General features: G+C 70.3%; 112 protein-coding genes, 1 tRNA gene and 1 rRNA gene (1 of these 114 only partly in view). 30 read left to right on the top strand and 84 right to left on the bottom strand.

Features of this window, described 5'->3' with window-relative positions:
* A protein-coding gene (gene trpD / locus GH740_RS13180; protein ID WP_153746551.1) for an anthranilate phosphoribosyltransferase crosses the window boundary here: on the bottom strand, window positions 1–527 show its 5' end (the start). 535 nt of this gene lie to the left of the window's left edge; only the first 527 of its 1,062 coding nucleotides appear in the window; its start codon is at window positions 525–527; its stop codon lies off the left edge, out of view.
* Between the two features lie 219 nt (window positions 528–746).
* Here trpD and GH740_RS13175 point away from each other — a divergent pair, with 219 nt between their 5' ends.
* The 4 genes from GH740_RS13175 to GH740_RS13160 are packed head-to-tail and all read left to right on the top strand — an operon-like array spanning window position 747 to window position 5,133.
* A complete protein-coding gene (locus GH740_RS13175; protein WP_153746550.1) occupies window positions 747–1,385 on the top strand; it encodes a heme-copper oxidase subunit III in 639 nt (212 codons plus the stop codon).
* Between the two features lie 21 nt (window positions 1,386–1,406).
* A complete protein-coding gene (locus tag GH740_RS13170) occupies window positions 1,407–2,207 on the top strand; it encodes a cytochrome c (RefSeq protein WP_153746549.1) in 801 nt (266 codons plus the stop codon).
* Between the two features lie 41 nt (window positions 2,208–2,248).
* Window positions 2,249–3,328 (top strand): ubiquinol-cytochrome c reductase iron-sulfur subunit, encoded by a 1,080-nt coding sequence (locus GH740_RS13165; RefSeq protein ID WP_153746548.1) that lies wholly within the window; start codon window positions 2,249–2,251, stop codon window positions 3,326–3,328.
* Window positions 3,325–5,133 carry a ubiquinol-cytochrome c reductase cytochrome b subunit gene (locus GH740_RS13160; protein WP_153746547.1) on the top strand — a complete coding sequence of 603 codons (1,809 nt, stop codon included), beginning with the start codon at window positions 3,325–3,327 and terminating at the stop codon, window positions 5,131–5,133. Before GH740_RS13165 ends, GH740_RS13160 begins: the two co-directional genes overlap by 4 nt.
* A gap of 392 nt (window positions 5,134–5,525) precedes the next feature.
* Here the strand turns inward: GH740_RS13160 and GH740_RS14360 are convergent, their stop codons facing one another.
* From GH740_RS14360 to GH740_RS13135, 6 genes are all read right to left on the bottom strand, one after another.
* Window positions 5,526–5,621 carry a helix-turn-helix domain-containing protein gene (locus GH740_RS14360; protein ID WP_367641585.1) on the bottom strand — a complete coding sequence of 32 codons (96 nt, stop codon included), beginning with the start codon at window positions 5,619–5,621 and terminating at the stop codon, window positions 5,526–5,528.
* A 323-nt stretch (window positions 5,622–5,944) separates the two neighbouring features.
* Complete coding sequence (locus tag GH740_RS13155) at window positions 5,945–6,379, bottom strand: cytochrome c oxidase subunit 4 (RefSeq protein WP_153746546.1); 435 nt, start codon at window positions 6,377–6,379, stop codon at window positions 5,945–5,947.
* Window positions 6,380–8,113, bottom strand: a complete 1,734-nt coding sequence (ctaD, locus tag GH740_RS13150; RefSeq protein WP_153746545.1) for a cytochrome c oxidase subunit I — start codon at window positions 8,111–8,113, stop codon at window positions 6,380–6,382.
* Between the two features lies 1 nt (window position 8,114).
* Window positions 8,115–9,011 (bottom strand): cytochrome c oxidase subunit II, encoded by an 897-nt coding sequence (gene coxB, locus GH740_RS13145; RefSeq protein ID WP_367641584.1) that lies wholly within the window; start codon window positions 9,009–9,011, stop codon window positions 8,115–8,117.
* 163 nt (window positions 9,012–9,174) lie between these two features.
* Window positions 9,175–9,540, bottom strand: a complete 366-nt coding sequence (erpA, locus tag GH740_RS13140; RefSeq protein ID WP_153746544.1) for an iron-sulfur cluster insertion protein ErpA — start codon at window positions 9,538–9,540, stop codon at window positions 9,175–9,177.
* An 86-nt stretch (window positions 9,541–9,626) separates the two neighbouring features.
* On the bottom strand, window positions 9,627–11,021 hold the full coding sequence (locus GH740_RS13135; RefSeq protein ID WP_153746543.1) for a dipeptidase: 1,395 nt from the start codon (window positions 11,019–11,021) through the stop codon (window positions 9,627–9,629).
* A gap of 78 nt (window positions 11,022–11,099) precedes the next feature.
* Between GH740_RS13135 and GH740_RS13130 the strand changes: the two genes are divergently transcribed.
* Complete coding sequence (locus GH740_RS13130) at window positions 11,100–11,663, top strand: DUF3043 domain-containing protein (protein ID WP_367641583.1); 564 nt, start codon at window positions 11,100–11,102, stop codon at window positions 11,661–11,663.
* A 9-nt stretch (window positions 11,664–11,672) separates the two neighbouring features.
* Here GH740_RS13130 and GH740_RS13125 read toward each other — a convergent pair whose 3' ends face one another.
* The 14 genes from GH740_RS13125 to murC form a co-directional block, all read right to left on the bottom strand.
* Entirely contained in the window at window positions 11,673–12,695 is a 1,023-nt protein-coding gene (locus GH740_RS13125; RefSeq protein WP_153746542.1) for a quinone-dependent dihydroorotate dehydrogenase, read from the bottom strand.
* Window positions 12,696–12,712: 17 nt separating this feature from the next.
* On the bottom strand, window positions 12,713–13,183 hold the full coding sequence (gene nrdR, locus GH740_RS13120; protein WP_367641582.1) for a transcriptional regulator NrdR: 471 nt from the start codon (window positions 13,181–13,183) through the stop codon (window positions 12,713–12,715).
* 11 nt (window positions 13,184–13,194) lie between these two features.
* On the bottom strand, window positions 13,195–14,496 hold the full coding sequence (gene hisD / locus GH740_RS13115; protein ID WP_153746541.1) for a histidinol dehydrogenase: 1,302 nt from the start codon (window positions 14,494–14,496) through the stop codon (window positions 13,195–13,197).
* Window positions 14,497–14,591: 95 nt separating this feature from the next.
* Window positions 14,592–15,515 (bottom strand): hypothetical protein, encoded by a 924-nt coding sequence (locus tag GH740_RS13110; RefSeq protein ID WP_216644954.1) that lies wholly within the window; start codon window positions 15,513–15,515, stop codon window positions 14,592–14,594.
* A 56-nt stretch (window positions 15,516–15,571) separates the two neighbouring features.
* Window positions 15,572–19,090: a DNA polymerase III subunit alpha gene (gene dnaE / locus GH740_RS13105; protein WP_367641581.1), complete on the bottom strand. Its 3,519-nt coding sequence runs from the start codon at window positions 19,088–19,090 to the stop codon at window positions 15,572–15,574.
* Window positions 19,091–19,309: 219 nt separating this feature from the next.
* Window positions 19,310–20,230 (bottom strand): RluA family pseudouridine synthase, encoded by a 921-nt coding sequence (locus tag GH740_RS13100; RefSeq protein ID WP_367641580.1) that lies wholly within the window; start codon window positions 20,228–20,230, stop codon window positions 19,310–19,312.
* A 1-nt stretch (window position 20,231) separates the two neighbouring features.
* Window positions 20,232–20,777, bottom strand: a complete 546-nt coding sequence (lspA, locus tag GH740_RS13095) for a signal peptidase II (RefSeq protein ID WP_367641579.1) — start codon at window positions 20,775–20,777, stop codon at window positions 20,232–20,234.
* A gap of 10 nt (window positions 20,778–20,787) precedes the next feature.
* Window positions 20,788–21,381, bottom strand: coding sequence for a DivIVA domain-containing protein (locus GH740_RS13090; protein ID WP_153746540.1), 594 nt, complete (start codon window positions 21,379–21,381; stop codon window positions 20,788–20,790).
* 128 nt (window positions 21,382–21,509) lie between these two features.
* Window positions 21,510–21,812, bottom strand: coding sequence for a YggT family protein (locus GH740_RS13085; protein WP_367641578.1), 303 nt, complete (start codon window positions 21,810–21,812; stop codon window positions 21,510–21,512).
* A gap of 5 nt (window positions 21,813–21,817) precedes the next feature.
* Window positions 21,818–22,285 (bottom strand): cell division protein SepF, encoded by a 468-nt coding sequence (locus tag GH740_RS13080; protein WP_153746539.1) that lies wholly within the window; start codon window positions 22,283–22,285, stop codon window positions 21,818–21,820.
* A 31-nt stretch (window positions 22,286–22,316) separates the two neighbouring features.
* On the bottom strand, window positions 22,317–23,000 hold the full coding sequence (locus GH740_RS13075) for a YggS family pyridoxal phosphate-dependent enzyme (RefSeq protein WP_367641577.1): 684 nt from the start codon (window positions 22,998–23,000) through the stop codon (window positions 22,317–22,319).
* Window positions 23,001–24,149, bottom strand: coding sequence for a cell division protein FtsZ (ftsZ, locus tag GH740_RS13070; protein WP_153746538.1), 1,149 nt, complete (start codon window positions 24,147–24,149; stop codon window positions 23,001–23,003).
* Between the two features lie 173 nt (window positions 24,150–24,322).
* A complete protein-coding gene (locus GH740_RS13065; protein ID WP_367641576.1) occupies window positions 24,323–25,228 on the bottom strand; it encodes an FtsQ-type POTRA domain-containing protein in 906 nt (301 codons plus the stop codon).
* Window positions 25,229–25,231: 3 nt separating this feature from the next.
* Window positions 25,232–26,644: a UDP-N-acetylmuramate--L-alanine ligase gene (gene murC, locus GH740_RS13060; RefSeq protein WP_153746537.1), complete on the bottom strand. Its 1,413-nt coding sequence runs from the start codon at window positions 26,642–26,644 to the stop codon at window positions 25,232–25,234.
* A 177-nt stretch (window positions 26,645–26,821) separates the two neighbouring features.
* On the opposite strand from murC, the gene GH740_RS13055 reads away from it, so the two are divergent.
* Window positions 26,822–27,181, top strand: a complete 360-nt coding sequence (locus GH740_RS13055; RefSeq protein ID WP_153746536.1) for a GntR family transcriptional regulator — start codon at window positions 26,822–26,824, stop codon at window positions 27,179–27,181.
* Between the two features lie 140 nt (window positions 27,182–27,321).
* Here GH740_RS13055 and GH740_RS13050 read toward each other — a convergent pair whose 3' ends face one another.
* The 10 genes from GH740_RS13050 to GH740_RS13005 form a co-directional block, all read right to left on the bottom strand.
* On the bottom strand, window positions 27,322–28,395 hold the full coding sequence (locus GH740_RS13050) for a glycosyltransferase (protein ID WP_367641575.1): 1,074 nt from the start codon (window positions 28,393–28,395) through the stop codon (window positions 27,322–27,324).
* Window positions 28,396–28,404: 9 nt separating this feature from the next.
* Entirely contained in the window at window positions 28,405–29,652 is a 1,248-nt protein-coding gene (ftsW, locus tag GH740_RS13045; protein WP_153746535.1) for a putative lipid II flippase FtsW, read from the bottom strand.
* A complete protein-coding gene (gene murD, locus GH740_RS13040) occupies window positions 29,612–31,153 on the bottom strand; it encodes a UDP-N-acetylmuramoyl-L-alanine--D-glutamate ligase (protein WP_153746534.1) in 1,542 nt (513 codons plus the stop codon). The genes ftsW and murD overlap by 41 nt, the downstream gene beginning before the upstream one ends.
* On the bottom strand, window positions 31,150–32,259 hold the full coding sequence (gene mraY, locus GH740_RS13035) for a phospho-N-acetylmuramoyl-pentapeptide-transferase (protein WP_367641574.1): 1,110 nt from the start codon (window positions 32,257–32,259) through the stop codon (window positions 31,150–31,152). The genes murD and mraY overlap by 4 nt, the downstream gene beginning before the upstream one ends.
* Entirely contained in the window at window positions 32,256–33,668 is a 1,413-nt protein-coding gene (gene murF, locus GH740_RS13030; RefSeq protein ID WP_153746533.1) for a UDP-N-acetylmuramoyl-tripeptide--D-alanyl-D-alanine ligase, read from the bottom strand. Before murF ends, mraY begins: the two co-directional genes overlap by 4 nt.
* A gap of 16 nt (window positions 33,669–33,684) precedes the next feature.
* A complete protein-coding gene (locus GH740_RS13025) occupies window positions 33,685–35,466 on the bottom strand; it encodes a penicillin-binding protein 2 (protein ID WP_153746532.1) in 1,782 nt (593 codons plus the stop codon).
* A gap of 4 nt (window positions 35,467–35,470) precedes the next feature.
* Window positions 35,471–36,055 (bottom strand): hypothetical protein, encoded by a 585-nt coding sequence (locus GH740_RS13020; RefSeq protein WP_216644953.1) that lies wholly within the window; start codon window positions 36,053–36,055, stop codon window positions 35,471–35,473.
* Window positions 36,052–37,020: a 16S rRNA (cytosine(1402)-N(4))-methyltransferase RsmH gene (gene rsmH / locus GH740_RS13015; protein WP_153746531.1), complete on the bottom strand. Its 969-nt coding sequence runs from the start codon at window positions 37,018–37,020 to the stop codon at window positions 36,052–36,054. The genes GH740_RS13020 and rsmH overlap by 4 nt, the downstream gene beginning before the upstream one ends.
* A 106-nt stretch (window positions 37,021–37,126) precedes the next feature.
* Window positions 37,127–37,558 (bottom strand): division/cell wall cluster transcriptional repressor MraZ, encoded by a 432-nt coding sequence (gene mraZ / locus GH740_RS13010; RefSeq protein WP_153746530.1) that lies wholly within the window; start codon window positions 37,556–37,558, stop codon window positions 37,127–37,129.
* Between the two features lie 172 nt (window positions 37,559–37,730).
* Window positions 37,731–38,093, bottom strand: a complete 363-nt coding sequence (locus GH740_RS13005) for a DUF3040 domain-containing protein (RefSeq protein WP_153746529.1) — start codon at window positions 38,091–38,093, stop codon at window positions 37,731–37,733.
* 65 nt (window positions 38,094–38,158) lie between these two features.
* Here GH740_RS13005 and GH740_RS13000 point away from each other — a divergent pair, with 65 nt between their 5' ends.
* Window positions 38,159–39,253, top strand: coding sequence for a polyprenyl synthetase family protein (locus tag GH740_RS13000; RefSeq protein ID WP_367641573.1), 1,095 nt, complete (start codon window positions 38,159–38,161; stop codon window positions 39,251–39,253).
* 3 nt (window positions 39,254–39,256) lie between these two features.
* Here the strand turns inward: GH740_RS13000 and GH740_RS12995 are convergent, their stop codons facing one another.
* Window positions 39,257–39,610: an Rv2175c family DNA-binding protein gene (locus GH740_RS12995; RefSeq protein ID WP_367641572.1), complete on the bottom strand. Its 354-nt coding sequence runs from the start codon at window positions 39,608–39,610 to the stop codon at window positions 39,257–39,259.
* Between the two features lie 149 nt (window positions 39,611–39,759).
* Between GH740_RS12995 and GH740_RS12990 the strand changes: the two genes are divergently transcribed.
* Together GH740_RS12990 and pknB are read left to right on the top strand one after the other, a co-directional pair.
* Entirely contained in the window at window positions 39,760–41,049 is a 1,290-nt protein-coding gene (locus GH740_RS12990) for a LysM peptidoglycan-binding domain-containing protein (RefSeq protein WP_367641571.1), read from the top strand.
* 43 nt (window positions 41,050–41,092) lie between these two features.
* A complete protein-coding gene (gene pknB, locus GH740_RS12985; protein WP_367641570.1) occupies window positions 41,093–43,039 on the top strand; it encodes a Stk1 family PASTA domain-containing Ser/Thr kinase in 1,947 nt (648 codons plus the stop codon).
* 169 nt (window positions 43,040–43,208) lie between these two features.
* On the opposite strand, the gene GH740_RS12980 is transcribed toward pknB, so the two are convergent.
* The 3 genes from GH740_RS12980 to GH740_RS12970 form a co-directional block, all read right to left on the bottom strand.
* Window positions 43,209–44,144, bottom strand: coding sequence for a hypothetical protein (locus tag GH740_RS12980; RefSeq protein WP_153746528.1), 936 nt, complete (start codon window positions 44,142–44,144; stop codon window positions 43,209–43,211).
* Between the two features lie 143 nt (window positions 44,145–44,287).
* Entirely contained in the window at window positions 44,288–45,625 is a 1,338-nt protein-coding gene (locus tag GH740_RS12975) for a class II 3-deoxy-7-phosphoheptulonate synthase (protein WP_153746527.1), read from the bottom strand.
* 61 nt (window positions 45,626–45,686) lie between these two features.
* A complete protein-coding gene (locus tag GH740_RS12970) occupies window positions 45,687–46,376 on the bottom strand; it encodes a lysophospholipid acyltransferase family protein (protein WP_367641594.1) in 690 nt (229 codons plus the stop codon).
* A gap of 114 nt (window positions 46,377–46,490) precedes the next feature.
* Here GH740_RS12970 and GH740_RS12965 point away from each other — a divergent pair, with 114 nt between their 5' ends.
* Window positions 46,491–48,323 carry a long-chain fatty acid--CoA ligase gene (locus tag GH740_RS12965; protein ID WP_153746525.1) on the top strand — a complete coding sequence of 611 codons (1,833 nt, stop codon included), beginning with the start codon at window positions 46,491–46,493 and terminating at the stop codon, window positions 48,321–48,323.
* A 7-nt stretch (window positions 48,324–48,330) separates the two neighbouring features.
* Here GH740_RS12965 and def read toward each other — a convergent pair whose 3' ends face one another.
* Genes def through GH740_RS12950 form a run of 3 tightly spaced genes read right to left on the bottom strand, consistent with a single transcriptional unit; the run spans window position 48,331 to window position 53,804 of the window.
* Window positions 48,331–48,822, bottom strand: coding sequence for a peptide deformylase (gene def, locus GH740_RS12960; protein WP_153746524.1), 492 nt, complete (start codon window positions 48,820–48,822; stop codon window positions 48,331–48,333).
* A complete protein-coding gene (locus GH740_RS12955; RefSeq protein ID WP_172978381.1) occupies window positions 48,822–50,348 on the bottom strand; it encodes a MinD/ParA family protein in 1,527 nt (508 codons plus the stop codon). The genes def and GH740_RS12955 overlap by 1 nt, the downstream gene beginning before the upstream one ends.
* 48 nt (window positions 50,349–50,396) lie before the next feature.
* Entirely contained in the window at window positions 50,397–53,804 is a 3,408-nt protein-coding gene (locus GH740_RS12950) for a pyruvate carboxylase (protein WP_153746523.1), read from the bottom strand.
* Between the two features lie 97 nt (window positions 53,805–53,901).
* Between GH740_RS12950 and GH740_RS12945 the strand changes: the two genes are divergently transcribed.
* Complete coding sequence (locus GH740_RS12945; protein ID WP_367641569.1) at window positions 53,902–54,714, top strand: ParA family protein; 813 nt, start codon at window positions 53,902–53,904, stop codon at window positions 54,712–54,714.
* Between the two features lie 261 nt (window positions 54,715–54,975).
* Here the strand turns inward: GH740_RS12945 and GH740_RS12940 are convergent, their stop codons facing one another.
* The 3 genes from GH740_RS12940 to GH740_RS12930 all read right to left on the bottom strand — a co-directional run bounded on the left by GH740_RS12940 (window position 54,976) and on the right by GH740_RS12930 (window position 56,811).
* Entirely contained in the window at window positions 54,976–55,518 is a 543-nt protein-coding gene (locus tag GH740_RS12940; RefSeq protein ID WP_153746522.1) for a MerR family transcriptional regulator, read from the bottom strand.
* A 100-nt stretch (window positions 55,519–55,618) separates the two neighbouring features.
* Window positions 55,619–56,311, bottom strand: a complete 693-nt coding sequence (locus tag GH740_RS12935; RefSeq protein ID WP_153746521.1) for a MerR family transcriptional regulator — start codon at window positions 56,309–56,311, stop codon at window positions 55,619–55,621.
* Complete coding sequence (locus tag GH740_RS12930) at window positions 56,311–56,811, bottom strand: FHA domain-containing protein (protein WP_367641568.1); 501 nt, start codon at window positions 56,809–56,811, stop codon at window positions 56,311–56,313. Before GH740_RS12930 ends, GH740_RS12935 begins: the two co-directional genes overlap by 1 nt.
* 154 nt (window positions 56,812–56,965) lie before the next feature.
* On the opposite strand from GH740_RS12930, the gene GH740_RS12925 reads away from it, so the two are divergent.
* Entirely contained in the window at window positions 56,966–57,505 is a 540-nt protein-coding gene (locus tag GH740_RS12925; RefSeq protein WP_153746519.1) for a copper resistance CopC family protein, read from the top strand.
* A gap of 9 nt (window positions 57,506–57,514) precedes the next feature.
* Complete coding sequence (gene lpdA, locus GH740_RS12920) at window positions 57,515–58,912, top strand: dihydrolipoyl dehydrogenase (protein ID WP_153746518.1); 1,398 nt, start codon at window positions 57,515–57,517, stop codon at window positions 58,910–58,912.
* A gap of 96 nt (window positions 58,913–59,008) precedes the next feature.
* Here the strand turns inward: lpdA and GH740_RS12915 are convergent, their stop codons facing one another.
* From GH740_RS12915 to GH740_RS12900, 4 genes are all read right to left on the bottom strand, one after another.
* Entirely contained in the window at window positions 59,009–59,623 is a 615-nt protein-coding gene (locus tag GH740_RS12915; RefSeq protein ID WP_367641567.1) for a CYTH domain-containing protein, read from the bottom strand.
* The gene (locus tag GH740_RS12910) at window positions 59,620–59,847 is read right to left on the bottom strand and encodes a response regulator (RefSeq protein WP_153746517.1); all 228 of its coding nucleotides are present in this window, start codon (window positions 59,845–59,847) and stop codon (window positions 59,620–59,622) included. The genes GH740_RS12915 and GH740_RS12910 overlap by 4 nt, the downstream gene beginning before the upstream one ends.
* A gap of 70 nt (window positions 59,848–59,917) precedes the next feature.
* On the bottom strand, window positions 59,918–61,423 hold the full coding sequence (locus GH740_RS12905; RefSeq protein ID WP_153746516.1) for a CoA-acylating methylmalonate-semialdehyde dehydrogenase: 1,506 nt from the start codon (window positions 61,421–61,423) through the stop codon (window positions 59,918–59,920).
* Window positions 61,424–61,496: 73 nt separating this feature from the next.
* On the bottom strand, window positions 61,497–62,408 hold the full coding sequence (locus GH740_RS12900) for an NAD(P)-dependent oxidoreductase (RefSeq protein WP_153746515.1): 912 nt from the start codon (window positions 62,406–62,408) through the stop codon (window positions 61,497–61,499).
* A gap of 142 nt (window positions 62,409–62,550) precedes the next feature.
* Here GH740_RS12900 and GH740_RS12895 point away from each other — a divergent pair, with 142 nt between their 5' ends.
* Entirely contained in the window at window positions 62,551–63,435 is an 885-nt protein-coding gene (locus GH740_RS12895; protein ID WP_253941418.1) for a LysR family transcriptional regulator, read from the top strand.
* Between the two features lies 1 nt (window position 63,436).
* On the opposite strand, the gene GH740_RS12890 is transcribed toward GH740_RS12895, so the two are convergent.
* Entirely contained in the window at window positions 63,437–64,423 is a 987-nt protein-coding gene (locus tag GH740_RS12890) for a YihY/virulence factor BrkB family protein (RefSeq protein WP_367641566.1), read from the bottom strand.
* 95 nt (window positions 64,424–64,518) lie between these two features.
* Here GH740_RS12890 and GH740_RS12885 point away from each other — a divergent pair, with 95 nt between their 5' ends.
* On the top strand, window positions 64,519–66,186 hold the full coding sequence (locus GH740_RS12885) for a GspE/PulE family protein (RefSeq protein WP_153746514.1): 1,668 nt from the start codon (window positions 64,519–64,521) through the stop codon (window positions 66,184–66,186).
* A gap of 69 nt (window positions 66,187–66,255) precedes the next feature.
* On the opposite strand, the gene GH740_RS12880 is transcribed toward GH740_RS12885, so the two are convergent.
* The 9 genes from GH740_RS12880 to GH740_RS13920 are packed head-to-tail and all read right to left on the bottom strand — an operon-like array spanning window position 66,256 to window position 74,345.
* Window positions 66,256–67,494, bottom strand: a complete 1,239-nt coding sequence (locus GH740_RS12880; RefSeq protein WP_153746513.1) for a type II secretion system F family protein — start codon at window positions 67,492–67,494, stop codon at window positions 66,256–66,258.
* Between the two features lies 1 nt (window position 67,495).
* Window positions 67,496–68,638 (bottom strand): type IV pilus twitching motility protein PilT, encoded by a 1,143-nt coding sequence (locus tag GH740_RS12875; RefSeq protein WP_153746512.1) that lies wholly within the window; start codon window positions 68,636–68,638, stop codon window positions 67,496–67,498.
* Window positions 68,639–68,646: 8 nt separating this feature from the next.
* Window positions 68,647–69,354: a hypothetical protein gene (locus tag GH740_RS12870; protein ID WP_153746511.1), complete on the bottom strand. Its 708-nt coding sequence runs from the start codon at window positions 69,352–69,354 to the stop codon at window positions 68,647–68,649.
* Entirely contained in the window at window positions 69,354–70,010 is a 657-nt protein-coding gene (locus tag GH740_RS12865) for a hypothetical protein (protein ID WP_153746510.1), read from the bottom strand. The genes GH740_RS12870 and GH740_RS12865 overlap by 1 nt, the downstream gene beginning before the upstream one ends.
* Window positions 70,010–71,029 carry a type IV pilus biogenesis protein PilM gene (gene pilM / locus GH740_RS12860; protein ID WP_172978380.1) on the bottom strand — a complete coding sequence of 340 codons (1,020 nt, stop codon included), beginning with the start codon at window positions 71,027–71,029 and terminating at the stop codon, window positions 70,010–70,012. Before pilM ends, GH740_RS12865 begins: the two co-directional genes overlap by 1 nt.
* Before the next feature lie 35 nt (window positions 71,030–71,064).
* Window positions 71,065–71,907, bottom strand: a complete 843-nt coding sequence (locus tag GH740_RS12855; RefSeq protein ID WP_253941417.1) for an A24 family peptidase — start codon at window positions 71,905–71,907, stop codon at window positions 71,065–71,067.
* 1 nt (window position 71,908) lies between these two features.
* On the bottom strand, window positions 71,909–73,447 hold the full coding sequence (locus GH740_RS12850) for a polymer-forming cytoskeletal protein (RefSeq protein WP_153746508.1): 1,539 nt from the start codon (window positions 73,445–73,447) through the stop codon (window positions 71,909–71,911).
* On the bottom strand, window positions 73,438–73,968 hold the full coding sequence (locus GH740_RS12845) for a PilW family protein (protein WP_153746507.1): 531 nt from the start codon (window positions 73,966–73,968) through the stop codon (window positions 73,438–73,440). The genes GH740_RS12850 and GH740_RS12845 overlap by 10 nt, the downstream gene beginning before the upstream one ends.
* Window positions 73,965–74,345: a prepilin-type N-terminal cleavage/methylation domain-containing protein gene (locus GH740_RS13920; RefSeq protein WP_172978379.1), complete on the bottom strand. Its 381-nt coding sequence runs from the start codon at window positions 74,343–74,345 to the stop codon at window positions 73,965–73,967. The genes GH740_RS12845 and GH740_RS13920 overlap by 4 nt, the downstream gene beginning before the upstream one ends.
* A 123-nt stretch (window positions 74,346–74,468) precedes the next feature.
* Here GH740_RS13920 and GH740_RS13915 point away from each other — a divergent pair, with 123 nt between their 5' ends.
* Window positions 74,469–74,723 carry a hypothetical protein gene (locus GH740_RS13915; RefSeq protein ID WP_172978378.1) on the top strand — a complete coding sequence of 85 codons (255 nt, stop codon included), beginning with the start codon at window positions 74,469–74,471 and terminating at the stop codon, window positions 74,721–74,723.
* An 84-nt stretch (window positions 74,724–74,807) separates the two neighbouring features.
* Here GH740_RS13915 and GH740_RS14235 read toward each other — a convergent pair whose 3' ends face one another.
* Both GH740_RS14235 and GH740_RS12830 read right to left on the bottom strand, forming a co-directional pair.
* Window positions 74,808–75,221 (bottom strand): type IV pilin protein, encoded by a 414-nt coding sequence (locus tag GH740_RS14235; protein WP_153746505.1) that lies wholly within the window; start codon window positions 75,219–75,221, stop codon window positions 74,808–74,810.
* Between the two features lie 266 nt (window positions 75,222–75,487).
* The gene (locus GH740_RS12830; RefSeq protein WP_367641565.1) at window positions 75,488–76,288 is read right to left on the bottom strand and encodes a glycosyltransferase family 2 protein; all 801 of its coding nucleotides are present in this window, start codon (window positions 76,286–76,288) and stop codon (window positions 75,488–75,490) included.
* A gap of 31 nt (window positions 76,289–76,319) precedes the next feature.
* On the opposite strand from GH740_RS12830, the gene GH740_RS12825 reads away from it, so the two are divergent.
* A complete protein-coding gene (locus GH740_RS12825; protein WP_216644952.1) occupies window positions 76,320–77,453 on the top strand; it encodes a serine hydrolase domain-containing protein in 1,134 nt (377 codons plus the stop codon).
* A gap of 145 nt (window positions 77,454–77,598) precedes the next feature.
* A complete protein-coding gene (locus GH740_RS12820) occupies window positions 77,599–78,960 on the top strand; it encodes an HNH endonuclease signature motif containing protein (protein ID WP_153746503.1) in 1,362 nt (453 codons plus the stop codon).
* A 42-nt stretch (window positions 78,961–79,002) separates the two neighbouring features.
* Here the strand turns inward: GH740_RS12820 and GH740_RS12815 are convergent, their stop codons facing one another.
* Window positions 79,003–79,998: an aldo/keto reductase gene (locus GH740_RS12815; protein ID WP_153746502.1), complete on the bottom strand. Its 996-nt coding sequence runs from the start codon at window positions 79,996–79,998 to the stop codon at window positions 79,003–79,005.
* Between the two features lie 120 nt (window positions 79,999–80,118).
* Between GH740_RS12815 and GH740_RS12810 the strand changes: the two genes are divergently transcribed.
* Entirely contained in the window at window positions 80,119–80,562 is a 444-nt protein-coding gene (locus GH740_RS12810; RefSeq protein WP_153746501.1) for an OsmC family peroxiredoxin, read from the top strand.
* Window positions 80,562–81,011, top strand: coding sequence for a hemerythrin domain-containing protein (locus tag GH740_RS12805; RefSeq protein ID WP_153746500.1), 450 nt, complete (start codon window positions 80,562–80,564; stop codon window positions 81,009–81,011). The genes GH740_RS12810 and GH740_RS12805 overlap by 1 nt, the downstream gene beginning before the upstream one ends.
* 213 nt (window positions 81,012–81,224) lie before the next feature.
* Here GH740_RS12805 and GH740_RS12800 read toward each other — a convergent pair whose 3' ends face one another.
* Together GH740_RS12800 and GH740_RS12795 are read right to left on the bottom strand one after the other, a co-directional pair.
* Window positions 81,225–82,448, bottom strand: coding sequence for an MFS transporter (locus GH740_RS12800; protein ID WP_153746499.1), 1,224 nt, complete (start codon window positions 82,446–82,448; stop codon window positions 81,225–81,227).
* On the bottom strand, window positions 82,445–83,098 hold the full coding sequence (locus GH740_RS12795) for a metalloregulator ArsR/SmtB family transcription factor (protein WP_216644951.1): 654 nt from the start codon (window positions 83,096–83,098) through the stop codon (window positions 82,445–82,447). Before GH740_RS12795 ends, GH740_RS12800 begins: the two co-directional genes overlap by 4 nt.
* A gap of 57 nt (window positions 83,099–83,155) precedes the next feature.
* On the opposite strand from GH740_RS12795, the gene GH740_RS12790 reads away from it, so the two are divergent.
* Window positions 83,156–83,692, top strand: a complete 537-nt coding sequence (locus tag GH740_RS12790; protein ID WP_153746497.1) for a DUF488 family protein — start codon at window positions 83,156–83,158, stop codon at window positions 83,690–83,692.
* Window positions 83,685–84,191 (top strand): O-acetyl-ADP-ribose deacetylase, encoded by a 507-nt coding sequence (locus GH740_RS12785; RefSeq protein ID WP_153746496.1) that lies wholly within the window; start codon window positions 83,685–83,687, stop codon window positions 84,189–84,191. Before GH740_RS12790 ends, GH740_RS12785 begins: the two co-directional genes overlap by 8 nt.
* Window positions 84,192–84,196: 5 nt before the next feature.
* On the opposite strand, the gene GH740_RS12780 is transcribed toward GH740_RS12785, so the two are convergent.
* From GH740_RS12780 to GH740_RS12770, 3 genes are all read right to left on the bottom strand, one after another.
* Entirely contained in the window at window positions 84,197–85,183 is a 987-nt protein-coding gene (locus tag GH740_RS12780) for an NAD-dependent epimerase/dehydratase family protein (protein ID WP_153746495.1), read from the bottom strand.
* A gap of 23 nt (window positions 85,184–85,206) precedes the next feature.
* Complete coding sequence (locus GH740_RS12775; RefSeq protein ID WP_153746494.1) at window positions 85,207–85,818, bottom strand: flavodoxin family protein; 612 nt, start codon at window positions 85,816–85,818, stop codon at window positions 85,207–85,209.
* Between the two features lie 86 nt (window positions 85,819–85,904).
* Complete coding sequence (locus GH740_RS12770) at window positions 85,905–87,005, bottom strand: glutamate--cysteine ligase (RefSeq protein ID WP_153746493.1); 1,101 nt, start codon at window positions 87,003–87,005, stop codon at window positions 85,905–85,907.
* An 82-nt stretch (window positions 87,006–87,087) separates the two neighbouring features.
* On the opposite strand from GH740_RS12770, the gene GH740_RS12765 reads away from it, so the two are divergent.
* Window positions 87,088–87,885, top strand: a complete 798-nt coding sequence (locus GH740_RS12765; RefSeq protein WP_172978377.1) for a class II glutamine amidotransferase — start codon at window positions 87,088–87,090, stop codon at window positions 87,883–87,885.
* A 6-nt stretch (window positions 87,886–87,891) separates the two neighbouring features.
* Here the strand turns inward: GH740_RS12765 and GH740_RS12760 are convergent, their stop codons facing one another.
* A complete protein-coding gene (locus tag GH740_RS12760; RefSeq protein ID WP_153746491.1) occupies window positions 87,892–88,290 on the bottom strand; it encodes a ChaB family protein in 399 nt (132 codons plus the stop codon).
* A gap of 130 nt (window positions 88,291–88,420) precedes the next feature.
* Between GH740_RS12760 and GH740_RS12755 the strand changes: the two genes are divergently transcribed.
* Genes GH740_RS12755 through GH740_RS12745 form a run of 3 tightly spaced genes read left to right on the top strand, consistent with a single transcriptional unit; the run spans window position 88,421 to window position 90,338 of the window.
* Entirely contained in the window at window positions 88,421–89,020 is a 600-nt protein-coding gene (locus GH740_RS12755) for a TetR/AcrR family transcriptional regulator (protein WP_153746490.1), read from the top strand.
* The gene (locus GH740_RS12750) at window positions 89,017–89,955 is read left to right on the top strand and encodes an NAD(P)-dependent oxidoreductase (protein ID WP_153746489.1); all 939 of its coding nucleotides are present in this window, start codon (window positions 89,017–89,019) and stop codon (window positions 89,953–89,955) included. Before GH740_RS12755 ends, GH740_RS12750 begins: the two co-directional genes overlap by 4 nt.
* Window positions 89,956–89,981: 26 nt before the next feature.
* Window positions 89,982–90,338: a YciI family protein gene (locus GH740_RS12745; protein ID WP_172978376.1), complete on the top strand. Its 357-nt coding sequence runs from the start codon at window positions 89,982–89,984 to the stop codon at window positions 90,336–90,338.
* A gap of 19 nt (window positions 90,339–90,357) precedes the next feature.
* Here GH740_RS12745 and GH740_RS12740 read toward each other — a convergent pair whose 3' ends face one another.
* Window positions 90,358–90,813 (bottom strand): DUF805 domain-containing protein, encoded by a 456-nt coding sequence (locus GH740_RS12740; RefSeq protein WP_172978375.1) that lies wholly within the window; start codon window positions 90,811–90,813, stop codon window positions 90,358–90,360.
* 202 nt (window positions 90,814–91,015) lie between these two features.
* Window positions 91,016–91,089: transfer RNA gene (locus GH740_RS12735), tRNA-Pro, on the bottom strand.
* 259 nt (window positions 91,090–91,348) lie between these two features.
* On the opposite strand from GH740_RS12735, the gene GH740_RS12730 reads away from it, so the two are divergent.
* Entirely contained in the window at window positions 91,349–91,936 is a 588-nt protein-coding gene (locus tag GH740_RS12730; RefSeq protein WP_153746593.1) for a GNAT family N-acetyltransferase, read from the top strand.
* Between the two features lie 11 nt (window positions 91,937–91,947).
* On the top strand, window positions 91,948–92,304 hold the full coding sequence (locus GH740_RS12725) for an RNA-binding S4 domain-containing protein (protein ID WP_367641564.1): 357 nt from the start codon (window positions 91,948–91,950) through the stop codon (window positions 92,302–92,304).
* Window positions 92,305–92,399: 95 nt separating this feature from the next.
* Here GH740_RS12725 and GH740_RS12720 read toward each other — a convergent pair whose 3' ends face one another.
* The 8 genes from GH740_RS12720 to GH740_RS12685 all read right to left on the bottom strand — a co-directional run bounded on the left by GH740_RS12720 (window position 92,400) and on the right by GH740_RS12685 (window position 99,842).
* On the bottom strand, window positions 92,400–93,302 hold the full coding sequence (locus GH740_RS12720; RefSeq protein WP_367641563.1) for an NUDIX domain-containing protein: 903 nt from the start codon (window positions 93,300–93,302) through the stop codon (window positions 92,400–92,402).
* 58 nt (window positions 93,303–93,360) lie between these two features.
* A complete protein-coding gene (der, locus tag GH740_RS12715) occupies window positions 93,361–94,884 on the bottom strand; it encodes a ribosome biogenesis GTPase Der (protein WP_153746486.1) in 1,524 nt (507 codons plus the stop codon).
* Entirely contained in the window at window positions 94,874–95,557 is a 684-nt protein-coding gene (gene cmk / locus GH740_RS12710; RefSeq protein WP_153746485.1) for a (d)CMP kinase, read from the bottom strand. Before cmk ends, der begins: the two co-directional genes overlap by 11 nt.
* Window positions 95,550–96,671 carry a prephenate dehydrogenase gene (locus tag GH740_RS12705; RefSeq protein ID WP_367641562.1) on the bottom strand — a complete coding sequence of 374 codons (1,122 nt, stop codon included), beginning with the start codon at window positions 96,669–96,671 and terminating at the stop codon, window positions 95,550–95,552. The genes cmk and GH740_RS12705 overlap by 8 nt, the downstream gene beginning before the upstream one ends.
* Window positions 96,668–97,414, bottom strand: coding sequence for a pseudouridine synthase (locus GH740_RS12700; protein ID WP_153746484.1), 747 nt, complete (start codon window positions 97,412–97,414; stop codon window positions 96,668–96,670). The genes GH740_RS12705 and GH740_RS12700 overlap by 4 nt, the downstream gene beginning before the upstream one ends.
* On the bottom strand, window positions 97,411–98,028 hold the full coding sequence (gene scpB, locus GH740_RS12695; RefSeq protein ID WP_153746483.1) for an SMC-Scp complex subunit ScpB: 618 nt from the start codon (window positions 98,026–98,028) through the stop codon (window positions 97,411–97,413). Before scpB ends, GH740_RS12700 begins: the two co-directional genes overlap by 4 nt.
* A complete protein-coding gene (locus tag GH740_RS12690) occupies window positions 98,018–98,785 on the bottom strand; it encodes a ScpA family protein (RefSeq protein ID WP_367641561.1) in 768 nt (255 codons plus the stop codon). The genes scpB and GH740_RS12690 overlap by 11 nt, the downstream gene beginning before the upstream one ends.
* Before the next feature lie 166 nt (window positions 98,786–98,951).
* A complete protein-coding gene (locus GH740_RS12685; protein ID WP_367641560.1) occupies window positions 98,952–99,842 on the bottom strand; it encodes a ParA family protein in 891 nt (296 codons plus the stop codon).
* Between the two features lie 200 nt (window positions 99,843–100,042).
* On the opposite strand from GH740_RS12685, the gene GH740_RS12680 reads away from it, so the two are divergent.
* Window positions 100,043–101,452: an HNH endonuclease signature motif containing protein gene (locus GH740_RS12680; RefSeq protein ID WP_153746482.1), complete on the top strand. Its 1,410-nt coding sequence runs from the start codon at window positions 100,043–100,045 to the stop codon at window positions 101,450–101,452.
* A 139-nt stretch (window positions 101,453–101,591) separates the two neighbouring features.
* The gene (locus tag GH740_RS12675) at window positions 101,592–102,476 is read left to right on the top strand and encodes a patatin-like phospholipase family protein (RefSeq protein WP_367641559.1); all 885 of its coding nucleotides are present in this window, start codon (window positions 101,592–101,594) and stop codon (window positions 102,474–102,476) included.
* A gap of 3 nt (window positions 102,477–102,479) precedes the next feature.
* Here the strand turns inward: GH740_RS12675 and xerD are convergent, their stop codons facing one another.
* From xerD to rrf, 10 genes are all read right to left on the bottom strand, one after another.
* Window positions 102,480–103,382: a site-specific tyrosine recombinase XerD gene (xerD, locus tag GH740_RS12670; RefSeq protein WP_153746481.1), complete on the bottom strand. Its 903-nt coding sequence runs from the start codon at window positions 103,380–103,382 to the stop codon at window positions 102,480–102,482.
* Window positions 103,379–104,023, bottom strand: a complete 645-nt coding sequence (locus GH740_RS12665) for an NUDIX hydrolase (RefSeq protein WP_153746480.1) — start codon at window positions 104,021–104,023, stop codon at window positions 103,379–103,381. Before GH740_RS12665 ends, xerD begins: the two co-directional genes overlap by 4 nt.
* A complete protein-coding gene (locus GH740_RS12660; protein ID WP_153746588.1) occupies window positions 104,016–105,737 on the bottom strand; it encodes a CTP synthase in 1,722 nt (573 codons plus the stop codon). The genes GH740_RS12665 and GH740_RS12660 overlap by 8 nt, the downstream gene beginning before the upstream one ends.
* 103 nt (window positions 105,738–105,840) lie before the next feature.
* Complete coding sequence (gene recN / locus GH740_RS12655; protein WP_367641558.1) at window positions 105,841–107,538, bottom strand: DNA repair protein RecN; 1,698 nt, start codon at window positions 107,536–107,538, stop codon at window positions 105,841–105,843.
* Window positions 107,535–108,467: an NAD kinase gene (locus GH740_RS12650; protein WP_153746478.1), complete on the bottom strand. Its 933-nt coding sequence runs from the start codon at window positions 108,465–108,467 to the stop codon at window positions 107,535–107,537. Before GH740_RS12650 ends, recN begins: the two co-directional genes overlap by 4 nt.
* A complete protein-coding gene (locus GH740_RS12645) occupies window positions 108,464–109,261 on the bottom strand; it encodes a TlyA family RNA methyltransferase (RefSeq protein ID WP_153746477.1) in 798 nt (265 codons plus the stop codon). Before GH740_RS12645 ends, GH740_RS12650 begins: the two co-directional genes overlap by 4 nt.
* Complete coding sequence (locus GH740_RS13910) at window positions 109,258–109,407, bottom strand: hypothetical protein (RefSeq protein ID WP_172978374.1); 150 nt, start codon at window positions 109,405–109,407, stop codon at window positions 109,258–109,260. The genes GH740_RS12645 and GH740_RS13910 overlap by 4 nt, the downstream gene beginning before the upstream one ends.
* 33 nt (window positions 109,408–109,440) lie before the next feature.
* A complete protein-coding gene (locus tag GH740_RS12640; protein ID WP_153746476.1) occupies window positions 109,441–110,496 on the bottom strand; it encodes an HAD-IIA family hydrolase in 1,056 nt (351 codons plus the stop codon).
* Window positions 110,496–112,790: a primosomal protein gene (locus GH740_RS14160; RefSeq protein ID WP_253941416.1), complete on the bottom strand. Its 2,295-nt coding sequence runs from the start codon at window positions 112,788–112,790 to the stop codon at window positions 110,496–110,498. The genes GH740_RS12640 and GH740_RS14160 overlap by 1 nt, the downstream gene beginning before the upstream one ends.
* A gap of 79 nt (window positions 112,791–112,869) precedes the next feature.
* Window positions 112,870–112,986, bottom strand: a 5S ribosomal RNA gene (gene rrf / locus GH740_RS12630).
* Between the last annotated feature and the right edge of the window lie 3 nt (window positions 112,987–112,989).

The following is a 112,989-nucleotide window of genomic DNA, read 5'->3' as shown; positions in this document are numbered from 1 at the left end:
GGCACGCCCAGCTCCGACCGGGTGGGGCCGGCGTGTCGGAACCCGGGATGGAACGCCGACGCGAAGGCGAACGTGATCCCCGTCCGCCGCAGCGTCTCCGCCACCTTGTCGGGCGCCAGGGTGAGGTCCAGTCCGAGCGCGGCCAGCACGTCGGACGACCCGGATGACGAACTGGCGGCCTTGTTGCCGTGTTTGACGACGGGAACACCGGATGCCGCCGCCACCACGGCCGCCATCGTGGAGATGTTGACGGTGCCCGCGCGGTCCCCGCCGGTGCCGACGATGTCCAGCACGTCGGCTTCCACGGGCAGCGGCAGCGCCGCCTCGAGGATGGCGTCGCGGAAGCCGACGATCTCGTCGACGGTCTCGCCCTTCACGCGCAGCGCGACCAGGAACGCACCCAGCTGCGACGGCGTTGCGCGCCCCGACATCACCTGGCGCATGGCCCACGTCGCCTCCGACACGCTCAGATCGCGTCCCTTCAGAAGGGTCGTCAGGATCGAGGGCCAGGACGTGAGATCTGCCATGTCTGAAGATCCTACCGAGGCGCGGCATCCACCCCTTCCCGGAGAGGCCGGACGGCGGCATCCGGCAACCGCGGGCTCACCGGGGATTCTCAGCAAGCGCCCAGCACACCCGCGGCGAACTCTGGCCGCAAGCCCGGCGGACGCTGGGCTTCCTTCAAGTCGCAGATCCGTCCGATGAAGGCACGCCGATGCGAATATCCGGGCCCGGAATCGGCCATAATGGGGAGCGTGACGACCCCAGCGACTTTCAACCAGGCTTTGCGCACAGTGAAGCGACCAGACCCGGTCGCCGTCGGTACGATCGTCTGGCTCGGCAGCGAAGTGATGTTCTTCGCGGGCCTTTTCGCGATCTACTTCACTCTGCGCAGCACGTCCCCCGATCTGTGGGCGGACATGACTCAGCACCTGAACGTGCCATACGCCGCCGTGAACACGATCATCCTCGTGCTCTCCTCGGTGACGTGCCAGATGGGCGTGTTCGCGGCGGAGCGCTTCCAGCCGTACTCCACGAAGAAACGCGGGCCCCTCGGCTGGGGCATGGTCGAGTGGTTCTTCCTCACCTTCGCGATGGGCGCTATCTTCGTGTCCGGGCAGGTCTGGGAGTACGCCACGCTGACGATCGAGGGGATGTCGATCCACGCCAACGCGTACGCCTCGGCGTTCTACCTCACCACCGGCTTCCACGCCCTGCACGTCACGGGCGGCCTCATCGCGTTCCTCCTGGTGATCGGACGCGCCTACGCCGTGAAGAACTTCGGGCGCAAGGAGATGACAACCTCGATCGTGGTGTCGTACTACTGGCACTTCGTCGACGTCGTCTGGATCGCCCTGTTCCTTGTCATCTACTTCCTGAAGTAAGAACTGAAAGCCGCACCTGATATGGCACGTGAGAACAAGCGTCGCGCCTCCGGGCGCCGCAGTCCCCTGGCAGCCGTCGTCCTGATCGGCGTCGGCCTGCTGATGACCGGCGGGATCTACGCCGGCGCATCGGCAGCTGTGGCCTCCACCGACACCTCCACGACGAAGACCGCGCTGACGGTCGACGACGGGAAGAAGCTGTTCCAGGCGAACTGCGCGACCTGTCACGGCATGGATCTCCAGGGCACCGCGAACGGTCCGTCCCTGTTCGGCGTCGGCGAGCTCTCCGTCGAGTTCCAGGTGGCGACCGGTCGGATGCCGCTGGCCATGCAGGGGCCGCAGGCGCCGCAGAAGCCGGTGCAGTTCACCGAGGACCAGATCCGCGCGATGGCGGCGTACGTCCAGTCCGTCTCCCCCGGCCCCACGTACCCGGACCAGCAGACGCTGGACGGCAAGGGCGACGTGGCCACCGGGGCGGAGATCTTCCGCACCAACTGCGCCATGTGCCACAACGTCGCGGGCGCCGGCGGTGCCCTCACCGAGGGCAAGTACGCCCCGGCACTGGACAAGACCAGCGCGCTGCACATGTACGCGGCGATGGTCACCGGCCCGCAGAACATGCCGGTGTTCAGCGACCTGAACCTCAACCTCGAGCAGAAGCGCGACATCATCTCGTACCTGCTCTACCTGCAGCAGCACGAGTCCGCCGGCGGCTTCGCGCTCGGCTCGCTCGGCCCGGTCGCAGAGGGCCTGTTCATCTGGATCTTCGGCATCGGATCCCTGATCGGGGTCACGGTGTGGATCACCGCGAAATCCAACTGATCACACTCTTTCCCTACTGAATTCCACGCACGAGGAGCACCATGGCACACGAGGAAGACCCGCTCGAGCACGAGAGGGCTTCGTGGAAGCCCTCCCCCGGGCTCGCCGTCGCGGTCCCCGACCCGGTGCAGAACGCCGCGCTGCCCCCGCACCGTGAGCGCGAGACCGACACCGACCCGGCCGCCATGACGCGGGCGGTGAGGACCGTCTACACGCTGTTCTACCTGTCCGTCGCGGCGAGCATCTGGGCTGTGGCCGCGTACATGATCTTCCCGATCGAAAACGGCGAGATCACCAGCATCCGGCACAACAACCTCTTCATCGGCCTGGGCATCGCACTCGCGCTGCTGGCGATCGGGATCGGCGCCATCCACTGGTCCAAGGCGATCATGTCGGACAAGGAGTTCATCGAGCCCCGGCACGCGACGCGCGGCCGCGACTCGACGCGCGAGGCGTCGTACAAGGCGTTCGCGGAGGCCAACGAGGAATCCGGCTTCGGCCGCCGCGTGATGATCCGCAACTCGCTGTTCGCCGCGCTCGTGGCGTCGATCATCCCCGGCATCACGCTGTTCCGCGGGCTCGCGCCGCACGACTCGGCCGCCGATCCGCATGCCGGCGACCCGGTGTACCTGCTCAACCACACGATGTGGAAGAAGGGCAGCCGTCTCGCGCACGACCCGAGCGGTGTGCCGATCAAGGCGTCCGATGTGACGCTGGGGTCCGCGTTCCACGTCATCCCCGAGGACCTCGCCAAGCTCGACCACGGGCAGGGCTACCTCGAGGAGAAGGCGAAGGCCATCGTCCTGCTGATGCGCCTTCCCGTCGACGAGCTGCACCCCGCGCCCGGCCGTGAGGACTGGGGCTTCGACGGCATCGTCGCCTACTCCAAGGTGTGCACGCACGTCGGGTGCCCGGTGGCCCTGTACGAGCAGCAGACGCACCACCTGCTGTGCCCGTGCCACCAGTCGCAGTTCGACGTCTCGCACAACGCCCGCGTCATCTTCGGCCCGGCCGCGCGGCCGCTGCCGCAGCTGCCGATCGAGGTCGACAGCGAAGGCTACATCGTCGCCAAGAGCGACTTCCACGAACCAGTCGGCCCGAGCTTCTGGGAGCGCCATTGAGTACCGCAACCACCACCTCCCGCTTCCAGGAGGAGTCGAAGGAGAAGCCCCTCGGCGGTCGCTTCGTCGGCTGGGCATCGAACTACATCGATGAGCGCACCAGCCTGTCGGGCTTCGTCAAGGAGCTGGGACGGAAGATCTTCCCCGACCACTGGTCGTTCATGCTCGGCGAGATAGCGCTGTGGAGCTTCGTCGTCGTGCTGCTGTCCGGCACGTTCCTGACGTTCTTCTTCCAGGCGTCGATGACGCCCACGCACTACGCCGGCGCGTTCCTGCCGATGCGGGGCGTGGAGATGTCCGCGGCGCTGGACTCGACCCTGCGCCTGTCGTTCGACATCCGCGGCGGCCTGCTCGTGCGTCAGATCCACCACTGGGCGGCGCTCGTGTTCGTGGCCGGCATCGGCGTGCACATGCTGCGCATCTTCTTCACCGGCGCGTTCCGCAAGCCGCGTGAGCTGAACTGGGTGATCGGCTTCATCCTGTTCATCCTCGCGATGGCCGAGGGCTTCACCGGCTACTCGCTGCCGGACGACCTGCTCTCCGGCAACGGCCTGCGCATCATCGACGGCATGATCAAGGGCCTCCCCCTGATCGGCACATGGACGTCGTTCCTGATGTTCGGCGGAGAGTTCCCCGGGGACCAGATCGTCGGCCGCCTGTACACGCTGCACATCCTGCTGCTGCCGGCGATCCTCGTCGGACTGCTCGTGCTGCACCTCATGCTGATGGTGATCAACAAGCACACGCAGTTCGCGGGCCCCGCACGCACCAACAGCAACGTCGTGGGCTACCCGATGATGCCGGTGTACATGTCGAAGATGGGCGGGTTCTTCTTCATCGTCTTCGGCATCATCGTGCTGATAGCGTCGCTGTTCACGATCAACCCGATCTGGAACTACGGTCCGTACGACCCGTCCCCGGTGTCCGCGGGCACCCAGCCGGACTGGTACATCGGATTCGCCGACGGCGCGCTGCGCCTCGTGCCCCCGCACCTGGAGTTCGTGCTGCTCGACCGCACCTGGTCGTTCAACATCATCCTTCCGGTGCTGGTGCTGGGTCTGTTCATCGTGCTGGTCATGATCTACCCCTTCATCGAGGCGTGGATCACCGGTGACAAGCGCGAGCACCACATCGCGCAGCGTCCGCGGCACGCGGCGACCCGCACCGCGATCGGCGTGGCCGGCGTGGTGTTCTACGCGGTGCTGTGGGCCGCGGCATCCTCGGACCTCATCGCCACGCACTTCCAGCTGACGATGGAGGGCGTGATCCACACGCTGCAGGCGATGCTGATCCTCGGCCCGATCATCGGCTACTTCGTCGCGAAGCGGATCGCCATAGCGCTGCAGAAGAAGGATCGCGAGATAGTGCTGCACGGCTACGAGTCCGGACGGATCGTGCGCCTGCCCGGTGGCGAGTTCATGGAGGTGCACCGCCCCGTCGACCACTTCGATCGGTTCAGGCTCGTCGACTACGAGACGTACGAGCCGCTCGTGGTGCGTCCCAACACCCGGGGCCGGATCGGCTTCTGGCAGAACGTGCGGGCCGGGATGTCGCGCTGGTTCTTCGAGGACCGGCTCACGCCCGTCACGCAGGCCGAGCTCGATGCCGCCGTGGCGCACCAGCACCACGCGCTCGAGGAGATGCGCACGGTGGAGGACGCCGAGATCCAGGGTGCGCACACACGGGCCGGGCACCCGGAGGCGCCGCTGCGCCCCGAGGGCGAGGACACCCGGACCGGCGAGATCCCGGTGCGCCCGACCTCGGTGCTCGCCGAGGAGGACCACGAGAAGGGCAAGCGGGACTAGCCACTCTCCCCCGTGTACCCGTGAGGGCCCCGTCGCGCGCGACGGGGCCCTCACGCTTTCGCCGAGGCATCCCCCAAGTACGCGAGGCATCCCCCAACTACGCGAGGCATCCCCGGGTTCGGGGCTGCTTCGCGGAGTTCGGAGCTGCCCCGAGGACGGTGCTATGGGACAGCGAACCCCGGATGCGGGGAAACGACCGTTGTCGGTCGTCCGGAGCCTAGTCAGCGGGCTCAGTGATGTCCGGTGTTGGGGAGGCTGTCGATGCGGCAGCCTCGGAGCCCCGTGGCAAGGCGCCTTTGAGGGTGATGACCTCGGCGTGGTGGACGATGCGGTCGGATCATCGCGGCGACGACGACCTGGTCTCCGAACACGGTGCCCCAGTCGGAGACCGGCTAGTGTCGGCGACGTCCGATACCGAGCTGCCTTGCGACCTGACGCCGCGGAACCCCGTCCGCGACCCGCCGCCTGATCAATGCACAATCTTCCATCGAGTTCCCCCCCCCAATCTGCTCTGGGTGCCCTCGTTTCCGCCCGTCGCTTGTGCGTCAGATGTGGAGTGTCGCCGACTTGGGGGCTGCCTCGTGGAGTTGGGGGCTGCCTCGTGGAGTTCGGGGCTGCCTCGTGGAGTTCGGGGCTGCCTCGCGGAGTTCGGGGATGCCTCGCGGACCAGCCCCAAAGGGGCGTCCCGTGGGGTCGCATCGGGAGGCGCGAGGCGTCACGAAGGGACGGGGATTCGCCCCCGCACGCCGCACACACAGTGAAAGGGCCGTCGGCCGGGGGAACCCCGGGCCGACGGCCCTCAGCGGATGTCTCAGCGGGCGAAGTGGCCGCGGTAGTACTCGTATACCCAGCCGACGATGGCGACGGCGAAGATCGCCACGCCGATCGGCAGCATCCAGGTCCCGACGGCGAAGCCGATCGCGGCGAACGCGGCCGACAGCGCCAGGACGATGGGCCACCACGACCACGGCGAGAACTCGCCCATCTCGGGGTCGCCATCGTCGACGTCCGCCGTCAGCACGTCCTCAGGCAGCTCGCCGCCCTGTGCGCGATGCACGCGACCAACGTAGAACGCTATCAGCGCGGCCATGAACGCGATGAACAGGAGGCCGATCGTGCCGACCCACTCGATCGCGTGGTACCAGATGACGTCGGTGTGGTCCAGGACATTCCACACGGTGTACATCAGGGAGACCACGAGGAAGAACCCGCAGATCACCCACCACATGTTGGCATTGGTGCGCATCTACTTCGCTCCTCCGCTCGCGCCGACCAGGACGTGGACGCCGTCGGGCGCCGCCTCCGGGTGGTTCAGGTCGAACGCGGGCCGCTCGCTGCGGATCCGCGGGATCGACGTGAAGTTGTGCCGCGGCGGCGGGCAGCTGGTCGCCCACTCGAGCGAGGCGCCGTAGCCCCACGGGTCGTTCACGGTGACCTTCGGCGCACGGCGTGCCGTGATCCACACGTTCAGCAGGAACGGGATCATCGACGAGCCCAGCAGCATCGCGCCGATCGTGGAGACCTGGTTCATCCAGGTCCAGCCGTCCGACGGGGCGTAGTCCGCGTAGCGACGCGGCATTCCGTCGACGCCGGCCCAGTGCTGGACGAGGAACGTCATGTGGAAGCCGATGAACAGCATCCAGAAGTGCACCATGCCCAGACGCTCGTTGAGCATCTTGCCGGTCCACTTCGGCCACCAGAAGTAGAAGCCCGAGAACATCGCGAACACGACGGTGCCGAACACCACGTAGTGGAAGTGCGCGACCACGAAGTACGAGTCGGACAGGAAGAAGTCCAGCGGCGGGGATGCCAGGATGACGCCGGTCAGCCCGCCGAACACGAACGACGCGAGGAACCCGATCGCGAACACCATCGGCGTCTCGAATGTGATCGAGCCGCGCCACATGGTGCCCAGCCAGTTGAAGATCTTCACACCCGTGGGCACCGCGATCAGCATCGTCATGAGCGAGAAGAACGGCAGCAGCACGGCGCCGGTGACGTACATGTGGTGCGCCCATACCGACACCGACAGGGCGGCGATCGAGATCGTCGCGTACACGAGCGTCTTGTATCCGAAGATAGGCTTCCGGCTGAACACCGGGAACACCTCGGACACGATGCCGAAGAACGGCAGCGCGATGATGTACACCTCGGGGTGCCCGAAGAACCAGAACAAGTGCTGCCACAGCAGCACGCCGCCGTTGGCGGAGTCGTAGATGTGGGCGCCCAGGATCCGGTCGGCCGCCGCCGCGAGGATCGCGGCCGCGAGCACCGGGAACACCATGATGACCAGGATGCTGGTGATCAGCGTGTTCCAGGAGAAGATCGGCATCCGCCACATCGTCATACCGGGCGCGCGCATCGTGATCACCGTGGTGATGAAGTTCACCGCGCCCAGGATCGTGCCGAAGCCGCTGATGCCCAGACCCATGAACCAGAGGTTGCCGCCGGCCCCCGGTGAGAACGTCGCATTCGCGAGCGGCTGATACGCGAACCAGCCGAACGCCGCCGCCCCCTGCGGGGTGAGGAAGCCGGCCACGGCGATCGTGGAGCCGAACAGGAACAGCCAGAAGGCGAATGCGTTAAGGCGGGGGAACGCGACATCCGGAGCACCCAGCTGCAGCGGCAGGATGGCGTTCGCGAAGCCTGCGAACAGCGGCGTCGCGAACATCAGCAGCATGATCGTGCCGTGCATCGTGAACAGCTGGTTGAACTGTTCCTTCGTCGGGATCAGCTGCATGCCGGGTTCGAAAAGCTCGGCCCGGATGATGAGCGCCATCACGCCGCCGAGCATGAAGAACATGACCGACGCGATCAGGTACATGTACCCGATCGTCTTGTGATCGGTGGAGGTGATCCACCGCACCACGATGTTGCCCTTCTGGTCCACCCGGGTGCCGCTCATCAGCGCCGCCTGGCGGGGTGGAAGGGCGGATGTCCGGCCCTTCGCGGATTCCTGAAGCGGGAGCGTTGTCGCCATCTCAGTTCTTTCCCTCGGTCTGGGCGCCGGTGCCGGGCTCATTCCCGAGCCGGTCGTAGGCGTCCGTGATGTCTCCGGTGTTGCCCTCGTTGCGCAGTTCCTGCAGGTGCTGCTGGTACTCGTCCGGGCTGACGACCTTCACTCGGAACAGCATCGCCGAGTGGTATTCACCGCACAGCTCGGCGCACTTGCCCTGGTATGTTCCCTCGCGGGTGGGCGTGAACGACCAGGAGTTGTCGCGTCCGATATAGAGATCCTTCTTGTACAGGAAGTCGATGATCCAGAAGGAGTGCGCGACGTCGCGCGACTCGAGTTCCACGCGCACGCTCTCCCCCACCGGGAGGTACAGCGTCGGCAGGGCCTCCTGGTCGACGTTGCCGGCCTTGTCCGGCTCGGCCTGCGTGCCCATGCTCCAGACGGCGTCGGAGTTGTCGGCGGCCGTGCCGTTGTACTGGAAGTCCCACGACCACTGCTTGCCGATCGCGACGACCGAGACATCCGGGTTCTGATCCTGGGTCTCCAGGACCACCTGGTCGCGGGCGGTGAACGCGAACATGCCCGCCACCAGGATGACGGGGATCAGCGTGTAGAAGATCTCGATCGGCATGTTGTAGCGCAGCTGGACCGGCAGGCCGGTCTGCCCGCGGTGCCGGCGGTACGCGACCATCGCCCACAGCATCAGGCCCCACGTGATGAGACCGACGATGAGGAGCACTATCCACGAGTTCGTCCACAGGCCTGCGACCATGTCGGTGTGGTTCGTGGCCGGCGGCGCGCTGGCGTCCTCGAACCCGGGCAGGAACCCATGCAGCTGCGTGGGCGTGCACCCGGCAAGCAGGACAGCCGCGGCCGTCCCGAGCGGGAGGGCGACCCAACGGAAGCGACGTTTCGAGGGCACAGTGCACCTTTCCGGAATCAGGGATCTGACAGGGGCCAGTCTAGAGCAACCTCCCACCGGATTCTGGCCAATCGCCCAGGCGGGAAGGCCTGCGCGGCGGCGTCCACGGCCCGGATACGGGCGCACCGAACACCGCCCACCGCGGGTGGGAGTCGGGGTCGGCTCAGTGAAAGCTGTCGCCGCACGCGCAGCTGCCGGCTGCGTTCGGGTTGTCGATCGTGAAGCCCTGCTCCGCGATGGTGTCCTTGAAGTCGATGGACGCGCCGTCGAGGTAGGGCGTGCTCATCTCGTCGACCACGACCTCCACGCCGCCGAAGTCGACCGTCCGGTCGCCGTCGAGGATGCGCTCGTCGAAGAAGAGTTGGTAGATGAGCCCGGAGCAGCCGCCCGGTTGGACGGCGACCCGCAGACGCAGGTCATCGCGGCCTTCCTGCTGGAGGAGGCTTTTCACCTTTTCGGCGGCCGCGTCGGTGAGGAGCACACCGTGCTGGGCAACGGTGGCGTCTGCAGTCAGGGCGGTGTCGGTCATGTGTCTCCTCCGATGGTGCGGGCGGCAGGACGGATGCCTCGAGTCTACGCCCGAGCGGTCCTCCCGGGCCCGTCGCGCGCCGGGGATCAGAGGGTGCGTGCGTTCAGGCGATCCAGCAGCAGCGCCTCCGAGATCAGCGCGTGCCGGAATGTGTCCAGGTGCAGGGACTCGTTGGGGCTGTGCGCGCGCGCGTGCGGGTCCTCGACGCCGGTGACGAGGATCTGCGCGGCCGGGAACTCCCGCACCAGGTCTGCGATGAACGGGATGGACCCGCCCACGCCGAGGTCGACGGCGGCGGTGCCGTAGCCCTCTTCCAGCGCGGCCTTGGCCTCGCCCACCGCCCACCCGCCGGTGTCGACGAGGAAGCCGTCTCCGCAGTCCACGTCCGTGAACGACACGTCGGCGCCGAACGGGGCGTGCGCGCGCAGATGTGCGGCGACGGCCTCGTACGCCTCCCGTGCGCGCTGGCCCGGCGCAACGCGGGTGCTGATCACGACGGTGACCTCGGGGCTCAGCGTGTTCGAGGCGTTCCGCACGCTCGGCGCGTCGATGCCGGTGACCGTGATCGAGGGCTTGTTCCAGATGCGGCTGAGGATGGCATCCCGGCCCACGGGGCTGACCCCGGCCGGCAGCCCTGCCTCGTCACGGAGCGTCTCCTCCGTGTACGGCGGGGTCGGGGCATCGCGCACCGCGAGGCCGGCGACCGCGACGGCGCCGTCGTCGTCCCACAGCGTGGACAGCAGCTTCACTGTCGCCATCATCGCGTCGGGGACGGCCCCGCCGAACATGCCCGAGTGCGAGGCATGGTCGAGTGTGCGCACCGTCATCGTGAATCGCGCGTTGCCGCGCAGCGACACCGTGAGCGCCGGGGTCGCGGCATCCCAGTTGCCGGAATCGGCCACGACGATGACATCCGCGCGCAGCGCGTCGGCGTTGTCGGCGAGGAACTGGGCGAACGAGCGGGACCCCGCCTCCTCCTCGCCCTCGATGAACAGCGCGACGCCGAGGTCGAGGTCGTCGCCGTGCACCTCGCGCAGCGCCCGCAGCGCGCCGATGTGCACCATGATGCCGGCCTTGTCGTCGGCGGCTCCCCGTCCGTACAGCCGCCCGTCGCGGACCGTCGGCTCGAACGGCGGCGTCTCCCAGAGGGCCTCGTCGCCCACCGGCTGCACGTCGTGGTGGGCGTACAGCAGGATCGTGGGCCGGCCGTTGCGGGCAGCCCGAGTCGCGAGCACGGCGGGCATGCCACGCTCGTCACCGCCGTCGATCGCGGCGTCGCGGATCTGGATGTCGTCAAACAGGCCGGTCCCCTCGGCAAGCGCCTGCACCGCCTGCGCGCTGCGCTGCACCTGCGCGCGATCGAAGCCGGGGAAGGCTATCGACGGGATGCGCACGAGCGTGCCCAGGTCGGCCAGGGCGGCGGAGATGCCGCCGTTCGCGGCGTCACGGACGGCTCCGGGGCGAGGCTGTTCAGATGTCATGCGGGTAATCTTAAGGCCAGGGCTTTCCCCGAATCGCTCCTCCGATACCGCGCACTGCTCCACCGATAGAGGATCACCGTGTCCAAGAAGACCGCCGAGACCGCCGACACCACCGCCGAGGCCCCCGCCAGTGGGAAGGGCCGGCCGACGCCGTCGCGGGCGGATCAGGAGGCGGCTCGCAAGCGCCCTCTCATCGCCGACACGAAGGAAGCCCGTCAGCGGCAGAAGGCCGAGTTGTCCGCCCAGCGCGAGAAGGCGCGGATCGGGATGGCCGCCGGCGACGACAAGTACCTGCCGGTGCGCGACAAGGGGCCGCAGCGCCGCTTCGTCCGCGACTACGTCGACGCGAGCTGGCACCTCGGCGAGTTGATCATGCCGCTGATGATCGTCGTGATCATGGTGACGTTCCTGCAGAGCTTCCCGCTCGTCCAGGTGTACGCGTTCATCGTGCTGTGGGTGTTCGTGGTCCTCGTGATCGTCGACATGATCGTCACGTCGATCCGGGTCAAGCGGGCCGCGGCGAAGAAGTTCGGCAGCCGGCGCGAACGCGGCCTCGGCTGGTACGGTGCCATGCGCACGATCCAGATGCGGTGGATGCGGTTGCCCAAGCCCCAGGTCAAGCGCGGCCAGCACCCGGCCTGAGCCGGCGCGTCAGCGGCGCAGCCCCCGGTTTATCTGCCGCGCCCACAAGGCTCCGCGGTACAGGAACGCGGTGTAGCCCTGCACCAGGTCGGCACCGGCATCCAGCCGCTCGCGCACGTCGTCGGCCGTCTCCACGCCGCCGACCGAGATCACCGTGAACGCGGCGGGGACCACCGCGCGCACCCTGCGCAGCACCTCGAGCGACCGCGCCTTCAGCGGGGCGCCGGACAGGCCGCCCTCCCCCGCCGCGGCGACAACCGCGGGATCGGTGGCAAGGCCCGCACGCGAAATCGTGGTGTTCGTCACGATGATTCCGGCCAGCCCCAGCTCGACGGCGAGGCGCGCGACCGCGTCGATCTCGTCGTCGGGGAGGTCCGGGGCTATCTTCACGAGCAGCGGCGTGCCGGCCGCGGCATCCTGCACCGCCTGCAGCAGGGGGCGCAGCGTCTGCACCGCCTGCAGCCCGCGCAAGCCCGGCGTGTTCGGCGAGGACACGTTCACCGCGAGATAGTCGGCCAGGGGCGCGAGCAGAGTGGTGCTGCGGACGTAGTCGGCGGTCGCATCGGCCACGTCGACGACGCGGCTCTTGCCGATGTTGACGCCGATCACGGCACGGTGCCGTGCGCGCCGGCGCACGCGCCGCAGCCGCCGGGCCGCCGCCTCGGCGCCGCGGTTGTTGAAGCCCATTCGGTTCACGACGGCGCGGTCGGGGATGAGCCGGAACAGCCGCGGTCTCGGGTTTCCCTCCTGCGGGACGGCGGTCACGGTTCCCACCTCGACGTGGCCGAACCCGAGCGCGGTGAGCCCGCGCACCCCGACGACGTTCTTGTCGAACCCGGCAGCCACCCCGAACGGCGAGTCGAACACGAGTCCCATCGCCTCGGTGCGCAGTTGCGGGGCGGGACGGGTCAGCGCACGCGTCGCCCACGCGAACGGCGGCACCCCGAGGACCCGGATGACGAGCATCCCGGCGTGGTGCGCGGTCTCCGCGTCCATGCGCGACAGGACCGTGCGGAACAGGAAGGGATACATTCCCTCCAGCGTATCGGTCAGGCCTCGGCCGCCCGGCTTCGTGCGTGGTCGGCGCGCAGCTGCGCGATCGACGTCTCGAAGTCCTCGAGCGAATCGAACGCCTGGTACACGCTCGCGAAGCGCAGGTAGGCGACCTCGTCGAGATCGCGCAGCGGTCCCAGGATCGCCAGGCCGATGTCGCCGGTCTCGATCTGCGACGCGCCGGTGCCCCGCAGCGACTCCTCGACCTGCTGCGCGAGCATAGCGAGGTCGTCCTCGGTGACCGGGCGTCCCTGGCACGCCTTGCGCACGCCGGCGACGACCTTCTCCCGGCTGAACGGCTCGGCGACGCCGGAGCGCTTCAGGACGGTCAGGCTCGCGGTCTCGACGGTGGAGAACCGACCGCCGCACTCGGGGCACTGGCGGCGACGGCGGATGCTGAGGCCATCGTCGCTCGTGCGCGAGTCGATCACGCGGGAGTCAGGATGTCGGCAGAAGGGGCAGTGCACAAGGCGAAAGACTACCCCGTGAACCTTGCGGTGACGGCCTCCCCGTGCGCGGGCAGCGCTTCCGTGTCCGCGAGGGTGACGATGTGGCCGGCGACCTCGTGCAGCGCGTCGCGGTCGTATTCGATCACCTGCTGGGGGCGCAGGAACGTCGCCGCCGACAGGCCGGCGGCGTACCGCGCCTGGCCGCCGGTGGGCAGCACGTGGTTGCTGCCGGCCAGGTAGTCGCCGAGGCTCACCGGGGAGAACGGCCCGACGAAGACGGCGCCCGCATTGACGAAGTCGTCGGTCCGCGGGTCGGCCTGCTGCAGCTCGAGGTGCTCCGGGGCGTAGGCGTTGCTGAACGCCGCGGCGGCGGCCATGTCGTCCACGAGCACCACCGCGGACTGCACGCCCGCGAGGGCCTGTGCGGCCCGTGCCCCGTTGCGCGTCGCGCCGACGCGGGCAGCGACTTCGGCGCCGACGCGGTCGGCCAGCTGTTCGCTGTCGGTGACCAGCACCGCGGAGGCCTGTTCGTCGTGCTCGGCCTGACTGATGAGGTCGACGGCCACCAGGACCGGGTCGGACGCGGCATCCGCGACGATGAGGATCTCCGTCGCGCCCGCCTCGGCGTCCACGCCGACGAGCCCGGCGACCGCGCGCTTGGCGGCGGCGACGAAGTTGTTGCCGGGACCGCTGACGACGTCGACGGGGTCGAGGCCGAGCGACGCCACCCCGTGGGCGAACGCGCCGATCGCCCCGGCGCCGCCCATGGCGTACACCTCGGTGACACCGAGCAGTTTCGCGGCGGCGAGGATGTCGGGGTGCACCTGCCCGTCGAACGCGGCCTGCGGCGGCGAGGCGAGCGCCACCTGCTGGACGCCCGCGATCTGAGCAGGCACGACGTTCATCACGACGCTGGACGGGTAGACGGCCTTGCCGCCGGGCACGTACACGCCGGCGCGCCGCACCGGCTGCCAGCGCTGAGTGACGGCGCCGCCGGCGGTGAGCTCGGTGCGGGCGGGCGGCGGCACTTGGGCGGCGCTGGCCGTGCGCACGCGCCGGATGGCCTCTTCCAGCGCCGCGCGGACGTCTGGGTGGAGCCGGTCCAGCGCGCCGTCCAGCTGCTCCTCGGGAACGCGGATGGCGTGACCGTGCACGCGGTCGAACTGTGCGGCCTGCTCGCGGAGAGCCTCTTCGCCACGCGCGGCGACGTCGTCGACGATCGCAGCCGCGGCCGTCAGCGCGCCGGCGCGGGCCGATCGGGCGCGGGGGACGGCGGCGAGCAGCTCGGCGGCGGACAGCGCCCGACCGCGCAGATCGATGGTGCGCAGCATCCCTCCAGATTATCCGGTGGGATGCGCACCCCTCATCGGATGACGCTGTCGCCCGCGGGGTGTCGTCCGCGCGGCGACGTCAATCGCGCGTGTGGTCAGCCGCGGGTGACGCCGGACACGTCGTGGAGATAGCCGACGCGTCCGTCCTCGTGGCGCACCACGAACGACGACCCGCGATCCTCGATCACGAGCGCCCATGCGGCCGGGCCGATGCGGAACAGCGGCGTCCCGGCCTCGTCGACGACGTCCCGCTCCTCGGGGACGAGCGCCCAGAACGCCTGCTGGGCGGGTGCCGACGCGGCGGTCGTGGTGAAGATCTCGGTGGCGGGCTCCGCGGCCGTCGGCTCGGTCGCCGGCGGGGCAGCGTCGTCGGACGGCGTGATCTGCGCGGCGGCCGGCGCCCGGACGGGACGGGGGCGGGTGGTGACCGGACGGGCGCCACGGGCAACGCGGTGGGCGACGGTCTCGTCGCGGTCACGGAAGTCCTCCGCAGCACCGGGGATGAGCGCGGCGAACACCGTGAGCACGACACCCGCGAGCATGAGGATGAACTCGACCCAGACGACCCAGGTGACGACCCACGGGCCGCCCGCGATCGCGACGGCGATCTGCGACCACAGCTGTCCGAGCCACACGACCGCGGCGACGGAGAACGCCACCGAGGCGAACTGGTCGATGCCGAGGGACCCGACCCGGCGGATTCCGGACGGCGACAGGCGCCGCAGGATGAGCAGGAACACGGCGACCGTGGGCACGCCGATCGTGAGGACCCAGTCGATGCCGCGCGTCCACACCGAGCTGAACACGTAGTCGCTCGTGGAGAAGAACGACACGAGGAAGGCGACCAGCCACACGCCGGCGAGGATTACCTCCCGCAGCGAGAACGGGCCGATCCCGTACTGCACGGTGTCGTCGGCGGGGGCGTCGGCGGCCGGTTCGTCCGGTGTCGCCTCGGCCGGTGTCCACGCCTCCACGGCGGGGCCGGTCTCGTCCGGGCTGTTGAGCTGTTCGTCGGTCACGGGTGCTCCTTCCGGGTGCGCGCGCCGCGCGCGTCGTCCGATCCTACCCGGTCGGTCTAGCCGAGACACTGGGGGCCGAGCAGCCCCTTCAGCTCGCCGTACAGGTCGGCGCTGACCCGGACCGGCATCGGCACCTCGAACACCTTCGCCACCCCGCCGCGGTGCAGGCGCAGGGTCACCTCGGTGTCGCCGCGGTGCCGTTCCAGCATCTCGGCGAGCTCGGTGACGGTGCGCTGCGTGGCGCGATGCTCGGGCACCGTGAGCGCGAGCGGACCGGAGACATCCACCACCCCCAGGTCCGGCGCGAACGCGGACTGGGCGTGGAGGTTCATCCCGTCGTCGCGCCGCGACACGCGGCCGCGGACGACGAGGATCGAGTCAGCCACCAGCAGCGACTGGAACTCGGTGTAGGTCTTGCCCATGAACATGACGGTCACCTCGCCGTCGAAGTCCTCGATCGTGATCATGCCGTACGGGTTGCCGCTGGTCTTCGCGACGCGATGCTGGACGCCGGTGACGAGGCCGGCGACGGTGACCTGGTCGCCGTCGCGCAGGTCTTCGTTCGCGAGCAGGTCGTGGATGTTCGTGGAGGCGTGCTTGGCGAGCGGGATCTCGAGCCCGGCCAGCGGATGGTCGGACACGTACAGCCCGAGCATCTCGCGCTCGAACGCGAGCTTGTCCTTCTTCGTGAACTCGGGGCGATCGGGCACCTTCGCGTCGCGGTGCGGCTCGTCGTCACCCCACAGCGCGTCGAAGTCGAAACCCACCTCGCCGTTGGCCTCGCGGCGCTTGTCGAGCACGGCCGCCTCGGTGGCATCCTCGTGGATCTCCATGAGCGCGCGCCGGGTCGCCCCGAACGAGTCGAAAGCGCCCGCCTTCACGAGCGATTCGACGGTGCGCTTGTTGGCCACGTGCACCGGGACCCGGCTCAGGAAGTCGTGGAACGACGTGTACGGGCCGTCCGCGCGGGCCGCGACGATGCCGTCGACGACGTTCGAGCCGACGTTGCGCACGGCGCCGAGCCCGAACCGGATGTCCTCGCCGACGGCGGCGAAGTACTTGATCGACTCGGACACGTCAGGGGGCAGGACCTGGATCCCCATCCGCCGGCACTCGTTCAGATACAGCGCGAGCTTGTCCTTCGCGTCGCCGACGCTCGTCAGCAGCGCCGCCATGTACTCGGCGGGATAGTGCGCCTTCAGGTACGCGGTCCAGTACGACACCAGCCCGTACGCGGCGGAGTGCGCTTTGTTGAACGCGTAGTCGGAGAACGGCAGCAGGATGTCCCACAGGGCCTTGATCGCGCCCTCGCCGTAGCCGCGGTCGATCATGCCCTGGTGGAAGCCCGCGTACTGCTTGTCCAGCTCGGACTTCTTCTTCTTGCCCATCGCGCGGCGCAGGATGTCGGCCTGGCCCAGGGAGAACCCGGCGACCCGCTGCGCTATCGCCATCACCTGCTCCTGGTAGATGATCAGGCCGTAGCTGGTCTCCAGGATGTCCTTCAGCGGTTCGGCCAGCTCGGGGTGGATCGGGGTGATCTCCTGCTGGCGGTTCTTGCGCAGCGCGTAGTTGATGTGCGAGTTCGCGCCCATCGGGCCCGGGCGGTACAGCGCGATGACGGCGGAGATGTCCTCGAAGTTGTCGGGCTTCATCAGGCGCAGCAGGGACCGCATCGCCCCGCCGTCGAGCTGGAACACGCCCAGCGTGTCCCCGCGGGCCAGCAGGTCGTACGAGGCGCGGTCATCCAGCGGCAGCTCTTCCAGCACGAGCGGGACACCGCGGTTGGCGGCGATGTTGTCGAGGGCGTCGTTGATGATCGTGAGGTTGCGCAACCCCAGGAAGTCCATCTTGATCAGGCCCAGGGTCTCGCACGCGGGGTAGTCGAACTGCGTGACGATCTGGCCGTCCTGCTCCCGCTTCATGATCGGGATGATGTCCATCAGCGGGTGGCTGGACATGATGACGCCGGCGGCGTGCACACCCCACTGCCGCTTCAGGTTCTCCAGGCCCAGGGCGGTGTCGAAGACCGTCTTGGCCTCGGCATCCGTCTCGATCACGGTGCGGAACTCGGACGCCTCCTTGTACCGCGGGTGGTTCGGGTCGAACATGCCGTTCAGCGGCATGTCCTTGCCCATCACCGCGGGCGGCATCGCCTTCGTCAGCTTCTCGCCCATGCTGAACGGGAAGCCGAGGACCCGTCCGGCATCCTTCAGCGCCTGCTTGGCCTTGATGGTGCCGTACGTGACGATCTGCGCGACCCGGTCGTCGCCGTACTTCTCGGTGACGTACTGGATGACCTCGGCGCGACGGCGGTCGTCGAAGTCGACGTCGAAGTCGGGCATCGAGACACGGTCGGGGTTCAGGAACCGCTCGAAGATGAGGCCGTGGTCCAGCGGGTCGAGGTCGGTGATCCGCATCGCGTAGGCGGCCATCGAGCCGGCGCCGGATCCGCGGCCCGGGCCCACCCGGATGCCGTTGTCCTTGGCCCAGTTGATGAAGTCGGCGACCACGAGGAAGTAGCCCGGGAAGCCCATCTGCGCGACGACGCCGCACTCGTAGTCGGCCTGCCTGCGCACCGCGTCCGGGATTCCGTCGGGATAGCGGAAGCGGAGTCCCTTCTCGACCTCCTTGATGAACCAGCTCTCCTCGGTCTCGCCGTCGGGGACCGGATAGCGCGGCATGTAGTTGGCGCCGGTGTTGAACTCGACGTTGCAGCGCTCGGCGATCAGCAGCGTGGTGTCGCACGCCTCGGGATGGTCGCGGAACACCTGCCGCATCTCGCCGGCGGATTTCACGTAGTAGCCGTCGCCGTCGAACTTGAACCGCTTCGGGTCGTCCAGGGTCGAGCCGGACTGCACGCACAGAAGCGCCGCGTGACTCGTGGCGTCATGCTGGTGGGTGTAGTGGAGGTCGTTCGTGGCGACCAGCGGGATCTGTAGGTCCTTCGCAATCTTCAGCAGGTCGCCGGTGACACGGCGCTCGATCGCCAGACCGTGGTCCATGATCTCGCAGAAGTAGTTGTCGCGGCCGAAGACATCCTGGAACTCGGCGGCGGCCGCCCGCGCGGCCTCGTACTGGCCCAGGCGCAGGCGCGTCTGGATCTCGCCGGACGGGCAGCCGGTGGTGGCGATCAGCCCCTTGCTGTACTGCTGCAGCAGCTCGCGGTCCATGCGGGGCTTGAAGTAGTAGCCCTCCAGGCTCGACCGGCTCGACAGCCGGAAGAGGTTGTGCATGCCCTCGGACGTCTCCGACAGCAGCGTCATGTGCGTGTAGGCGCCGGACCCGGAGACGTCGTCGTCATTCTGCTCGGGCGTGCCCCACCGCACGCGCGACTTGTCGGAGCGATGGGTGCCGGGCGTGACATATGCCTCGATGCCGATGATCGGCTTGATCCCCGCGGCCTTCGCGGACTTGTAGAACTCGAACGCCGCGAAGGTGTTCCCGTGGTCGGTGACGGCTATCGCCGGCATCTCCAGCCGGGCGGCCTCGCCCACCATGTCCGCGATGCGGGCGGCGCCGTCCAGCATCGAGTACTCGCTGTGAACGTGCAGGTGAACGAAGGAGTCGGTGGCCACGGATCGAGTCTACGGAGCCCCTCCGACGCGCGCGCCGCGCGGCCGGGCGATCCGCGCCGTTGCTCCCCCGCCGCCGTCTTGATGTGTCACAGAACCTGCGGCATCCCGGCCCCGCGACCCGCATCTTCTGCGACCGGCCGACGTTCGTGTCGCACAACACGCGGCATCCCCAGCCCGCGACCCGCATCTTCTGCGACACGACGATATCTGCGGCGTCGCCTACTCCTCGCGGAGCACCTCGAGGGCGTGCTGGAAGTCCGCGGGATACGGGGACGTGAACGCGACCCACTCCCTCGTGCCCGGGTGCGCGAACGCGAGCCGGTGCGCGTGCAGCCACTGCCGCGTGAGCCCGAGCCGGGCGGACAGCGTCGGGTCGGCGCCGTACAGGGGATCGCCGACGCAGGGATGCCGGTGGGCGGCCATGTGCACGCGGATCTGATGCGTCCGGCCGGTCTCCAGGTGGATCTCCAACAGCGATGCCCCGCGGAACGCCTCGATCGTCTCGTAGTGCGTCACCGAGTCCTTGCCGTCGGCCGTCACCGCGAACTTCCACGGGTGCGTGCGGTGCCGGCCGATCGGCGCGTCGATCGTGCCGGCGAGGGGATCGGGATGCCCCTGTACGACCGCGTGGTAAATCTTCTCGACGGTGCGGTCCTTGAACGCCCGTTTCAGCGCGACGTACGCCCGCTCGCTCTTGGCCACCACCATCAGCCCGCTGGTCCCGGCATCCAGCCTGTGCACGATCCCCTGCCGCTCCGCGGGGCCCGAGGTGGCGATCCGGAATCCCGCGGCCGCCAGCGCACCGAGGACCGTGGGGCCCTCCCAGCCGAGGGACGGATGCGCGGCCACGCCCGCGGGCTTGTCGATCACGACGATGTCGTCGTCGTCGTGCACGATGCCGAGCTCGGGAACGGCCACCGGGATGACGACCGGCTCCGCCTTCGGCGTCCAGGCGACCTCCAGCCAGGATCCCGCGTGCAGCCGATCGGACCTGCCGAGGGTCCGCCCGTCGGCGACGACCCCGCCGGCGTCGGCGACCTCCGCCGCGAAAGTGCGCGAGAAGCCGAGCATCTTCGCGAGCGCGGCGTCGACGCGAGCGCCGTCCAGCCCGTCCGGCACCGGGAGCGTGCGCGACTCCACGTCAGCTCTCGGGCGTCGCGTCGGCCTTCGCGCACTTCTCGCGGACGCCGTCCAGCCGCACGCCCATCAGGACCAGGATCGCGACGCCCACCATCATCGTCGTGATGAACATGTCGGCGATGTTGTAGGTGGCCGGCATCATCCACGGCGTGTTGATGAAGTCCACGACGTGGCCGACGCCGAATGCCGGCTCGCGGATGAGCCGGTCGGTGAGGTTGCCGAGGACCCCGCCCAGGAGCAGGCCCAGGATGACGGTCCACGCGCGCGAGTGCACGCGGGTGCCGACGAGCCAGATGATCACCAGGGCGACCACCGCGAGGGCGATGGTGAACACCCACGTCACGCTGCTGCCCAGCGAGAACGCCGCGCCGGGGTTCTTGATCAGGAAGAAGATGAGGAAATTGCCGATGACGTGCACCGGCTGCTCCATCGGCAGATGCTGGAGCACGAGGTACTTCGTGAACTGGTCGGCGGCCAGCACAAGCGTTGCGAGGATCACAACGCTGGCGCCGGCCGCCGCCGTACGCAAAGGTGCGCGGCCGCCCACCCGCCCGTGCCTAGTGGTTCACGGCCGAGACGGACGCCGAGCCCGACGAGGTGGCCGTGGTCTCCAGGTCGCGGAGCTTGCCTTCGATGTAGCTGCGCAGCTGGCTGCGATAGTCGCGCTCGAAGCTCTGCAGCTCGCTGATGCGGCCCTCCAGGCTCGCACGCTCCTTCTCGAGGCGGGCGATCTCCTCGCGTCCGCGCTCTTCGGCTTCGGAGACGATCGAGGCGGCCTGCGCCTGCGCGTCTGCGATGAGCTTGTCGCGCTGCGCCTTGCCCTCGGCCACGTGCTCGTCGTGCAGGCGCTGAGCCAGCTCGATGATGCCTGCGCTCTGGTTCGCGCCGTCCTCGGGAGCCGCCTGCTCGACGGGAGCCGCAGCTGCCGGAGCCGGAGCCGGCGCGGCGGCCTCGACCGGAGCGGGGGCGGGGGTGCTGCCGGACTCGTACGCGGCGAGCCTCGACTTCAGCTCCTCGTTCTCGGCGAGGGCCTTGCGCCATTCGACGACGATCTCGTCGAGGAAGTCGTCGACCTCGTCCGGGTCGAAGCCCTCCTTGAACCGGACGTGCTGGAACTGCTTGGTGACGACGTCATCCGGAGTCAAAGGCATCTCTTCCTCTTTCGGGGCTCGTGTGTGCTGGCCGATGTCAGGATAACCGGCATGTGCATACCGGTCATATCACGAAAGCATAGCCGCGGGATATGACACGTGCGAGGCGACACGACCCTGCGCGGTGTTCACAGTACCGCCAGGGAGCGTGTTATCGACAGCAACACGAAGCACGCCAGCAACACGATGGTGAACGCGAAATCGATCGCGACTGGGCCGATCCGCACCGGTCGGAGGAACCGGCGCAGCAGTCTGATCGGCGGGTCGGTGACGAGATAGACGACTTCCGCGATGACCAGTCCCGCGCCCTGGGGGCGCCATCCGCGATTGAAGATCGGGATGTAGTCGAGCACCATCCGTACGAGCAGCACGAGGATGTACAGCAGAAGCAGCCCGCTCAGGACGGAGGCGACGAGGTGAACCGCTTCCACGGGCGTTACGGCTGCGTGAAGGGCGCCACCTCGGGATCCGCCTGCGCCACGGTGCCGTCGCCGGAGACGGCGACGTTCTCGGGCGACAGCAGGAACACCTTGCTGGTGACGCGTTCGATGCGGCCGTACAGGCCGAGGGACAGCCCGCTCGCGAAGTCGACGAGGCGGCGCGCGTCGGCGTCGCTCATTTGCGAGAGGTTGATGATGACCGGGATGCCTTCACGGAAGTTCTCGGCGATCAGCTGCGCATCGCGGTACTGCTTCGGGTGCACCGTGAGGATCTCGTTGACGACGCTCGGGGCCGGCTGACGCACGACGGCCGGACGGTGGATGGGCGTCACCGGCGCGGCGGCCTTCTCGACCGAGCGCGACGAGGAACGGGACGGCTGCTGCTGCACCTCGTCCTCCTCGTAGACGTCCTCTTCGTCGGCCAGACCCAGGTACACCATGGTCTTCTTGAGCGGGTTCGACATCGCATCCTCCGTTTGCTCGTCTGTTCCGAGGCTAAATGCGCACGGGCCGCGGGCCCGTGATTGCCGAGCCGATCCGCAGGTGTGTCGCGCCCGCGGCGATCGCCTCGACGAAATCGGCGGTCATCCCCGCCGAGATCCAGTCCGCGTCCGGCACGACCGCGCGCAGGCGCCGCGCATACCCGGCGAGCCGGGCGAACGCCGGTGCGGCCGGCTCGTCCAGCGGTGCGACCGCCATGATCCCGCGGACCCGCAGGGTGCGGCATCCCGCCACGTGCTCGGCAAGCCGCTCCAGCTCCTCCGGTGCGACCCCGCCACGATCCGGGTCCGCGGTGAGATTCACCTGCAGCAGCACATCCAGCACGCCCCCGTCCGTGCCCGCCGCCTCCAGCGCGTCGGCGAGCCGCGCACGGTCCACGGAGTGCACGACGCCGGCCGCGGTCCGGATCGCGCGCGCCTTCTTCGTCTGCGCCTGCCCGATGAAGTGCCAGCGCAGGTCCGTGAGCGCGGACAGCTGCGCGGACTTGGCCGTCAGCTCCTGCTGCCGGTTCTCGCCGACGTCGCGGACTCCGAGACGGTGGAGATCCGCGACGAGCGTCGCCGGATGGAACTTCGTGACGACGATCCGGGTGATCGACGACGGATCACGGCCCGCCGCGCGTGCCGCATCCGCGATGCGCGCGTCGACGGCGGCGAGCCGGGATCGGAGGTCGTCCACTTACTTCAGGAAGTCCGGGATGTCCAGGTCGTCCTCGCCGAACGCGGAGTCGTATCCGGACTCGGCCACGACCGGGACCGGCACGCCCGCCTCGACCACGTCCAGGCCCGAGCCGCGAGCCGCCTCGTCGGCGGGCGTCGCCGGGAGCGCGGGCGCGCCGGTGGTGCGCGTGGCGACCATCGGCTCGATGCGCGGCAGCGGCTCCCCGCCGTCGAATCCGGCGGCGATGACGGTGACGCGCACCTCGTCGCCGAGCGTGTCGTCGATCACGGTGCCGAAGATGATGTTCGCTTCGGGGTGCGCGGCCTCCTTCACCAGCTGCGCGGCATCGTTGATCTCGAAGATGCCGAGGTTCGACCCGCCCTGGATCGACAGCAGCACGCCGTGGGCGCCCTCGATCGACGCCTCGAGCAGCGGCGACTCGACCGCGAGCTCGGCGGCCTTGATCGCCCGGTCGGCGCCGCGGGCGGAGCCGATGCCCATCAGCGCGGAGCCGGCCCCCTGCATGACCGACTTGACGTCGGCGAAGTCGAGGTTGATCAGACCCGGCGTGGTGATCAGGTCGGTGATGCCCTGCACACCGGCCAGGAGCACCTGGTCGGCGGTGGCGAACGCCTCGATCATCGAGATGCCGCGGTCGCTTATCTCCAGCAGCCGGTCGTTCGGCACGACGATGAGGGTGTCCACCTCCTCCTTCAGCTTGGCCACGCCCGACTCGGCCTGACTCTGCCGACGGCGACCCTCGAACGAGAACGGCTTCGTGACGACGCCGATCGTGAGGGCGCCGATCGACTTGGCGATCTTGGCGACCACGGGCGCACCGCCGGTGCCGGTGCCGCCGCCCTCGCCCGCGGTGACGAAGACCATGTCGGCGCCGGCGAGCGCCTCCTCGATCTCCTCCGCGTGGTCCTCGGCGGCGCGCCGCCCCACCTCGGGGTCGGCGCCCGCGCCCAGCCCTCGGGTCAGCTCGCGCCCGACGTCCAGCTTGACGTCCGCGTCGCTCATCAGCAGTGCCTGGGCGTCGGTGTTGATGGCGATGAACTCGACGCCACGCAGCCCCAGTTCGATCATGCGGTTGACGGCGTTGACACCGCCCCCGCCGACGCCGACCACCTTGATCACTGCGAGGTAGTTCTGGTTCTGGCTCATGCCGGCCTCCGTCTCGTCCCGAACCAAGCTCTTAAACCTTCAACCTCATCTAGAGGTTTAAAGAATTGCCCAGTATGCAATTCCTTCTTCTGATTGAAGGTAAGCGGCGGGGACCGCGCCGGCCGTGACGTGCTGGGCGTGTCGCGCAAGTCGCTGCGATGACGGATGTCGCGTCAGCGCACAACAGCCGCGCCGGGGCTCGACACGTCGTACGAGGACACCTTCGACGGCGGCAGCTTCTTCATGAGCTTCTGCAGGACGAGGGCCTTCATCGCCGAGTCGTCAGCGCTGCCCCAGACCACCTTCGTGCCGGTCTTGCCGAGCGTCAGCGTGACGTCGTCGGGCGTGGTCGCCTTCACCGCGGTGAGCTGGGAGCGGATGCCGCCGGGCAGTGCCCGGACCACCTGGCCGGCCGACCGGAACGCCGCGGAATCCACGCCGCCGGAGATCGTCAGCACCGGCTGGCCCTTCGGCGCGGACGCCGTGGTGGACAGCGCCACGCCCGCGGCATCCACGAGCGTGTAGCCCGCGCGTCCCTTCACGACGCCGACCGGCGTGCGCTCGACGATGCGCACCACGAGCTCGTGCGGAGGGCGCGCCTCCAGCGAATACGTCTCGACCAGCGGGAACGCGACGAGCGCGACCTTCACCGTGCTGGCATCGACCAGGGGCAGGGGCGTGCCCAGCTGGGCGTCCAGCGCCTTCTGCACGGCTCCCGCGTCCAGCGACCGGGTGCCGACCACCGAGATCCGCTCGACGGCGAACAGCGGGCTGTACGCGGCGGCGAACGTTCCGCCCACCAGCAGCACCAGCGACGTGCCGACGGCGGCCCACGTCGCGCGGCGGCGGCGCTGCCGAGCGGTGAAGCGCCGCATCTCGGCGCGCAGCGCCCGGCGCCGGGCCCGGGCGGCGCGCCAGACGTCGCGGACGCCGACCGATGCAAGGGCTGCGGGAGCGGCATCCCGTACCTCGTCGTCCTCGCCGGGCTGGACGGCCGCCGGGGCCGGCTTCGCGACGTGCGCCGCGGTGTGCGCGGGCGTCGTGCGCGGCGGGGCGGGCAGGGGCGTGGGCCGGCGCACCGTCTACGCCCCCGGGGTCCCGGCGGGGATGCGGGAGAGCGACGCGAGCACCTGCGGGATGATCAGGTTCACGTTGCCGCAGCCGAGTGTGATCACATAATCGCCGTCGCGCGCGACCGACGCCGTGTAGTCGGCGGCCTGCTGCCAGTCCGGCACGTAGTGCACGTGCGACGGGTCGGTGAAGTCGTCGCTGACGAGCGCCCCGGTGACGCCCGGGACCGGGTCCTCGCGGGCGCCGTACACGTCGAGCACGACGGTGTGGTCGGCCAGCTTCTCGAGGACGCGCGCGAACTCGCGGTGCATCTGCTGCGTGCGCGAGTACGTGTGCGGCTGGTGCAGCGCGATGATCCGGCCGGCGCCCACGACGGTGCGCGCGGCGGTCAGGGCCGCGGCCACTTCGGTGGGATGGTGCGCGTAGTCGTCGTAGACGCTCACGCCCCGCTCGACGCCGTGCAGCTCGAAGCGGCGCACGGTGCCGGCGAAACCGGCGACGGCGCGCACGGCATCCTTGAGCGGATACCCGAGCGTGAGCAGCACGGTCACCGCGCCGGTCGCGTTGACGGCGTTGTGGGAGCCGGGCACCGCCAGCTGCACGTCGACGGCGGTGCCGTCGTGGAGGATCGTGAACGACACCGGGCCCGTGGTGCGGATGCCGGTGACGCGCACGTCGGCGCCGGCATCCTGTCCGAACGTCACGACGTGCCGGTGCGTGATGCGCTCACGGACCCGGCGGGCGCCGGGGTCGTCGGCGGAGAGCACGACGGCCTCGCGGGCGTGGTTCGCGAACTGCGCGAATGCGGCGTCGAACGCCTCGGCGCTGCCGTAGTGGTCGAGGTGGTCGGGGTCGATGTTCGTGATGAGCGCGACGGCGGTGTCGTACAGCAGGAACGTGCCGTCGGACTCGTCTGCCTCGATCACGACCAGGTCGTCGGCGCCGGTGCCGCTGGAGGTGCCGAGCTGGGCTATCACACCGCCGTTCACGAACGTGGGGTCCGCCCCCAGCGTCTGCAGTGCGGTGACGATCATCCCCGTCGAGGTGGTCTTGCCGTGCGCCCCGGCGATCGAAACCAGTCGGCGGCCGCCGATGAGCCAGTGCAGCGCCTGCGAGCGGTGGATCACGGCGAGGCCGCGCTGCTTCGCGGTGACGTATTCGGGGTTCTCCGGCCAGATGGCCCCGGTGTGGATGACGGTGTCGGCGTCGCCGAGGTGCGCGGCGTCGTGTCCGACGTGCACGTCGGCGCCGAGCGCGGCCAGGGCGCGCAGGTTGGGGCTGTCGGCGCGGTCCGACCCGGAGACGCGGATGCCCCGCTCGAGGAACATCCTCGCCAGTCCCGACATCCCGGACCCTCCGACGCCGATGAAGTGCGCGGCGTGGATCTCGGTGGGGATAGGAAGGCTCAGGTCGGGTCGGATCATGTCGGCTCCATCCTAAGTTCGCCGGCTGGACGCTCGGCTGAGGGCGCGCTGGGACGGGGTGCCGCGGCGTGAGAACAGGCGATGGGGCCGGAACAGGCGGGTCGGGCCTCAGATCGGCCTGTTCCGGCCGCATCGCCTGTGTCCGCGACGGCGGAGGTGAGAGGATGCGGGGAGCCCATGTTCACGATCGACCCCGCCGACCCCACGCCGCCGTTCGAGCAGCTGCGCGCGCAGCTGGTGGATGCCGTCGCCTCCGGCGGGCTCGCGCCGGGCGAGCGGTTGCCCACGGTGCGCCGGTTCGCCGAGGATCTCGGCCTGGCCCCGGGCACGGTGGCCCGGGCGTACCGGCAGCTCGAGGCATCCGGCGTCATCGAGACCCGCGGCCGTGCCGGGACTTTCGTCTGTCTCGACCGCGACCCGGTGCGGCAGCAAGCGCAGCGCGCGGCGGCCGCGTTCGCCGAGCAGATCCGCGCCCTGGGGCTGCCGGCGGACGAGGCCCTGTCGATCGCGGCCGCCGCGCTGCGCGCCGGCGCCTGAGGCGGAATCGCCGTCCCACGGTGCCGCATCGCCGCCGTGATGCGGCCACACGGGACCGCGATTCCCGCGCGGAGGCACGTTGCCGTCCCGTCGTGCCGCATCAGCGCGGGGATGCGGCACCTGCGGACGGCAATCGCGGCTCAGCCGCGCAGTGCGCGATCGATCAGTGCGATCACGTTCTCCGTGCCGGTGCGGGTGCCGACGGATGCCGTGGCCCGCCGCATCTCCTCCAGTGCCGCGGCGTCGCCCAGCAGCGGGACCACGTCGCTGCGCACCCGCTCCGCGGTGAACCCGCCGTCGGGGATGAGACGCGCCGCGCCGGCGTCCACGGCGGAGACGGCGTTCAGCCGCTGCTCGCCGTTGCCCACGGCGTACGGCACGTAGACGGCGGGCAGGCCGAGGGCGCTGATCTCGCTCACTGTCGCCGCCCCGGAGCGCGACACCACGAGGTCCGCGGCGGCGAACGCGAGGTCCATCCGGTCGACGTACCGGCGCAATGCATACCCCGGCACGTCGGGGTCGGCCAGATCGCTGCGCTCGCCCGTGACGTGCAGCAACTGCCAGCCGGCGTCCAGCACGTCGCGCCATGCCCCCGCGAACGCCGTGTTCACGCGCAGCGCCCCGAGGGACCCGCCGAACACGAGCAGGGTGGGCCGCTCCGGGTCCAGTCCGAAGAATTCGGATGCCTCGGCCCGCGCCGTCGCTCGGTCCAGCGCGACGATCTCCCGGCGCAGCGGCATCCCGACCACCTCGCCGCCGCGCAGCCGCGTGCCCGCGAAGGCGACGCCGACGGCGGCGGCCCGCCGCGCCCCGAGGATGTTCGCCAGCCCCGGCTTCGCATTGGCCTCGTGCACGACGAACGGCACGCGCTCCCGACGGGCGGCGACATACGCCGGCGCCGACGCGTATCCGCCGAAGCCGACCACGACGTCGACCGCGCGGGCGTGGAGGTGCTCACGCACTTGCGCTATAGCGCGACGGAACCGCGACGGGAACGCGACGGCATCCCGGTTCGGGCGCCGCGGGAACGGGACCCGGTCCACGAACAGCAGCTCGTAGCCGCGCTCGGGGACCAGGCGGGCCTCGAGCCCCTCGCGCGTGCCGAGCACGAGGATGCGGGCGTCCGGTTCGCGTTCGCGCAGGCCGTCGGCGACCGCCAGCAGGGGGTTCACATGCCCGGCGGTTCCGCCGCCGGCCAGCAGGTACGTCGTCACCCGTCGAGGCTAACGCGTCGCCGGGCGCGTCCCCGCCGGGCGCGTCCCCGCCGGCGCGAGAGTCCGCGTCGGCAGCGTCCGCGCGAAAGACAGCAGCACGCCGCACGCCAGCAGCACCGACATCAGCGACGTCCCGCCCTGCGACATGAACGGCAGCGGGACGCCGAGCGCCGGCGCAAGACGCAGCACTACGGCCACGTTCAGGAGCGCCTGGCCCACGATCCACACCGTGATGGCGCCGGCGACGATGCGCACGAACGGATCGTTCGTCTTGCGGACGACGTGGAAAGCTCCGACCGCGAACAGCGCGAACAGCACGAGCACGACGCAGCAGCCGATGAGGCCCATCTCCTCGCCGACGATCGCGTAGATGTAGTCACTGGATGCCGCGGGCAGCCAGTCGTACTTCTGCTTCGAGTTCCCCAGGCCCAGGCCGAAGATGCCGCCGCTGGCCAGGCCCCAGATGCCGTGCAGCGGCTGATAGCACGCGTTGTAGTAGTCCGTGCAGACGGGATCGAGGAAGCTCATGATCCGGTTCATGCGGTTCGGGCTGGTCACCGCGAACACCGCCAGCGCCCCGGCGGCGAGGATCAGCGGGATGAGGAAGATCCGCAGCTTCACACCGGAGAAGAACAGCGCCGCCAGCACGACGAGGACGAGGATGCTGACGGTGCCCAGGTCGTGGCCGGCCAGCACCGTCGCCATCACGAGCGCCGAGACCGGCACCACCGGGATGAACACGTGCCGCCACAGCCCCAGCAGCGTCTGCTTGCGGAACAGCACATACCCCATCCACAGCGCGAGCGCGAGCTTGAGGAACTCGGAGGGCTGCGCCTGCAGGCCCGCGATCTGGATCCAGTTCGTGTTGCCGTCGTTATCGACGCCCAGCGGGGTGAACACGAGCAGCTGGAACACCGTCGCGGCGATCAGCACGGGCCAGGCCATCCGCTTCCAGAATGTGAGCGAGAACCGGCTGGCCACGAGCATGAGCGGGATGCCGATGCCGGCGAACACGCCCTGCTTGACCAGCGCCTCGTACGGCTTGTCGCCGTTGGCAGCGCCGACGGCGGACGTGGCCGACAGCACCATCACCAGTCCGAAGCCGGTCAGCAGCAGCGCGGTGGACAGGATCAGCAGGAACTCGCTGGGCACCGGGGCGAACACCCGGCCCAGCACGACGCGGGCGGACAGCGCGCGTCGGCCGCGCGGCTCGGCGTCAGGTGTCTCCGCCGGAGGCCGGATCGTCGTGCTCGTCATCGGCCCCCCTCGCCAGAAGTTCGTGCACCGCGGCGGCAAAGCGCTCCCCGCGGTCGGCGTAGGACGAGAACTGGTCGAACGATGCTGTGGCGGGGGCGAGCAGCACCACGTCCCCATCCCGCGCCCGTTCGGCCGCCAGTTGTACGACCCGCGCCATGACATCCTCAGTCTCACCGGCGTCGACCTCGATCACCGGCACCGCCGGCGCGTGTCGTGCGAACGCCGCGAGGATCGGCGACCGCTCCACGCCGATCACTATCACGGCCTTGGTCCGCGCCCCGCGCGTGGCCACGAGGTCCGAGATGTCCACGCCCTTCAGGAGTCCCCCGACGATCCAGATGGCGCCCGGGTAGGCCGCGAGGGAGGATGCCGCGGCGTGCGGATTCGTCGCCTTCGAGTCGTCGACCCAAGTCACGCCGCCCGCCGTGGCGACCACGGCGATGCGGTGCGCGTCGAGCCGGAAGCGCAGGAGCGCGTCGCGGACGGCGGTGGGTCCGACCCCGAGGGACCGCGCAAGCGCGGCGGCAGCCAGCGCGTTCGCCACGATGTGCGGGGCCGCCAGGCCCCGGTCGGCCATGTCGGCGACCGTGCACAGCTCGAGCGCGCTCGTGCGGCGCTCTTCCAGGAACGCCCGGTCCACGAGGATGCCCTCGACGACCCCGAGGTCGCTGGGGCCCGGCACGTCGAGCCCGAACCCGATGGCGCGGGCGCCCTCGACGACGTCGGCATCCTCGACCATGCGCATCGTGGCGGCGTCGGCGCGGTTGTACACGCACGCGACGCGGGTGTGCGCGTAGACGACGGCCTTCGCGTCGCGGTACGCCTCGAACGAGCCGTGCCACTTCAGGTGGTCGGCGGCCAGGTTCAGGCACACGCTCGCGTGCGGCGACACCGGGTCGGGCCCGTCGACCTGATGCGACAGGTACCAGAGCTGGTGGCTGGACACCTCGACCACGAGCACGTCGAATCCGGCGGGGTCGCGCACGGCGTCCAGGATAGGGATGCCGATGTTGCCGCAGGGCGCTGCCCGCAGCCCGCCGGCCGCGAGCATCGCGGCCGTCATCTGGGTCGTGGTGGTCTTGCCGTTCGTGCCCGTGATCAGCACCCAGTCGGCGGGGCTGCCGTCGGCGCGGGCGACCTTGTCGCGCACCCGCCACGCGAGCTCCAGGTCGCCCCACAGCGCTATGCCCTGCTGCCGCGTCCACTGCACGACGGGGTGCGTCGGCGGGAACCCGGGCGAGGCGACGACCACCTCCGGCGCGAACGCGACCAGTGCATTCGGCACGGCATCCAGCGCCCCCACGTGCAGCCGCGCCCCGATCACCGGCAGCAGCCGCGCGTACTCCGGGTCGGCGTGCTCGGTGGCCACGAGGACGTCGGCGCCGAGCTCGGCCAGCGTGTCGGCGACGGAGAACCCGGTCACCGACAGGCCAAGCACGGCCACCCGCAGTCCCGACCAGTCGGCCCGCCAGCTGGTCAGTTCGTCGAGCCTGCCGCTCATGTCTGCGAGAGCCACTCGACGTAGAACAGCCCGATGCCGGTGACCGCCAGCATCCCGGCGATGATCCACATCCGCACCACGATGGTGATCTCCGGCCACCCGCGCATCTCGAGGTGGTGATGGAACGGGCTCATCAGGAAAAGGCGCCGGCCGCGACTGAGCTTGAAGTACAGCCGCTGCAGGATCACCGAGCCGGGGCCGATGATGAAGGCGCCCGCCATCAGCACCGCCAGCAGTTCGGTGTGCGACAGGATCGACAGCGCCGCTATCACGCCGCCGATCGCCATCGATCCGACATCCCCCATGAACACCTTCGCCTTGGGCGCGTTCCACCACAGGAACCCGACGAGGGCGCTGACGAACGACGCGGCGATGATCGTGAGGTCGAGCGGGTCGCGGGTCGTGTAGCACGCGGGCTGGTAGGCGGGCACGAGCCCTTCGCCCACGCAGGTCTGCTGGAACTGCCAGAACGTGACCAGGCTCATCGCCGCGATCGTGAACACGCCGATGCCGGTGGCCAGGCCGTCCAGGCCGTCGGTGACGTTCGTGCTGTTCGACCAGGCGACGCCGATGAACGTGATCCAGATGAGGTACAGGACCCACCCGACCACGAGGCCCAGCGCGAAAAGGTTCAGGATCGAGATGTCCCGGAAGACGGAGACGTACCCGGACGCCGGCGTCTGGTGGTACGCGTCGGGGAAGCTCAGGGCGAGGATGCCGAACGGCACCGTGACGATCACCTGGCCGAGGATCTTGCGCCATCCGGTGAGCCCGAGGCTGCGCTGGCGGCGCACCTTCATGATGTCGTCGATGAGCCCGACCACGCCGAAGCCCACCATCATCCAGATCACGAGCAGCCCCGACACGGTGGGCGGGTTGTTGCCGGCGAAGCTTCCCACGAGGTAGCCGACGATGGCGCCGACGATGAAGATGGTGCCGCCCATCGTCGCGGTGCCGCGCTTGGCCGAGTGGCTGGGGTTGTGGATGTCTTCGGGGGTGCGGATCACCTGCCCCCAGCCCCACCGCCGGAACAGCCGCAAGAACACCGGCGTCAGAAACAGCGTGAACGCCAGGGAGACCGCCGCGGCCGTCAGGAGGGATCTCACGAGAACGATTCTCCCAGACGATCGCCCAGGAACCGCAGACCGGCGGAGTTGGAGGACTTCACGAGCACGCGGTCCCCGTCGCGCAGCTCGGTGAGCAGGTACTCGTACGCCTCGTCCATGGTCGCGAACCAGACGGCCTCGTCGTCCCAGGATCCTTCGCCCACGGCGGCGAGGAACAGGCGGCGCGCGTCGGCGCCGATCACGACGATCCGCTGGATGCGCAGGCGCACGGCGAGCTCGCCGATCCGGTCGTGCTCCTCACCCGCGTACTCCCCCAGCTCGCTCATGGCGCCGAGCACGGCGACGGTGCGCTCACCGGGGCCGGTGATCTGGGCGAGCGTGCGCAGCGCCGCGGCCATCGAGTCGGGGCTGGCGTTGTACGCGTCGTTGATGATGCGGACGCGGTCGCTGCCCAGTGGCTGCATGCGCCAGCGCTCCGCCAGCTCGACGGTCTGGATCCGCGCGACCGCATCGGCGGGGGCCACGCCCAGCGCGGTCGCCGCGGTGACGGCGGCCAGCGCGTTCATGACGTGGTGGGCGCCGAGCACGTGCAGGTGCAGCGGCATCTCCTGGCCGTCGACGGTCAACGTGCAGCGGGTGCCGGAGGCGTCCGTCTCGATCCCGCTGGCCCGGACGTCGGCGCCGTCGCGGGTGCCGAACCAGCGGACCGGGATGTCGCGCTCGGCGGCGATCGCGGCCATCGACGCCACCCGAGCGTCGTCGTGGTTGAGGATCGCGAGCCCGCCGGTGCGCACGGCGCGGACGAGCTCGGACTTCGCCTTCACGGTGCCCTCGATGCCGCCGAAGCCGCCGGCGTGCGCCATGCCGACCATGAGCACGATGCCGATGTCGGGGTCGACGAGTCCCGCGAGGTGGGCGATGGCGCCCGGGCCGCTGGCGCCGAACTCGCAGACCAGGAACCGGGTGGATTCGGTGACGCGCAGCATTGTCAGCGGTGCGCCGACCTCGTTGTTGAACGAGGCGCGCGGGGCGACGGTCTCGCCCTCGTCCTGCAGGATGCGCTGCAGCAGGTTCTTCGTCGTGGTCTTGCCGTTGGACCCGGTGATGCCGACCACCCGCAGCCGTCCGAGCGCGCGCACGCGTGCCACGACGTCGCGGGCCAGGTCGGCCAGCCCCTGCACGGCGTCGGGCACGACGATCTGCGACACGGCAGCCTCGACGGGGCGCTCGACGATGGCGAGGGCCGCACCGGCGGCGACCGCGGCATCCACGAAAAGGTGCCCGTCGGTGGTCTCACCGGGCTTGGCGACGAAGATGCCGCCGGGGCGGATCTGGCGCGAGTCGGTGTCGACGTCGCCGCCGACGAGGGTCTGCGCGGTGTCGGCGCCGGCGGTGTGCAGCCGTCCGCCGACGGCATGGGCGATCTGGGTGAGTGTGAGAGCGATCATGGTGCAGGGTGCCGGATCAGCCGAATTTCGGCAGCATCTTCGGCTTCGAGGTGGAGGGCATCACCCGGTAGGTTTTCAGGACCTGGGTCATGGCCTTCTTGAAGGTGGGCGCGTTGGCCGAAGACGAGGTTACCTTAGTGGGCTCGTCGAGCGTGACGGCGACGAGGTACTGGGGGTCGTCGGCGGGCGCGAACCCGATCATCGTCGTGTAGTAGACGCCCTGCTTGTAGCGTCCGTTCTCGGCGATCTGGCCGGTGCCGGACTTGACGCCGAGGCGGTAGCCGGGGATCTTGATCATCTTGCTGTACGACGTGGACTGCAGGGCGACGTTCTCGAGGATCGCGCGCATGTCGGCGGAGGTCTTCTCGCTGATCACGCGGGTGGGCTTCGGGAGGGTCGGCGTGACGACGGTGCCGTCCGCCTTCGTGCAGGACTCGATGAGCCGCAGCGGCATCTTCACGCCGTCGTTGACGATGGCGCCGTACGCGCCGAGCAGCTCCGGGACCGTGGTGGTCAGGCCCTGACCGTACGCGGTGTCGTACCGCATCTGGTTGTCCCAGTCCTTCGCCGGGTGCACGAGGCCATGCGCCTCGCCGGTGAAGTCGACGGCGCTGCCGGTGCCGATGCCGAACTTCTTCAGGTAGTCGTACCGGGTCTGCGTGCTCACCCGCTGGCTGAACACCGACGCGCCGGCGTTGGACGAGTCGATGAGGACGCCGGCGAGCGTGTAGTCGTAGGTGGGGTGCTTCACGGCGTCGCGGACCACGGCGCCGTTCGCGAAGTGCACGGTGCTGGGCACCCGCGCGGTGGACAGCGGCGTCTGGCCGGCGGCGTTGATGAGCGTGGACGCCGTGATGCCCTTGAACGTCGAGCCGGGCTCGAACGTCGCGTTGAAGATCCGGCTGTACAGGTACGAGCCGCGCGCGTCGACGTTGTTGGGGTCCACGGTCGGGTACTCGGCGGCGGCCTTGATCTTGCCGGTCTTGACCTCGACGACGCTCACGGTGGCGTACTTCGCGTGCATCTCCTGCGTCGCCTGCTTCGCGAGCTGAGTCATGTACCACTGGAGGTCGAGGTCGATCGTCAGCGTGAGGGTGCCGCCGTCCACGGCGGGCTTCTCGCTCTCCGTGCCGGGGATGATCACCCCGTCCTTGCCCTTCTGGAACGTGAGGGTGCCGTCGGTCGGCTGCAGGCACTTGTCGGACGCCTGCTCCAGGCCGGCGAGAGGCTGCCCGTCGCTGCCGACGAACCCGATCAGGTTGCCGCCGACGGCGCCGTTCGGGTACGTGCGGGACGGACTCGGGGTGCACGTGATGAAGTCGGCGCCGAGCTCCATGAGCGCGCGGTACTGCTCGGTGCTCAGTCCGTTCTTCAGCGGAGCGTACTGCGAGTGCGGGTCGGCGGTGAGGGCGTCGGAGACGATCTGCCGCACGCCGTCGCCGGTCTGGCCGGTGATCGCCGCTATCTCGTCGGCCAGGTCCGGCCACCGCACCTTCGCGGTGGCGCCGGTCGCGGTGCGCCGGGTGATGGTGCGCACGTTCTCGGGGCTGAACTGGCAGTCGTAGTCGAGGATGCTGCTGGCCAGCGGCTGCCCGGAGGCATCCACTATCGATCCCCGCGTGCCCGCGAGCACCTGCGACCCGGCCAGCCCGTACGACATGGCGTTGGCGATGTTCTCCTTCGCGTTGACGACCTGGATGTCGATGAGGCGTACGACGAAAGCGCCCAGCACGATGAGGACGACGGCGAGGGCCACGACAGTGCGGCGGCGGGGGCTTCGAGTGCTGCGCGTCGTCATGGTCTCAGCGCGTGCGGACCGTGGGCAGGCCGTCGGTGACGGGGACCGGGGTCACGGATTCGGTGGCGGAGGTGCTCTTCGTGGCCGTCGAGCCATTGATCGTCGCCCCGGGCTCGGTGACCAGGGGCGTGCCGGCGATGAGCTTGTTCGCGACGCCGCCGCGCCGCAGCGGGTCGACCGAGGAAGTGCCCTTCGCGGGCTTGCCGGCGCCGAGGATGGCGCCGTCGGACAGCCGCAGGTAGCTGGGCGACTCGTCCACGACCATACCGAGAGCCGCGGCGTTCGCCGCGAGGTACTGCGGCGAACTGAGGCCGGTGACCTGGTCGCCGAGGATCTGCTTCTGCCACGTCAGCTGGCGCTGCTGCGATGTGAGCTGCGCGAGCTCATACGAGCTCTGCGTGGTCATCACCGAGAGCACCATCTGCGTGCCGACGATGGCCAGCGCCCCAGCGACGGCCACGAGCCCGTACAGCAGGCGGGGGCGGCGGCGGCGAGCGGGCACCTCGACGGCGCGCAGGCCCGGCCGCTCGCGCCGCGACGGAGCGGGCACTGCGCGGGGGGCGAGGGGTGTCGCCAGGGGCGCGCTCATGCGTTCTCCTTCGCGACGTCGTCCCGCACCCGCTCGACGGCGCGCAGGCGCACCGGGGTGGCCCGGGGGTTGCGGGCCCGCTCATCGTCGGGGGCGAGCTCGGCGCCCTTCACGAGGAACCGGAAGCGCGGGGCGTGCTCGGGCAGCTCCACGGGCAGTCCCGCGGGGGCGGTGGATGCCGCGGCCTGCGCGAACGCGCGCTTGACGAGGCGGTCTTCGAGGGACTGGTAGGAGAGCACGACGATCCGCCCGCCCACGCGGAGGGCACCCAGTGCGGCGGGCACCGCGCGCTCGAGGGCGGCGAGCTCGGCGTTGACCTCGATGCGCAGCGCCTGGAAGACGCGCTTGGCCGGGTGCCCGGAGCGCTGGGCGGCGGCCGGCGTGGCGTCGGACAGGATCTGCACGAGGCGGCCGGACCGACGGATCGGCTCGTGCGCGCGGGCGGCGATGATGGCGCGCGCGTAGCGGCCGGCGAGCTTCTCCTCGCCGTACCGCTCGAAGATGCGGCGCAGGTCTCCCTCGCCGTACGTCGCGAGCACGTCGGCCGCGGTGATCCCGGCCGACTGGTCCATGCGCATGTCCAGCGGCGCGTCGTGCGCGTACGCGAAGCCGCGCGCGGCCTCGTCCAGCTGCAGCGACGAGACGCCCAGGTCGAAGAGGATCGCGTCGACGGTTCCGCGTCCGCTGGTGGCTATGGCGTCGCCGATGCCGTCGTACACGGTGTGCACGAGCGTGAGCCGGGACGCGAAGCGGTCCAGGCGCCGTCCCGCTATCCGCAGCGCGTCCTGGTCGCGGTCCAGGCCTATCACGTGCAGCGCCGGGAAGCGCTCCAGGAACGCCTCGGTGTGCCCACCCATCCCGAGCGTGGCGTCGACGAGCACCGCATCCGGAGCCTCGAGGGCAGGGGCGAGCAGCTCGACGCAGCGGTCCAGCATGACGGGGGTGTGGATGTCGCGGATGTCCATGGCGGAGATCGGTGGTCCTGATCCCGGATCCTGATCCCCATCCGCTCTGACCTGTCACCGGGGAAGGTGAGACAGGGCGTGAGCGGCTGGGCATCACGAACAGGGATCAGAACAGTCCCGGAATCACCTCCTGCTCCATGTCGGCGTAGGTCTCCTCATTGCTGGCTGCATACGCGTTCCACGCGTCGGCATCCCAGATCTCGGCGTGTGCGCCCACCCCCGTGACCACGAGCTCCTTCTGCAGCCCGGCGTACGTGCGCAGCGGCACGGGAATGGTGATGCGGTTCTGGCCGTCCGGCTTCTCCGCGCTGGCGCCGGACAGGAACATGCGCAGGAAGTCGCGCGCCTGCTTGTTCGTCAGCGGCGCCTCACGGATGCGCTCGTGGATGCGCTCGAACTCGTCGGTCGCGAACACGTAGAGGCAGCGCTCCTGGCCGCGCGTGACGACGACGCCGGCTCCGAGATCGTCACGGAACTTCGCGGGCAGGATGACCCGGCCCTTGTCGTCGAGCTTCGGACTGTGCGTACCCAGCAACATCGCCGGATCACCCCCCTTCGTCCGGCCCCCCGAGGTTTGTCGCCACTTTACTCCACTATCCCCCACTTCACCACCACCGCGCGTGGATTTCCTCCCCGGACCCTCCCCGAGGGCACAAAAAAACACCGACCCGGAGGTCGGTGTCGTTGTGCGGCCGGTGTCGGCCGGTGGATCAGCGGTCCTGCTGGCGGCGATCCCATCGGTCGTTCATGCGGTCCATGAAGGAGGCTGCGGGCTTGCCCGCGGGAGTGGATCGGGGCGCGCCGCCCTTGAGCGGGCCGCGCATCGGGGTGACGGCGAGGACGACCCCGCCGAGCATGAGAACGAAGCCGATCACACCGACGACGACGAGGGGAACGGCGACGCCGGCGATGAGGCCGCCCAGCCCGATCAGCACCAGCACGGTGCCGTACACGATGTTGCGGTAGCTGAGGGAGCGACCCTCACGCGACGTGTGGACGACGTCGGCGTCGTTGTGCATGAGATGGCGTTCCATCTCATCGAGCAGGCGCTGCTCTTGTTCGGAGAGTGGCATGCATCCCCCTCGGGTGAAAATCTTCCCAACAGTCTACTCGTGGCTCCGATCACTAGGCTAGGCCCGTGGCACCCTCCCCCGACGTGATCGCGGCGCTTTCCCAGCAACTGGATGACTTCTTCTCGGGGCAGCGCGCACAGGCGTCGGATTTCGGTCCGCAGGCCCGGATGCTGATGGATGCCGCGGTCGGCGCGGTCGCCGGCGGCAAGCGCCTGCGGGCGCGTTTCTGCGTCACCGGATTCCAGGCCGTCGCCGAGTACGCCGGCCAGGCCACGGACCCGACTCCGGCCGTGATCACCACGGCGGCGGCGCTGGAGGTCTTCCACGCCGCGGCGCTCGTGCACGACGACATCATCGACAACTCCGATACCCGCCGGGGCCGCCGCTCCGCCCATCGGCTGATCGAGGCGGCCCATCGGCGCGAGGGATGGACCGGCGATGCGGAGGCGTTCGGCCGCGCCGGCGGCATCCTCCTCGGCGACCTGCTCGTCGCCCTCAGCGACGACCTGCTCGAGCAGGGGCTGGGCGCGCTTCCGCCGCAGTCGGCCGCCGCGGTGCGCGGGCAGTACGCGACGATGCGGCGCGATGTCACGATCGGCCAGTTCCTGGACGTGGCCGAGGAGTCCGCGCACGCGCTAGCACCGGACGCCGAGCACGCCGAGCGCGCGCTGCGGGTGGCGTCGCTGAAATCAGCCCGCTACAGCGTGGAGCAGCCGCTGCTGATCGGGGCCCGGCTGGCCGGAGCGGACGAGCGCCAGGTCGCGGCGCTGTCGGAATTCGGGCACCCGGTGGGGATGGCGTTCCAGCTGCGCGACGACGTCCTCGGCGTGTTCGGCGACGCCGGCGTGACGGGCAAGCCGGCCGGCGGTGATCTGCGGGAGGGCAAGCGCACCGTCCTGGTCGCGTACGCGCGCGAGGCGCTCCCGGCCGGTGCGCGCCACACCGTCGACGAGCTCATCGGCGACCCGGACCTGGACGACGCGCAGATAGCCGCTCTGCAGCGCACCATCACCGACAGCGGCGCGCTGGCCCGCGTCGAGGGCCTCATCGACGACTATGTCCGCGCGGCCGACCGGGTGCTGGCGGGCGCGCCGCTGGGCAACGCGGCCGTCGGCCGGCTGCGGGACCTGGCCCGCGCGGCCGCCGTGCGCGCCGCGTAAGACTCAGGCGAGGGTCTGCGCGACGCGCCTGACCTCGCTCTTGCGCCCGGCGAGCAGCGCCGACAGCGGCGACATCCCTATCGTCTCCTCGTCGGCGAACAGCCAGTCGATGGCCTCGTCGTCGGAGAAGCCGGCATCGTGCAGCACGAACAGCGTGCCGCGCAGCGACGAGAGCGGGCGGCCGTCGGCGATGAACGCGGCGGGGATCCGCAGCACGCCGCCGTCACGTCGTGAGGCGACGAACTGCCGGTCGTCCAGCATCCGGCGCACGCGTCCCACGGTCTCGCCGATGGCGGCGGCCACCTCGGGAAGGCTGAGCCATTGGATGGGAGCGGATGCTGGGTTCTCACCGGTCACGAGGCCACTATCTCACGTCCGACCCGGAGGGCGGCGCGCGCGGCGGATGGTCACTTTCGTCACAGCAATCCCACCGGTCTCTCCTATATCACCAGTTGACACTAGTAGACATCCGTGACACGGTGTCATGGTCACCGAGGGGGGAACTCGTGCCCAAACCACACATCTCGATCCGCCGCGCATCGGCCGCACTGCCTGCGGCCATCGTCGGATCACTGGCGCTGTCGCTGGTCGCCGTTCCGGCCCATGCCGAGGCTCGCGCGGCGATGACGCCGAAGGCCCCCACGACGCTGCCGCAGGCCCGCGCCGCCGGTCACGCGTTCGGCGCCGCGGCCGCGAGCGTGCACGCGCCGGCCGCTGTCGCCCCGGCGGCCCGCACGGTGCCGACCCACCGCGTCGTGCGCGGCGACAACGTCAGCGCGATCGCGGCCCGCCACCGGCTGCGCACGGCCGACGTGCTGAGCTGGAACGGCCTGCGGTGGTCGTCGATCATCTACCCCGGGCAGGTCCTCCGCCTGGCCCCCGCCGGCACAGCGGCCGGCACGGCGCACAAGGCGCCGCCCGCGCCGAAGCACAGTGCCACGCCGAAGCCGGCGAAGGCACCGGCGCCGAGCACGGAGGGCGCCACCTACACGGTGCGCTCCGGCGACACCGTCAGCGCAATAGCGCGCCGGCACGGCGCCTCCACCCAGGCGGTGCTCACGGCCAACCACCTGCGCTGGTCGTCGATCATCCACCCTGGTCAGAAGATCGTGATCCCCGGCACCGCACCGGCGACGCCGGCGGCACCCGTGCCCACCATCGCTCCGAAGCGCGCGGCCGACTCGACGCCGGTGACGGGCTCCCCCGCGTCGGTGGGCACCGTCGCGCCGGGTGCCGCCTACGCGGTCCGCGGCGGCGACACGATGTCGGACATCGCCGCGCGGCACGGCGTCAGCGTCACGGCGCTGCTACACGCGAACGACCTGGACTGGAACTCGATCATCTACCCCGGTCAGCACCTCACGATCCCGACGAGCGGCATCCCAGGCCTGACCACCGAGCAGGCGGCCAACGCGCGCCTGATCGTACGGGTCGGCCGGCAACTGGGCGTGCCGGAGCGGGGTCTGGCGATTGCACTGGGCACCGCAATGCAGGAGTCGAGCCTGCGCAACCTCGACTACGGCGACCGCGACTCGCTGGGGCTGTTCCAGCAGCGGCCCAGCACCGGGTGGGGCACCGCGGCGCAGGTGCGCGACGCCGACCGTTCGATCCGCGTGTTCTTCGGCGGGCCGACCGACCCCAACGGCACCCGCACGCGCGGGCTGCTCGACATCCCCGGGTGGGAGTCGATGAGCTTCGCGGCGGCGGCGCAGGCGGTGCAGATCTCCGCGTATCCGAGCCTGTACGCGCAGTGGGAGAAGCCCGCGTACGCGTGGCTGGCCGCCATCGGCGGGTGAGCCGCTCCCCCGGCTTTCAGCCGCTCATCCGTAGACTTCGAGAGTGAGCACGAGTCAGCAGGCCGACCCGCTGATCGGCCGTCTCGTCGACGGCCGGTACCGGGTCCGCGCGCGCATCGCGCGCGGCGGCATGGCGACCGTGTACGTGGCGACCGACCTGCGGCTCGAGCGGCGGATAGCGCTGAAGGTGATGCACAGCCACCTCAGCGACGATGCCGTGTTCCAGAGCCGGTTCATCCAGGAGGCGCGGGCGGCGGCCCGGCTGGCCGACCCGCACGTGGTGAACGTGTTCGACCAGGGGCAGGAAGGCGAGATGGCCTACCTGGTCATGGAGTATCTGCCCGGGATCACGCTGCGCGAGCTGCTGCGCGAGCAGAAGCGCCTCACGGTGCCGCAGACGGTGACGATCATGGACGCGGTGCTGTCGGGCCTGGCCGCCGCGCACCGCGCGGGCATCGTGCACCGGGATGTGAAGCCCGAGAACGTGCTGCTGGCGGAGGACGGCCGGATCAAGATCGGCGACTTCGGCCTGGCGCGCGCCACGACCGCGAACACGGCGAGCGGGCAGCTGCTGATGGGGACCATCGCGTACCTGGCGCCCGAGCTCGTCACGCGCGGGACGGCTGATGCGCGCAGCGACATCTACGCGCTCGGGATCATGCTGTACGAGATGCTCACCGGCGAGCAGCCGTACAAGGGCGAGCAGCCGATGCAGATAGCGTTCCAGCACGCCACCGACTCGGTGCCGCGCCCGAGCGTGCGCAACCCGGGAGTGCCGGAGCCGCTGGACGAGCTCGTGCTGTGGGCGACCGAGAGGGTACCCGACGAGCGGCCGGTGGATGCCGCGGAAATGCTGCGCCGACTCCGCGAGATCGAGGACCAGCTGGGGATAGCCCCGCAGGTGCAGCGGACCCTGGCGGTGCCCGGCCGGGTGACCACCGATCGCCTGGACACCGGCGAGGTGACGAAGGTGCTGCCGGCCGTGGTCGCGGCATCCCCCGGCATCCCGGCGGAGGACGACGACAACGCGACGCGCCTGCGACGCCGCACCACCCGGCGCCGGGCGAAGGGCGCGTGGCTGGTCGTGCTCGTGGTGCTGCTGGCCGTGCTCGCGGGCGCCGGCGGATGGTGGTTCGGATCGGGGCCGGGCTCGCTCGTGGCCGTGCCGGCACTGGCCGGAAAGACATACGCGCAGGCGCAGCACGCGCTGACCGACCAGAGCCTGAAGGCCGTGCGCAAGGACGAGAACAGCCTGGATGTCGCCGTGGGCACCGTGATCCGGACGGCGCCGGGTCCGGGCACCCGGGTCGACAAGAACGCGTCGGTCGACGTCGTCGTGTCGCTCGGACCGGCCGCGGTGACGATCGGCAAGCTCATCGGCAAGACCGAGCAGGAGGCGCGCGGCGTCCTCACGGACGACAAGATCGACGTCGCCGAGAAGAGCGCCACGTTCTACACGGATGCCGCGGCCGGCACCGTCGTCGGCACGGTGCTCCAGCCGGCCGCCGGCGGAGACGCCGTCGCCTGCGGGGATGGCTGCGCTGCGCACCAAGGCGACGCGGCGACGCTGTGGGTGTCGCTGGGCAAGCTCCCCTCCGTGGTGGGCACGCCGGCCGAGGAGGCCACCGCCACGCTGAAGGACGCCGGGATCACCGTGAAGGGCACGTCCGAGCAGTACAGCGACGACGTGAAGTCCGGCTCCGTCATCAGCATGGCGGCGCGCTCGGGCGGCGGATGGTGGCGCCCCGGCGACACCACGACGCTCGTCGTGTCGAAGGGCCCGCAGCCCATTGCCGTACCGAACGTGATCGATGACAAGCTCAACGACGCAGTCGAGCGGCTCCAACGCGCTGGCTTCGCCGTCGAAACCGACGCCCTCCCACCCCGATTCTTCTGGGGAGCGTACAAGGTCACCTCCATCGATCCGCCGGCCGGATCACTCCAGCCGCCCCACACACGCATCACGATCACTGGCTTCGTCATCGGCTGAGTTGGAGATCCTGGGTTAGCTGCGCCACACCGTCCGCGGTCGCGACGCGCGACATCCCAACCTCCCCCGCCGAGATTGCGCAAACGACAGCCCCGCAGCCGGCGGCGCGCAGTTTGCGCAATCTCGACGGACGCGCAGGGGTCCGGATGCCGGGGGTGGCAGGTGCCGCTCAGCGGGCCTGCGCCAAGGCTCGGCGCACGCGGCCGGCGAGGGCGGGCAGTCCGTCCGGCGTGATGTCGTCGGCGCCGATCAGGATCACGCGGTAGCCCGCGTCCTGGAACAGCTGCACGCGCGTCAGATCCCTGCGCCACGTATCCCGGTCGGTACAGTGCACGTCTCCGAGATACTCCAGCAGGAGGCGTTCGGCGAGGTACGCCAGGTCGGGATGTCGCACGCCCTCGGCCGTCATGATCGCAGGCTGCACGGCAGGTTCCGGTAGGCCGAAGGCGACCAGTCCCAGCCGCGTGAACGTCTCCTGCGGGGAATCCACGGGGCAGCGGATGCGCCCGAGCGCCCACGCCAGACGGGTCGCACCGCGACGCGACCCGTGCCGAGCCACGGCGGCGGTCAGCTCATCGAGCGTCGCGAGCGCCGGCTCGCGTCCGCCCTTTCTCCGCCGCCCCGACACCAGGAAGTCGCCGATCGCCACCAGCCACTCGCCGCTCAGCCTGCCGCCGCGCCCGGGCGACATCGCCGCCAGCATCGCCCAGGTGTCGGCGGCCGACGTCAACGGAATACCGTGCACGACGTCCCGGTAGACGAGCGCGTCGTCCCGCGTCCAGCCGACGACTCCCGGCCTGCGCACGGGCGCGGCGCCTGGCGTGAGCACGTGCAGACTCTCGTCGAGATGGCCGGTCAGCGGCATCCCGTAAAGCCGCGCCGCCGTGGCATGGCTGAACACGGCGTCGCGGCGGAGCACCGGAAGCAGATCGCTGCAGCGATCGATGAGCCCTCCGTCGATGCGCCCGCTGCTGCCGATGACGCGAATGCCGTGGAACGGCCGCAGCGCGTCGGGCCGCCGCATCCGCGCGTCTGTCAGCCCATGTGCCCGCCCTTCCGCGAGCGTGAAGCTGACCCCGTCCATCCACGGCGGCAGCGCATCCATCCCTCGAGCATGGCGGACGCGGCGAACCCGAGAAGCGCGTTATCCACAGGTCAGGTTCGCTACCGCCGAGATTGCGCAAACTGCGCCGCAGACGGCAAATCCTCGCGGTTTGCGCAATCTCGACTGAGAGCCGGCCGTAGCCGCTACCGCTTCTCGAGCTCCTCGGCGACCAGGAACGCCAGCTCCAGGCTCTGCATGTGGTTCAGGCGCGGGTCGCACAGCGACTCGTAGCGCGTCGCGAGCGTCTGCTCGTCGATGTGCTCCGACCCGCCCAGGCACTCCGTCACGTCGTCGCCGGTCAGCTCGACGTGGATGCCGCCGGGGAACGTGCCCACCTGCCGGTGCGCGTCGAAGAATCCGCGCACCTCGTCCACGACGTCGTCGAACCGACGCGTCTTGTACCCGGTCGGCGTCGTGATGCCGTTGCCGTGCATCGGGTCGGTGACCCACAGGGGCGTGGCGCCGGCATCCTTGACCGCCTCCAGCAGCGGGGGCAGCGCGTCGCGGATCCGATCCGAGCCCATCCGCGTGATGAACGTGAGCCGGCCCGGCTCGCGGTGCGGGTCGAGCTTGTCGATCAGCGCGAGCGCCGTCTCGGGCGTCGTCGTCGGCCCCAGCTTCACCCCGATCGGGTTGCGGATCCGCGAGAAGTAGTCCACGTGCGCGCCATCCAGCTCCCGCGTTCGCTCCCCGATCCACAGGAAGTGCGCGGACGTGTTGTACGGCGTGTTCGTCCGCGAGTCGATCCGCGTCATCGGCCGCTCGTAGTCCATGAGCAGGCCCTCGTGCCCGGTGTAGAACTCGACGCGGCGCAGCTCGTCGAAGTCCGCGCCGGCGGCCTCCATGAACTTGATCGCCCGATCGATCTCGGTCGCCAGCCGCTCGTACCGCTGGTTGGCCGGGTTCTTCGCGAAGCCCTGGTTCCAGCTGTGCACCTCGCGCAGATCCGCGAAACCGCCCTGCGTGAAGGCGCGGATGAGGTTCAGGGTTGCGGATGCCGTGTGGTAGCCGCGCAGCAGGCGCTGCGGGTCCGGGCGCCGCGAGCCCTCCGTGAAGTCGTACCCGTTGACGATGTCGCCGCGGTATGCCGGCAGCGTCACGTCGCCGCGCGTCTCGCTCTCGCTGGACCGCGGCTTCGCGAACTGCCCGGCCATCCGGCCCATCTTGATCACCGGCATCGACGCGCCGTACGTGAGGACCACGGCCATCTGCAGCACGGTCTTGATGCGGTTGCGGATCTTGTCGGCCGTGGCGCCCGCGAACGTCTCCGCGCAGTCGCCGCCCTGCAGCAGGAACGCCTTGCCCGCGGCGGCCCGCGCGAGCTTGTCGCGCAGCTGATCGACCTCGCCGGCGAACACCAGCGGCGGCATCGTGGCGATCTCCGCGGATGCTGCAGCGACGGCCTCGGCGTCATACCACACCGGCTGCTGCTTGATGGGAAGCGTGCGCCAGTGGTCGAGAGAGTCGAGGGGAAGGAGCATCTCGACAGTCTATCGGCGGTGCATCCTCACGCCCTCCGCAGATGACGCCCGGTGGCACCCGTCACCTGGAAGACGACGCCAGCCGGTCCTTCACTGTCGACGCGTACACGTCCTCGTACTCCTGCTGCCCGAGCCGCTGCAGCGCCACCATGATCTCGTCCACGACCGACCGCAGGATGTAGCGGTCGTTCTCCATCCCCGCGTACCGCGAGAAGTCCAGCGGCTCCCCGATCACCACACCCACGCGGGCGATCCGCGGCAGGCGGCGGCCGATCGGCATCATCGAGTCGGTGTCCACCATCACGACCGGCACGACCGGCACCTTCGCCTCCAGCGCCATCCGCGCTATCCCGGTCCGGCCCCGGTACAGCTTGCCGTCGGGGCTGCGCGTTCCCTCCGGATAGATGCCCAGCAGCTCCTCGCGCCCGAGCACCTGCAGGCCGGTGTTCAGCGACGCCTCCGACGCCTTGCCGCCGGACCGGTCGATCGGCAGCTGTCCGGTCGCCTTCATGAACATCCGGGTGGCCCATCCCTTGATCCCGCGGCCGGTGAAGTAGTCGCTCTTGGCCAGGAACGCGACCGGACGGTCCACCAGCAGCGGCAGGAAGATCGAGTCGGCGAACGACAGGTGGTTGCTGGCGAGGATGGCCGCCCCGGATGACGGGACGTTGCGGCGTCCCACGATCCACGGGCGGAAGATCGCCTTCAGGACGGGGCCGATCACCACGTATTTCATCAGCCAGTAGAACACCATGCCCGCCTTCCTGCGTCCGGCACGCAGTCTATCCGCGCGCCGCCGGACGCGGCATCCGCCCCGGATAGACTCGGAGCAGCGCCCCAATCGGTACCGAAGGAGATGCCGGCCATGTCACATGTCGAGTTTGACGTCCCCGCGATAGTTCCGGCGGACCCGCAGGCGAACATCGCGGACCTGCTCGAGCAGCGGGTGAGCGCGACCCCCGATCTCGCCCTTTTCGCGGTGCCCGAGGGGGACGGATGGCGGGATGTCACCGCCGCCGCCTTCCGCGCGGACGTCATCGCGGTCGCGAAGGGCCTGGTCGCCGCGGGCATCCAGCCCGGCGACAAGGTCGGCTTCATCGCCCGCACCACGTACGAGTGGTCGCTCGTCGACTTCGCCCTGTTCTACGCGGGCGCGGTGATGGTACCGCTGTACGAGACGAGCTCGGCGTCCCAGGTCCAGTGGAACCTGTCCGACTCCGGCGCGGTGGCCTGCATCGCCGAGCTGGCCGAGCACGCCGAGCGCCTCGCCGAGGCGCGCAAGGACCTGCCGCTCGTGCGCATCACATGGCACATGCACGAGGGCGCGCTCGATGCGCTGCGCGCGCAAGGGGCCGATGTCGCGGACGACGAGATCACCCGGCGCCGGTCGCTCGCGAACGGCGCCGACATAGCGACGCTCATCTACACGGCCGGCACCACCGGGCGCCCGAAGGGCTGCGTGCTCACGCACAGCAACTTCGTGGAGCTCACCCGCAACTCGGCGCTCGCGCTGCGCGAGGTCGTGGACACGCCCGGAGCATCCACTCTGCTGTTCATCACGACCGCGCACGTGTTCGCGCGGTTCATCTCGATCCTCAACGTGCACGCAGGCGTGAAGACGGGGCACCAGCCGGACACCAAGCACCTGCTGCCGGCGCTCGGCTCGTTCCAGCCGACGTTCCTGCTGGCGGTGCCGCGCGTGTTCGAGAAGGTGTACAACTCCGCCGAGCAGAAGGCCGAGTCCGGCGGCAAGGGCAAGATCTTCCGGCTGGCCGCGCGCACCGCTATCGAGCGTTCGCGCACCCGGCAGGCGGGGCGCCCGGTGCCGTTCCTGCTGGGCCTGAAGTTCCGCCTGTTCGACCGTCTGGTGTACGCCAAGCTGCGCTCCGCGATGGGCGGGAAGGTCGTGTACGCGATCTCCGGCTCGGCCCCGCTGGGCGAGCGCCTGGGCCACTTCTTCGCGAGTCTGGGCATCACGGTGCTGGAAGGCTACGGCCTGACCGAGACCACGGCGCCGGCGACCGTGAACCTCCCGGACACGACGAGGATCGGCACGGTGGGGCCCGCGCTGCCGGGCGTCTCGGTACGGCTCGCCGAGGACGGGGAGATCCAGGTGAAGGGAATCAACGTCTTCAAGGAGTACTGGCACAACCCGGAGGCCACGGCGGCCGCGTTCGAGGACGGCTGGTTCCGCACCGGCGACATCGGCGCGTTCGACGAGAGCGGGTTCCTGACGATCACGGGGCGCAAGAAGGAGATGATCATCACCGCGGGCGGCAAGAATGTGGCCCCGGCGATCCTCGAGGACCCGATCCGCGCGAACCCCGTCGTCGGGCAGGTCGTCGTGGTCGGCGACCAGCGGCCGTTCATCGCGGCGCTGGTGACCCTGGACACCGAGATGCTGCCGACGTGGCTGGCCAACAACGGCCTGCCGGCGGACATGTCGCTGGAGGATGCCGCGCGCAACCCGCAGGTGCACGCCGAGGTACAGCGTGCCGTCGACGAGGCGAACGCGCTCGTGTCGCGGGCGGAGTCGATCCGCACGTTCACTATCCTGCCGACGGAGTGGACCGAGGCCAGCGGCCATCTCACCCCGAAGATGAGCATCAAGCGCAACGTGATCATGCAGGACTTCGCGGCCGACGTCGACGGGATCTACGAGACCCCGGTGTCCACCACGAACGTGTCGCTGGGCTGATCGGCGGTCAGAACCAGCCGGACTCGCGGATGGCGCGCATCGCCTCCCGGCGAGTGTCGGCGTCGAGCCGGTCGATGTAGAGCCTGCCGTCGAGGTGGTCGGTCTCGTGCTGCAGCGCCTGGGCCAGCACGCCGTCGCCCTCCACGACGACCTCGTTGCCGTCGAGGTCGACGCCGACGACCCTGGCGTGCGGGTGGCGTGCCACGTCGTGCCACAGCCCCGGCACCGACAGGCATCCCTCGCCGATGGGCACGGGCTCGCCGGACACCTCGACGAGGACAGGATTCAGCACGTAGCCGATCTCGCCGTCCACGTTGTAGCTGAAGGCGCGCACGCCGACCCCTATCTGCGGGGCGGCAACGCCCGCGCGGCCGGGCAGCTCGACCGTCTCGACGAGGTCGCGCACGAGCGCGCGGGTGCCGTCGTCGAAGGCGGTGACGGGGGCGCAGGGGCTGCGCAGCACCGGGTCGCCGAACAGGCGTATCTCGCGGACCGTCATCAGGCGGCCGCCGCCAGCCCCCGCAGCCCCTCCACGACCGTCGCGGCGAGCTCACGGGCCGCCTGCCGGGTCGCGGGGTGCAGTTCACGGAACGTGATGGCGCTGCCGGTGGCGATCAGCGCGTCGTACGGCATCCGCACGACGGCGCGCACCCGCGTGGCGAAGTGCGCCTCCAGCTCGTCCTCGCGCACCAGCGGCGCGCCGGGCCGGGAGTTGTTGAGCACCACGATGGCGCCGCGCACGAGGGCGGCGTAGCCGTTGCTCTCCAGCCAGGTGAGCGTCTCCGACGCCAGCCGGGCCTCGTCGATGCTGAGGCCGGAGACGATGACGAGCTGGTCGGCGAGCCCGAGCGTGGCGCCCATCACGGAGTGCACGATGCCGGTGCCGGTGTCGGTGAGCACAATCGAGTAGTAGTGGGCGGCGAGGGTCGCGACGTCCTCGTAGTCGCGGTCGCTGAATGCCTCGGACACGTTCGGGTCGGCGTCCGACGCCAGCACGTCCAGCCGCGTCTCGTCGCGCGCGACGACGGTGGACACGTCGTTGTACCCGTCGACCTGGTCCTTCATCCGCACGAGATCGCGCACTGTCTTGCCGCTGCTGCGGGTGATCCGCTCGGCGAGAGTGCCGCGGTCGGGGTTCGCGTCGATGGCTATCACCCGGTCGTCGCGGGCGTCGGCCAGGGCCATCCCGAGCACCGTGGTGATCGTGGTCTTGCCGACGCCGCCCTTGCGCGAGAGCACCGGAACGAACCGGGCCCCGCCGGTCAGCGGCTCGGCGATGCGGTGCGTGAGCTCCTTGCGGGCACGCGCGCGCTTGCCGTCGCCCAGGTTGATCCGGCCGCCGGAGACCGAATACAGGAAGTGTTGCCAGGCGCCCTCGGGCTCGCCGTGCCCCATCGTGCGCGGCTCGAGCAGGCGGTCGGCGGTGAGCAGGTCGGAGGTCTCCTTGCCGGCCTCGAACTCGTCGAGGCGCTTGGAGGCCAGCGTGACCTCGGGCTTGTGGCGGCGCACGCGCTCCAGTTCGTGCGCACGGTCGGCACGGCTCTCGTCCATGGACGTCTCCTCCCCCGCGGATCCGTCATCCTCGGCCGGCAGGGCCTCGGCGGCAGCGGCCGGTGCGGCGACCGGTTCGACATCGACGATATCGGGGACGGATGCTGCGCCGCCAGAGGTCGCGGGTGCCGCGGCTGCCGGCTCGTTGCCGTGGTCATCGTCGTCCTCGACGACCTCGGCCTCGATGACGTCGACGACGGTTTCGTCCGCGGCGGCCGCGGGCTCCGCCTCGTCGCCGGCGGCATCCTCGTCCTCGGCGTCGACGGGCTCCTCGTCCTCCGGGGCGAAGTCGACCTCGTCGTCCACGACATCGTCGTCGGACAGGTCGTCCTCGTCGTTCGGCGGCAGCGACACGCTCACCTGGGCGGTCGTGCCCCCGAGGATGCCGAGGACGGCGGTGTCGGAGTTCGCGGCGTCGGAGAGCACGCCGAGCTCGGCGTCCTCCGGGGTCGGATCGGGTCGGTCAGGCGTCAAGACAGCTCTCTCCAGGAAGGGGCGGGCCGGGTGAACCCGCCCTCCAGGTTACTGCGCGGGACGAATGACGACCAAAAGATCTCCCGCCTCCACCGGCGTGGTCCCGGCGAGGACGACCCGCTCCACGACGCCGGACACCGGCGATGTGATCGCCGCCTCCATCTTCATCGCCTCGATCGACGCTATCGCCTGGCCCGCCTCGATCCGCTCGCCTTCGTCGACCTTCACCGTCACCGCGCCCGAGAACGGGGCGGCCACCTGGCCGGGCTTGGACGTGTCGGCCTTCTCGGCCTGCCGCGCCTCGACCGCGATGCTGAGGTCGCGGACGAACACCGGCCGCAGCTGACCGTTGAGCGTGGTCATCACCGAGCGCATGCCCTTGTCGTCGGCCTCGCCGATGGCCTCCAGGCCCACGTACAGCTGCACGCCGCGCTCAAGGTCGACGACGTGCTCGGCGCCGGGGGTCAGCCCGTACAGGTAGTCGGAGGTGTCGAGCATGCTGAGGTCGCCGTACTGCTCGCGGCGCTCCCGGAACGTGCGCGTGGGCACCGGGAACAGCAGCTCGTTCAGGGTGCGCCGCCGGGTTGCGGAGTCGGCGCCCAGCGCTGTCTCCTGCTCGGGGGTGATCGGGGTGAATCCGATCTTCGCCTCGCGGCCGGCGAGGACCTTGCTGCGGAACGGCTCCGGCCACCCGCCGGGCAGATCGCCGAGTTCGCCGGCCATGAACGAGACCACGGAGTCCGGCACGTCGTAGCGCTCGGGGTGCTCGGCGAAGTCGGCGGGGTCCGCCTTCACGGCCGCGAGGTGCAGGGCGAGGTCGCCGACCACCTTCGAGGACGGCGTCACCTTCGGCACCCGGCCGAGGATGTCGTTCGCCGCGGCGTACATGTCCTCGATCAGCTCGAAGTCCTCGGACAGGCCCAGCGCTATCGCCTGCTGACGCAGGTTCGACAGCTGACCGCCGGGGATCTCGTGGTGGTAGACGCGGCCGGTGGGGCCCGGCAGGCCGGACTCGTACGGGCGGTACAGATGCCGCACCGCCTCCCAGTACGGCTCCAGGTCGGTCACCGCGGACAGCGACAGCCCGGTGTCGCGCTCGGTGTGCGCGAGGGCGGCGACCAGGGCCGACAGCGACGGCTGGCTCGTCGTGCCCGACATCGGCGCGGCGGCCGCGTCCACGGCATCCGCGCCCGCGGCGCTCGCGGCCAGCAGCGTCGCCAGCTGACCGCCGGCGGTGTCGTGCGTGTGCACGTGCACGGGAAGGTCGAACCGGTCGCGCAGCGCCGCGACGAGCCTGGCCGCCGCCGCGGGGCGCAGCAGGCCCGCCATGTCCTTGATCGCGAGGATGTGCGCACCGGCCTGGACGATCTGCTCCCCGAGCCGCAGGTAGTAGTCCAGCGTGTACAGGTCTTCGGCCGGGTTCAGCAGGTCGCCGGTGTAGCACATGGCCACCTCCGCGACCGCGGTGCCGGTGGCAAGGACCGCGTCGATTGCGGGGCGCATCTGCGAGACGTCGTTGAGCGCGTCGAAGATGCGGAAGATGTCGATGCCGGATGCCGCGGCCTCCCGGACGAAGGCGTCGGTGACCTCGGTCGGGTACGGCGTGTAGCCGACGGTGTTCCGGCCGCGCAGCAGCATCTGGATGGCGATGTTGGGCATCGCCTCGCGCAGCGTGTCCAGGCGCTCCCACGGGTCTTCGCCGAGGAACCGCAGGGCGACGTCGTACGTGGCGCCGCCCCAGGCCTCGACCGACAGCAGCTGCGGCGTCAGGCGTGCCACGTACGGCGCGACCCGGGCGAGGTCGCGCGTGCGCACCCGGGTCGCCAGCAGCGACTGGTGCGCGTCGCGGAACGTGGTCTCGGTGACCGCGAGCGCGGTGCGCGCCCGCAGCTCCGCCGCGAACCCGGCCGGGCCGAGGGCCTGCAGCCGCTGCCGCGACCCGTCCGGGGCGGGCATCGTGAGGTCAGTGGCGGGCAGCTTCACAGCGGGCGCGATCGACACCGGGTTCGTGCCGTTGGGCTTGTTCACGGTGGTGTCCACGAGCCACGTGAGGATCTTCGTGCCGCGGTCCTTCGACGCGCGCCCGAGCAGCAGCTCCGGCCGTTCCTCGATGAACAGGGTCGTGACGTCCCCGGCGAGGAACTCGGGGTCGTCGAACACCGCCTGCAGGAACGGGATGTTGGTCGCGACGCCGCGGATGCGGAACTCCGCGAGCGCCCGCCGGGCCCGCCGCACCGCGGAGGGAAAGTCGCGGCCCCGGCAGATGAGCTTGGCCAGCATCGAGTCGAAGTGCGGGCTTATCTGCGATCCGGCGGCGGTGGTGCCGCCGTCCAGGCGGATGCCGGCGCCACCCGGCGACCGGTACGTCGTGATCTTGCCGGTGTCGGGGCGGAACCCCTGGGCCGGGTCCTCGGTCGTGATCCGGCACTGCAGCGCCGATCCGCGCAGCTGGATGTCGTCCTGGTGCAGGCCGAGGTCGGACAGCGTCGCGCCGGAGGCTATCCGCATCTGCGACTGCACGAGGTCGACGTCGGTGACCTCTTCGGTCACGGTGTGCTCGACCTGGATGCGGGGGTTCATCTCGATGAACACGACCTCGCCCGCGCGTTCTCCGGCCGTCTCCAGCAGGAACTCGACGGTGCCCGCGTTGACGTAGCCGATGGCCCGGGCGAACGCCACCGCGTGGCGGTGCAGCGCACGGCGGATGTCCTCGTCCAGGTTCGGTGCCGGAGCTATCTCGACGACCTTCTGGTGCCGGCGCTGCACGGAGCAGTCCCGCTCGAAAAGGTGGACGACCTCGCCCGCGGCATCCGCCAGCACCTGCACCTCGATGTGGCGGGGACGCAGGACCGCCTGCTCGAGGAACATCCGCGCGTCGCCGAACGCACTGCCGGCCTCCCGCATCGCCTCGGCCAGGGCGGGGGCGAGTTCGGCCTTCGCGTCGACCCGGCGCATTCCGCGGCCGCCGCCGCCGGCGACGGCCTTCGCGAACAGCGGGAACCCTATCCCGTCGGCCTGCGCGACGAGCGCGTCGATGTCGTCGGAGGCCTCGGTGGAGCGCAGCACGGGGACCCCGGCGCTGACCGCGTGGTGCTTGGCGGCGACCTTGTCGCCGGCCATCTCCAGCACGGCGGCGGGCGGGCCGATGAACGCTATGCCGTTCGCGGCGGCCTTCTCCGCCAGCTCCGGGTTCTCGGAGAGGAACCCGTACCCGGGGTAGATGGCGTCCGCGCCGCTCTCCTTCGCGACCCGCACTATCTCGTCCACATCGAGGTACGCCCGCACGGGATGTCCGGCTTCGCCGATCTGGTACGCCTCGTCCGCCTTCAGACGGTGCAGCGAGTGCCGATCCTCGTACGGGTAGACCGCGACAGTGCGCGCCCCCAGCTCGTATGCCGCGCGAAACGCGCGAATGGCGATCTCACCGCGGTTGGCAACCAGGATCTTCGTGAACATGCAGACCCCCAAATGGGCGGCGCCCGCCCACGCGAATGGGCGACCGTCTGTGTGGCTGAGTGTGTTCTCAGCCTAGGGGACGGTAACGTAGGGCCTTGTGCACGTCCTCTCCGTCAGCTCACTGAAGGGCGGCGTCGGCAAGACGACCGTGACCCTGGGTCTCGCCTCCGCGGCGTTCGCCCGCGGCGTGAAGACCCTCATCGTCGATCTCGACCCGCAGTCCGACGTCTCCACCGGGATGGACATCCAGGTCGCCGGCCGGCTGAACATCGCCGACGTGCTCGCGAACCCGAAGGAGAAGGTGGTCCGTCAGGCCATCACCTCCAGCGGCTGGGCGAAGGTGCACCCCGGCACCATCGACGTCATGATCGGCAGCCCCTCGGCGATCAACTTCGACGGCCCGCACCCCAGCGTGCGTGACGTGTGGAAGCTCGAGGAGGCGCTGGCGGCGGTCGAAGCCGATTACGACCTCGTCCTCGTGGACTGCGCGCCGTCCCTGAACGCGCTGACCCGGACCGCGTGGGCCGCCAGCGACCGAGTCATCGTGGTGACCGAGCCGGGTCTTTTCTCGGTGGCGGCCGCCGACCGGGCGCTGCGCGCGATCGAGGAGATCCGCCGCGGGCTGTCCCCGCGGCTGCAGCCGCTGGGCATCGTCGTCAACCGGGTGCGGCCGCAGTCGATCGAGCACCAGTTCCGCATCAAGGAGCTGCGCGACATGTTCGGCCCGCTGGTGCTCTCGCCTCAGCTGCCCGAGCGCACGTCGCTGCAGCAGGCGCAGGGTGCGGCAAAGCCCCTGCACATCTGGCCGGGAGACTCCGCGCAGGAGCTGGCGGCCGACTTCGACGCCCTGCTGGACCGCGTGATCCGCACCGGCCGGATAGCGACCCCGGACGGCGCGACCGTCGGCTGAGCCCGGCGTCCAGACGCGCGTTCGCTCAGCGGCGCCGCTCATCGACGCGGTGCGCCGTCCCGCCGCCGCCGCACTCCGCGAGGCATCCCCCAACTCCGCGAGGCATCCCTCAACTCCGCGAGGCATCCCTCAACTTTGCGAGGCATCCCCCAACTTCGCGAGGCATCCCTCATTCGTTCGGGGATGCCTCGGCAAGTTAGGGGCTGCCTCGGCGAGTTGGGGGATGCCTCGCGGAGAGGGGAGAACAGACGGCCGCGGGTGCTACGCGGTGCGCTTGGCGCGCCGGGCCGCGAGCTCGTCGACCGGGTCGGGCTTCTGCGGGTCGAAGTCCAGCAGGGTCGACTCGACCTCGGTCAGGACCTTGCCCACCGCTATCCCGAACACGCCCTGGCCACGGCTGACGAGGTCGATGACCTCGTCGCTGGACGTGCACAGGTACACGGAGGCGCCGTCGCTCATGAGCGTGGTGCCGGCGAGGTCCCGGATGCCGGCGGCGCGCAGCTGCTCGACGGCGGTGCGGATCTGCTGCAGTGAGATGCCGGTGTCCAGCAGTCGCTTCACGAGCTTGAGGACGAGGATGTCGCGGAAGCCGTACAGCCGCTGCGATCCGGACCCGGTCGCGCCGCGCACGGTCGGCTCGACGAGCTCGGTGCGGGCCCAGTAGTCCAGCTGCCGGTACGTGATGCCGGCAGCGCGCGCCGCCACGGCGCCGCGATAGCCGACCTCGTCGTCCATGACGGGCAGGCCGTCCGTGAAAAGAAGGTCAACGGCGAACCGGTCGCCGGCCGTGTCCTCGGCCGTCATCGACATCCCCCTTCGCCGAACCCATCGGATACCCCCACGCTAGATGAGCAATGCGCCTGCGGCAACGACATCCGCACCACGCGCGCGGCGTGTCGCACGGTCACCGCACGAGGCGGTCCAGCGCCGCCCGCACGAAATGCGAGCGCACCTCGCCGATCCGCGCCGCTATCTCCGGCGCGAGCTCGCCGGCGCGTCCGCGGGAGGACGCGTCGGTGCGCCGCAGCAGCGGTGCCAGCGCCGACTCGATCAGCGCGACCTCGCGCTCTGCCGACTGGCGGAGCGTGCGCATGTGCCGCGGCTCGATCCCGTGCCGCTCGAGCGCCACGAGCGCGCGCAGCACGCCGAGGACCTGCTCGGTGTAGCTCTCCGCCGCGACGATCAGACCGGTGCTGATGGCGTCGTTCAGCAGCTGGGGTCCGGCGCCGGCCGCCGACAGCAGCTCGGCACGACGGTACCGGCGCGGGGTGGGCGTGATCGAGGGCGGCACGGCCGCCGGCGACGCCGGATCGCGGCCGGCGTCCACGTCGGCGAGGTACTCACGGATCCGCGAGTGCGGCATGTAGTGGTCGCGCTGCAGGGTCAGCACCAGGCGCAGCCGCTCGATATCGTCGGGCGTGAACTTGCGGTAGCCGGACTCGGTGCGCCGCGGGGTGACGAGTCCCTGCACCTCGAGGAAGCGCAGCTTGCTGGCGGTGAGCGCGGGGAACTCCGGGCTGAGCCGGGCGAGCACCTGACCGATGCTCAGCACTCCCCCGCTCGCTCCGGTGCGGCGGGGGGCGGAAGCGGTGGCCATCAGCTTCCCGCTGACCCGGTGAGGTCGGCAGGAGAGACGAAGAAGTTGAGCCGGAACTTTCCGATGCGCACCTCGGCGCCGTTCGTGAGCGCCGCGCGGTCCACGCGTTCGCCGTTCACGTAGGTCCCATTCAGGGAGCGCTGGTCGACGATCTCGAACTGGCTGCCCTCGCGGGTGACCTCCGCGTGCCGGCGGGAGACCGTGACGTCGTCAAAGAAGATGTCGGCCTCGGGGTGCCGGCCCACGGTGCTGACATCGCTGTCCAGCAGGTACCGGGCCCCGGCCGTCGGGCCGGACCGGACGATCAGCAGCGCCGACCCCGAGGGCAGCGCGTCGATCGCGTTGAGCTCGGTGCTGGACAGGTCGCTGCCGAACGGCACGAACGACAGGTCGGAGTCGTGACCGAACGTCTGCGTCGCGTCGTGCGACGCGTGCTCGCGCGCGGACCCCCCTGCGCCGCGACGGATGTCGCCGGACACGGGTCGGCGGTGCTCGTCCACGGTTGTCCTCCCCTTTCCCCCCAGACTAACCGATTCGATGCCCTCAGCGATGAGGAGCATCGAGGTTCGACCCTATTGAACGGGGACGCCCGGTGTCCACTCGGATCCCCCGCTCGACCTCTCGCGCACAGGCGCGGAGGGTAGGCTCCGGGCCGTGAGATCGTCCGTTGCCGTCGCTGCCCTCGCGCTGGCCGCCCTCGCCGTCCTCGGCGTCGCCGGTCCCGCGTCCGCCCACGACCAGCTCCTGTCCACGAGCCCGAAGGACGGTGCTGTCGTGGCCACCGTGCCCGACGAGGTGACGCTCACGTTCAGCGATCTGGTGATGGATGCCGGCGGCGAGGCGAATCAGGTCCGCATCCTCGATTCCTCCTGCCGCCCGATCGATGCAGGCGACGCCACCATCGCGGACAACGTCGTCACCCAGCGGATCACGCAGCCCGCGACCGGCCCGGTCACCGTGCAGTGGCGGGTCGTCTCCCGCGACGGCCACCCGGTGTCCGGCGAGTTCTCGTTCACCGTGGGCGACGGCCCGGCGGCATCCCCCTCCTGCGCGGCCGCAGCGGCGCCCGCGACCCCCGATTCCGGCGGCGGATCCGTCCTGCCGTGGGTGATCGGCGGGGTCGTCCTCGTCGTGGTCGCGGCCGGCGGCGGGTACCTGCTGGCCACTCGTTCGCGACGCACGGACGACCAGTAGGCTTGAGGCATGCCACATTTTGACGTCGTCATCCTCGGTGCCGGCCCCGGCGGGTATGTCGCGGCCGTGCGCAGTGCACAGCTGGGACTTTCCGTCGCGGTCATCGAAGAGAAGTACTGGGGCGGCGTCTGTCTCAACGTCGGCTGCATCCCCTCGAAGGCGCTCCTGAAGAACGCCGACCTCGCCCACCAGGTGCTGCACAAGGCCGAGCTTTTCGGCATCTCCGGCGACGTGCACTTCGACTACGGCGTCGCGTGGGACCGCAGCCGCAAGGTCGCGGAGACGCACGTCAAGGGCATCCACTACCTGATGAAGAAGAACAAGGTCACCGAGTTCGAGGGGCGCGGGTCGTTCACGGGCCCGAACGCCATCACCGTGACCAAGGCCGACGGCTCGACCGAGCAGGTCACGTTCGACAACGCGATCATCGCCACCGGGTCGACCGTGCGCACGCTTCCGGGCGTGAGCATCGGCGGCAACATCGTCACGTACGAGGAGCAGATCCTCACCCGCGACCTGCCCGGCTCGATCGTCATCGTCGGTGCCGGTGCGATCGGTATGGAGTTCGGGTTCGTGATGCGCAACTACGGCGTGGACGTCACGATCATCGAGTACCTCGACCGCGCGCTGCCCAACGAGGACGCCGAGGTCTCCAAGGAGATCGCGAAGCAGTACAAGGGCTACGGCATCGACATCCTCACGTCCACGAAGGTGGAGACCGTCACCGACTCCGGCTCCTCAGTCACCGTCACGTACACCCCCAAGGACGGCACGCAGACCTCGATCGAGGCGGACAAGGTGCTGATGTCGGTCGGGTTCGCCGCGAACGTCGAGGGCTTCGGCCTGGAGACCACCGGCGTGAAGCTCACCGAGCGCGGCGCCATCGACATCGACGACCACATGCGCACGAACGTGCCGCACATCTACGCGATCGGCGATGTGACCGCCAAGCTGCAGCTCGCGCACGTGGCCGAAGCGCAGGCGGTCGTGGCGGCGGAGACGATCGGCGGCGCCGAGACGATGACGCTCGGCGACTACCGGATGATGCCGCGCGCGACGTTCTGCAGCCCGCAGGTGGCTTCGTTCGGCCTCACCGAGCAGCAGGCGCGCGACGCCGGCTACGACGTCAAGGTCGCGAAGTTCCCGTTCTCCGCGAACGGCAAGGCCAACGGCCTGGGCGAGCCGGTCGGCTTCGTCAAGCTGATCGCCGACGGCGAGCACCTCGAGCTGCTCGGCGGCCACCTTATCGGCCCGGATGTGTCCGAGCTTCTGCCCGAGCTGACGCTGGCGCAGAAGTGGGATCTCACGGCGCTGGAGGCCGCCCGCAACGTGCACACGCACCCGACGCTGTCCGAGGCGCTGCAGGAGGGCTTCCACGGGCTGGCCGGACACATGATCAACCTCTAGACTGACCGTCAGTCTCCCGGATTCCGGGAACACAACGACGCCGCCCTGCACGAAGCCGAGGGCGGCGTCGCTGCGTCTCCGGCGCTGCTGCGGACCTCAGGCCGAGAGCGCGCGGGCGAGCTTCGAATCGGATGCCGCGACCCGGCCGCCCGCGGCGGCCACGAGAGCGTCGGCGGCGGAGAAGAATGCCGCGTGGTCGGCCGGGGCGGCCGGCCCCAGCTCGATCTCCCATTCCCGCCAGGCCGACTCGGCGCCGGTGCGCTCGTTCCGCGCCCGGACGTGGTCGTCGACGAACTCCGCGATCACGCCACCGCCGGCATCCCGCAGCGTGTATGCGACGCGGGAGTTGCGGATGCGGGCCAGCGGCAGGAACGGGCCGACCGCCCACTGGGCGAGGATCCCGGCGACCGGGGCGGGGACGTCCTCGTCCGGGTCGTCGCCGAGCGGCCAGTGCCATTCGTGCTTGCCGTCGGCGGCGGACGCCTTCACATGCCAGCCTTCGTCCGGTCCCCCGCTGCGCCGGCGCACGGCGACGCGGGCGCGGGCGAGGGCCAGGTCGGCGGTGTCCCGGTACCGGGCGTCGAGCGCGCGCGGCTCGGCGGCGCCGACATCGACCACGCCCGGCAGTGCGGACAGGTCCGGAAGCGCCGTCGCCTCGTCGACGTCGTACTTGCGCTCGATCTCGACGGAGTGCGATCCGGCGTCGGTCACTCGTCCCGGCCGTCGGGGTCGGGGTCGATGTCCTCGGTGGCCTCGATGTACAGGAAACGCGCCGCGGTGGGCCCGTCGTGGGCGCCGGTGTTCTGGTCCTCGCCCTGCCGGCGGTAGATGAGCTGCCCCTCCCCGTACGGCATGATGAGGGTGTCGGTGACGCCCGCGTCGAGCGGGATGATCTGCCCGTCGAGCGGGCCGCCGGAAAGGCGTGCGATGGCCATGACCACAGCGTAGTGGGCAGCACCCCCGTTCCGGGATCCATTCCGGCCCCGGAACGAGGGGCGATCCGGCTCAGTGCGTGGGGAACCCGAGGCTTATCTGGCTCTCGCTGGGCTCCGGCCAGCGCGACGTGACGACCTTGCGGCGGGTGTAGAAGTTGAACGCCTCGGACCCGTACATGTGCGTGTCGCCGAACAGCGAGTTCTTCCAGCCGCCGAACGAGAACGAACCGACCGGGACGGGGATCGGCACGTTGACGCCGACCATCCCCACCTGGATGTCGTACTCGAACTGACGGGCGGTCTTGCCGTCGCGGGTGAAGATGGCGGTGCCGTTGCCGAACGGGTTCTCGTTGATCATCTGCACGGCCTCGTCGTACGTGTCCACGCGCAGCACCGACAGCACCGGCCCGAAGACCTCTTCGTCGTACACGCGCATACCGGGCGTGACCTCGTCGACGAGGGACGCGCCGAGGAAGAACCCGTCGGAGTCGAAGCGCTGCTCGCGCCCGTCCACGACCAGGCGTGCGCCCTCGCCTTCCGCGCCGTCCACGAAGCCGCGCACGCGCTGCCGCGCGGCGTCCGTGATCAGCGGGCCGATCTCGTTCTCCGGGTCGAACCCGTCCCCGATCCGCAGGTCCTTCATGCGCTCGGCCACCTTCGCGACCAGCGCATCGCCGACGCCGCCCACCGCGACCACGGCCGAGATGGCCATGCAGCGCTCGCCGGCGGAGCCGAAGCCCGCCGACACGGCCGCGTCGGCCGCGGCATCCAGGTCCGCGTCGGGCATGACCACCATGTGGTTCTTCGCGCCGCCCAGGGCCTGCACGCGCTTGCCGTGCGCGGCGGCCTCGGTGTAGATGTACTTCGCTATCGGGGTGGATCCGACGAACGACACGGCCTTGATGATCGGGTCGGCGAGGATGGCGTCGACGGCCTCCTTGTCGCCGTGCACGACGTTCAGCACGCCGTCGGGGAAGCCCGCCTCGCGGAACGCGTCGGCCAGCCACACGGCGGCGGAGGGGTCGCGCTCGCTGGGCTTGAGGATCACGGCGTTGCCGGCGGCGATGGCGGTCGGCACCATCCACAGCGGCAGCATTGCGGGGAAGTTGAACGGGGTGATGCAGGCGACCACGCCGAGGGGCTGGCGCACCTGGTGCACGTCCAGGCCCGTCGCAATCTGCTCGGAGTACTCGCCCTTGAGGTGGTGCATGAGGCCCGTGCAGAACTCGACGTTCTCCAGGCCCCGCGCCACCTCGCCGCGCGCGTCCGGGACGGTCTTGCCGTGCTCGGCGGTGATGATGCGGGCCAGGTCGTCCGCGCGCGCGGTGATGATCTCGCGCAGCCGGAACATCATCTGGGTCCGCTTGACGAGCCCGACGTCGCGCCACGCCTTCTGCGCTGTCGCGGCCGTGCGGGCGGCCTCGGCGACGAGGGCGGCCGAGGCGAGGCCGACCTCGCCGGTCTGCACGCCCTTCGACGGGTTGTAGACGGCGCCGCGGCGCTCGCCCGGGTCGATGCGGCGGTCGCCGATGATGTGCGGGATCTGGGTGAGAGTGGTCTCGATGGTGGTGGTCATGATCGTCCTTGTGGGGTGGGTGTGGATGCCGGGGCTTCGCCGGGCCCGCCGTCGCGCGGGCCCGCGGCCGGCGTCAGGGAGTCCAGCCGCGGAGCGTGCCGTCGGGAGAGGCGAACTTCGTGACCAGGGTGCAGTCCTTGCCGCCCAGCCCCTCCTCGATGAGCTGGTCCAGCTGCGACAGCGCGAGGGTCGCGGCGGGCAGGTGCACGCCCGTCGCCGTCCCGGCCTGCACGGCGAGTGCGCAGTCCTTGTGTGCGAGGTCGACCGAGAATGTCGCGTCGAATCCGTGGTTGGCGGGCGACGTGTCCACGACGCCCGGCACCGGGTACCACGTGCGCTGCGGCCACGAGCCGCCGGAGGAGACGTTCGCGACGTTCCAGAACACGGTGGCGTCAAGGCCCAGCTGCTCGGCGAGCTGCGAGCCCTCCGCGACGCCCATCATCGACACGAACAGCATCATGTTGTTCACGAGCTTCGCGGCGATCCCGGCGCCATCGCCGCCGCAGGCTATCACCGATCCGGCCATCGACTGGACGAAGCCGCGGGCACGCTCGACGTCGTCGGCCTGCCCGCCGAGCATGAACGTGAGAGTGTGCGCCTCGGCGCCGGCGGTGCCGCCGGAGACGGGGGTGTCCACGAAGCGGAATCCGCGGGCGGCGGACTCCGTGTGGCACCACCGGGAGGTCTCCACGTCGACGGTCGACGTGTCCATCAGCAGTGTGTCCGCGGACGCGTGCGCCCAGATGCCGTCGGGGCCGTCGTAGACGCCGCGCACGTGCTGCGGCATCGGCAGCGACGTGAAACAGGCGTCCGCGCCCTCCAGCGCCTCGGCGATCGAGCCCACCGGGGTCACGCCCCGCTCGGCGGCGGCGGCGACGCTGGCCTGCGCGATGTCGAACCCGCGCACGGTGTGGCCTGCGGCCACCAGGTTCCCGCTCATGGGCGCGCCCATGTGCCCGAGTCCGATCCACGCGATCGTCGACATCCTGCCTCCTCGTAGGTGTCCGGTGCGCACCCGCTGAGGGATGCCGCATCCCGGCCAGGATAAGCACGAAACACACTGCAGATCAATGCACGAAGCGGTGGCAAAGTTGCACGCTTCGTGTGCACCGATGCACACTGGCTCGATGGCACGTGATCCGCAGCCGGACGATCTGCTGACTCTCCTCGCCGTCGCCCGGCTCGGCCGCTACACGGCAGCGGCCGAGGTGCTCGGCGTCAACCACTCGACGGTGTCGCGGCGGCTGTCCGCCCTCGAGGACGCGATGGGCGGACGCACACTCGTGCGCACGAGCGGCGGGTGGGAGATCACGGAGCTCGGACGGCGGGCGATGGCCGCCGCCGAGCGGATCGAGGCGTCCCTGCGCGACCTCGGCGAGGACACCGGCGGCGACCCGGTGCAGGGGATGGTGCGGATAGCGGCGCCCGAGGCTTTCACGTCGGGGTTCCTGGTGCCGGCGATGACGCGGCTGCAGCACGCGCATCCGGGACTCGCCGTGGAACTGCTCGCCGCCACGCAGCGGGTGCGTCAGAACCGCTCCGGCGTCGACCTGGAGATCGTCGTGGGACGTCCGCAGGTGAACCGCGCGGCGGCGGTGCCCGTGTGCGACTACGCGCTGCGGCTGTACGCGACGCCGGCGTACCTCGCGCACCGCGGAGCGCCGCAGACCGTCGACGACCTGGCGCGGCATCCGCTCATCTATTACGTCGAGTCGTCGCTGCAGGTGGACGACCTGGACCGCGCCGTGCAGGGCCTGCCACCCTCTCCTCCGTCGATCAGGTCCACGAGCGTGTTCGCCCACGTGGAGGCGACCGCGGCGGGCGCGGGGATCGGCGTGCTGCCCGACTTCCTCGCCGATCCCGACGGGCGGCTCACGGTCGTGCTGCCCGACGCCTACGCCCACCCGCTGTCGTACTGGGCGGTGGTGCGCGACGAGGGGCCGCGCAACCCGGCCGTGGCGGCGACCCTGGCGGCCATCCACGACCAGGTGCAGGCGACGCAGGCCGCCTGAGTCAGTCGCCGCGCTCGGCCTTGCGGGCGCGCTCGAGCTCGTCGACGGCGACCCGCACGGCATCCTCGGCCCGCTGCACGCGGCGCTGCTGGATCGTCGACGCGCCGTGCCGGGCGCGCACCCGGTCGCCCTGCTCGCGGACGCCGACGACGATGTACGCCGACGCGATCAGGAGCACCTGCGCCGACAGGTTCACCCACAGCAGCAGCGCGATCAGGGACGCGAACGACGCGAGCAGCGGGTTGGATGTCGCGCCACGCACGAACAGCGACGACAGCTGCTGCAGCACGGTGAGCCCCGCCGCACCGATCAACGCGCCGGGGATCACCGCCCGCGCCGACGCCTTCACCCCCGACAGGACGATGAACACGAGCACCACGACGAGGGCATCCAGGACGAAGACGATGACGATGGCGGCCGCCTGCGTCGCGACCGCGGCCACGCCGGCGGACCCGGCCCCGATCCATGACCGGACGAGGTCGCTGAGGGCGGTCACGAGGAACGTCGCGGCGGCGGATGCCACGATGCCGACGGCCAGGGCGAGGGCGAGGCCGAGGTTGCGCAGCAGCACCCACACGAAGAAGACGTCGTCGTGGGTCTCGTCGGCGAGAGTGCGCAGGGCCGTGCGCGTCGACGTGATGGCGCCGAGGGCGGCGAGCACGAGGCCGACCACCGCGATGATCCCGGCGATCGTCAGGCCGGTGGGCGCGGTGATCTGCGCGGGGTCGATGAGCCCGCCGTTGCCCACCAGGCCCGGGACCACGGCGTTCACCGCCTGGGCGAGCCGGTCCATCGAGACCGGGTCGCCGGCGAGCCAGGCCGCGACGCTCGTGAAGCCGAGCAGCACCGACGCGAAGATGCTGAACAGCGCACGGTAGGTGATGGCGTCCGCGAGCATCGGCCCGCGGTGCTCGCTGTACAGGAGGAACGCCCGGACGGGCTTTCGGGCCAGGGCCCAGGCTGTGATCCTGCGGATGACGTCGCGCACGTGCCCACCCTAGGCGGGGGCGGCGCCGAGATGCGGCCCCCTACCCGTCGTCGGCGCCGATCGATAGGATGGGCGACGGGGAATGGGGAACGGCAATGAGAGATCTTGCGCAGACGCTTGTGCAGACCGGTGCGGTGGACGCCGCCGAGATGTCTGCGCTGTTACGCGATGTAGGAGACGACGACGACCTGCGCGAAAAGCTGCTGGAGTCGCGTCTTGTCAACGACCGGCAGATCGCCGAGGCCATAGCGCTGCACACGAATCATCGATTCGTGGACCTGACGGGAGCAACGCTCGATCCGGACACTGTCGCTATAGTGCCGGGCGCGCTGTGCCGGCGGTACCAGCTGATCCCGCTGCAGCGGCTGCGCAACCGGCTTATCGTCGGGATGCTGGACCCCACGGATCTGATAGCCATCGACGACGTCACCAGCGTCGCCGACACGCTCATCGAGCCGGTGGTGGTGGCCATGGACGCGCTGCAGCAGGCGTTCGAGCGGTACCTGCGCTCGGACGAGGAGCTCAGCGACCTGTCGGTGCAGATCGGCGAGGGCATCACGCCGGCGTCGGCGGCGGCGTTCACCGAGTCGCTCGACGACGGCGACGACACTCCGATCATCCGGTTCGTGAACCTGCTGATCGCCCAGGCGATCAACGACCGTGCCAGCGACATCCACGTCGAACCCGGTGAGCATCACCTGACCGTGCGGTTCCGCATCGACGGCGTTCTGCACGAGATGCAGCGCGCCGACCGCGCCATCCAGGACGGCGTGATCTCACGACTGAAGATCATGTCGTCGATCGACATCGCCGAGCGCCGGAAGCCGCAGGACGGCCGCCTGTCCGTCCGGCACGAGGGCCGCCAGATCGACCTGCGCGTCGCGACCCTGCCCACGGTGTGGGGCGAGAAGATCGTGCTCCGGATCCTGGACACCACCGGTCAGGCGCTCGCGATGAGCGACCTCGAGTTCTCGGTCAGCAACGAGACCCGGTTCACCGCGGCGATCACGCGCCCACACGGCATGGTGCTGGTGACCGGCCCGACCGGCTCGGGCAAGTCGACGACGCTGTACACGGCGCTGCGCACCGTGGCGAACCCGCGGGTGAACGTGATCACGGTCGAGGACCCGGTCGAGTTCCGGATGGCGGGCATCAACCAGGTGCAGGTGAACCAGCGGGCCGGGATGACGTTCCAGGCCGCGCTCCGGTCCATCCTGCGCGCCGACCCCGACGTCGTGCTGGTCGGCGAGATCCGCGACAACGAGACCGCGACGATAGCCATCGAGGCCGCCCTCACCGGGCACCTGCTGCTGTCGACGCTGCACACGAACGACGCGCCCAGCGCCATCACGCGCATGACCGAGATCGGCTGCGAGCCGTTCCTGGTGGCGACCGCGCTGCAGGCCGTCGTCGCACAGCGCCTCGCGCGCAAGCTCTGCACGCACTGCAAGATCCCGTACACGGAGAACGCGGAGACGCTGCGCCAGCTGCACTTCCCGCACGAGCCGAACGACCCGCCGCAGCTGTTCCGCACCGGCGGCTGCCCGTCGTGCTCGGGGACCGGGTACCGCGGGCGGATCGCGCTGCACGAGGTGATGACGATGTCGGACGAGCTGCAGGCGCTGGTCACGACGCACGCCACCGGCAGTGTGATGCGTCAGGTAGCGATCGAGCAGGGCATGGTGCCGTTGCGCGACGACGGCTGGAGCAAGGTCACGCAGGGCCTGACCACGATCGAGGAAGTCCTCCGCGTCAGCGTCTGAGAGGGCGGATGCTGCGCCGATGTGCGGCGGACGCGAAGCTGCGCGCCGCGAGGCGAAGTGCGGCGCGGCTCAGGGGGCCTTGCTGAGGTCGGAGTACAGCGTGAAGATCGGCAGGTACAGTGAAACCACCATGCCCCCGATGATGATGCCGATGCCGACGATGAGCACGGGCTCGATCGTCGAGGTGAGCTGGGCGGCGGCGGTGTCGACCTCGTTCTCGTAGAAGTCGGCGATGCTCGCGAGCATCTCGGCGAGCGTGCCGGATTCCTCCCCCACCGCCACCATCTGCGCGACCATCGGGGGGAACACCTCTGCTTTCGCGAGCGGGCCGGCGAACGACTTTCCCGCGCGGACGGATTCCTGGATGTCGGCGACGGCCTGCTCGATCTTCCAGTTGTTCGCCGCCTGCCCGACGATCGACAGGGCGCTCAGCAGCGGGACGCCTGCGTTGAGCATCATCGCGAGGCTGCGTGAGAACCGCGCGACGGCGATCTTCGTCGCCAGCGGTCCGAACACCGGCAGCTTGAGCTTTATCGGGTCGACGCGGCGGCGCACGGCCTCGCTGTCCTTCTTCGCTCTCCACCAGATGGATCCACCGACCACGACGACGATGAGCACCGGCAGGATCCACACCATGTTGTGGGACGTGACCACGAGGATCTGGGTGGGCAACGGCAGGGACTTGCCGATGCCGGAGAACATTCCCTCGAATACTGGGACGACGAAAGTGACCATCGCGATCACGCCGAGGATCGCGATCACGAGGACGACCATCGGGTAGGTCGTGGCCGCCTTGATCTTGTTGTGCAGATCCGCTTCCTTGGCATACGTCTCGGCGACCGAGTTCAGCGCGTCACCGAGGAAGCCGCCGGTCTCGCCGACGCGCACGAGGCTGATCATGAGCGGCGGAAAGACTTCGGGCTGGCGGGCGAGCGCCGCGGAGAACGACACGCCGGATTCGACATCGGCCTGCACGGCGACCATGGCCGACTGCAGCCGCTTGTCCTCCGCCTGCTCGACGAGGATGCCGAGAGTCCGCATCAGCGGCAGACCGGCGTTGATCAAGCCCGCCATCTGTTTTGTGAACACGGCAAGCGTGTCGGCCTTGATCTTGCGATGGAAGCCCGGAATCGATATCTCACGGTTCAGGCCGGTCTTCGACACCGGCGAGACGTCGAGGGGCGTCAGGCCCTGGGCCCGCAGCTTGCCGACGACGACCGACTCGCTGGGCGCCTCGAGGGTGCCCTTGACGATGCCGCCACCGGCGGGATCCACCGCCCGGTACACGAACTCCTGAATCAGCGCCATGTCACTGTCCTCGCGCGAGCTGCCAGCTGTCGGAGTGGCTCGTCCAGGCCTCGGCGTCGAAGTCGCGCGGGCGGACGCGCACGCCGTCGAGCGTCGACGGGTCGACCGCATACGCTTTTGCGACCTGATGAGAAATGGTGCCGTCCTCGACGAGGCGTTTGAGGTCCTGGTCGAGGGTGTGCATGCCGATTCCCGAACCGGCCTGGAGCGCAGAGTACAACTGCGCGATCTGCCCCTCCCGGATCATGTTGGCGACCGCGGGCGTGTTCACGAGCACCTCGGTGGCGATAGTGCGCCCTGTGGTCTGCGCACGCGGCAGCAGCGTCTGGCTGATGATGCCCTGCAGGGTGTCGCCCAGCTGGGAGCGCACCTGGTCCTGCTGGTGCGACGGGAAGGCGTCGACGATGCGGTTGATGCTCTTGGCCGCGCCCTGCGTGTGCAGCGTGGACAGGACCAGGTGTCCGGTCTCGGCCGCCGACAGGGCCGTGGAGATCGACTCGGGGTCGCGGAGCTCCCCGACGAGGATCACGTCCGGGTCCTGACGAAGCACGCGGCGCAGAGCCTCAGAGAACGACGCGGTGTCCGCGCCGATCTCGCGCTGATGGATAAGCGCAGTGCGGCTGGTGTGCTGGAACTCGATAGGGTCCTCGACCGTGATCACGTGCGCCGGCAGCGACGAGTTGATGATATCGACCATCGCCGTCAGTGTCGTCGACTTTCCCGATCCTGTCGGTCCGGTGACCAGCACCAGTCCGCGGGGCTTGAGGGCGAACTCACGGATGATCGGCGGCGCGCCGAGCGCGTCCAGCGAGAACACCGTGGTCGGGATGAGACGCAGCGCCACGGCGACCGCGCCGAGCTGGCGATACACGTTGACCCGGAACCGGCCGACGTCGGCGACGGAGTACGAAAGGTCGACTTCGCCGGACTGCGTGAACTCGGCGAACCGGTCGCGCGGCATGATGCGGGAGAGCGCCGGCTCCAGCCAGTCCATCGTCAGCGGGTCGGGGAAGTCGGGTATCCGCACGAGGTCGCCGTCGACGCGCATCAGCGCCGGCTGATCAGCGGTGAGGTGCACGTCCGATGCACGGGCGTCGGCGGCGACCTTCAGCAGGCGGTCGAGTGGTGGGACGATCTCGAACATCGAATTCCTCAATCAGCGGTGTGGATGAAGGCCAGGGCGTCGACGGTGAGCGTGTATGACCCGTCGGTATCACCGGATGCGGGGGTCCCCGTCAGCGTGGAGTGTGTGATCGCGATCAGCCGTGGCCCTTTGCGGAGGTCGTCCAAGAACTGAGCCGCGGCAGCGGGCGAAGGGACGTCGACCTTGATCGAGAAAGGCGCCTCGGAGCGGCCATCGGCCGTGGATGTAGCGGGGGGCGCCGCCGCGGCCGCACCATCGGTTGCGGCGGCATCGGACGACGACTTGTCGGTAGCCGCCGGTGCAGGCGTTGCCACCGGGGTCGGCTTGGGTGCCGCCGCCTTACCGTCATCTCCAACCGTCGTCCGAGCGACGAAAGGTTCGACCTCGGCCGCGGTCATCGCCGTGATCGTGGACTTCGTGGCGGTCGCGGCCTTGATCGCAATCTCGAACACGTCATCGAGGTGGTTGGGCACGCTGATCTGGGTACGCAGCTGGGCGACCTCTTGCTGGGTCTGCGGGAGCTTCTTCTTGGCAGCCTGCAGTCCTTGCACCTGAATGTCGTACACGCTGTTGGTCTGCGCGACATGCACGGTCTCTCCATCGGTGGCGAGCGACTGCGTATACAGCGGCAAAGCGACGACGACGACCCCGATGACCACGACCGCGAGGACGACCACGACACCGATCAGGTTGATGAGTTGCTTGGGAAGCGACATCAGTTCCCCTTCTTGGCGTACAGACCGGTGTAGACGGTCTGGTCAAGTTCGACCGTGATCTTGTACGTGTACAACGCGTCATTGCCGTCGGCGGCACTGGCACCTGTCATTTCCGCACCGTCGGCGTCGATCACTCCCTCCGCGGCGCGGATCCCGCGTACCGTCTCAACGATGTCGACCGGCCGGGTGCTGGTGAACATGAGCGTTCCGGTCACACCGGCCGCGGCGGCATCGGCGGCAGGCAGGGCGCCGGTGACGAAGTCCCATCCTGTGATGTCGGCGTCCTTCGGCACAAGCCCTCCAAGTGCGTCGAAGACAGGCACCCAGGCGATGTCCGCCCCCATCGCCTCCGTCCGATACGCCTCAAGATCGCGCTGCACGCCTTGGAGCTTGCTGACGTCGGAGAGGCCGGACAGCTGGGTGGTGAGGTCCGTTGTGCGGGCATTTTCAGCCGCGAGGCGCTGACTCGCGAAGACGTTGATCACGTACGCACCGGCGGAGACGAGCACAACCAGGACGACGGCCATGACGACGCCGATGAGCCACCACCGCACGAGAACCAGGCGATCTCGGCGCTCGGTCTCGCTGCGCGGAAGGAGGTTGACGCGAGGCACGAGGCCGTATCCGGCCAGCGCTGTGCCGCGGGAGAAGGCCATCAGCGTCCCCCCTCGAGCGCGAGTCCGGCGGTGCCGACGAGATTGAGGGCGAGGTCGGCCGTGCCGAGTTCGATCGACCGCGAGCGGACCACCTCTTCGGCAGTGACCGGCGAGACCTGTACGGGGATTGCGGACTCGAGCGCCTCGACGACGCCGGGAACGGCGACACCGGCGCCGCAGATGCGCACCGTCTGGATGGGTCCACCGCCGGGGCGGTTCGTGTGGAACGCCAGCGTGTTCTCGATGCGACCGGCGAGGTCGGCGATCGCCACGCTGGATGCGGACGCCGCTCGCAGCGCGGCTCGGCCGTGCAGCTGCGGGGGCTCCGGGGGCACTGTCTCCAGGACCGCCTCCGCCTCGGCGACGGCCTGCGCTCGGTTGCGGACGGCCGCCGTCTCGATCTCGGCGGGGATGATGCGCACGAACTGAGGGATGCCGTCGACGGTGACCACCACGTAGCTGGTGTGGTCGCCGATGTGCACCATCGCCATCGACTCGCCGGGCGCGGAGAGCACCTTCGCGGCGCGGGCGAGGCCGAACGGCAGCAGGTCGACGGCGTCCACGCGCAACTTGGCCTTCGTGAACGTCGCGATCAGGTCTTCGATCGTCTCCGAGACGGCGGCCACCAGCAGCCCGTGGAGCATTCCCTCCACCTGCGAGATCGGGTAGAAGTCCAGCACGGCCTGGTTCACCGGCACCGGGAGAAGGTCCTGAACCTGGAACGGCAGCGCCTGCTTGAGCAGCTGTTGACTCATCACCTGCGTGGAGTGCTCGCGGACGAGGATGCGGCGGCTGCCCACCCCGAGCGTCACATTGTGCGCGCTGATCCCGGCACGACTCCACAGCTGACGCAGTGCAAGGGCAACCGCATCCTGGTCGAGCACCTCCGAGTCGCGGGCGGCATCCGGGGGCAGCGCGATCTCATCCGCCGCGACGATGCGAGGGTTGGCGCCGCGGGTCAGTTCGACCGCCCGTACGCTCTCCTCGGTGATCTCGACGCCGACGATAGTCTTCGCCATCTCACACGTCCTTTCCGGCGCTGGAGCGCCTCGCATCAACCATGCAGCATCCCCAGGTACCAAGCGCCGAGCGCGGGGCCGGCAAGGATGCCCACCCACGCGCCGGCGAGCATCCATGGTCCGAACGGGATCGCGGTGCGGCGGCTCGCGCGGCGGCTGAGCAGCAGCGCGACGCCGAACAGGCCGCCCAGGAGGAACGCGGCGAACGCGCCAACCACCAGGCTCGCCCAGCCGAGCCATCCCAGGTAGATCCCGAGAACACCAGCGAGCTTGACATCGCCGCCACCCATTCCGCCGGGGCGGATGAGCCGCAGGGCCCCATAGAAGAGGTACAAGACGGCCATTCCGACACCCGCGCGGATGAGCGCGGCGAGGTCCGAGGCGATGAGGGATGCCGCGCCCAGCAGGACGAGAGCCACGATGTAGCTCGGCAGCACAATGCCGTTGGGCAAGCGGTGGGTGTCGAGGTCGATCAGGGTCAGCGCGATGCTGATGGCGGCGAGGTACAGGAACGCAAGAAGCTCCAGCGTCGTCGGCAGCCAGGCGCTCGCGGGGGCCACGCCCGACGAGGCGCCGGTGGCTCCCAAGATCCAGCCCCCGATCCCGACGAACGCAACACCCGTGGCCAGCTCGACGAGCGGATACCGTGACGAGATCGGCTCGCCGCACCGTGCGCAGCGCCCGCGCAGCGCGACCCAGGAGAAAACAGGCACGTTGTGCCAGGGCCGGATGGGCGCGTCGCAGCCGGGGCAGCGGCTCTCGCGGGTCAGCGGAATGCCGGCGGGCACCCGGTACACGACGACGTTCAGGAATGAGCCAATGACAAGGCCCAGCAGCCCGGCGAAGACGAGAACGAAGGCCATTGCGGGAACCGTCATGTCACCGCTCCCGCTGGGTGACGAGGGGGCCTAGCTGCTGCACGGGCGGCGGCGGTGCCGGCTGGTTGGCTGCGGCATCCTTTACTTTGCAGCTGAGGCCGAGGATCGGCGCCCACGTCATGTTCTGGCACGTGAACGAGGGGTGGACCCAGTGGGCGCTCCCGTCGTAGTTCGCGTAGAACTGGCCGTTGAACGACATGCCGTTCGTCGAGCCCAGGCCGCACGCGGTGTAGAGCATCATGCGCGCCTGAACCGTCGACGGCAGCTGGAGTGCGTCGGTCGACGAGCCTGTCACGCAGTCGGGCTGCTGGTTGCCGAGCACGGCGTCGCCGTGGATGAAGAACAACTGCGGCTGAGGCATCGTGAGGGATGTGAGCGAGCCTGTCACGGCGATCGACATCTTCGACGTCGGCGGCACGAGGAAGAGGACGTCGTGCTGCACCGGGCCGCCGGTGAGCTTCACGGTGACCGGGCCGGTGCACGCCGTGTAATCGACACCGACGCGCGTCGCACCGCCGGTGAGTGCCATCGTCGCGGCGCTCATGATGTTGCTGCCGTTGCACGGCCCGAGAACCCACTGCACATTGCTGCCGTAGGTCGCGCGGTCCACCGGAAGATCGAGCCACTTCGTCATCTTGAAGACGCGGTCGAGGTCGGGGTCGAACACGGCGGGCGTGCCGAGGCCTTGTGTGACGGTTCCGGCCACCGTTGCGGTGACGGCGGCCGTGGTTCCCGCCTTGACGTTGCCGCCGACGGACGTCTTGTTGTTGATGGTGATCGAGGAGTTAGAGATGACATCGCCGCCGATGGTCGTGTTGTTGCCGGTGATCGATACCACCCCCCCGGCGAGGATGCTGCCGGTGACCTTGGCCTTCGCCGACGTGATGTACACACCGTCGCGGGCGTACACACTCCCGTCGATCGTGCAGTCGGCGCTCAGATACAGAGTGCCGGTCGGCAGCCAGAGGTCGCCGGAGATGGTGCTCGTGCTGTTGCAGTTGTAGTCCCCGCTCCGGACGACGAGGTCGCCGGCGTACGACGACTGGGTGGCCGTGAACTGGCCGTCGAAGTAGGCCATCGTCCCACCGGGTTGACCGGGATAGAAGACCTGCCACGGGTAGGTGGCCGTGACCGTGGCCGTCGCACCGTCGGGCGCGGTGCCGGTCGACTCCACCACGATGAAACGCGAGTCTGCGGTCGGGCAGGTGCTCGTGAGACCCGCGTCGGTGAACGAGGTGGGCTGGTCGCCCTGTGTGGACTTCAGCGCGAAGGTGTACGCGGGGTCGGTGCCGCTGCCGGTCACGGTGCAGGCTCCCGCGGCGATCGCCGCCATCGCGGCATCACGACCGGATTCTGCGGCGATGAACGCCTGACCGCGTCCCTCGTTGGTGGCATTCGCGCGGATAGTGAAGACGACAGTCCCTGCGATCGAGATCGAGATGATGAAGCCGACGAGGAAGACGACGAGCGCCGTAATCAGCACGGCGCCGGACTCGTCACTCCCGCGCGCACGGTCGATGCGATCGCGGATCACCAGCATGACCGCACCTGCCCGGTGGATACCGACCGCAGCGCCGCCCGGCCGGTGAAGTGCACCGGGGCCGATTGCGTGGTCATGTCGAAAGCGTAAGACACGGTGTTCCCCGTTCGGGTGAGGAAGGGCGTGGCGCCCTGCGGCTGTACGCCGTCCTTCCAGGACGGCCAGAGCGTCGGATCACCCAGCGGCGTACTGCGGATCGCCATGAGGAGATTGCTCGTCGTCAGGTGGAACCCCTGGCACGTGAGCGACCCGCCCAGCGAGGTCTGCACGAGCAGCGTCGACTGGTCGGCCGAGACGTCGATGTAATCGGCGTTGCGGACTGCCCGCTCGATGACCGAGGCCACGAGTTGGCCGGTGTTCGTGGATTGTGACACGCTCGTGACCTCCTCCTGCGTCTGCCAGCTGTTGATGAGGATCATCGCCGTCATCCCGGCGATGATCGTGGAGATGAACATTCCGATGATGAGTTCGACGAGAGTTATTCCGGCATCGTCCGGGCCAGGTCGGGATGAGCGGGTCATGGGACGAACACCAGTGCTTCGGCACCGGCGAGTTGCGCCCCGGACGGGCTGGTCGCGGTCACCGTTATTCGCACGGCAGTGGTGATAGTGCAGCTGGGCACGGCCACGGTGGTGGTAAAGAGGGTGCGCCCCGCGGTGTCGGTGTAGGGGTGCGCGCCCGACAGACCCGTGAGCCCTGAGCACGTCGCGTTCTGGCGCGCCTTTTCCACGTACCCGTAGACGTCTCGAGTCGCCGTCGCGGTCACCGACTCGTGAGAGCTCGATCGCACCCCTTGGATGAGCATCGGCAGGATGGCCAGCGCTATCACCGCGAGCAGGAACATCGCGATGATGACCTCGACGATGGAGAAGCCCGTGTCGGCCCCGTTGTGCTGCACCCCTCTCCCCGATGGGTGCAGCGGTACCGGCCGATGAGCGCGGCGGGTTCTCCCCCTCCCGCCACGCCCATCGACGCAGTGTCCCCATGAGCATCGGCTGGACCGATCAGCGATGTCCGTGTCATGCCGATCGCGGCTGGCCCGGTGTATCCGCGCCTGGCTGCGATCGTCGTCAGGCCGGTGGGGCTCCTTCTGGAAGGTCCTCACCCTCGTCGTTTCGGTCTCGACGAGCGCCGTGTTCTGTTGGCCCCGATGGGCTTCCGTACAGAGAGGCGAAGCGAGCGCGACGATCGTCCGCACGGGCGCGGCGATGACCGCTCCGACGACACCGTCGCCTTCGGCTGCGGATTCGTCACGATTCTCGTGGACGTGCATTGACGCTCACCCCCTCCCCACAAGCGAGTGTTCGGTCATCCCGGGGCCGGCGCGATCGGGTTGGCCAGCCCCGGGAAGTATGGCCTGTTAGCAGCCGGGACCCGATGTCGCGGCAGTAGCGCCGTCGAAGCTGCCGCCACTAACCGCGCTTGCCGTGACGCAGAAGTCATCGAGCGTGGGCGTTCCCGAAGCGGGGCTGGAGATGGTCACCGTCACGTTGGTGTCGGCCTTGTAGATGCTCGCGGGGACCGCGGCGCCGCCGACACTGGCCGGTGACGAGCCGGAGAGATCACCGGCCACGGCAGACGCCGCCGCACCGGCGATGGACTTGAGGGACTCGTTCCGCGCGTTCTGCTGAACGCCCAGGAAGATCGGGATAGCGATGGCGGCGAGGATGCCGAGGATCACGACGACGATGATGAGTTCGATGAGTGAGAAGCCGGCCTCGCCGTCTTCCTTGCGGGCCCTGTCGGCCTCGATGATGTTGTGGATAGTACGCATGAAGTGCTCCCAGTTGGTGTCGGTCTTGCGCCCGCCGTCTCCGCGAAGAACGCACGCGAGCACGGTCGAACATAGCGTCGGGTACTGCTCCCCAAGTCCAGCGCCCTGACGTTGAACATTAGGCCCTTCTCATCTTAACCGTCAAATGTTTTTCGGATAACGATGTCGTAACGACGCCTTGCGACCCGGGAAATTCGGCGAAGCACACCGCCCGGCTTACGATATAAGCCGCCTCGGGCGCGCCCGAGTCTGAGCGAGTTCTCATCTTAGGCATCCCGGAAGAGCGCGCCGCTCTCCCCGCCGTCCCAGCCCTCGTCGGAAGCAGCCGCGCCGTCCCGATTCCCCGGTCGCCGGTGCCACGGCGCGCCTTCCGGCCAGCTGACCGCGAACGTCGGTATCACCTTCCACAGCCGCTGTCCGAGCGAGAACGGCGTCGCGAACGGACGCGCCGATATCGGCATCCGCAGCTGGGGGTCGTAGCGGACGCCGTCCGAGGGTCGCAGCCGGATCGTGAGGTCGAGATCGTCATGGATGCCGGGGTTGGTCCGGTCGACGCGCTCGCGCACGCGCTCCCACACCGAGGCGCGCATGGCGAAGTTCGATCCGAACACGAGCGGGACGCCGGTGATCTTCCCGATCCAGTACGTGCCGCCGCCGATGTACCAGCGCGTGCCGAAGTAATTGGCGAGGCGTCCGCCGTCGTAGAACTCCGCTCCCCCGGTGAGCACGCCAAGCTGCGCGTCCTCGACGAAGGCGCGGACGATCCGGGCGATCCAGTCGGGATGCGGGCGCGAGTCGGCATCCACCCGCGCGATGACGTCGGCGGTGCCCAGGGCCTCGTCGTAGCCGCGGGCAGCGGCCGGCCAGACGCCGACCATCGGCTCGACCACGACGTCGGCGCCGTGGCGTCGCGCGACGTCGGCGGTGGCATCCGCGCTCGCGTTGTCGACGACGACGATGCGATCCGGAGCGTGCGTCTGCGCGCGCAGCGCCCGGAGACACGGCTCGAGGAAATCCGCGTCGTCACGGCACGGGACCACGACCGTGACACGCAGCTGCAGGGGCACGCGCTCACCCTACCCATGGCATGGTGAAGGTGTGCGTGAACAACACCTCGACACGGTGATCGACGCCGCCGTCACCAGCGGCGCTCCGTTCGTGATCGCCGGCATCACCGACCCGGACGACACGACCTACCTGCATGCGAGCGGCGGGGATGCCACGGCCGGCACCGTGATCGCCCTGTACTCGGGAACGAAGGCGTTCACCGCGACCGCGGCGCTGCAGTGCGTCGAGGACGGGCTCATCGACCTCGACGCGCCGGCCCGCGCGTACCTGCCGGAGATCGGCGAGCTGCAGGTGCTCACCGACCTCGGCGAAGACGGGCTCGTGCGCACGCGGCCCCCGGTGCGGGAGATCACGCCGCGGATGCTGCTGCTGCACACGTCCGGGTTGGCGTACGACATGTTCGACAAGCGGTATGCGATTCTCGCGCGCGAGCGGATGCGACGTCCGTCGGCGACACCGCTGCACGATTCTCTGATGACACCGCTGCTGCACGACCCGGGCGAGCGGTGGACGTACGGCACGTCGATGGACTGGATGGGGCTCCTGATCGCCGCTGTCCGTGGGAAGCGGCTCGAGGATGTCTTCGCAGAGCGGATCTATGCCCCGTGCGGCATGACCTCGACGTCGTTCGACGTGACGCCGTCGATGCGGGCGCGGCTCGCGACGGTGCACCGGCGGATGCGTGACGGATCCATCGCCCCGACGAGCATCACACCGCCCGACTCACCGGAGCTCGACATGGGCGGGCAGGGACTGTTCACCACGGTCCCGGATCTGCTCGCGCTGCTTCGGGTATGGCTGGGCGACGGGTCGGCGCCCGGCGGTCGTGTGCTGAAGCCGGAGACCGTGCACTGGGCGGTGCAGGGAGCACCGGAGGTCACGGTGACGCCGCTTCCCTCCGCCATCCCGGCGCTCACCCGGGAGGCCGACTTCTTCCCGGGAGAGCGCACGTCGTGGGCATACTCGTTCCTGCGCAACGAGGACGATGTGCCCGGGCGTCGGCGCGCCGGATCCCTCACGTGGGCGGGGCTCGCCAACGTCTTCTACTGGATCGACCGCGCGTCGGGTCTCGCAGCGGTCTGGGCGACGCAGCTCCTGCCGTTCTTCGACCCGGTGGCCTCGGAGGGTGTCGAATCCTTCGAGCGGGCTGTCTACGGGTCCTGACGCTCGACACACATCACACAGTGTCGTACATATCTTCGTGCTTTAACGTGTCCTCCCCAGTTACGCGCAAGGACCGTCTATCCGCAGATTCGGCACCCGCGGCCAAATCGCTTGACATAGTATCGAACGTGCGTACTATTGGAATATGGAAGATCCACTCGCGGGACTCGAGGATGCCGTCGGCTCACTGCGCCACGCCTGGACCGGACCGCGCGCCACCGCCGGGCCGGCGACGAATCTGGGGCGCGCGGAGCTGATGCGGGTCCTTGATCGGCTCGGAGAGCTGGGTCGTCGTGTGGACGACCTTCGGGCCCAGGTAGCGGCGGAGATCGACCGTGAGTCACGCCCGGAGCTGGGTGTCGACTCGCTCGCCAGACAGCAGGGGTACCGCAGCCCTGCGGCGCTGATTGCGGCGACCACGGGAATCGGCACCGGAGATGCGATCCGGGTCGTTGCCGTCGGCAAGGCCATTGCACCGCGTCAGGCACTGACCGGAGAGGCCCTCCCTGCGAAGCATCCCCACGTTGCAGAGAGCCTCCACGCCGGCCGGATCGGACAGGCGTCTGCGGCGATCATCGTGGCCATGCTGGAGCGTGTCGCCGTCCGCTCCAGCGTCGAAGACCGCGCCAATGCCGAGCAGACGCTTGTCGCCAGTGCTCCCGGCCTGAGTCTGGATGAGCTCCGGAAGCTGGTGACCCGGGCCGAGGCGTGGCTGGATCAGGATGGTATGGAACCGGCCGAGCGTGACCGCCGTGGAGAGGAGCATCTCCACCTGTTCGAGCGGGACGGCTTCCTGCACCTGGAGGGGCAGATCGAGGCCACGCGCGGCGCCCCGGTGAAGGTGGCGATCGACGCTCTCGTAAGTGCCGGGTTCCGGCAGGCCAAAGACGACGTCACCAGGGGCGACGACGACGCCGTCCAGCGCACCGTGCCCCAGCGACAGGTCGATGCGCTGATCCAGCTCGCAGAACACGCGCTGGGCTGCGAGAGGAAGGATCTTCCGCTCGCGGGCGCGACCGTGGTGGTCCGGATGAATCTGGAGACACTGACCGACGGCATCGGGCTGGCCGAGATAGACGGCATCACGCAGCCGCTCTCCCCCGCCGCCGCCCGCCACATCGCCGCATCCGCCGGGATCATCCCGGCGGTGCTGGACGGCGAGTCGGAGGTCATGGACTGGGGCCGGAAGAAGCGGCTGTTCACGTGGGCGCAGCAGATGGCACTCGCCGAACGGGACGGCGGATGCGCGATGTGCAACCTTCCACCCGGCATGACGAAAGCGCATCATCTGGAATGGTGGGCTCGAGATCACGGCGATACCGACATCGACAACGGAGTCCTGCTGTGCGAGCTCTGCCACCATCGCATACATGACAACGGCTGGCAGATCCGGATCGAGGGTCACGGCGTGAAGGCGAGAGTCTGGTTCATCCCGCCGGTCACCGTCGATCTCGCCCGGACGCCTCGCCTCGGCGGCAGAGCGCGTTTCAGCTACCTCGCGGCGTGACCCGCAGGGCTCCGCTGGACTACGGGAATCACCGCGACGCGGTCACCAGTTCGGATGGATCTGCGCGCGCAGGTCCCGGTCGTAGACGTCGTGGACGGCAGCGTCGAAGGCGGCGAGGTCGAGCGGCGACCCCGCCTCGAGGAGCGCCGCCGCGTCGGCATTGGCCGTCGCCTGGGCGACATTGCGTGCGCCGGGGATCACGGTGGTGATGCCGGGCCGCGACGCTATCCACGCGAGGGTCGCGGCGGGCAGGCTGACGCCCTCCGGCAGCTCGGCCGTGAGGTCGCGCACGGCCGCCAGACCGGTGTCGTAGTCCACGCCGGAGAACGTCTCGCCGCGATCGAACGCCTCGCCATGCCGGTTGAATGTGCGATGGTCGTTGGCCGCGAACGTCGTCTGCGCCGTGTACCGGCCGCTGAGCAGGCCGGACGCCAGCGGAACGCGCGCGAAGATCGCGACATCCGCCGCCGCAGCCGCGGGCAGCACCTCGTCCAGCGGCTTGAGCCGGAACGGGTTGACGATGATCTGCACGTTGCTCACTCCGTGTGCGATAGCCGCCAGCGCCTGTGCGCAGGTCTCGACGGAGACGCCGTATGCGGCGATGGCACCGTCGGCGACGAGCGCGTCCAGGGCATCGTAGGTGGCGTCGTTCTCGATGACATCCGTCGGCGGGCAGTGCAGCTGCACGAGGTCGAGGGTGTCCACTCCGAGATTGCGGCGACTGCGCTCGGTCCACGCACGGAAGTGCGCGGGCGAGTAGTTCTCCGCCGTCTGCGCGAGTCGACGGCCCATCTTCGTAGCGACGGTGATGCCGTGCTGTGGCCGCCCCGCGAGGAACCGGCCGATCAGCGACTCCGACAGTCCGTCCCCGTACACGTCAGCCGTGTCGAACAGCGTGACACCGCGATCGGCGGATACCGCGAGCACGCCGAGCGCGTCATCCTCGCTCACCGTGCCCCAGTCCGCACCCAGCTGCCAGGTGCCCAGGCCTATCGCGGAGACGTCACGCCCGGTGCGGGCCAGGGAACGATGGTGCATGCGACCAGTCTGGCACCGTCGACCCCGCAGCGATCCGGGCGCCCGTCCCGGGAAGGACACCGGGCGGTAGAGTTATTTCCACAGAAGCGCTTGTGGAAAATACGCGACGATGGGAACGATATGAGCATTGCGGTTCGTCACGCGACGACGACGTGGAACGGCAGCCTGACCGCCGGGACGGGCACGTTCGGGAGCACCAGCAGCGGCGCCCTGGACGGCCAGCAGGTGACGTGGGCCTCGCGGACGGAGGCGCCGGGCGCCAAGTCCAGCCCCGAGGAACTGCTCGCGGCGGCGCACTCGTCCTGCTTCTCGATGGCCCTGGCCCTGACCCTGGGCGAGCACAACGCGCCGCCCGAGCGCCTCGTCGTCACGAGCGAGGTCACCCTCGACCCGATCGACGGCGTGCCCACCATCACGACATCCCGGATCTCCGTCCGCGCCCACGTGCCCGGGGTGGATGCCGCGACCTTCGCGTCGATCGTCGACGAGGCCGCGCGGCTGTGCCCCGTCTCCCGCCTTTTCGCCGGCGCGAAGATCACCGTCGACGCGAAGCTCGAGGACTGATGGCCGCCGGCACGCAGCTCGCGGACGCCCTCACCCGCGAGCACCACGCGATCGACGCGGGCATCGAGGCGTACCTGGCGGATGATTCCGACCCGGCGCCGCTGCTCACCGCGATGGACGCCCTGCGCAGGCACATCTACCTGGAGGAGCGGTTCCTGTTCCCGCCGCTGAAGCCCGCGATGATGATGCCGATCTTCGTGATGCTTCGCGAGCACGGCGAGCTGTGGCGCGCGATGGACGACGTGGATGCCGCTGTCGCGGCGGATACCGCCGGTGTGCCGGATCAGTGCCGGAGCCTGCTCGCGCAGCTCAGTTCGCACAACACGAAGGAGGAGCCGATCGTCTACCCGCGCGCCGACGCCGACCTCTCCCCCGAGATCCATGAGCAGCTGACAGCGTTCCTCGCCGAGGGCGCGTTCCCGAAGGGATGGCGGTGCGAGCAGGCCTGACCCGCCTGCCCTGACGCGCGGCGAGCCCCGCGCGAATCGCCGCCCCGGAATGTCGCGAGGCATCCCCCAAATCCGCGAGGCATCCCCCAAATCCGCGACTTGTACAGGCTGCCTCGCGAGTTTCGGGGCTGCCTCGCGAGTTTCGGGGCTGCCTCGCGAGTTTCGGGGCGGCAACTCCGCGGCCGCGGGCGCGCGCGGTCTCGCCGCCTCGGATCAGAAGCGGCGCCGACCGAGGACGGCGTTCACGCCGCCGGCGGCCACGACCATCGCGGCCGCCACAACCGGCAGCACGAGCGCCGCAGACGTGCCGGCACGCTGCGCGACTTCGCCGGTGACGGCCGCACCCACAGACTGCCCGACGATGACGGCGGAACCGAGGATCGTCATGACGGTCGCGGACCGGCCGAGCGGGCTCCGCTCGGCGCCGAAGCTGTACTGCGTCACGAGCGTCGGGCCGATGCCGATCCCGATCGCCGCGAGCGCCGCCGTCATCGCGCCCACGGTGTGCACGAACGGCAGCGCGACCGTGCCCGCGAGGATCACCGCACCGAACACTATCCACCGGGCCGCGCGCGTGAACCGCTCCGAGAACAGCGCGACACCCAGCGCGAACGCCGCCGAGCCGATCCCCATCACGCCGTACAGCAGCCCCGCCTGCTCGGCCGCGCCGCGATCGTCCATGAACGCGGTGAGCGAGGTGAGCATAGCGCCGAAGAACAGCCCCACCCCGAGGATTCCCGCCACCACGACGACGAGGGCCGGCCGGAACAGCTCCGACACCGGTCCGACCGCGGTCCCGTGCGACCGCGTCTGCCGGCGTGGTGCCGTCGGATGCAGCGCGAACGTCCCGACGAACACGACCGTCAGCACCGCCGCGCCCACGAGCGCCGCCCACGGCGCGATCAGAGAGGCCAGGATGCCGACGACGAACGGCCCGATCACGAACACCGTCTCGTCCGCCGCCGACTCGTACGCCATCGTCGAGTTGAAGACGCGCTGGCGGCGGGCCCCGTCGATGCGCTCGCCGATGATCGTCACGAGTCTGGACCGGGACAGCGGCGCGACCTGGGGTGCGGTGGCACCGATCAGGAACGCGCTCACGAGCATCACGGCATCCGGTGCGGGACTGTACGCGATCCACGCGAACAGGGCCAGGACTATGCCGTTCGCCGTTCCGACCACCAGCAGCACCGGCCGCTGCCCGAACCGATCGGCGGCGGCACCCAGCAGCGGCCCGAAGCACGCCGTACCGAGACCGACCGCGGCCGATGTCAGGCCGCCCAGCGACAGCGACCCTCGGGTGGAGACCACGAGCGTGAGCACGCCCACCACCATCATCGCGAACGGGAGCCGCGCGACGAACGCGACCACGAAGTACGACAGGCCGGTCTGCCCAAGCAGGGTGGTTCCCTGCCGGACCGCGGGGGTATCCGTCATGCGGTGAGCCGGGACTCCTCGACCTCGACGCGGCTGGAAAGGTGCGCGACGCACACGTCGGGGTGCTCGCGACGTTCCAACCGGGCCACCGAGGTGTCGGCATCCCATGCCTGCAGGGCGCCCCGCATCAGCCCCAGGTGAATGGAGCAGACGATGTCGGGTTGCTCTCGGGCGAGCTCGAGGAACGGGCAGTGGCAGATGTCCACGGTGTCCGGGTGCTCGCTCGCGCGCGGGCCGAAGCCCACGCGGTCGAGCAGCTCGAACAGGCCCGTAACGGGATTCTCGGCGCTCACGCGCTCGGCCTCTGCCCGCCCCCACCGGCGCCCCGCGGCCTCCGCCGCGCGCGTCGGCTCGGGCTGGTCGGCGAGCGCGTCGACGAGGATCTCCGCCAGCATCCGATACCGGCGCGAGTCCGTGCCGTCCATCTGCCGCACCCGCCCGAACAGCTGCGCCGGCCGGCCCGGCAAGCCGCGGTCGTCGACGGTGCGCTCCACGAGGCCGTCCGCGAGCAGGCGCTCCAGGTGCAGACGCACCGTGTTGGGGTGCGTGCCGAGGCGCTCCGCCAGCGCGACGACTGTCTGCGGCTGTGCAGACTCGTCGAGGAGGCGCAGCACGTCTTCTCGTCGGCTGGCCCGGATGCCCGTTGCCATGCGGGCCATTTTACCCAGCGCACACCGCGCCGGGGCCACGGACGTAGAGTCGGGGTCATGGACGAGCCGGTGGTGTGGACGATCGGCCACTCGACGCGGTCCATCGACGAGTTCGTGGCGCTGCTCGCCGAGAACGGTGTGCGGGGGGTCGTTGACGTGCGCACGATGCCGCGCTCGCGGCACACGCCGCAGTTCAACGAGGACGAGTTCGGCCGGTCCCTCGGTGAGCACGGTGTCGCCTACCGGCACCTGGCGGCCCTCGGCGGGCTGCGCCACACGACGAAGGCGTCCGTAAACACCGGCTGGCGCAACACGAGCTTCCGCGGATATGCGGACTACATGCAGACATCCGCATTCGCCGCCGGGCTCGATGAGCTGATCGGCATCGCCCGCGAGACGCCCACCGCGATCATGTGCGCCGAGGCTGTCCCGTGGCGCTGCCACCGATCGCTGGTGGGCGATGCACTGCTGGTGCGCGACATCCGGGCCGTCGACATCCTGGGGCCGGGATCGACGCGGGAGGAGACGCTCACTTCGTTCGCGCAGGTGGACGGGCAGGCGATCACGTATCCGCCGGAGGACGAGGATGCCTGAGCTCATCGCCGTGCAGGGTGATATGACGGTGCAGGATGTCGACGCTGTCGTGAACGCCGCGAACAGCGCCATGCGCGGCGGCGGCGGTGTGGATGGCGCGATCCACCGGGCCGGCGGCCCGCAGATCCTCCGCGACTGCATCGCCCGGTTCCCCGACGGGCTGGCCACCGGCGACGCCGGCTGGACGACGGGCGGCGACCTGCCCGCACGGTGGGTTATCCACACGGTAGGTCCGAACTTCGCGGCCGGGCAGCGCGACCGCTCGCTGTTGGTCGCCTGCTACCGGCGCAGCCTCGAGGTCGCCGACGAGCTGGGTGCGCGCACACTGGCGTTTCCGCTGATCAGCGCCGGGATCTACGGGTGGCCGAAGGACGACGCCATCCGGGTCGCGGTGGAGACGATCGCCGGGACGGCCGCGCGGGTCGACCATGTGCGAATCGTCGGCTTCGACGAGCGCACGCACCGGGCGGTCCAGGCCGTCATCGACGGCCTCGGCTGACCGGCTCAGCGGCCGTCGAGCGCGGCCAGCAGCTCGCGCTCCTCGTCGTCCGTCAACCCGGCGCCCAGGACCGTCGCTGTCGCGGCAACGGCCCCGTCGGCCAGCGTGTCCGCCAGCGGGCGCAGGACGAGCCCGGCCGCGCGGGCGCGGGCGTTGGAACGGCTGTTCATGCCGGACCACTCGGGATCGGGCAACCACAGCGGCAGGGAGCGCGGGCCCGCCCACGGCGCGACGCCCTGATCGAGGAGCCATTGCGACGGGGCCAGGACGCTCTCTCCGCCCCCGGCCACGGCCCGGGCGGCTGCCAGATGGTCGGCGAACGGCACCGGCTCCCCGACGGCATTGAAGACGCCGGGCACACCGGACGCCAGGTGCACCAGCCATGCCGCAAGATCACGGACATCGATGACGGATGTCGGCAGGTCCGGCGCATCCGGCACCAGCACCGCGCCGCTCGCACCGGACGGGTGCGCGAACCGGCGCGGCCAGTACGTGGTGCGGCCGGTGCGGTCGCCGGGGCCGCCGATCAGGCCGGGACGCACTATCGTGCTGCGGTCCTCGCCGAACGCCGACAGCACCGCCTGCTCGCACGCCGCCTTCGCCGCGCCGTAGTCCTCCAGCGACGCCATCACGTCGGCGGCGAGCGGCTCCACGACCGGCTCCGTCTCGTCCGCGCCGATCCTCCCGTGCGATGCGTAGGCGCTCACGGACGACACGTACACGTAGTGGTCCGCGGTGGACGCCAGGTCGCGCACGGCGCGGCGGACGTGCCCGGGGTGGGTCGCGACATCCACGACCGCGTCCCAGTGTTGAGCACCCAACGGCGCCAGCGCGTCATCGTCATCGTCATCGCGGTCGGCGACGACGAGCGTCGTGCCCGCGGGGGCCGGCGCATGCCGGGCGACGCAGGTGATCTCGTGACCGGCGGCGACGGCGGATGCCGCGACATGGCCGCCCAGCCATCCGGTCCCGCCGAGGATCAGCAGCTTCATGCGGTCGAGTGTGGCAGACGGGCTCAACCGACGGGATAGGGTTCCGCTCTGAGCAGACGCGCCGCGTGGGCGGCGTTCGCGGCGGCGGTCCTGGTGAGCGCGGCCACCGCCTCGGGGGCGCCGTCGATGTCCTTGTAGTCGACCTTCTGCATCGCCGCGCCGTTCCAGTACACCGATGACTGGGCGGGGATCGTGAAGCCGACATCCCCGAGGGACTGGGTGAGGATGCCGGTGATGTGGTGCGCGCCGTCCTCGTTGCCCACGACGACGGGGACCGCGACCTTGTCGAACAGAATCGGCCGGCCGGCGGCATCCGTCTCGCCCAGCTCGGCGTCCAGGCGCTCCAGCACCCGCTGGGCGACGCTGGAGTGCTGGCCCATCCACGTGGGCGTGCCGAACACGATGATGTCGGCGTCCAGGATCGCGGCCCGGATCTGCGGCCACTCGTCGTCGCCGCCCATGTCGGTCTCCACGCCCGGCAGGACGGTGTGGTCGACGATGCGGATGACGTCGCCGGCGACGTCGTGCTCGGCGAGCGCGTCGAGCACCTGCCGGCCGAGCACCTCGGTGCTGGATTCGGAGGGCGAGGGCTTCAGGGTGCAGTTGAGAAGGAGGGCGGTCAGGGGGATGTCCATGCGGCGAGGCTACGCGGGCGGCGCGGAGTCTCCAGGGGCCTTCCGTTTCCCGCGGGAAGACGGTAAGCGTCACCGCCGGGCCACGGTCATTCGTCCTGCCCCGCCGTGACGCGTGCGAGCTGCGCGACGACGTCGCTGAGCCGGCCGGTCTTCTCGTACACCGCCCGTTGGCGGTCGGCGCCGGTGCCGCGCCGGAACAGCCAGTCCACGTCGGCGCGCACGCGTTCCTCGTCGCCGCTGTCGCGCAGTGCCGGGCCGACCGTGCGCAGCAGGTCGTCCACGACCTGCCGGGCCGGGCGCGGCTGCAGCGTTGTCGGGTCGATCAGATTCTCTGAGAGTCCGTGGCGCCCGGCCTGCCAGGTGGCGAGGCGCAGCAGCGTGGCGGGGACGGGAGGCGCGGGGTCGCCGGCGCGCCACGCCCGCGCCGCCGTCTCCACCATGGCCCGGCACACGGTCGCGATCAGCACCGTCTCGCGGACATCCGCACAGACGTCGGCGACCCGGATCTCGATGGTCGGATAGCGGTGCGAGAGCCGGGTGTCGAAGTACACCATGCCCCGGTCGAGCATCACGCCGGAGGCCAGCATCCCGTCCACGAGCCGGTCGTACGCCGCGACCGACCCGAACACCTCCTGGGGGCCGGATGTCGGCCATCGCTGCAGTGCCTGGGACCGGAAGCTCGCGTACCCGCTGTCCTTGCCCTGCCAGAACGGAGAGTTGGCGCTCAGTGCGGTGAGGATCGGCGTGACGGTGCGGATCCGGTCAAGGATGCCGATGCCCTCCGCGCGGGAGTCGATGGCGACGTGCACATGGCAGGCGCAGGTGAGCTGTTCGTTCGTGGTGAGCCCGAACTGGTCCACCATGCGCTGATACCGCTCGTGCGACACGATCCGCGGTTCGACGGGGAGCGGCGAGGTGCCGGAGGCGATGATCCGGGCGCCGGCCTGCCGCGCCGCGTCGATGGCGGTCCGTCGCCATGCGCGGATGTCGTGGGCGAGGACGTCGATGTCGGTGGTCGGCGCCGTGTCGGTCTCCAGCTGTTGCTGCTGCAGCTCGTGGTCGAGGGATCCGCCTGACTCGCGCGCCACGACGTCGGCATGTGCGATGGCGCGGGCGGCGACCGCGCGCGGGACGCCGCTCTCGGCGTTCACGAGCAGAAGCTCCTCCTCCACTCCGATGCTGCGCATACGTTCAGGGTCCCAGTCAACGCCTTGCGGGCGCGCGGGCTTGGCGAGAGCCTCGAGACGCGCTATAGGAAGGCTTCAGACGATGTGCCGACTGTTCGGATACGTCTCCGACCGCCCGACCGCGGTCGTCGACGAGCTCGGTCCCGAGGGATTCCGCGACTTCACCGCGTTGGCCCGCGTGCACAACGACGGGTGGGGCATGGCGTGGCTCGACGAGGCGGGGTGGACACGGACGGCGCGCTCGCCGGCGTCCGCCGATGACGATCCGGAGTACGCGCGATTGGCCGCGCGGCCGCTGGGGGCGGCGGGGTTCGTGCACCTGCGCTGGGCGACCGGGGGCCTTGCCGTCGGCCTGCAGAACACGCATCCGTTCGCCGACGGCCCGTTCGCGTTCGCACACAACGGGCACATAGCCCCCATCGATCGGCTCGAAGGGATGCTGACGACCGCCTCGCGCGCGAGGCTGGCGGGCACCACCGACAGCGAGCGGTATTTCCGGCTCGTGGTGCAGTGCATCGAGCAGGAGGGCGACGAGGCCCGTGGGGTGACGCTCGCGCTCCGCATGCTCATGCGGGAGTTCCCGAACAGCAGCCTGAACGCACTGCTACTGACATCCCGGCACCTTTTCGCCGTCCATGTCAACAGCCGTGCGGACTCGCCGCGTGCGGGCCTTCGGGCGCTGTTCGAGTCGCCGGATGCCATCCCATTCCGGCACGAGAACGAGTACTACGCGATGGACTATCGCGTCACCGACACGTGCGTGCAGGTCATCTCGAGCGGGCTGAACGCGCCGGGATGGTCGCCGGTGCCCGCCGACAGCGCCGCGATGATCGACGTCGCCACGCGCGAGATCACGCGCCTCGAACTCCTCCCCGTCTGATCTGGGTCACTTCTCCCGTGCCTTGCGGGTCTCGCGCCGGTTCGCCTTCTCGATAGCGTCGACCAGCTGCCCCTTGTCCATCGTGCTGCGTCCGCTGATGTCGAGCTTCTTGGCGACGTCGTACAGATGCTGCTTCGAAGCGTTGGCGTTCACGCCGCCGCGGGTCTTGCCTGGGGAATTGCGGCCGCCGGCCGCCTTGCGGTCGCTGGGGCCGGCCTTGTCCTTCTTCTCCCAGTGGTCGCCGACCTTCTCGTATTCGTGCTTGAGCGCCGAGAACGCGGTGCGGTGCGCGCGCTCGCCCTCGCCGTATTCGTCGACGGCGGAGTCGTGCGCCTTCGACCAGATGGACTGCGCGTGCTTCGGCGAGCGCTTGATGGTGTCGGGCATTTCCTTCGATGCGGGCATGGTGGTCCTCCTGTCTTCGTCACGGTACGACGACGCGGAAATCGGCGGCAGGGGCTTGTGCTCGGGATCGTTGCGTGGCACACGGCGGTTGTGTCTTGACAAACGGTAAGTAAGTGGTTACTTTCCTCGTGTGACCACCCGTGACCGCCTCCTGGATGGCGCGCTCCGGCTGTTCGCCCGGCACGGGTACGCGGGCACGTCGATCGCCCAGATCGAGGAGGAGGCGGGGCTGTCGGGCGGCTCCGGCGGGCTCTACAAGCATTTCCGCTCGAAGCGGGACCTGCTGGCCGCCGGCATCCAGGCCCGGATCGGGGCGGCCGACGATATCCCGCAGCTGCTCGCGCAACTGGAGGCGAGCGGAGACCGGCGCGCCGCGATCCGCGGCGTGGCGGCGGCGGGCCTGCAGCGGCTGCAGTCCGAGCGCTATCTGAACCGCATCCTGCTGCGCGACCTCGGGGCGTTCCCGGACCTGCTCGCCCAGTTCCGGGATGAAGAGCTGCGGCGCCTGCATGCGCTGCTGGCCGGCGCGTTCGCCCGCCTGCTGCCGGACGCGGATGCCGAAGCCGTCGCGGCGGTCGCGATCGCCGCCGTCTCGCACCACTGGACGCTGTGCGATGTCTTTGGCGAGGACCCCCTGGGCATCGGCACCGAGCGATTCCTCGATGCCCTCACCGATCTGGTCGCCGGGAGCATCAGCGCCCGCCCGGCCGAGACAGGAGAAGCGACATGAGAGTATTGCTGGCCGGAGCATCCGGCACCCTGGCCCGGGCGCTGCTGCCGCAGCTGGTCGCATCCGGGCACGACGTGATCGGGCTGGGTCGTCGACCCGGCTCCGTCGACCGCATCCGCGCGCTGGGCGGGACACCGGTTGTCACCGACGTCCTGGATCGCGAAGCGCTGCTGCGCGCTCTGGCCGGACATCGCGCCGACGCGGTCATCCATGAGCTGACCGCACTGCAGAAGCCGCCGATCCGCTACGGGGCGATGACGGCGACGAATGTCCTGCGCACGACGGGCACGGAGAACCTGCTCGCTGCGGCCGCGCAGCTGGGGGCGACCCGCTTCCTCACGCAGTCGATCGTGTTCGGGTACGCATATCGGCGTCGGTACGCGGGGCCGGTGGATGAGTCGACGGAGTTCGGCCACGCCGAGGATCTGCCCACGGATGCCACGGTCGTCGCGCTCGCCCGGAACGAGGATCTCGTCCGCACCGCGCCGGGCGTGGATGGCATCGCGCTGCGGTACGGGCTGTTCTACGGGCTCGACGCGGGCACCGTCACGCGGATGCTGCGGCGACGCGGCCTGCCGGCGTCGCGCGCGACCGGCGCGGTGCCGTTCATCCATCATGAGGACGCGGCGGCGGCGACCGTCGCGGCGTTGGAGCGCGGTATCCCCGGCGCGGCGTACAACATCACCGACGGAACCCGGCAGACCTGGGCGGGCTACCTCGACGATGCGGCGCGCGCGTTCGGCACGCCGGCTCCGCTGCGGATGCCGATCTGGATGCTGCGGGCGGCGGCGCCGTATGCGGCAGAACTGATGACGCGGATGGATCTCGAGGTCACGAGCGCCAAGGCGCATGAGGAATTGGGGTGGGCGCCGCGCTTCACCACGACTGCCGAGGGGTGGGCGCATGAGGCCGGCCGACAGTCTGCGGTGGCATGACGGGCGAAGTCGAGGAGAATGCCGGAATGATGCAGTTCGACGATCTGGTGTTCGTGCGGCTGATCCGCGTCGCGGACCGGCCGACGCTCGACGCCGCTGAGGGGACGAGGGTCCAGGATGCGCACCTCGCGTACATCCACGAGCTGTGGCGCCGCGGCGTGCTGATAGCGGCCGGGCCGGTGGACGACGGCGGGGAGGTCGTGGGGATCAGCGTGATGACGTGCCCGATGGAGGAGGCGCGGGTGCTGGTGGCTGCGGACCCGGGCGTGCAGGCGGGGCGGTTCACGCCCGAGTTGACGGCGTGGCAGGTGCCGGCGGGGATGCTCGTGGGTGGGCCGGGCGTGCCGCCGCGAAGCGTGGCGGAGGTGCTCGGCAACAGCTGATCGAGCCGACGGGCGTGGACTACGCGGCCGCGCGGTCGAACCGGATGCCGCGGGGGTTCGTGGGCTGCAGAATGAGCACGAGCATCATGATCCAGCCGACGCTCGGGATCAGGCCGAGCAGCCAGAACAGCCCGCGCAGGTTCGCGTCGTGCAGGCGGCGCCAGGCCAGCGCGAGCGACGGGACGATGGCTGCGACGAACCAGGCTCCGGCGAGGACGACCGTCACGGTGAGGCCGGTGTCCCAGCGCAGGCCGTGCCCGGTGCGCGCAGCGAGGAGGGACGGAACGTAGATCGCGACGATCACGGCTGCGACGATGCCGCCGCACAGCATCCACCACCAGAACTCACTGCGACTCGCGCGGCCGCTGAAGGTCGCGTACTTCCGCCAGAAGCGCGTGAACGCGATCGGAAGGGTCGCACCGTAGTACGGCTGGTCAAGGGGAACTGGCGCGCGGTCCCCGCTGTGCGCTGTCATCGTGGCCTCCCGCGGCAGGCGCGGCGGTATCGCGGCGTCCCCTGCGAGAATCATCCGCCCGAGATCGGGCCCGGTGCAGCATCCATCGGACGTCGATAGGAATCTCTCAGCGCCGCGGGGAGCCGCCGCCATTTCGCGGATATGCGCGAGGCCCGGAATCTCTTGCGAGATCCCGGGCCCGTGTTGGTTTGGTTCTGTTCTGTCGGGATGACAGGATTTGAACCTGCGACCCCTTGACCCCCAGTCAAGTGCGCTACCAAGCTGCGCCACATCCCGATGCCCGCCGGAACGGACAACTCCCCCATCCTACCCGCTCGCGCAGGCGCCTGCGAACCGCGGCGACGGCGGGGGCGAACGCCGCGCGTCTCAGAAGATGCGGGATCCGGGCATCCCTGGCCGCCTCTTCTGAGACCACTCGGAGTTCGCGTCTCAGGACACGCCGTGCCGGATCCTGCCGACCCGCACGATGTGCGACACGCGGACAGGCTTGGGTGCGTCCTTGTCGATGTCGGACGTGCCCCTTACGGTGAATCACATGGCCACGATCACCGTCGCGCCCGCCACCCAGGACCGATTCGACGACGCCGAGCACGCCCTCACCGGGGGCGGTGACGGTGCGTCGTGCCAGTGCCAGTGGTGGCTGCTGACAGGCCGCCAGTTCGATGCGCTGACGCGCGCCGAGAAGGAAGAGCGGCTGCGCATCGAGCTGGCCGAGTCCCCTGCGCCAGCCCTGATCGCCTATGTCGACGGCGTCGCCGCCGGCTGGGTCCGCGTCGCACCGCGCACGAAGCAGCCGCGCCTCTCCCGGACGCGGGCGTTCGCGGGCTCCCCGCACCCGTGGGACGACCCGGATGTCTGGGCCGTGACGTGCTTCGTCGTGCGGCGCGAATTCCGCGGGCAGGGGCTCACCGCGAAGCTTCTCGAGGCGGCCGTCGAGCACGCCCGCGCCGGCGGCGCACGGGTGCTCGAGGCATACCCGACCGACACGGCTGTGCGGGACACGCCCACGAACGACCTGTACATCGGAATCCTGTCGGTGTTCCTGGCCGCTGGCTTCCGCGAGGTCGCCAGGCCGAAGCCGCACCGCACGACCGTCGAGCTCGACTTCGCTCAGGCCGGCTGACGGCGGCCGCCGTGGCTGACAGTGCACGCGTGGACGCCTGGCTGTGGGCGGTGCGCGTGTTCAAGACCCGCTCCGCCGCGACGACGGCATGCCGAGCGGGGCATGTACGGGTGAACGGCGACAAGGCCAAGGCCGCGCAGCCGGTGCGGCCCGGTGACGAGCTGCGCGTGCGCATCGCGGGGTTCGACCGGATCCTCATCGTCCGCCAGCCGATCTCCAAGCGCGTCGGCGCGGCTGTCGCCGCCACCGCCGTCGACGATCGCACCCCCGCACGCGAGCCCGCGCCGCAGGTCGCGCAGCGCGACCGCGGTGCCGGACGCCCCACGAAGCGCGAGCGCCGCGAGATCGACCGCTTCCGGGGCCGCTGAGGCGGCAGGCTGCTGCAACCCCGCCCTGAGTCCCTGTGGAATCGCGCGCCGCGGGTACGCGGGCAAGCCGGTCACGCCCGAGTCCCGCGCCGCGGCTACGCGGGCAGTAGGTCGTGCAGCCAGCGCGTGCCGTACACCGTGGCGCCGGCCGCGGTGCAGCGGTCCGCGAGCCCGCGATCGCTCGTCACAACCGTCACCAAGCGACCGGCACCGACGAGCCGCCCCGCCTCGGCGACGATGGCCTCGTCGCCGGATGCCGGCGCCCGCACTATCCGCACCGCACCGCCGTCCCGCTCGACGGCGTTCGCCTGCCCCTCGACCACGAGCGAGATCTCCGGGAACCACCGATCCTCCGCGAGCCCGAGAGCCGCAGCATCCACGCCCCGATCGCCCAGTGCGGCGAGCCGATCGGCCAGGCGCGCGGCCGCCCCCGCACGGTCCCGCCACCACCCGTCCGGGACCGAGCCCACGACGTTCGCAGCATCCACGACGAGCACCGGGCGCACGTCGAGAAGGTCCCGCAGCCGCTGCCACGATTCGGCAAAGCCGGGATGCAACGGCAGATCCGTGACCTCCGCCGCGGGCACCCACGCGAGCGCCCGGCTCTCCGGATCGCTGATCACCGGCTCGAACGGCACCGTCACGTCGCCGATGAGCGTCGTGTACGTCCACACGTCGAGGTCGAGCACGCTCTCGGCCCGGGCCCGCACCGCACCGTCGGGGACGCCCGCCTCTTCCTGTGCCTCGCGCAGCGCGCCGTCGCGCGCGGACTCGCCCTGATGGCGCGCGCCGCCGGGCAGAGCCCACGTGTCGCCATAGTGGCTCCACGACACCCGATGCTGCAGCAGGACGCCGCGCTCCCGGTCGTACGCCAGCAGCCCGGCCGCGCCGTACCGGCCCCAGTACCGGTCGCCCGCGTCGGTCACGACCCACGCGTCACCCGGGTCGCGCGGCCCGAGGGGACGGCGTCGCTCGAACTCCGGGTACTCGATCCTCACCGGTCCAGCCTGTCACAGCGACGGGATGCCGGCACCGACCACTCGCTCGCGAAGGCCGTCAGCGCTGGCGCTTCTCCCGCACCCGCATGTTGATGACGATCGGCGAGCCCTCGAACGAGTACAGCTCGCGCAGCCGCCGCTGGATGAACCGGCGGTAACCGGGGTCGAGGAACCCGGTCGTGAACAGTACGAATGTCGGCGGGCGGGTGCCTGCCTGCGTGCCGAACAGAATCCGCGGCTGCTTCCCGCCACGCACCGGATGCGGGTGCTCGGCCACCAGCTCGGCCAGGAACGCATTGAATTTGCCGGTCGGGATGCGCGTGTCCCACGACGCGAGCGCCATCTCCAGCGCCGGCACCAGCCGGTCCAGGTGCCGGCCGGTGCGCGCCGAGATGTTCACCCGCGGCGCCCACGACACATGGGCGAGATCCTGCTCGATCTCGCGCTCCAGGTACCGCCGCCGGTCGATGTTCTCGAACGCGGGCGTGTTCAGCACGTCCCACTTGTTGTACGCGAGCACGAGCGCACGCCGGGACTCCAGCACCATGTCGATGATGCGCACGTCCTGCTCGCTGACCGGCTGTGAGACGTCCAGCACGACGACGGCGACCTCCGCCTTCTCCAACGCGGCAGAGGTGCGCAGCGACGCATAGAAGTCCGCGCCCTGCTGCAGGTGCACGCGGCGCCGGATGCCGGCGGTGTCCACGAACCGCCACAGCTTGCCGCCGAGCTCGACGATCTCGTCCACCGGGTCGCGCGTGGTGCCGGCCAGCTCATTGACGACGACCCGCTCCTCGCCGGCGGCCTTGTTCAACAGGGACGACTTGCCGACGTTCGGCCGGCCGAGGATCGCGACGCGGCGCGGGCCGCCGATCTCGTTCTTCGCGACGGCGGAGACATCCGGCAGCACCTTAAGGATCTCGTCGAGCAGGTCGGCGACGCCGCGCCCGTGGATCGCCGACACCGGGTGCGGCTCCCCCAGGCCCAGGTTCCACAGTGCCGCTGCTTCGGGCTCCTGCCGCGCGTCGTCGATCTTGTTCGCGACGAGGAACACGGGCCGGCCCGACTTGCGCAGCATCCGGACCACATGCTCGTCCGTCGAGGTGGCCCCCACTCGCGCGTCGACGACGAACAGGACGACGTCCGACAGGTCGATGGCGATCTCGGCCTGCGCGGCCACGGAGCGGTCGATGCCCTTGGCATCCGGCTCCCACCCGCCGGTGTCGACGAGCGTGAACGAGCGGTCCATCCACTCGGCCTTGTACGTGACGCGGTCCCGGGTGACGCCGGGGGTGTCCTCCACGACGGCCTCGCGGCGGCCGAGGATGCGGTTCACGAGCGCGGACTTGCCCACGTTCGGCCGGCCCACTATGGCCACCACCGGCAGCGCGGGCAGGAACTCGATGCCCTCCGCGCCGAGCGTGACGCCCGCAAGGAGCGCGGCATCCTCGTCCTCAAGTTCGTAGTCGGCCAGGCCCGCTCGCAGGGCGTCGGCCCGCTGCTCGGCGGCCTGCTCGTCGATCGCGGCGAGCCGCTCGGCGAGGTGGTCCGTACCGGGGACGTATTCGTCGTCAGCGCCCATGGGGTGCCTCCAGCTTCTGGTGCACGACGCCGAGCACGGCGTCGACGGTCTGTGCGAAGTCGAGCTCGGTGGAATCCACCACCTCGACGCCCTCGGCCGCGGTGAGGAAGTCGACCACGGCGGCGTCTGCCGCGTCGCGCCTGTGCAGCGCGGTGGCCACGACGGCGGCATCCTGGTCCACCAGCTCGGCGGCGCGGCGCGCCGCCCGCACCTCCGGCGCGGCGGTCAGCAGGATCCGCACCGGCGCGTCCGGCGCGACCACCGTGGTGATGTCGCGCCCCTCGATCACGACGCCGGGACGGTTGGATGCCGCCGCCAGCGCACGGAACACGTCGTTGACCTGCTCCCGCACGGCCGGGATCCGGGCCACGGCGCTGACCGCCGCCGACACCCGCGGCTCGCGGATCGCGGTGGTCACGTCGGCGGCGCCCACCCGTACCCAGTAGCGGTCGGGGTCGAGCGAGATCGAATATGGGAAGTCGGATGCCGCGGCCTGCACGGCGGCGGCATCGGCGGTGTCCGCACCCTGCTCCAGAACGTGCCAGGCGAGCGCGCGGTACGCGGCGCCGGTGTCGAGATACCCGTACCCGAGCGCGCGGGCGACGTGCTTGGACACGCTGGACTTGCCCGATCCCGCCGGGCCGTCCACCGCCACGATCGTCACGTCAGTCATTCGTGGTGCTCGCAATCCTCCAGCCGCGCGCGGTCAGCCCGTCCACCGCTCGCCGTGCGGCACCGGGGACGACGCTGATCTCGGCGAGGCCGAACTGGGCGCCGGGCGAATGCTCCAGGCGCAGGTCCTCCACGTTCACGTCCAACTCGCCGAGCTCGCCGAACAGGCGCCCGAGTTGGCCGGGGGTGTCGTCCACCATGACGACGACCTGCGCGAAGCGCCGGTTCTGGCCGTGCTTGCCGGGCAGGCGCTCGACACCCTCGTTTCCGCGGCGGATCGTGTCGGCGACGGCGCGGCGGGCGCCGGGCGCGTCGGGATGCCGCAGGGCGGAGACCACGTCGGCGAGATCGCCGGCGAGCGCGTCGAGCACGTCGACGACGGGCTCGGAGTTGGAGCCGAGGATCTGCACCCACAGCTCGGGAGCGGATGCGGCGATGCGCGTGGTGTCGCGCACTCCCTGCCCAGCCAGCCGCAGGGAGCCCTCGTGCGCGGTGACGAAGCGACCGGCCAGCAGGCTAGCGACCAGCTGCGGGACGTGCGAGACGAGGGCGACGGAGCGGTCGTGCTCGGCCGGGTCCATCTCCAGCGGAGTCGCGCCGAGGTCCAGGGCGAGACCCTCCACGACGGCAAGGTCCGCGGGGCTGGTCCCGTCGTCGCGGCAGACGACCCACGGACGCCCGACGAAGATGTCCGCGCGCGCGGAGATGGCTCCGCCGCGTTCGCGGCCCGCGAGCGGATGCGAGCCGATGTAATGCGTGAGGTCGACGCCGCGCTCGCGCAGGGCGCGCAGCGGCTCCAGCTTGACGCTGGCGACGTCCGTGACGACGGCGTCCGGGAACGCGGCCAGTTCATGCGCGATCACGTCGGCGGTGACATCCGGCGGCACCGCGACCACGACCAGGCGCGGGCGGTCATCGGGGCGGGTCGCGCGGCCGGCGCCGTAGTCGATGGCGAGCCGCAGCTGCGCGGGCGACGTGTCGAACAGGGCGACATCCACCCCCAGCGCCGTCAGCGCGTGGCCGATGCTCGCACCCAGAAGGCCCGTCCCGACGATGCGGACCGGACCCGAGGTGCGCGCGGCACCGTGCGCGGGCACACTCGTGTTCTGGCTCACCGGGTCTCCTTGCGCGACAGGGTCAGCAGCGCGCCACGCTCCACTGTAGTCAACTCGCGTGCGCGGCCCACTGGGAGGCTTCCCAGGTGCAGCGGCCCGAATTGACGGCGCACGAGCTCGACCACGGGATGTCCCACCTCGGCCATCATGCGCCGCACGATCCGGTTGCGGCCCGAGTGCAGCGTGAGTTCGACCAGGCTCGTGTCCCGCGACTTGTCGAGCAGCCGCGCCTTGTCGGCGGCGATCGGTCCGTCCTCGAGGTCGACGCCGCGGGTGAGCCGGCCGATCGTCTGCGGGGTGACGGATCCGCGCACCTTCGCTATGTACACCTTCGTGACGCCGAACGACGGATGCGCCAGGACGTGCGCGAGCTCGCCGTCGTTCGTGAGCACCAGCAGCCCGCTGGTCTCGGCATCCAGCCGCCCCACATTGAAGAGGCGCTCGTCCCAGTCCTTCGTGAAGCGGCGCAGGTCGGGGCGCCCGCGGTCGTCGTGCATCGAGCTGACCACGCCCGTCGGCTTGTTCAGCATCACGTAGCGCCGGGACTGGTCCAGCTGCACGGCGACGCCGTCGACGTCGACGAGGTCCACCTCAGGGTGGATCCGCGAGCCCAGCTCGTCCACCACGGTGCCGTTGACCCGCACCCGGCCCTGTGCGATGAGCTCCTCGGCCACCCGCCGCGAGGCCACGCCCGCGTTCGCGAGGACCTTCTGCAGGCGCACGCCCTCGGCATCCGCCATCATGCCCGCTCCCCGTCGAACCCGACGCCGCTGACGGTGTCGACGTCGTCCAGCAGCGGCGAGATGTGCGGCAGCTCGTCCAGCGCGTTGATTCCCAGGTTCACCAGCAGCGCGTCGGTCGTGCCGTACAGGATCGCACCGGTCTCCGGATCGTTGCCGACCTCGGTGACAAGGCCCCGGGCGACGAGCGTGCGCACGACCGAGTCGACGTTGACGGCACGGATCGACGCGACCTGGCCGCGGGACACCGGCTGCTTGTACGCGATCACCGCGAGGGTCTCCAGCGCCGCCTGCGACAGGCGCGACGGCGCCTGCGTGTTCACGAACTCGCCCACGAGGTCGTCGAAGTCCTCGCGCACGTACAGGCGCCAGCCGCCGCCCACCTCGCGCAGCTCGAAGCCGCGGCGCGGCCCGCCGGTCTCGCCGTCGTAGTCCGCGACGAGCCCTTCGATCGCCTGACGCACCGCCGGCACCGGCTCGCCGACGGCGGTCGCCAGCGCGACGAGACTCTGCGGCTCCTCGACGACGAGCAGGATCGCCTCGAGCTTGCGCGCAACCGCGTACGGCTCCGGGTCGACATGTGCCGCGGGATGGGCGTGCGACGGGTCATCGGTCATAATCGGCTCCCAGGGTGGCGAGGTTCTCTTCGCTCCAGCGCTCCGCGGTCCAGCGCAGGGTGAGCTCGCCGAGCGGCTCGAGCTGTTCGAAGGCGAGGGCGGCGTGCCGGTACAGCTCCAGCACGGACAGGAATCGGGCGACGACGACACCGGTCTGGTCGACGCCGGCGACGAGATCGCGGAATGACAGCGTACCGGCCGAGCGCAGCAGGGTGACCACGACGGCGGCCTGCTCGCGGATGCTGACCAGCGGCGCGTGCAGGTGGTCCAGGCCGACGGTCGGGATCTCCTTCGGCGCGAACGCGAGCATCGCTATCGCCGCGAAGTCGTCCGGCGAGAGCGTCCACACGAGCTCGGGAGCGGCGGCACGGTACTTCTCGTCGAGGCGCACGGCGCGGGTGTGGCGGCGGTCCTCGCGCTGCAGGCACCGTGCGAACCAGGCCGAGACCTCCTTGAACGCGCGGTACTGCAGCAGTCGCGCGAACAGCAGATCGCGCGCCTCCAGCAGCGCCACCGACTCGGCGTCGACGAGCTCGCCCTGCGGCAGGAGCCCCGCGACCTTCATGTCCAGGAGCGTCGCCGCGACGACGAGGAACTCGGATGCCTGGTCAAGCTCGTCGCCGGCCTCGAGCTCGCGCAGGTAGGCGATGAACTCGCCGGTCACCCGGGACAGCGACACCTCGGTGATGTCGAGCTCGTGCTTGCCCAGTAGCGTGAGCAACAGGTCGAACGGCCCATCGAACACGCCCAGAGACACCCGGAATCCGCCGTCCGCGACATCCCCGGTTGCCGGGGCGAGGTCGCCTTCAGATGCGGGCGCCCCGTCAGGCGACGGCGCTCCGGTGTCGGGTGCCTCGTCAGGCGACGGCGCTCCGGTGTCGGGCGCCTCGTCAGGCGACGGCGCTGCGCTGTCGGGCGCCTCTTCAGGCGACGGCGCCACGGGCGACCAGCTCCCGCGCGAGCCGCAGATACGCCTGGGCGGCCGCGTGCTCCGGCGCGAACTCGGTGATCGGCATGCCCGACACCGACGCGTCCGGGAACTTCACGGTGCGCCCGATCACCGTCTCGAGCACGTCGTCGCCGAACGCCTCGACGACGCGCTCCAGCACCTCGCGCGAGTGCAGTGTGCGCGGGTCGTACATCGTGGCCAGCACGCCGTCCAGCGTGATGGCGGGGTTGAGCCGGTCGCGCACCTTGTCGATCGTCTCGATGAGCAGCGCGACGCCGCGCAGTGCGAAGAACTCGCATTCCAGCGGGATGATCACGCCGTGGCTGGCCGTCAGCGCGTTCACGGTGAGCAGCCCGAGCGAGGGCTGGGAGTCGATGAGGATCACGTCGTACTCGCCGGCGACGCCGCGCAGCGCCCGCGCGAGGATCTGCTCGCGCGCGACCTCGTTGACGAGGTGCACTTCGGCCGCCGACAGGTCGATGTTCGCGGGGATGACATCCAGGTTCTCGACGGCGGCGTGCACGATCGTCTCGTGCGGGTCGCGCTTCGAGTCCAACAGCAGGTCGTAGATCGTGGGGATGTCGTGCGTCGCGATGCCGAGGCCGGCCGACAGCGCGCCCTGCGGGTCGAAGTCCACCGCCAGCACACGGCGGCCGTAGCTGGCGAGCGCGGCCGCGAGGTTGATCGTGGTGGTCGTCTTGCCGACGCCGCCCTTCTGGTTGCACAGGGCGATGATGCGCGCGGGCCCGTGCCCGTCCAGCGGCTCAGGGGTGGCGAATCCGTGGTACGGGCGACCTGTGGGACCGATCGGCGTGTCGCCGGCTGTCTTCGGCTTCGTCGTCTTCTTCGCCGTGCTGGCTGCCACGCTCTCCCGCTCTCGTCCGTGCTGTCCGCTCGATTCTAGCGATGACGCCGCGTGATTCCGGGGCTCCGGGGCCGGATGTCGCGGGCGCGGCCCCCTCCGCGAGTGACGGGAGTCTGCCCGCTGATGAGAGTTCTGTCATTCGACGCGCAGACGCCGCAGATATGTTCGATAGTGTCGGAGGTGGTCGGCATGATGGACGCATGGACAACGATCCGATCGACGAGCTGGACCTTCCGGCCATCGACGCGCTCGTGACCAGCCTGGTCCAGACGCGTCGCGCGATAGCGGGCCTGCAGGCGTTCGAGGCTACGCTGATGTCGGCCGTCGTCGATGTGGTCGCTGCCCGGATCTCGGCGAACCCTGCCCTGGATCAGAAGGATCTGCCGTGGCGGGAGATGTCCGCCGAGATCGCCGCCGCGCTGCACATGAGCGACCGCACCGTCCAGGGGCGGCTGGGCGAGGCGGCCATGCTGGTCGAACGGTTCCCCGCCACCCACGCCGCATGGGCCGCCGGTGAGCTGGATCAGCCGCAGGTCCGCGTGATCATCGATGCGGGCAGCGACCTGCCGACGCCCGACGTCCGGGCGGCGTACGAGGCGCGAGTGCTGCCGCGCGCCGCCGACCTGACGGCGGGACGGCTGACGCCGGTGTGCCGCACCGTCGCGCGCGAGCTCGATCCGGAATCGATCACGCAGCGGCACGCGCGGGCGCGGAAGGCTCGCGGCGTGCGCACCGTCGACCTGGACGACGGGATGTCGCGGCTGCTGCTGGATGGGCCGGCCACCCTGATCCATGCGATCTTCGACCGGGTCACGCAGATGGCTCGCACCGTCCAGAAATCGGCCGGCCCGCGTCCCGCCGACCCACCGCCCATCAACGGACACCTCGTCGGAGTCGGCGTGCACTACGGGCCGGAAGCGGATGCCGCACGCGCCGCCGAGCGCAAGACTGCGCCCCCGGCACCGGCAGGAGCCGAGGTGACCGAGGGCGCCGCACCGGACGAGCGCACGCTGGACCAGGTTCGGGCGGATGTCCTCACCGACATGCTGCTGACCGCTGTCCCCGACGGACACGGCCCGGCCGATGTCCTCGAGAAGATCGCGGCACACGTGCAGGTGAGCATTCCCGCGTCGGTGCTGCATCCTGATCCCGTCCGGCGCGGCGCGGACCTCCCGGCGCAGCTGGTGGGATACGGGCCGATCGATGACGATACCGCGCGGCGGCTGGCTGGCGCGGTGAAGGGCTGGGACCGGCTCGTCACCGACCCGTTCACCGGCGAGCCGCTGCACGTGGACCGATATCATCCGAGCGAACATCTGCATCGGGTGCTGCGGATCCGCGACGAGCACTGCCGGTTCCCCGGCTGCCGGCAGCCGGTCTGGCGCTGCGACCTGGATCACACTCGGGATGCCGTGCTCGGCGGCCCCACGCAGGATGACAATCTCGAGAACCTGTGCCGCGGGCACCACGTCGTCAAGCATCAGACCCGATGGCGGGTGCGTCAGCTGCCCCGCGGCGTCCTCGAATGGACCAGCCCCACCGGGCGCATCTACGAGGACCACCCGTCTCCGCAGGTTCGCTTCGTCTGCACGGATCCGCCGCCGTTCTGATGACGAGCGCACGGGCGTGAACGGTGCGTTGCCGGCGGCGTGCGGCGGGTGCTATCGTGCCGCGATGCGACAGCCGGATCCGGGATGGGTACCGCGATGAACGCCTCCTTCCTCTCCACGATGGGGCGACGGCGCTAGCGTGCCCGACGGACGCCAACGGGCACTGATCCTCCACGGCGGAGGATCGGCGGGCAACGCGTGGGAGATCGGCGTCGTCGCCGGGCTCCTCGACGCCGGCATCGACGCGACCGACGCCGACCTCATTGTCGGCACGTCGGCCGGCGCGACGGCGGCAGCACAGCTCACCGCGGCATCCCCCGCCGACCTGCTGGCCGCGGTCCTGTCTCCGCCGACCCCCGAACGCACCGGCGCGACGCCGGGTGCTCGACGGGGTCCCGCGGCGACGACAGACCTGCTCGAGCGGACGGGCCGGATCATCGCCGCCGCCACCGACGCCGCCGATATGCGGCGGCGGATGGGTGCCGCGGCGATCGAGCTCGACGACGCGTTGGGCGATTCCCGCAGCGAACGATGGCGCGCGACCGTCGCGATGCGCCTGCCCGGTGCGCGCTGGCCGGACCAGCCGCTGCTGATCACCGCGGTCGACGCACGCACCGGCGAACCGGTGGCGTTCGACCGCGACAGCGGAGTCGAGCTGGTGGATGCCGTCGCCGCCAGCACGTCCAGCGGCCCGGCCTACCGCATCGGCGCCGGCCGCTACATCGACGGCGGTTACCGCCGAAACGAGAACGCCGACCTGGCGAGCGGATACGCCCGGGTGCTGATCCTCTCGCCGTTCGGCGGCCGATCCCGGCATCCCCCGGAGTGGGGCATGCAGCTGTCGGCACAGGTGGACGAACTGCGCGCCGGCGGCAGCCGGGTCGAGGCGGTCTTCCCCGACGAGAACGCCCTTGCCGCGTTCGCCGACGACATGATGAGCCCGGCGTCGCGGCCGCCCGCCGCGCGAGCGGGCTTCGAGCACGGCAAAGTCCTCGCCGCCCAGCTCGCCGGATTCTGGCGCTGAGGGCTACCGCGCCCGGGGATGGGATGTCGTGTACACGTCGCGGAGCGCGTCGACGCTGACGTGCGTGTAGATCTGCGTCGTCGCCACCGACGCATGGCCGAGCAGCTCCTGCACGACCCGCACATCCGCCCCGCCCTGCAGCAGATGCGTCGCGAACGAGTGCCGCAGCGTGTGCGGCGACACGTGCGCGGTCAGGTGCGCGCCGACGGCCGCCGCCTGGATCACGAGCCAGACGCTCTGCCGCGACAGCGGCGCTCCCCGGGCGCCGAGGAAAAGCCGCGGCGTCGCCCGCCCGCGTCGCGACAGCTCCGGCCGTACCCGTGTCAGGTACGCATCCAGAGCTTCGCGCGCGTACGCGCCGATCGGCACTATCCGCTCTTTCGACCCCTTGCCGCGCACGCGCAGCACATCCCCGTGCGCCACGTCATCGACATCCAGCTGCACGATCTCCGACACCCGGGCGCCGGTCGCATACAGCAGCTCCAGCAGCGCACGGTCGCGCAGGCCGACGGGCTCGTTCGGATCCGGCGCCGCCAGCAGCTGCTCGACCTGCTCGATCGTCAGCGCCTTCGGCAGCCGCTGCGGCAGCTTCGGCGGACGCATCCGCCCGGTCGGGTCGTCGGCCTCGATCTCCTCACGCACGAGGTACCGGTGCAGCCCGCGCACGGACGACTGCAGCCGCGCGAGCGAGGATGCCGCCGGCCGCGGCTCCCCGCCGGCGCGCTCCGCGATGAACCCGGACACGAGGTCGGCGGTCACAGCCGCGGTATCCACGACCCGGCGCTCCGCCAGCCAGTGCGCATACGCGGCAAGATCGCGCCGGTACGCGGCGACGGTGTGGTCGGACAGGCCGCGCTCGACCGAGACGTGGCGCAGGTATGCGTCCACGGCTCGATCCAGTTTCATGGCAGCCCGGCCCCGACCGGACGCGACCGGGTCGGCCACGGCGCGTCGGCGGGAGCGAGGCTCGCCCAGCCGCGGGCCCGAGACGTGTGCGCGGCGAGGGCGCCGAGCACAAGGGACGGATTGTGCACGCGGCGCTGCAGCACGGCGTCGACGACGTCGTCCAGCGGCGCCCACCGCACCTCGATGTCCGCCTCCTCGGCCTCGCGCGCGAACGTCTCGTCCGCCGGCGCCAGCCCGCGCGCCAGGTAGATCCGGATCGCCTCGTCGCTGCCGCCGGGCGACGTGAAGAACTCCGCGAGGACGTCCCAGTGGTCCGCGACGAGATCCGCCTCCTCGGCGAGTTCGCGCTGCGCCGCCGCCAGCACGTCCTCGCCGGAGACGTCGAGCAGGCCCGCGGGGATCTCCCACTCCCGGGTCCGCACCGGGTGGCGATACTGCTTGATCAGCAGCATCCTGTCCTCGTCGTCGAGAGCGAGCACCGCGACGGCACCGGGATGATCGGTGTACTCGCGCACTATGGTGTCGCCGTTGTACGCGACCTCGTCGCGGCGGATGTTCCACACCCGACCCTGGTACACGGTTTCGCTGCGCGTGACCTCCACCGCGGTGGGGTCGTCGCGCAGCGCACCGGGCTCAGTCATCGCTGTCGTCGGTGAAGAGCTCACTGGCACGGTGCCGCTCCAGCGCCGCGCCGACGAGTCCGCGGAACAGCGGGTGCGGCTCGGTGGGCCGCGACCGCAGCTCGGGATGCGCCTGCGTGGCGATGTAGTACGGATGCACGTCGCGGGGCAGCTCGACGTACTCGACGAGATTGCGATCCGGCGACAGCCCCGAGAACACCAGGCCCGCCGCCGCAAGCCGGTCGCGGTACGCGTTGTTCACCTCGTAGCGGTGCCGATGCCGCTCGCTCGCGGTCGCCGCGCCGTACACTTCCTCGGCCACCGAGCCTGCGGCGAGGTCCGCCGGATACAGGCCGAGGCGCATGGTGCCGCCGAGGTCGCCCGCCTTGATGATGTCGACCTGCTCGGCCATCGTCGCAATCACCGGGTCGAGGGTGTCGGGATCGAACTCGCTCGAGGACGCCCCGGGGATGTCGGCGACGTGACGCGCGTACTCGATCACCATGCACTGCAGGCCGAGGCAGATGCCGAGCGTCGGGATCCCCTGCTCGCGCGCGAACCGCAGTGCGCCGAGCTTGCCCTCGATCCCGCGGATGCCGAAGCCGCCCGGCACGACGATGCCGTCCAGCGCGGACAGCGCCGCCTGCGCGCCGTCGGCGGTTTCGCAGGTGTCCGACGGGATCCACGTGATGGAGACCTTCGTCTCCTGCGCGAAGCCGCCGGCCTTCAGCGCCTCGGTCACCGACAGGTAGGCGTCGGGCAGGTCGATGTACTTGCCGACCAGGCCGATGGTGACCTCGTGCCGCGGGTTGTGCACCGCATCAAGAACCCGCTCCCAGCGTGTCCAGTCGACGTCGCCGGCCTTGTCGGCCAGGCCCAGCCGGCGCGTGATGTAGGCATCCAGCCCCTGCTCGTTCAGGGTCGACGGGATGTCGTAGATGCTCGGCAGGTCGACGGTGTTGATGACGCCCTCGATGTCGACGTCGCACATCAGCGCGATCTTCTTGCGGTTGCCGTCACTGACCGGGCGGTCGCTGCGCAGCACGAGCGCGTCGGGCTGGATGCCGACCTGGCGCAGGGCCGCGACCGAGTGCTGGGTGGGCTTGGTCTTCTGCTCGCCGGACGCGCCCATGAACGGCACGAGCGACACGTGCACGAAGAACACGCTGTCTCGGCCGAGCTCGTGGCGCAGCTGCCGCGCGGCCTCCAGGAACGGCTGCGACTCGATGTCGCCGACAGTGCCGCCGACCTCGGTGATGATGACATCCGGCTTCGGGTCGGCGTATGCCTGCAGCCGCATCCGGCGCTTGATCTCGTCGGTGATGTGCGGAATCACCTGCACGGTATCGCCCAGGTACTCGCCGGCCCGCTCGCGCGCTATCACGCGCGAGTAGATCTGGCCGGTGGTCACGTTCGCGGCGTGGTCGAGGTTCACGTCGAGGAACCGCTCGTAGTGCCCGATGTCCAGGTCGGTCTCGGCGCCGTCGTCGGTGACGAACACCTCGCCGTGCTGGAACGGGTTCATCGTGCCCGGATCGACGTTCAGGTACGGGTCCAGCTTCTGCATGACCACCCGCAGCCCGCGCGCGGTGAGCAGATTCCCGAGGCTGGCGGCGGTCAGGCCCTTCCCCAAAGACGAGACGACACCACCGGTCACGAAGATGTGCTTGGTGGTGTCGTCGGATTCCGTGGTCCCCGCCAACGGCTCGGAGCTGCTGGTGCCAGAAGTATGCATCACGGGCTTTTATGCTATCAGTCGCAACCGCCACCCGAGCCAGTGACGCCCTCTCCGGCGCGTCTTCCGGCAGGCGCCGCTACGACGGCCGCGATACCGCGCGTCAAGGATGCGTGCGCGCGGTATCCAGCAGCTCCCGCGCGTGCGTGAGAGCGGCATCCGAATCCGCCAGCCCCGACAGCAGACGCGCCATCTCGGCCTCTCGCTCCGCGCCGTCCAGCTGCCGCACGCTCGACGAGGTCACGGTGCCGTCGCTGGACTTCACGACGGACAAGTGGTTCGTCGCGAAGGCGGCGACCTGCGCGAGGTGCGTCACCGCTATCACCTGCGCCGACCGCGCGAGCCGGCCGAGGCGCCGACCGACCTCGATCGCCGCGGCGCCGCCGATCCCGGCATCCACCTCGTCGAACACGAAGGTGGGCACCGGATCGGCGCCGGCGATCACGACCTCGATCGCCAGCATGACGCGGCTCAGCTCGCCGCCGGACGCCCCGCGCGCGACCGGTCGCGGCTGCGCCCCGGGATGCGGGGCCAGCAGGATGACGACGTCGTCGCGCCCGTGCGGGGTCTCGGTGCCCGGGGACACCTCGACCTCGACGCGGGCGTCGGGCATGGCGAGGGCGTGCAGTTCGGCGCTCACCGCCTCGCCGAGGCGCAGGGCGGCCGCGGCGCGGGCCGCGGTCAGCACCGCCGCCGCGTCGTCGACGGCGGATGCCGCCGCCGCCCGCTGCGCGGTGAGCCGTTCGATGCGCTCGGGGTCGTCGTCAAGCTCGGCCAGTCGTGCCGAGCCGGTCTGCAGCAGGTCCAGCGCGGACTGCAGCGTCCCGTGCGCGCGCACCAGCCCGCCCAGCACGGCACGGCGATCCTCGACGGCCGCCAGCTCGTGCGGGCCCGATTCGTCGAGGTCGGCGAGGTAGCCGGACAGGTCCGCGGCGAGGTCCGCGGTGCGGTACCCGATCTCCGCGGCCTGGTCGGCGAAAGCCTGCAGCGCCGGGTCGCTGCCGGCGGCGCGCTCCAGGGTCCGCCGCGCCTCGGCCACGAGGACGATGACATCAGGATCGTCGCCCTCCGTCGACAGCACCGCATGCGCGCTGGCAGCCGCCGCCCGCAGCTCCTCGGCGTGCGCGAGCCGCTCGGCACGCGCCGCGAGCTCCTCGTCCTCGCCCGGCTGTGGATCCGCCTGCTCGATCACGGCGAGAGCCGCACGCAGCTCGTCGGCCTCGCGCAGCCGGGCGTCGCGGTCCTGGACGAGGATGCCGAGCTCGGCATCCAGCGCACGCCGGACCTCGTACTTCCCCTGGTAGTCGCGCAGCGCGGCGGCGATCTCGCCGCCGCCGAAGCGGTCCAGGGCCTCGCGCTGGGCGGACGCGGAGCGCAGCCGCAGCTGGTCGGACTGGCCGTGCACCACGACGAGACTGTCCGCGAGATCCGAGAGCACCCCGGCGGGCGCGGTGCGCCCCCCGACCGTCGCACGACTCCGGCCCTCCGCCGACAGCGTGCGGCCGAGGTACAGCTCGGCGCTGCCGTCCCCGATCGGCTCGAGCTCACCGCCGGCCTCGCGCACCCGCTCGGCGACGGGCCCGTCGTCCGGAACCACCCACACCCCTTCGACGGATGCCTGAGACGCGCCGGCCCTGACGGCGCCGGAGTCCGCGCGCTGGCCGAGCAGGAGCCCGAGCCCGGTGACCACCATGGTCTTGCCCGCGCCGGTCTCACCGGTGATCGCCGTGAAGCCGGGCCCCATCGGCAGCGTCGCCTCAGCGATGACGCCGAGGTCGCGCAGCTGCATCTGCTCGATCACGTCGCGGCTCCCGCCGTTCCGGCCGGGCCGCGCCATCCCTCCACGGGCAGACGGAACTTGCGCACGAGCCGGTCCGTGAACGCGGCCGGATGCAGGCGTGCGAGCCGCACCGGCTGATCGGACCTGCGCACGACGACGCGCGCGCCGGGCGGAAGCTCGTGCGAGCGGCGGCCGTCGCACCAGAGGATCCCGATGCCGCTCGTGCGCTCGAGTACCTCGATGGCGACCGAGGTCTCCGGGCCGACCACCAGCGGCTTGGCGAACAGCGCGTGCGCGGACAGCGGCACGACCGCCATCGCCTCCACGGTCGGCCAGATCACGGGTCCGCCGGCGGAGAAGTTGTACGCGGTCGACCCGGTGGGCGTGGACACGACCATGCCGTCGCAGCCGAACGTCGACAGCGGCTTGCCGTCGATCTCGATGACGACCTCCAGCATCCGCTCCCGGCTCGCCTTCTCGACGGTCGCCTCGTTCAGCGCCCAGGTGGAGTAGATGACGTGGCCGGCGGCGTCCTTCACCCGCACGGACAGGGCGAGGCGCTCCTCGACGCGGTAGTCGCGGGAGATCACGCGATGGACCGCGGCATCCATGTCGTCGCGTTCGATCTCGGCGAGGAAGCCGACGTGGCCCATGTTGATGCCGAGGATCGGCGCGGTGCCGCCGCGCACGAGTTCGGCGGCGCGCAGGATCGTGCCGTCGCCGCCGAGGACTATCGCGAGTTCGATGTCGCCCACCGGGATGTCGGCGCCGAGCGCGGCCGCACGGGCGAACGCCGGGCGCTGCGCTATCAGCTCTTCGCGGTCTTCGGGGGCGAGCACCGGCCGCGCACCGGCCTCGTGCAGCGCCGCCATCACGCGGGCCGCCGCCTGGACGGTGTCACCGCGCTGGGCGTGCGCGACGACCAGGATGCTGCGCTGGTCCGTCGTCATGGGCTCCCCGTCACTGTGTTCACGGTGTGGGTCCATTCTGACGGATCCGTGCCCGATGCCGGTTTCAGGTGCGCCACGTATTCGCGATTGCCGTGCGTGCCCACGATCGGGGATGCAATGACGCCGCACGTGCCCAGGCCCACGTCCCACGCCGCCCACAGCACCTCGGCCACCGCATCGGCGCGCGCCGCGGGGTCGGTGACGAGCCCGCCGCGCACCGCTGTGCGGCCGACTTCGAACTGCGGCTTCACGAGGAGGACGATGTCGGCGTCGGGGGATGCCACGCCCGCGACGGCGGGGAGAACCTGGCGCAGCGAGATGAACGACAGGTCGCCGGTGACGACGTCCGGTAGGTCGCTGATCCCGCTGGCCTCGGCGAGGGTTTGCGCGGTCATGTACCGCACGTTGAACCCCTCGATGGCGATGACGCCGGGGTCGTCGGCGACGACGGCCGCGAGCTGGTCGTGTCCGACATCCACCGCGACGACGGGATCGGCGCCGCGCTCGCGCAGCACCTGGCTGAACCCGCCGGTGGAGGCTCCCATGTCCAGTGCGAGGCGGCCGGCGACGGGGATGGCGAAGGCGTCCAGACCGGCGATGAGCTTGTGCGCGGCCCGGCTGACGTAATGATCGGTGGCGGCGACGACGATCCGCGCGGCGTCGACGATCGCGGCGGAGGGCTTGATGACAGTGCGGCCGTCGACGGCGACGACGCCCTGGGCGATGAGCTGCTGCGCCTGGGTCCGCGAGCGTGCCAGTCCGCGCGCGACCAGCTCCTGGTCGAGCCGGCTCATGCGGTGGGCGGGGTCGCCGGTCCGCGGTCCAGCTCGCGGGCGAGCTCGTCGTGCAGCGCCGCGTAGGCGTCGGCGCGCTCGGGCAGCGGCTGCCCCTCGATCACCCGCAGCCGGCTGATCAGCTCGTCACGCTCCTCGTCCGCCATGGTCCCCATGCTAGCGCCGGGTCGGGACGGCGGTCACGGCCGGGAGAACGGGTCCGCGTAGAGCTCTTCCTGGACCGTGAACCCGAAGATTGCGCGGCCGGAGCCCCACACCGCCGCCGCCCCTGCGCGCACCAGGTCGACGGGACGGGGCCCAGCCTCGACCACTTCGAGGCGGGGCCCGTCGATCCGCACGACGGCGTCGCCCACGCGCGTGGTGACCCCGTCGGTGCGGGTCTGCGGGTATGGGTCGAAGAGCTGCCGCAGGTCCTCGAGGATGTAGGTGGGCCGGCTCGTGCACGGTGCCGCCAGGACGTGCTTGGGCCGATCAACGCCGGTCAGCACCAGGGCCGACGGGATGCCGGCGGCCTGGGCCCCGGCGATGTCGGTGTCGAGCCGGTCGCCGAGGAACAGCGGACGATCCGCGCCGAAGCGCGCAACCGCCTCGTGGAAGATCGCGGGCTCGGGCTTGCCCGCGACGGTCGCGAGCCGTCCGACGGCGGTGTGCACGGCCGACACGAGCGTGCCGTTGCCCGGCGCTATCCCCCGTGCCTGCGGGAGGGTCCAGTCCGTGTTGGTGGCGATCCAGGGGATGCCGCCGTCCTCCTCGGGGTCCTTGAGCGCGTAGGCAGCCTCGGCCAGCTGCGTCCAGGAGATATCCGGCGAGAACCCCTGCAGGACGGCGGCAGGGGCGGCGTCCGCGCTGTCGGTGACGATGTAGCCGGCCCGCGCGACCTCGGTGGTGAGGCCCTCGCCGCCGATGACCAGGATCGTGGCGGGCGGCTCGACCTTCGTGCGCAGCAGTCGGACGGCCGCCTGCGGGCTCGTGACGATGTCCTCGGGGGCCGTCTGCTCGAGGCCGAGGTCGCGCAGCTGCGCCGCGACGTCGGCATCCGTGCGGGACGCGTTGTTCGTGATGTAGCCGAGCCGGCGCCCGTCGGCCGCCGCACGGGTCAGGCTGTCGACCGCGTGCGGCAGGGCCCGGGACCCCGCGTAGACGACGCCGTCGAGATCGGCGAACACGACGTCGACGCCCTCGAGCGGGGCAGGACCGGATGCCGCATCCCGCCGTCGTCGGGACAGGAACGCCATCAGGCCGTGCCTTCGTCGGCGTCCGCCGCGGGCGCCTCGGCGGAGTCCACTCCGCCCGTGGACGGTGCGTCATGATCGGCGGCGAGGTCGGCAGCGTCGAGGAGGTCGTCGTCCTCGTCGACGTCGGCAGCCACGTCGACGTCGGCAGCCAGGTCGACGTCGGTAGCCACGTCGACGTCGACATCCCGATCGAGGTCGTCCTCCTGATCGAAGTCGTCCTCCTGATCGACGTCGTCCTCATCGAGGTCGTCGTCGGCATCCGTCACGATGTCGCCGTTCTCGTCGACCTCGTCGATCGCTATCGTCTCGTCGAGGCCGACACCGGCCGCCTCGTCGAGCGCGTCCGCGGCGACATCCGCCAGCCGCGACCAGTGCGCGGCTTCCTCGGAGCGTCCGAGGTCCTCGAGCACGACGGCGCGCGCGGAGAAGAGTGCCGGGCTCCAGTCGAAGGCGCGCGACGGGTCCGCCTCCGGAATGTCGAGCTCCTGCAGCGCACGACCGGCATCGCCCTTGTCGAGCCACGCGCCGGACATCGCTATCGCGAGGCTGACGCGCACGCCGGTCGGCAGCGCCGCGCGATCGACGGAGCGGCCGGCTTCGAGCGCGCGGTCGGGACGTCCCACCCCCCGTTCGCTGTCGACCATGAGGGCAATCTGGTCGTCTCGGCCGGTCAGCCGGCGGTACGTACGCAGCTCACGCAGCGCGAGCGCGTAGTCGCCCATGGCGTACGCGGTGATCGCCACAGTCTCGCGAGCGACGGGGATACGACCGGCGTGCCGGGACGCCGCCAGGGCGTGCTCATGCGCGAGGGCCGGATCGTCGTCGATGAGACGGGATGCCATCGCCAGATGACGCGCGACCCGCTCGGCGTTCTCCTTGGTCAGGGTTTTCAGTTCGTTGCGTGCCGCGGGAGAGAGGTCCTTCGGCGTCACGTCGTCGGGCAGGGCCGGATCCGCAGGGCGCGCGGCGCGCACATCCTGCGGCGGACGGGACGGACGCGACGCATCGCCGCGCTCACCGCGCGCACCGCCATCGCGGTACGGCCGGTTCTCGCTGTCGCGGAACGGGCGGCGCTCCCCGTCACGGAACGGACGCTTCTCCCCGTCACGGAACGGACGCTTCTCCCCGTCACGGAACGGGCGGTTCTCCCCGTCACGGAACGGACGCTTCTCCCCGTCACGGAACGGACGCTTCTCCCCGTCACGGAACGGGCGGTTCTCCCCGTCAGGGTACGGACGCCTCTCGCCGTCACGGTGCTGCTCACTGCCGCCGCGATAGGGACGGTTGTCGCTCCCGCGATACGAACGATCGTCACTCCCGCGATCGCGGAAGGGACGATTCTCTCCCTGGCGATGGGGACGGTTGCCGCCCTCGCGAGACGGACGGTTGTCATTCCCACGGTCCGGACGGTTGTCTCCTTCGCGATGAGAACGCTGCTCGCGGTCACCGTAAGAACGAGCGCCGCTGCCGCCGCGGTGATCCGCGCCGCCGGCACGATACGGACGCTGCTCGCCGCTACGGTAGCCGCTGCCGTCGCGCCGCTCTTCGCCGCCGCGATACGGGCGGTTCTCCCCGCCGCGATAGGGACGGTTCTCGCCCTCACGAGGAGGACGGTTCTCACCGCCGCGATACGGACGACTGTCGCCACCGCGATACGGCCGATTCTCGCCCTCACGAGGAGGACGGTTCTCACCGCCGCGATACGGGCGGTTCTCCCCGTCCCGGAACGGACGCTTCTCACGGTCGCCGTAGCGCGATCCACCGCCGTCGTGCTGCGGCCGGCTCTCGCCGCCGCGATAAGGGCGGTCTCCACCCTGCCGATACGGACGATCGCCACTGGGTCGGAACGGACGATCGCCACTCGGTCGATACGGACGATCGCCACTCAGTCGATACGGACGATCGCCACTGGGTCGGGACGGACGGTCGTCGTCACGTCGATAGGGGCGATCGCCACCCTGCTGGTAGGGACGGTCACCGCCCTGCCGATACGGACGATCTCCCGACGCGCGGTCGGGACGGCCCCGATCCTGACGGTTCTCCCCGCGATCGCGGAACCCGCCGTCACGCCGCGGCGCAGCATCGCCGCGCTCGGACCGGTGCTCACCATCGCGGTAGGGCCGCGCGCCGCCGTCGCGATGCGGACGCGCACCGCCTTCGCGGTTGGGGCGCCGGTCGGCGTCGCCGAACGAGGGCCTTCCGGAGCCCCGAGCCGCTCCGCGGCGGGAGCCGCCGTCAGAGCCGCGGCGATCCTCGTGGTCACGCCGGGGTCGGCGCCCGTCGTCCTCGGTCATGTCTCTCCTCGTACAGCCAATTGTCGACCCCATAACGCAGAAATGGCCACCTCGAAGGGTGGCCATTTCTGGAATGGAAGTCCGGCGGTGTCCTACTCTCCCACAGGGTCGCCCCTGCAGTACCATCGGCGCTGAGAGGCTTAGCTTCCGGGTTCGGAATGGGACCGGGCGTTTCCCTCTCGCTATGGCCGCCGAAACA

Source organism: Microbacterium sp. SYP-A9085, assembly GCF_009649635.1.
Classification (GTDB): Bacteria; Actinomycetota; Actinomycetes; order Actinomycetales; family Microbacteriaceae; genus Microbacterium.
This window is presented reverse-complemented; position numbering and strand designations above follow the sequence as displayed.

Excerpts from the sequence above, each read along its gene's own strand:
- GH740_RS13175 (WP_153746550.1), top strand. The coding sequence starts at position 747 with ATGGGGAGCGTGACGACCCCAGCGACTTTCAACCAGGCTTTGCGCACA.
- GH740_RS13170 (WP_153746549.1), top strand. The coding sequence starts at position 1,407 with ATGGCACGTGAGAACAAGCGTCGCGCCTCCGGGCGCCGCAGTCCCCTG.
- GH740_RS13165 (WP_153746548.1), top strand. The coding sequence starts at position 2,249 with ATGGCACACGAGGAAGACCCGCTCGAGCACGAGAGGGCTTCGTGGAAG.
- GH740_RS14360 (WP_367641585.1), bottom strand. The coding sequence starts at position 5,621 with ATGGAAGATTGTGCATTGATCAGGCGGCGGGTCGCGGACGGGGTTCCG.
- GH740_RS13155 (WP_153746546.1), bottom strand. The coding sequence starts at position 6,379 with ATGCGCACCAATGCCAACATGTGGTGGGTGATCTGCGGGTTCTTCCTC.
- ctaD (WP_153746545.1), bottom strand. The coding sequence starts at position 8,113 with ATGGCGACAACGCTCCCGCTTCAGGAATCCGCGAAGGGCCGGACATCC.
- erpA (WP_153746544.1), bottom strand. The coding sequence starts at position 9,540 with ATGACCGACACCGCCCTGACTGCAGACGCCACCGTTGCCCAGCACGGT.
- GH740_RS13135 (WP_153746543.1), bottom strand. The coding sequence starts at position 11,021 with ATGACATCTGAACAGCCTCGCCCCGGAGCCGTCCGTGACGCCGCGAAC.
- GH740_RS13125 (WP_153746542.1), bottom strand. The coding sequence starts at position 12,695 with ATGTATCCCTTCCTGTTCCGCACGGTCCTGTCGCGCATGGACGCGGAG.
- hisD (WP_153746541.1), bottom strand. The coding sequence starts at position 14,496 with ATGCTGCGCACCATCGATCTGCGCGGTCGGGCGCTGTCCGCCGCCGAG.
- GH740_RS13090 (WP_153746540.1), bottom strand. The coding sequence starts at position 21,381 with ATGCCTTTGACTCCGGATGACGTCGTCACCAAGCAGTTCCAGCACGTC.
- GH740_RS13080 (WP_153746539.1), bottom strand. The coding sequence starts at position 22,285 with ATGTCGAACCCGCTCAAGAAGACCATGGTGTACCTGGGTCTGGCCGAC.
- ftsZ (WP_153746538.1), bottom strand. The coding sequence starts at position 24,149 with ATGAGCCAGAACCAGAACTACCTCGCAGTGATCAAGGTGGTCGGCGTC.
- murC (WP_153746537.1), bottom strand. The coding sequence starts at position 26,644 with ATGATCCGACCCGACCTGAGCCTTCCTATCCCCACCGAGATCCACGCC.
- GH740_RS13055 (WP_153746536.1), top strand. The coding sequence starts at position 26,822 with ATGTTCACGATCGACCCCGCCGACCCCACGCCGCCGTTCGAGCAGCTG.
- ftsW (WP_153746535.1), bottom strand. The coding sequence starts at position 29,652 with ATGACGAGCACGACGATCCGGCCTCCGGCGGAGACACCTGACGCCGAG.
- murD (WP_153746534.1), bottom strand. The coding sequence starts at position 31,153 with ATGAGCGGCAGGCTCGACGAACTGACCAGCTGGCGGGCCGACTGGTCG.
- murF (WP_153746533.1), bottom strand. The coding sequence starts at position 33,668 with ATGATCGCTCTCACACTCACCCAGATCGCCCATGCCGTCGGCGGACGG.
- GH740_RS13025 (WP_153746532.1), bottom strand. The coding sequence starts at position 35,466 with ATGACGACGCGCAGCACTCGAAGCCCCCGCCGCCGCACTGTCGTGGCC.
- GH740_RS13020 (WP_216644953.1), bottom strand. The coding sequence starts at position 36,055 with ATGAGCGCGCCCCTGGCGACACCCCTCGCCCCCCGCGCAGTGCCCGCT.
- rsmH (WP_153746531.1), bottom strand. The coding sequence starts at position 37,020 with ATGGACATCCGCGACATCCACACCCCCGTCATGCTGGACCGCTGCGTC.
- mraZ (WP_153746530.1), bottom strand. The coding sequence starts at position 37,558 with ATGTTGCTGGGTACGCACAGTCCGAAGCTCGACGACAAGGGCCGGGTC.
- GH740_RS13005 (WP_153746529.1), bottom strand. The coding sequence starts at position 38,093 with ATGCCACTCTCCGAACAAGAGCAGCGCCTGCTCGATGAGATGGAACGC.
- GH740_RS12980 (WP_153746528.1), bottom strand. The coding sequence starts at position 44,144 with ATGGATGCGCTGCCGCCGTGGATGGACGGGGTCAGCTTCACGCTCGCG.
- GH740_RS12975 (WP_153746527.1), bottom strand. The coding sequence starts at position 45,625 with ATGCTCCTTCCCCTCGACTCTCTCGACCACTGGCGCACGCTTCCCATC.
- GH740_RS12965 (WP_153746525.1), top strand. The coding sequence starts at position 46,491 with ATGTCACATGTCGAGTTTGACGTCCCCGCGATAGTTCCGGCGGACCCG.
- def (WP_153746524.1), bottom strand. The coding sequence starts at position 48,822 with ATGACGGTCCGCGAGATACGCCTGTTCGGCGACCCGGTGCTGCGCAGC.
- GH740_RS12950 (WP_153746523.1), bottom strand. The coding sequence starts at position 53,804 with ATGTTCACGAAGATCCTGGTTGCCAACCGCGGTGAGATCGCCATTCGC.
- GH740_RS12940 (WP_153746522.1), bottom strand. The coding sequence starts at position 55,518 with ATGACGGCCGAGGACACGGCCGGCGACCGGTTCGCCGTTGACCTTCTT.
- GH740_RS12935 (WP_153746521.1), bottom strand. The coding sequence starts at position 56,311 with ATGGCCACCGCTTCCGCCCCCCGCCGCACCGGAGCGAGCGGGGGAGTG.
- lpdA (WP_153746518.1), top strand. The coding sequence starts at position 57,515 with ATGCCACATTTTGACGTCGTCATCCTCGGTGCCGGCCCCGGCGGGTAT.
- GH740_RS12910 (WP_153746517.1), bottom strand. The coding sequence starts at position 59,847 with ATGGCCATCGCACGCCTTTCCGGCGGCCCGCTCGACGGGCAGATCATC.
- GH740_RS12905 (WP_153746516.1), bottom strand. The coding sequence starts at position 61,423 with ATGACCACCACCATCGAGACCACTCTCACCCAGATCCCGCACATCATC.
- GH740_RS12900 (WP_153746515.1), bottom strand. The coding sequence starts at position 62,408 with ATGTCGACGATCGCGTGGATCGGACTCGGGCACATGGGCGCGCCCATG.
- GH740_RS12895 (WP_253941418.1), top strand. The coding sequence starts at position 62,551 with ATGGCACGTGATCCGCAGCCGGACGATCTGCTGACTCTCCTCGCCGTC.
- GH740_RS12885 (WP_153746514.1), top strand. The coding sequence starts at position 64,519 with ATGAGAGATCTTGCGCAGACGCTTGTGCAGACCGGTGCGGTGGACGCC.
- GH740_RS12880 (WP_153746513.1), bottom strand. The coding sequence starts at position 67,494 with ATGGCGCTGATTCAGGAGTTCGTGTACCGGGCGGTGGATCCCGCCGGT.
- GH740_RS12875 (WP_153746512.1), bottom strand. The coding sequence starts at position 68,638 with ATGTTCGAGATCGTCCCACCACTCGACCGCCTGCTGAAGGTCGCCGCC.
- GH740_RS12870 (WP_153746511.1), bottom strand. The coding sequence starts at position 69,354 with ATGTCGCTTCCCAAGCAACTCATCAACCTGATCGGTGTCGTGGTCGTC.
- GH740_RS12865 (WP_153746510.1), bottom strand. The coding sequence starts at position 70,010 with ATGGCCTTCTCCCGCGGCACAGCGCTGGCCGGATACGGCCTCGTGCCT.
- pilM (WP_172978380.1), bottom strand. The coding sequence starts at position 71,029 with ATGGCGAAGACTATCGTCGGCGTCGAGATCACCGAGGAGAGCGTACGG.
- GH740_RS12855 (WP_253941417.1), bottom strand. The coding sequence starts at position 71,907 with ATGACGGTTCCCGCAATGGCCTTCGTTCTCGTCTTCGCCGGGCTGCTG.
- GH740_RS12850 (WP_153746508.1), bottom strand. The coding sequence starts at position 73,447 with ATGCTGGTGATCCGCGATCGCATCGACCGTGCGCGCGGGAGTGACGAG.
- GH740_RS12845 (WP_153746507.1), bottom strand. The coding sequence starts at position 73,968 with ATGACCCGCTCATCCCGACCTGGCCCGGACGATGCCGGAATAACTCTC.
- GH740_RS13915 (WP_172978378.1), top strand. The coding sequence starts at position 74,469 with ATGCCGATCGCGGCTGGCCCGGTGTATCCGCGCCTGGCTGCGATCGTC.
- GH740_RS14235 (WP_153746505.1), bottom strand. The coding sequence starts at position 75,221 with ATGCGTACTATCCACAACATCATCGAGGCCGACAGGGCCCGCAAGGAA.
- GH740_RS12820 (WP_153746503.1), top strand. The coding sequence starts at position 77,599 with ATGGAAGATCCACTCGCGGGACTCGAGGATGCCGTCGGCTCACTGCGC.
- GH740_RS12815 (WP_153746502.1), bottom strand. The coding sequence starts at position 79,998 with ATGCACCATCGTTCCCTGGCCCGCACCGGGCGTGACGTCTCCGCGATA.
- GH740_RS12810 (WP_153746501.1), top strand. The coding sequence starts at position 80,119 with ATGAGCATTGCGGTTCGTCACGCGACGACGACGTGGAACGGCAGCCTG.
- GH740_RS12805 (WP_153746500.1), top strand. The coding sequence starts at position 80,562 with ATGGCCGCCGGCACGCAGCTCGCGGACGCCCTCACCCGCGAGCACCAC.
- GH740_RS12800 (WP_153746499.1), bottom strand. The coding sequence starts at position 82,448 with ATGACGGATACCCCCGCGGTCCGGCAGGGAACCACCCTGCTTGGGCAG.
- GH740_RS12795 (WP_216644951.1), bottom strand. The coding sequence starts at position 83,098 with ATGGCAACGGGCATCCGGGCCAGCCGACGAGAAGACGTGCTGCGCCTC.
- GH740_RS12790 (WP_153746497.1), top strand. The coding sequence starts at position 83,156 with ATGGACGAGCCGGTGGTGTGGACGATCGGCCACTCGACGCGGTCCATC.
- GH740_RS12785 (WP_153746496.1), top strand. The coding sequence starts at position 83,685 with ATGCCTGAGCTCATCGCCGTGCAGGGTGATATGACGGTGCAGGATGTC.
- GH740_RS12780 (WP_153746495.1), bottom strand. The coding sequence starts at position 85,183 with ATGAAGCTGCTGATCCTCGGCGGGACCGGATGGCTGGGCGGCCATGTC.
- GH740_RS12775 (WP_153746494.1), bottom strand. The coding sequence starts at position 85,818 with ATGGACATCCCCCTGACCGCCCTCCTTCTCAACTGCACCCTGAAGCCC.
- GH740_RS12770 (WP_153746493.1), bottom strand. The coding sequence starts at position 87,005 with ATGCGCAGCATCGGAGTGGAGGAGGAGCTTCTGCTCGTGAACGCCGAG.
- GH740_RS12765 (WP_172978377.1), top strand. The coding sequence starts at position 87,088 with ATGTGCCGACTGTTCGGATACGTCTCCGACCGCCCGACCGCGGTCGTC.
- GH740_RS12760 (WP_153746491.1), bottom strand. The coding sequence starts at position 88,290 with ATGCCCGCATCGAAGGAAATGCCCGACACCATCAAGCGCTCGCCGAAG.
- GH740_RS12750 (WP_153746489.1), top strand. The coding sequence starts at position 89,017 with ATGAGAGTATTGCTGGCCGGAGCATCCGGCACCCTGGCCCGGGCGCTG.
- GH740_RS12745 (WP_172978376.1), top strand. The coding sequence starts at position 89,982 with ATGATGCAGTTCGACGATCTGGTGTTCGTGCGGCTGATCCGCGTCGCG.
- GH740_RS12740 (WP_172978375.1), bottom strand. The coding sequence starts at position 90,813 with ATGACAGCGCACAGCGGGGACCGCGCGCCAGTTCCCCTTGACCAGCCG.
- GH740_RS12730 (WP_153746593.1), top strand. The coding sequence starts at position 91,349 with ATGGCCACGATCACCGTCGCGCCCGCCACCCAGGACCGATTCGACGAC.
- der (WP_153746486.1), bottom strand. The coding sequence starts at position 94,884 with ATGGGCGCTGACGACGAATACGTCCCCGGTACGGACCACCTCGCCGAG.
- cmk (WP_153746485.1), bottom strand. The coding sequence starts at position 95,557 with ATGACTGACGTGACGATCGTGGCGGTGGACGGCCCGGCGGGATCGGGC.
- GH740_RS12700 (WP_153746484.1), bottom strand. The coding sequence starts at position 97,414 with ATGATGGCGGATGCCGAGGGCGTGCGCCTGCAGAAGGTCCTCGCGAAC.
- scpB (WP_153746483.1), bottom strand. The coding sequence starts at position 98,028 with ATGACCGATGACCCGTCGCACGCCCATCCCGCGGCACATGTCGACCCG.
- GH740_RS12680 (WP_153746482.1), top strand. The coding sequence starts at position 100,043 with ATGGACAACGATCCGATCGACGAGCTGGACCTTCCGGCCATCGACGCG.
- xerD (WP_153746481.1), bottom strand. The coding sequence starts at position 103,382 with ATGAAACTGGATCGAGCCGTGGACGCATACCTGCGCCACGTCTCGGTC.
- GH740_RS12665 (WP_153746480.1), bottom strand. The coding sequence starts at position 104,023 with ATGACTGAGCCCGGTGCGCTGCGCGACGACCCCACCGCGGTGGAGGTC.
- GH740_RS12660 (WP_153746588.1), bottom strand. The coding sequence starts at position 105,737 with ATGCATACTTCTGGCACCAGCAGCTCCGAGCCGTTGGCGGGGACCACG.
- GH740_RS12650 (WP_153746478.1), bottom strand. The coding sequence starts at position 108,467 with ATGACGACGGACCAGCGCAGCATCCTGGTCGTCGCGCACGCCCAGCGC.
- GH740_RS12645 (WP_153746477.1), bottom strand. The coding sequence starts at position 109,261 with ATGAGCCGGCTCGACCAGGAGCTGGTCGCGCGCGGACTGGCACGCTCG.
- GH740_RS13910 (WP_172978374.1), bottom strand. The coding sequence starts at position 109,407 with ATGGCGGACGAGGAGCGTGACGAGCTGATCAGCCGGCTGCGGGTGATC.
- GH740_RS12640 (WP_153746476.1), bottom strand. The coding sequence starts at position 110,496 with ATGGCGTTCCTGTCCCGACGACGGCGGGATGCGGCATCCGGTCCTGCC.
- GH740_RS14160 (WP_253941416.1), bottom strand. The coding sequence starts at position 112,790 with ATGACCGAGGACGACGGGCGCCGACCCCGGCGTGACCACGAGGATCGC.